The sequence below is a fragment of the Planktothrix tepida PCC 9214 genome (assembly GCF_900009145.1).
In the GTDB taxonomy this organism is placed as follows: Bacteria; Cyanobacteriota; Cyanobacteriia; order Cyanobacteriales; family Microcoleaceae; genus Planktothrix; species Planktothrix tepida.
Genome location: NZ_LN889764.1, coordinates 1 through 115,343 on the forward strand (window position 1 = coordinate 1; position 115,343 = coordinate 115,343).

The 115,343-nt window shown below is 39.2% G+C and carries 106 protein-coding genes, 1 tRNA gene, 1 other RNA gene and 1 pseudogene (1 of these 109 running past the window's edge); 41 read left to right on the forward strand and 68 right to left on the reverse strand.

Translation table 11 applies throughout. The features are described 5' to 3' along the window. The first annotated feature begins 144 nt into the window (after positions 1 to 144). Positions 145 to 642, forward strand: coding sequence for a hypothetical protein (locus PL9214_RS01210; RefSeq protein ID WP_139294929.1), 498 nt, complete (start codon positions 145 to 147; stop codon positions 640 to 642). A gap of 113 nt (positions 643 to 755) precedes the next feature. Here the strand turns inward: PL9214_RS01210 and PL9214_RS01215 are convergent, their stop codons facing one another. The 13 genes from PL9214_RS01215 to PL9214_RS01275 all read right to left on the reverse strand — a co-directional run bounded on the left by PL9214_RS01215 (position 756) and on the right by PL9214_RS01275 (position 14,260). Beyond that, positions 756 to 1,706: a F0F1 ATP synthase subunit gamma gene (locus PL9214_RS01215; RefSeq protein ID WP_072717038.1), complete on the reverse strand. Its 951-nt coding sequence runs from the start codon at positions 1,704 to 1,706 to the stop codon at positions 756 to 758. Between the two features lie 120 nt (positions 1,707 to 1,826). Then, positions 1,827 to 3,344 (reverse strand): F0F1 ATP synthase subunit alpha, encoded by a 1,518-nt coding sequence (gene atpA, locus PL9214_RS01220; RefSeq protein ID WP_072717039.1) that lies wholly within the window; start codon positions 3,342 to 3,344, stop codon positions 1,827 to 1,829. Positions 3,345 to 3,413: 69 nt separating this feature from the next. Next, entirely contained in the window at positions 3,414 to 3,959 is a 546-nt protein-coding gene (gene atpH / locus PL9214_RS01225; protein WP_072717040.1) for an ATP synthase F1 subunit delta, read from the reverse strand. A gap of 2 nt (positions 3,960 to 3,961) precedes the next feature. Further along, positions 3,962 to 4,489: a F0F1 ATP synthase subunit B gene (locus PL9214_RS01230; protein ID WP_072717041.1), complete on the reverse strand. Its 528-nt coding sequence runs from the start codon at positions 4,487 to 4,489 to the stop codon at positions 3,962 to 3,964. Between the two features lie 143 nt (positions 4,490 to 4,632). Continuing rightward, positions 4,633 to 5,118: a F0F1 ATP synthase subunit B' gene (locus tag PL9214_RS01235; protein ID WP_072717042.1), complete on the reverse strand. Its 486-nt coding sequence runs from the start codon at positions 5,116 to 5,118 to the stop codon at positions 4,633 to 4,635. Positions 5,119 to 5,212: 94 nt separating this feature from the next. After that, positions 5,213 to 5,458 (reverse strand): ATP synthase F0 subunit C, encoded by a 246-nt coding sequence (gene atpE / locus PL9214_RS01240; RefSeq protein WP_026786419.1) that lies wholly within the window; start codon positions 5,456 to 5,458, stop codon positions 5,213 to 5,215. Positions 5,459 to 5,726: 268 nt separating this feature from the next. Beyond that, positions 5,727 to 6,485 carry a F0F1 ATP synthase subunit A gene (atpB, locus tag PL9214_RS01245; protein ID WP_072717043.1) on the reverse strand — a complete coding sequence of 253 codons (759 nt, stop codon included), beginning with the start codon at positions 6,483 to 6,485 and terminating at the stop codon, positions 5,727 to 5,729. Between the two features lie 54 nt (positions 6,486 to 6,539). Beyond that, positions 6,540 to 6,956 (reverse strand): ATP synthase subunit I, encoded by a 417-nt coding sequence (locus PL9214_RS01250; protein ID WP_072717285.1) that lies wholly within the window; start codon positions 6,954 to 6,956, stop codon positions 6,540 to 6,542. Positions 6,957 to 7,184: 228 nt separating this feature from the next. Then, complete coding sequence (gene proS, locus PL9214_RS01255; protein WP_072717044.1) at positions 7,185 to 8,999, reverse strand: proline--tRNA ligase; 1,815 nt, start codon at positions 8,997 to 8,999, stop codon at positions 7,185 to 7,187. A gap of 163 nt (positions 9,000 to 9,162) precedes the next feature. Continuing rightward, positions 9,163 to 9,342 (reverse strand): hypothetical protein, encoded by a 180-nt coding sequence (locus PL9214_RS01260; RefSeq protein WP_072717045.1) that lies wholly within the window; start codon positions 9,340 to 9,342, stop codon positions 9,163 to 9,165. 174 nt (positions 9,343 to 9,516) lie between these two features. Next, positions 9,517 to 10,992, reverse strand: a complete 1,476-nt coding sequence (glcD, locus tag PL9214_RS01265) for a glycolate oxidase subunit GlcD (RefSeq protein ID WP_072717046.1) — start codon at positions 10,990 to 10,992, stop codon at positions 9,517 to 9,519. A gap of 52 nt (positions 10,993 to 11,044) precedes the next feature. Continuing rightward, complete coding sequence (locus tag PL9214_RS01270) at positions 11,045 to 12,352, reverse strand: sensor histidine kinase (protein ID WP_072717047.1); 1,308 nt, start codon at positions 12,350 to 12,352, stop codon at positions 11,045 to 11,047. A gap of 117 nt (positions 12,353 to 12,469) precedes the next feature. Continuing rightward, complete coding sequence (locus PL9214_RS01275) at positions 12,470 to 14,260, reverse strand: EAL domain-containing response regulator (RefSeq protein WP_072717048.1); 1,791 nt, start codon at positions 14,258 to 14,260, stop codon at positions 12,470 to 12,472. A gap of 709 nt (positions 14,261 to 14,969) precedes the next feature. Between PL9214_RS01275 and PL9214_RS01280 the strand changes: the two genes are divergently transcribed. Continuing rightward, positions 14,970 to 16,364, forward strand: a complete 1,395-nt coding sequence (locus PL9214_RS01280; RefSeq protein ID WP_072717049.1) for an AAA-like domain-containing protein — start codon at positions 14,970 to 14,972, stop codon at positions 16,362 to 16,364. A gap of 116 nt (positions 16,365 to 16,480) precedes the next feature. Here PL9214_RS01280 and glnA read toward each other — a convergent pair whose 3' ends face one another. Further along, positions 16,481 to 17,902, reverse strand: coding sequence for a type I glutamate--ammonia ligase (gene glnA, locus PL9214_RS01285; protein ID WP_072717050.1), 1,422 nt, complete (start codon positions 17,900 to 17,902; stop codon positions 16,481 to 16,483). Positions 17,903 to 18,076: 174 nt separating this feature from the next. Here glnA and apcB point away from each other — a divergent pair, with 174 nt between their 5' ends. After that, a complete protein-coding gene (gene apcB, locus PL9214_RS01290; protein ID WP_072717051.1) occupies positions 18,077 to 18,586 on the forward strand; it encodes an allophycocyanin subunit beta in 510 nt (169 codons plus the stop codon). A 248-nt stretch (positions 18,587 to 18,834) separates the two neighbouring features. On the opposite strand, the gene PL9214_RS01295 is transcribed toward apcB, so the two are convergent. Beyond that, positions 18,835 to 19,035: a hypothetical protein gene (locus PL9214_RS01295; RefSeq protein ID WP_072717052.1), complete on the reverse strand. Its 201-nt coding sequence runs from the start codon at positions 19,033 to 19,035 to the stop codon at positions 18,835 to 18,837. Positions 19,036 to 19,250: 215 nt separating this feature from the next. Here PL9214_RS01295 and PL9214_RS01300 point away from each other — a divergent pair, with 215 nt between their 5' ends. Together PL9214_RS01300 and PL9214_RS01305 are read left to right on the forward strand one after the other, a co-directional pair. After that, the gene (locus tag PL9214_RS01300) at positions 19,251 to 20,099 is read left to right on the forward strand and encodes a TlyA family RNA methyltransferase (RefSeq protein WP_072717053.1); all 849 of its coding nucleotides are present in this window, start codon (positions 19,251 to 19,253) and stop codon (positions 20,097 to 20,099) included. Between the two features lie 71 nt (positions 20,100 to 20,170). Further along, the gene (locus PL9214_RS01305; RefSeq protein ID WP_245824133.1) at positions 20,171 to 20,806 is read left to right on the forward strand and encodes a hypothetical protein; all 636 of its coding nucleotides are present in this window, start codon (positions 20,171 to 20,173) and stop codon (positions 20,804 to 20,806) included. Between the two features lie 8 nt (positions 20,807 to 20,814). Here PL9214_RS01305 and PL9214_RS01310 read toward each other — a convergent pair whose 3' ends face one another. After that, positions 20,815 to 21,228, reverse strand: a complete 414-nt coding sequence (locus tag PL9214_RS01310) for a hypothetical protein (protein ID WP_072717286.1) — start codon at positions 21,226 to 21,228, stop codon at positions 20,815 to 20,817. A gap of 203 nt (positions 21,229 to 21,431) precedes the next feature. Between PL9214_RS01310 and PL9214_RS01315 the strand changes: the two genes are divergently transcribed. Continuing rightward, on the forward strand, positions 21,432 to 21,650 hold the full coding sequence (locus PL9214_RS01315; RefSeq protein WP_072717055.1) for a hypothetical protein: 219 nt from the start codon (positions 21,432 to 21,434) through the stop codon (positions 21,648 to 21,650). A 341-nt stretch (positions 21,651 to 21,991) separates the two neighbouring features. Next, positions 21,992 to 23,272, forward strand: coding sequence for a cell division protein FtsZ (gene ftsZ, locus PL9214_RS01320; RefSeq protein WP_072717056.1), 1,281 nt, complete (start codon positions 21,992 to 21,994; stop codon positions 23,270 to 23,272). A 322-nt stretch (positions 23,273 to 23,594) separates the two neighbouring features. Here the strand turns inward: ftsZ and PL9214_RS01325 are convergent, their stop codons facing one another. The 5 genes from PL9214_RS01325 to PL9214_RS01345 all read right to left on the reverse strand — a co-directional run bounded on the left by PL9214_RS01325 (position 23,595) and on the right by PL9214_RS01345 (position 29,481). Further along, a complete protein-coding gene (locus PL9214_RS01325) occupies positions 23,595 to 24,122 on the reverse strand; it encodes a late competence development ComFB family protein (protein ID WP_245824135.1) in 528 nt (175 codons plus the stop codon). Positions 24,123 to 24,315: 193 nt separating this feature from the next. After that, a complete protein-coding gene (gene dndE, locus PL9214_RS01330) occupies positions 24,316 to 24,717 on the reverse strand; it encodes a DNA sulfur modification protein DndE (protein ID WP_072717058.1) in 402 nt (133 codons plus the stop codon). Between the two features lie 177 nt (positions 24,718 to 24,894). Beyond that, positions 24,895 to 26,880: a DNA sulfur modification protein DndD gene (gene dndD, locus PL9214_RS01335; protein WP_072717287.1), complete on the reverse strand. Its 1,986-nt coding sequence runs from the start codon at positions 26,878 to 26,880 to the stop codon at positions 24,895 to 24,897. Between the two features lie 44 nt (positions 26,881 to 26,924). Beyond that, positions 26,925 to 28,505, reverse strand: a complete 1,581-nt coding sequence (gene dndC, locus PL9214_RS01340; protein ID WP_072717059.1) for a DNA phosphorothioation system sulfurtransferase DndC — start codon at positions 28,503 to 28,505, stop codon at positions 26,925 to 26,927. Between the two features lie 7 nt (positions 28,506 to 28,512). Next, positions 28,513 to 29,481 carry an HNH endonuclease gene (locus tag PL9214_RS01345; RefSeq protein WP_072717060.1) on the reverse strand — a complete coding sequence of 323 codons (969 nt, stop codon included), beginning with the start codon at positions 29,479 to 29,481 and terminating at the stop codon, positions 28,513 to 28,515. Between the two features lie 118 nt (positions 29,482 to 29,599). Here PL9214_RS01345 and PL9214_RS01350 point away from each other — a divergent pair, with 118 nt between their 5' ends. Next, on the forward strand, positions 29,600 to 31,174 hold the full coding sequence (locus tag PL9214_RS01350; RefSeq protein WP_072717061.1) for a DGQHR domain-containing protein: 1,575 nt from the start codon (positions 29,600 to 29,602) through the stop codon (positions 31,172 to 31,174). 421 nt (positions 31,175 to 31,595) lie between these two features. Here PL9214_RS01350 and kaiC read toward each other — a convergent pair whose 3' ends face one another. From kaiC to PL9214_RS01370, 4 genes are all read right to left on the reverse strand, one after another. Continuing rightward, positions 31,596 to 33,146 (reverse strand): circadian clock protein KaiC, encoded by a 1,551-nt coding sequence (kaiC, locus tag PL9214_RS01355; RefSeq protein ID WP_072717062.1) that lies wholly within the window; start codon positions 33,144 to 33,146, stop codon positions 31,596 to 31,598. Positions 33,147 to 33,352: 206 nt separating this feature from the next. Continuing rightward, positions 33,353 to 33,655, reverse strand: coding sequence for a circadian clock protein KaiB (kaiB, locus tag PL9214_RS01360; RefSeq protein WP_072717063.1), 303 nt, complete (start codon positions 33,653 to 33,655; stop codon positions 33,353 to 33,355). Between the two features lie 77 nt (positions 33,656 to 33,732). Then, positions 33,733 to 34,635: a circadian clock protein KaiA gene (locus PL9214_RS01365; protein WP_367400302.1), complete on the reverse strand. Its 903-nt coding sequence runs from the start codon at positions 34,633 to 34,635 to the stop codon at positions 33,733 to 33,735. A 150-nt stretch (positions 34,636 to 34,785) separates the two neighbouring features. Further along, positions 34,786 to 35,910: an aldo/keto reductase gene (locus tag PL9214_RS01370; protein ID WP_072717064.1), complete on the reverse strand. Its 1,125-nt coding sequence runs from the start codon at positions 35,908 to 35,910 to the stop codon at positions 34,786 to 34,788. A 293-nt stretch (positions 35,911 to 36,203) separates the two neighbouring features. Here PL9214_RS01370 and PL9214_RS01375 point away from each other — a divergent pair, with 293 nt between their 5' ends. The 3 genes from PL9214_RS01375 to PL9214_RS01385 all read left to right on the forward strand — a co-directional run bounded on the left by PL9214_RS01375 (position 36,204) and on the right by PL9214_RS01385 (position 39,267). Then, complete coding sequence (locus PL9214_RS01375) at positions 36,204 to 37,100, forward strand: CoB--CoM heterodisulfide reductase iron-sulfur subunit B family protein (RefSeq protein ID WP_072717289.1); 897 nt, start codon at positions 36,204 to 36,206, stop codon at positions 37,098 to 37,100. A 325-nt stretch (positions 37,101 to 37,425) separates the two neighbouring features. Continuing rightward, a complete protein-coding gene (gene psaC, locus PL9214_RS01380; protein WP_072717065.1) occupies positions 37,426 to 37,671 on the forward strand; it encodes a photosystem I iron-sulfur center protein PsaC in 246 nt (81 codons plus the stop codon). 240 nt (positions 37,672 to 37,911) lie between these two features. Then, complete coding sequence (locus PL9214_RS01385) at positions 37,912 to 39,267, forward strand: NCS2 family permease (RefSeq protein WP_072717066.1); 1,356 nt, start codon at positions 37,912 to 37,914, stop codon at positions 39,265 to 39,267. A 90-nt stretch (positions 39,268 to 39,357) separates the two neighbouring features. On the opposite strand, the gene PL9214_RS01390 is transcribed toward PL9214_RS01385, so the two are convergent. Further along, a complete protein-coding gene (locus PL9214_RS01390) occupies positions 39,358 to 39,954 on the reverse strand; it encodes a CPBP family intramembrane glutamic endopeptidase (RefSeq protein ID WP_072717067.1) in 597 nt (198 codons plus the stop codon). Between the two features lie 12 nt (positions 39,955 to 39,966). Further along, positions 39,967 to 41,133, reverse strand: a complete 1,167-nt coding sequence (locus PL9214_RS01395) for a DUF3326 domain-containing protein (protein WP_367400303.1) — start codon at positions 41,131 to 41,133, stop codon at positions 39,967 to 39,969. A 134-nt stretch (positions 41,134 to 41,267) separates the two neighbouring features. On the opposite strand from PL9214_RS01395, the gene ffs reads away from it, so the two are divergent. From ffs to PL9214_RS01430, 6 genes are all read left to right on the forward strand, one after another. Beyond that, positions 41,268 to 41,364, forward strand: an RNA gene (ffs, locus tag PL9214_RS01400) — signal recognition particle sRNA small type. A 58-nt stretch (positions 41,365 to 41,422) separates the two neighbouring features. Then, positions 41,423 to 41,782 carry a phasin family protein gene (locus tag PL9214_RS01405; protein ID WP_072717068.1) on the forward strand — a complete coding sequence of 120 codons (360 nt, stop codon included), beginning with the start codon at positions 41,423 to 41,425 and terminating at the stop codon, positions 41,780 to 41,782. 138 nt (positions 41,783 to 41,920) lie between these two features. Then, complete coding sequence (locus tag PL9214_RS01410; RefSeq protein ID WP_072717069.1) at positions 41,921 to 42,349, forward strand: hypothetical protein; 429 nt, start codon at positions 41,921 to 41,923, stop codon at positions 42,347 to 42,349. A 176-nt stretch (positions 42,350 to 42,525) separates the two neighbouring features. Further along, entirely contained in the window at positions 42,526 to 43,896 is a 1,371-nt protein-coding gene (locus PL9214_RS01420) for a DNA phosphorothioation system restriction enzyme (protein WP_072717070.1), read from the forward strand. A 101-nt stretch (positions 43,897 to 43,997) separates the two neighbouring features. Beyond that, positions 43,998 to 44,237, forward strand: a complete 240-nt coding sequence (locus PL9214_RS01425; protein WP_072717071.1) for a hypothetical protein — start codon at positions 43,998 to 44,000, stop codon at positions 44,235 to 44,237. Then, positions 44,234 to 46,300 (forward strand): AAA family ATPase, encoded by a 2,067-nt coding sequence (locus PL9214_RS01430; protein ID WP_072717072.1) that lies wholly within the window; start codon positions 44,234 to 44,236, stop codon positions 46,298 to 46,300. Before PL9214_RS01425 ends, PL9214_RS01430 begins: the two co-directional genes overlap by 4 nt. A 190-nt stretch (positions 46,301 to 46,490) precedes the next feature. On the opposite strand, the gene PL9214_RS01435 is transcribed toward PL9214_RS01430, so the two are convergent. After that, positions 46,491 to 47,522, reverse strand: a complete 1,032-nt coding sequence (locus tag PL9214_RS01435) for a M48 family metalloprotease (RefSeq protein ID WP_222425186.1) — start codon at positions 47,520 to 47,522, stop codon at positions 46,491 to 46,493. 193 nt (positions 47,523 to 47,715) lie between these two features. Between PL9214_RS01435 and PL9214_RS01440 the strand changes: the two genes are divergently transcribed. The 3 genes from PL9214_RS01440 (at position 47,716) to PL9214_RS01450 (ending at position 52,732) form a co-directional block, all read left to right on the forward strand. Next, complete coding sequence (locus tag PL9214_RS01440) at positions 47,716 to 50,742, forward strand: plasmid replication protein, CyRepA1 family (RefSeq protein WP_072717073.1); 3,027 nt, start codon at positions 47,716 to 47,718, stop codon at positions 50,740 to 50,742. 214 nt (positions 50,743 to 50,956) lie between these two features. Then, the gene (locus tag PL9214_RS01445) at positions 50,957 to 52,138 is read left to right on the forward strand and encodes a 5-(carboxyamino)imidazole ribonucleotide synthase (protein ID WP_072717074.1); all 1,182 of its coding nucleotides are present in this window, start codon (positions 50,957 to 50,959) and stop codon (positions 52,136 to 52,138) included. 114 nt (positions 52,139 to 52,252) lie between these two features. Next, on the forward strand, positions 52,253 to 52,732 hold the full coding sequence (locus PL9214_RS01450; RefSeq protein WP_072717075.1) for an NC domain-containing protein: 480 nt from the start codon (positions 52,253 to 52,255) through the stop codon (positions 52,730 to 52,732). A 157-nt stretch (positions 52,733 to 52,889) separates the two neighbouring features. Here the strand turns inward: PL9214_RS01450 and hypE are convergent, their stop codons facing one another. Continuing rightward, a complete protein-coding gene (gene hypE / locus PL9214_RS01455; protein WP_072717076.1) occupies positions 52,890 to 53,936 on the reverse strand; it encodes a hydrogenase expression/formation protein HypE in 1,047 nt (348 codons plus the stop codon). A gap of 57 nt (positions 53,937 to 53,993) precedes the next feature. On the opposite strand from hypE, the gene PL9214_RS01460 reads away from it, so the two are divergent. The 3 genes from PL9214_RS01460 to PL9214_RS01470 all read left to right on the forward strand — a co-directional run bounded on the left by PL9214_RS01460 (position 53,994) and on the right by PL9214_RS01470 (position 56,948). Beyond that, positions 53,994 to 54,494: a hypothetical protein gene (locus tag PL9214_RS01460; RefSeq protein ID WP_072717077.1), complete on the forward strand. Its 501-nt coding sequence runs from the start codon at positions 53,994 to 53,996 to the stop codon at positions 54,492 to 54,494. A gap of 59 nt (positions 54,495 to 54,553) precedes the next feature. Further along, on the forward strand, positions 54,554 to 55,003 hold the full coding sequence (locus PL9214_RS01465; RefSeq protein WP_245824138.1) for a hypothetical protein: 450 nt from the start codon (positions 54,554 to 54,556) through the stop codon (positions 55,001 to 55,003). A gap of 139 nt (positions 55,004 to 55,142) precedes the next feature. After that, a complete protein-coding gene (locus PL9214_RS01470; RefSeq protein WP_072717078.1) occupies positions 55,143 to 56,948 on the forward strand; it encodes a DnaJ domain-containing protein in 1,806 nt (601 codons plus the stop codon). Between the two features lie 96 nt (positions 56,949 to 57,044). On the opposite strand, the gene PL9214_RS01475 is transcribed toward PL9214_RS01470, so the two are convergent. Next, positions 57,045 to 58,109 (reverse strand): hypothetical protein, encoded by a 1,065-nt coding sequence (locus tag PL9214_RS01475; protein WP_222425187.1) that lies wholly within the window; start codon positions 58,107 to 58,109, stop codon positions 57,045 to 57,047. 168 nt (positions 58,110 to 58,277) lie between these two features. Here PL9214_RS01475 and PL9214_RS01480 point away from each other — a divergent pair, with 168 nt between their 5' ends. Both PL9214_RS01480 and PL9214_RS01485 read left to right on the forward strand, forming a co-directional pair. Further along, entirely contained in the window at positions 58,278 to 58,526 is a 249-nt protein-coding gene (locus PL9214_RS01480) for a helix-turn-helix domain-containing protein (RefSeq protein ID WP_072717294.1), read from the forward strand. Next, positions 58,523 to 59,266, forward strand: coding sequence for a restriction endonuclease (locus PL9214_RS01485; protein ID WP_072717079.1), 744 nt, complete (start codon positions 58,523 to 58,525; stop codon positions 59,264 to 59,266). Before PL9214_RS01480 ends, PL9214_RS01485 begins: the two co-directional genes overlap by 4 nt. Here PL9214_RS01485 and PL9214_RS01490 read toward each other — a convergent pair. Both PL9214_RS01490 and PL9214_RS01495 read right to left on the reverse strand, forming a co-directional pair. Beyond that, on the reverse strand, positions 59,220 to 60,419 hold the full coding sequence (locus tag PL9214_RS01490) for a DNA cytosine methyltransferase (protein WP_072717080.1): 1,200 nt from the start codon (positions 60,417 to 60,419) through the stop codon (positions 59,220 to 59,222). The genes PL9214_RS01485 and PL9214_RS01490 overlap by 47 nt on opposite strands. 196 nt (positions 60,420 to 60,615) lie before the next feature. Further along, positions 60,616 to 63,567, reverse strand: coding sequence for an EAL domain-containing protein (locus PL9214_RS01495; protein WP_072717081.1), 2,952 nt, complete (start codon positions 63,565 to 63,567; stop codon positions 60,616 to 60,618). Positions 63,568 to 64,009: 442 nt separating this feature from the next. Here PL9214_RS01495 and PL9214_RS01500 point away from each other — a divergent pair, with 442 nt between their 5' ends. Beyond that, the gene (locus PL9214_RS01500) at positions 64,010 to 64,240 is read left to right on the forward strand and encodes a hypothetical protein (protein WP_083579846.1); all 231 of its coding nucleotides are present in this window, start codon (positions 64,010 to 64,012) and stop codon (positions 64,238 to 64,240) included. A gap of 177 nt (positions 64,241 to 64,417) precedes the next feature. Here the strand turns inward: PL9214_RS01500 and PL9214_RS01505 are convergent, their stop codons facing one another. Beyond that, entirely contained in the window at positions 64,418 to 65,788 is a 1,371-nt protein-coding gene (locus tag PL9214_RS01505) for a HEAT repeat domain-containing protein (protein WP_072717082.1), read from the reverse strand. Positions 65,789 to 65,868: 80 nt separating this feature from the next. On the opposite strand from PL9214_RS01505, the gene PL9214_RS01510 reads away from it, so the two are divergent. Beyond that, a complete protein-coding gene (locus PL9214_RS01510; protein WP_222425188.1) occupies positions 65,869 to 66,156 on the forward strand; it encodes an acylphosphatase in 288 nt (95 codons plus the stop codon). Positions 66,157 to 66,221: 65 nt separating this feature from the next. On the opposite strand, the gene PL9214_RS01515 is transcribed toward PL9214_RS01510, so the two are convergent. Beyond that, the gene (locus PL9214_RS01515; RefSeq protein ID WP_072717084.1) at positions 66,222 to 67,388 is read right to left on the reverse strand and encodes a pyridoxal phosphate-dependent aminotransferase; all 1,167 of its coding nucleotides are present in this window, start codon (positions 67,386 to 67,388) and stop codon (positions 66,222 to 66,224) included. Between the two features lie 248 nt (positions 67,389 to 67,636). Here PL9214_RS01515 and PL9214_RS01520 point away from each other — a divergent pair, with 248 nt between their 5' ends. The 3 genes from PL9214_RS01520 to rpoD all read left to right on the forward strand — a co-directional run bounded on the left by PL9214_RS01520 (position 67,637) and on the right by rpoD (position 73,434). Then, the gene (locus tag PL9214_RS01520) at positions 67,637 to 68,533 is read left to right on the forward strand and encodes an Rpn family recombination-promoting nuclease/putative transposase (RefSeq protein WP_072717085.1); all 897 of its coding nucleotides are present in this window, start codon (positions 67,637 to 67,639) and stop codon (positions 68,531 to 68,533) included. 169 nt (positions 68,534 to 68,702) lie between these two features. Continuing rightward, positions 68,703 to 71,321 (forward strand): M1 family metallopeptidase, encoded by a 2,619-nt coding sequence (locus PL9214_RS01525; protein ID WP_072717086.1) that lies wholly within the window; start codon positions 68,703 to 68,705, stop codon positions 71,319 to 71,321. A gap of 928 nt (positions 71,322 to 72,249) precedes the next feature. Further along, positions 72,250 to 73,434 (forward strand): RNA polymerase sigma factor RpoD, encoded by a 1,185-nt coding sequence (gene rpoD, locus PL9214_RS01530; RefSeq protein ID WP_072717087.1) that lies wholly within the window; start codon positions 72,250 to 72,252, stop codon positions 73,432 to 73,434. A 351-nt stretch (positions 73,435 to 73,785) separates the two neighbouring features. Here rpoD and PL9214_RS01535 read toward each other — a convergent pair whose 3' ends face one another. Further along, positions 73,786 to 73,965 (reverse strand): CAB/ELIP/HLIP family chlorophyll-binding protein, encoded by a 180-nt coding sequence (locus PL9214_RS01535; protein WP_072717088.1) that lies wholly within the window; start codon positions 73,963 to 73,965, stop codon positions 73,786 to 73,788. 238 nt (positions 73,966 to 74,203) lie between these two features. Between PL9214_RS01535 and PL9214_RS01540 the strand changes: the two genes are divergently transcribed. Next, on the forward strand, positions 74,204 to 74,443 hold the full coding sequence (locus PL9214_RS01540; RefSeq protein ID WP_186440278.1) for a type II toxin-antitoxin system HicB family antitoxin: 240 nt from the start codon (positions 74,204 to 74,206) through the stop codon (positions 74,441 to 74,443). Here the strand turns inward: PL9214_RS01540 and PL9214_RS01545 are convergent. Both PL9214_RS01545 and PL9214_RS01550 read right to left on the reverse strand, forming a co-directional pair. Further along, positions 74,440 to 74,799 (reverse strand): DUF5615 family PIN-like protein, encoded by a 360-nt coding sequence (locus PL9214_RS01545; RefSeq protein ID WP_072717089.1) that lies wholly within the window; start codon positions 74,797 to 74,799, stop codon positions 74,440 to 74,442. The genes PL9214_RS01540 and PL9214_RS01545 overlap by 4 nt on opposite strands. Before the next feature lie 7 nt (positions 74,800 to 74,806). Beyond that, positions 74,807 to 75,127 (reverse strand): DUF433 domain-containing protein, encoded by a 321-nt coding sequence (locus PL9214_RS01550; RefSeq protein ID WP_072717090.1) that lies wholly within the window; start codon positions 75,125 to 75,127, stop codon positions 74,807 to 74,809. Positions 75,128 to 75,643: 516 nt separating this feature from the next. On the opposite strand from PL9214_RS01550, the gene PL9214_RS01555 reads away from it, so the two are divergent. Beyond that, positions 75,644 to 77,062, forward strand: coding sequence for an SMI1/KNR4 family protein (locus PL9214_RS01555; protein WP_139294930.1), 1,419 nt, complete (start codon positions 75,644 to 75,646; stop codon positions 77,060 to 77,062). Between the two features lie 182 nt (positions 77,063 to 77,244). Here the strand turns inward: PL9214_RS01555 and PL9214_RS01560 are convergent, their stop codons facing one another. From PL9214_RS01560 to PL9214_RS01615, 12 genes are all read right to left on the reverse strand, one after another. Next, positions 77,245 to 79,416 carry an ARC6/PARC6 family protein gene (locus PL9214_RS01560; RefSeq protein ID WP_072717092.1) on the reverse strand — a complete coding sequence of 724 codons (2,172 nt, stop codon included), beginning with the start codon at positions 79,414 to 79,416 and terminating at the stop codon, positions 77,245 to 77,247. Between the two features lie 487 nt (positions 79,417 to 79,903). Then, positions 79,904 to 80,089, reverse strand: coding sequence for a hypothetical protein (locus tag PL9214_RS01565; protein ID WP_072717093.1), 186 nt, complete (start codon positions 80,087 to 80,089; stop codon positions 79,904 to 79,906). 134 nt (positions 80,090 to 80,223) lie between these two features. Beyond that, positions 80,224 to 80,886, reverse strand: a complete 663-nt coding sequence (locus PL9214_RS01570) for a Na(+)/H(+) antiporter subunit B (protein ID WP_072717094.1) — start codon at positions 80,884 to 80,886, stop codon at positions 80,224 to 80,226. Next, a complete protein-coding gene (locus PL9214_RS01575) occupies positions 80,883 to 81,437 on the reverse strand; it encodes a DUF4040 domain-containing protein (protein ID WP_072717095.1) in 555 nt (184 codons plus the stop codon). Before PL9214_RS01575 ends, PL9214_RS01570 begins: the two co-directional genes overlap by 4 nt. Beyond that, entirely contained in the window at positions 81,434 to 81,709 is a 276-nt protein-coding gene (locus tag PL9214_RS01580; RefSeq protein ID WP_072717096.1) for a monovalent cation/H(+) antiporter subunit G, read from the reverse strand. The genes PL9214_RS01575 and PL9214_RS01580 overlap by 4 nt, the downstream gene beginning before the upstream one ends. Continuing rightward, entirely contained in the window at positions 81,706 to 81,960 is a 255-nt protein-coding gene (locus PL9214_RS01585; protein WP_072717097.1) for a hypothetical protein, read from the reverse strand. The genes PL9214_RS01580 and PL9214_RS01585 overlap by 4 nt, the downstream gene beginning before the upstream one ends. Further along, entirely contained in the window at positions 81,957 to 82,346 is a 390-nt protein-coding gene (locus PL9214_RS01590) for a Na+/H+ antiporter subunit E (protein ID WP_072717098.1), read from the reverse strand. Before PL9214_RS01590 ends, PL9214_RS01585 begins: the two co-directional genes overlap by 4 nt. Beyond that, positions 82,343 to 83,770, reverse strand: coding sequence for a cation:proton antiporter (locus PL9214_RS01595; protein ID WP_072717099.1), 1,428 nt, complete (start codon positions 83,768 to 83,770; stop codon positions 82,343 to 82,345). Before PL9214_RS01595 ends, PL9214_RS01590 begins: the two co-directional genes overlap by 4 nt. Continuing rightward, positions 83,767 to 84,102, reverse strand: coding sequence for a cation:proton antiporter subunit C (locus PL9214_RS01600; RefSeq protein ID WP_072717100.1), 336 nt, complete (start codon positions 84,100 to 84,102; stop codon positions 83,767 to 83,769). The genes PL9214_RS01595 and PL9214_RS01600 overlap by 4 nt, the downstream gene beginning before the upstream one ends. Positions 84,103 to 84,540: 438 nt before the next feature. Beyond that, on the reverse strand, positions 84,541 to 85,881 hold the full coding sequence (locus PL9214_RS01605; protein ID WP_072717101.1) for an ABC transporter ATP-binding protein: 1,341 nt from the start codon (positions 85,879 to 85,881) through the stop codon (positions 84,541 to 84,543). A gap of 124 nt (positions 85,882 to 86,005) precedes the next feature. Further along, positions 86,006 to 88,555, reverse strand: coding sequence for a DNA gyrase subunit A (gyrA, locus tag PL9214_RS01610; RefSeq protein ID WP_072717102.1), 2,550 nt, complete (start codon positions 88,553 to 88,555; stop codon positions 86,006 to 86,008). Between the two features lie 237 nt (positions 88,556 to 88,792). Then, a complete protein-coding gene (locus PL9214_RS01615; protein ID WP_222425189.1) occupies positions 88,793 to 89,995 on the reverse strand; it encodes a Fic family protein in 1,203 nt (400 codons plus the stop codon). Between the two features lie 533 nt (positions 89,996 to 90,528). On the opposite strand from PL9214_RS01615, the gene PL9214_RS01620 reads away from it, so the two are divergent. Next, entirely contained in the window at positions 90,529 to 90,660 is a 132-nt protein-coding gene (locus PL9214_RS01620; protein ID WP_306341354.1) for an RRXRR domain-containing protein, read from the forward strand. A 145-nt stretch (positions 90,661 to 90,805) separates the two neighbouring features. Continuing rightward, a complete protein-coding gene (locus tag PL9214_RS01625; protein ID WP_072717103.1) occupies positions 90,806 to 91,207 on the forward strand; it encodes a response regulator in 402 nt (133 codons plus the stop codon). Positions 91,208 to 91,302: 95 nt separating this feature from the next. Here PL9214_RS01625 and PL9214_RS01630 read toward each other — a convergent pair whose 3' ends face one another. The 5 genes from PL9214_RS01630 to fghA all read right to left on the reverse strand — a co-directional run bounded on the left by PL9214_RS01630 (position 91,303) and on the right by fghA (position 99,613). Beyond that, positions 91,303 to 92,175, reverse strand: a complete 873-nt coding sequence (locus tag PL9214_RS01630) for a tetratricopeptide repeat protein (protein ID WP_245824140.1) — start codon at positions 92,173 to 92,175, stop codon at positions 91,303 to 91,305. An 81-nt stretch (positions 92,176 to 92,256) separates the two neighbouring features. Further along, positions 92,257 to 93,657 carry an ATP-binding protein gene (locus PL9214_RS01635; RefSeq protein WP_245824142.1) on the reverse strand — a complete coding sequence of 467 codons (1,401 nt, stop codon included), beginning with the start codon at positions 93,655 to 93,657 and terminating at the stop codon, positions 92,257 to 92,259. A 117-nt stretch (positions 93,658 to 93,774) separates the two neighbouring features. Then, entirely contained in the window at positions 93,775 to 95,631 is a 1,857-nt protein-coding gene (locus PL9214_RS01640; protein ID WP_072717104.1) for a two-component system response regulator, read from the reverse strand. Then, positions 95,628 to 98,459, reverse strand: a complete 2,832-nt coding sequence (locus PL9214_RS01645) for a hybrid sensor histidine kinase/response regulator (RefSeq protein ID WP_245824144.1) — start codon at positions 98,457 to 98,459, stop codon at positions 95,628 to 95,630. The genes PL9214_RS01640 and PL9214_RS01645 overlap by 4 nt, the downstream gene beginning before the upstream one ends. Before the next feature lie 308 nt (positions 98,460 to 98,767). Next, positions 98,768 to 99,613: an S-formylglutathione hydrolase gene (gene fghA / locus PL9214_RS01650; protein ID WP_072717105.1), complete on the reverse strand. Its 846-nt coding sequence runs from the start codon at positions 99,611 to 99,613 to the stop codon at positions 98,768 to 98,770. A gap of 159 nt (positions 99,614 to 99,772) precedes the next feature. Here fghA and PL9214_RS01655 point away from each other — a divergent pair, with 159 nt between their 5' ends. Further along, on the forward strand, positions 99,773 to 100,396 hold the full coding sequence (locus PL9214_RS01655) for a ribonuclease III domain-containing protein (RefSeq protein WP_072717106.1): 624 nt from the start codon (positions 99,773 to 99,775) through the stop codon (positions 100,394 to 100,396). Positions 100,397 to 100,442: 46 nt separating this feature from the next. Continuing rightward, positions 100,443 to 100,775 (forward strand): YnfA family protein, encoded by a 333-nt coding sequence (locus tag PL9214_RS01660; RefSeq protein WP_072717107.1) that lies wholly within the window; start codon positions 100,443 to 100,445, stop codon positions 100,773 to 100,775. Here PL9214_RS01660 and PL9214_RS01665 read toward each other — a convergent pair. The 13 genes from PL9214_RS01665 to PL9214_RS01725 form a co-directional block, all read right to left on the reverse strand. Beyond that, positions 100,772 to 101,881 carry an S-(hydroxymethyl)glutathione dehydrogenase/class III alcohol dehydrogenase gene (locus tag PL9214_RS01665; RefSeq protein ID WP_072717108.1) on the reverse strand — a complete coding sequence of 370 codons (1,110 nt, stop codon included), beginning with the start codon at positions 101,879 to 101,881 and terminating at the stop codon, positions 100,772 to 100,774. The two genes, PL9214_RS01660 and PL9214_RS01665, sit on opposite strands and share 4 nt — an antisense overlap. Before the next feature lie 138 nt (positions 101,882 to 102,019). Beyond that, positions 102,020 to 103,537 carry an MFS transporter gene (locus PL9214_RS01670; RefSeq protein WP_245824145.1) on the reverse strand — a complete coding sequence of 506 codons (1,518 nt, stop codon included), beginning with the start codon at positions 103,535 to 103,537 and terminating at the stop codon, positions 102,020 to 102,022. 184 nt (positions 103,538 to 103,721) lie between these two features. After that, complete coding sequence (gene recO, locus PL9214_RS01675) at positions 103,722 to 104,666, reverse strand: DNA repair protein RecO (RefSeq protein WP_072717109.1); 945 nt, start codon at positions 104,664 to 104,666, stop codon at positions 103,722 to 103,724. Between the two features lie 69 nt (positions 104,667 to 104,735). Beyond that, positions 104,736 to 105,419, reverse strand: a complete 684-nt coding sequence (gene deoC / locus PL9214_RS01680) for a deoxyribose-phosphate aldolase (protein WP_072717110.1) — start codon at positions 105,417 to 105,419, stop codon at positions 104,736 to 104,738. 86 nt (positions 105,420 to 105,505) lie between these two features. Continuing rightward, entirely contained in the window at positions 105,506 to 106,309 is an 804-nt protein-coding gene (locus tag PL9214_RS01685; RefSeq protein ID WP_072717111.1) for an endonuclease, read from the reverse strand. 3 nt (positions 106,310 to 106,312) lie between these two features. Beyond that, positions 106,313 to 107,629: a DNA cytosine methyltransferase gene (locus PL9214_RS01690; RefSeq protein ID WP_072717112.1), complete on the reverse strand. Its 1,317-nt coding sequence runs from the start codon at positions 107,627 to 107,629 to the stop codon at positions 106,313 to 106,315. 48 nt (positions 107,630 to 107,677) lie between these two features. Next, positions 107,678 to 108,103, reverse strand: coding sequence for a type II toxin-antitoxin system VapC family toxin (locus PL9214_RS01695; RefSeq protein WP_072717113.1), 426 nt, complete (start codon positions 108,101 to 108,103; stop codon positions 107,678 to 107,680). Next, positions 108,082 to 108,348: a hypothetical protein gene (locus PL9214_RS01700; RefSeq protein WP_072717114.1), complete on the reverse strand. Its 267-nt coding sequence runs from the start codon at positions 108,346 to 108,348 to the stop codon at positions 108,082 to 108,084. Before PL9214_RS01700 ends, PL9214_RS01695 begins: the two co-directional genes overlap by 22 nt. An 89-nt stretch (positions 108,349 to 108,437) precedes the next feature. Beyond that, entirely contained in the window at positions 108,438 to 108,680 is a 243-nt protein-coding gene (locus PL9214_RS01705) for a DUF4926 domain-containing protein (protein ID WP_072717115.1), read from the reverse strand. 10 nt (positions 108,681 to 108,690) lie between these two features. Then, the gene (locus PL9214_RS01710; RefSeq protein WP_072717116.1) at positions 108,691 to 109,026 is read right to left on the reverse strand and encodes a DUF6883 domain-containing protein; all 336 of its coding nucleotides are present in this window, start codon (positions 109,024 to 109,026) and stop codon (positions 108,691 to 108,693) included. A gap of 181 nt (positions 109,027 to 109,207) precedes the next feature. Further along, entirely contained in the window at positions 109,208 to 109,828 is a 621-nt protein-coding gene (locus PL9214_RS01715) for a J domain-containing protein (RefSeq protein ID WP_072717117.1), read from the reverse strand. A 93-nt stretch (positions 109,829 to 109,921) separates the two neighbouring features. Beyond that, complete coding sequence (locus tag PL9214_RS01720; protein ID WP_072717118.1) at positions 109,922 to 110,536, reverse strand: ATP-dependent Clp protease proteolytic subunit; 615 nt, start codon at positions 110,534 to 110,536, stop codon at positions 109,922 to 109,924. A gap of 30 nt (positions 110,537 to 110,566) precedes the next feature. Next, a complete protein-coding gene (locus tag PL9214_RS01725) occupies positions 110,567 to 111,253 on the reverse strand; it encodes an ATP-dependent Clp protease proteolytic subunit (RefSeq protein ID WP_072717119.1) in 687 nt (228 codons plus the stop codon). Between the two features lie 55 nt (positions 111,254 to 111,308). Between PL9214_RS01725 and PL9214_RS33365 the strand changes: the two are divergent. From PL9214_RS33365 to PL9214_RS01745, 3 genes and pseudogenes are all read left to right on the forward strand, one after another. Beyond that, positions 111,309 to 112,514: pseudogene (locus PL9214_RS33365) on the forward strand (vWA domain-containing protein); the annotation flags it as partial. A 39-nt stretch (positions 112,515 to 112,553) separates the two neighbouring features. Further along, positions 112,554 to 112,637 (forward strand) — tRNA-Leu (locus PL9214_RS01740). A gap of 100 nt (positions 112,638 to 112,737) precedes the next feature. Beyond that, positions 112,738 to 113,517 (forward strand): TrmH family RNA methyltransferase, encoded by a 780-nt coding sequence (locus PL9214_RS01745; protein WP_072717121.1) that lies wholly within the window; start codon positions 112,738 to 112,740, stop codon positions 113,515 to 113,517. A gap of 49 nt (positions 113,518 to 113,566) precedes the next feature. Here the strand turns inward: PL9214_RS01745 and PL9214_RS01750 are convergent, their stop codons facing one another. Then, positions 113,567 to 113,815: a hypothetical protein gene (locus PL9214_RS01750; protein WP_072717122.1), complete on the reverse strand. Its 249-nt coding sequence runs from the start codon at positions 113,813 to 113,815 to the stop codon at positions 113,567 to 113,569. Positions 113,816 to 114,096: 281 nt separating this feature from the next. On the opposite strand from PL9214_RS01750, the gene PL9214_RS01755 reads away from it, so the two are divergent. After that, positions 114,097 to 114,495 (forward strand): hypothetical protein, encoded by a 399-nt coding sequence (locus tag PL9214_RS01755; protein ID WP_072717123.1) that lies wholly within the window; start codon positions 114,097 to 114,099, stop codon positions 114,493 to 114,495. A gap of 126 nt (positions 114,496 to 114,621) precedes the next feature. After that, positions 114,622 to 115,343 carry the beginning of a PAS domain S-box protein gene (locus PL9214_RS01760; RefSeq protein ID WP_072717124.1) on the forward strand. 4,099 nt of this gene lie beyond the right edge of the window, so the window shows 722 of its 4,821 coding nt (coding positions 1-722); it begins with the start codon at positions 114,622 to 114,624; the stop codon falls past the right edge of the window.

The window sequence follows — 115,343 nt, forward strand, 5'->3', positions numbered from 1 at the left end:
CTAATTGAGAAATAGTTTACAGTGGATCAAGGTTTCCAGGGTTTAGTTGTGCAAGTTATTTATTTTTCATTCCTAAGCCAATTCAATCACCAAAGCTGTATTATTTTAAATAGTTGGGAATTACCGAAGGATTCAATTGAATTAATGAGCAATAGTACAGCTATACATTATTTATTCTTGTCTGGTTTAGGAGATTCTGCCAGGGATTTGTTAAAATTTCAAGGATTATTGGATATTAAAAATTGGAATACTTTAATTGATTATTATGGAGGAAATCCTTACTTTTTAAATAGTATTTCTACAGTTATTAAAAATTTATTTGGCGGTAAAATTTCTGAATTTTTACGCTATGAAACTTTATTTCCAGGAGAAGATATAACGGAAAGTCTAACTCAACAGTTTAATCGATTATCGGAATTAGAGCAAAAAATTATTATTCATTTAGGACAAAACCCTAACGAAATTATGCTATCGGAGTTTCAATCTAATCTGAAACTATCTGCTTCTGATGTATTAAAAGCCTTAGCATCTTTAGGACAACGGTATTGGATTGAAAGATTAGAATTAGAAAATCAAATCTATTTTACCCTTCAACCGATGCTGAAACATTATATTCAAGCTATGCAGAAACCAGGTTTCTAAAAAAATCTTGATTCTATGCCAAAGTTGTTGTCAGAAACCCGGTTTCTAGGTAAAAAAATAAGGTGAGTTACAACTTGCGTAAACCCACCTTAAAATTAAACGTAAATGAGAGCTTAACCCTTCAATGCTTCTGCACCACCCACCACTTCCAGCAATTCCTGGGTAATGGAGGCTTGACGAGCTTTGTTGTAGGATAACGTCAGGGATTTAATTAACTCTCCAGCGTTTTCACTGGCGTTACTCATGGCGGTCATCCGAGCAGCTAACTCACTGGCGATGGATTCTTGCCAAGCGCGTAACAATTGGTTTGTTAAAAACAAAGGTAATAACGCATCCAAAATTTGGGCAGGATCTTGTTCAAAAATCATATCTCTCGGTAAATCCGCGAGATTATTTTTGACTTTCTCCCGTGTCACTTCAAATTGACCATTTTTTGTGGTCAAACGGAAGATTTCATCATCAGTTGGTTCTAATCCTTGAGGATCAAGCGGTAACAGAGTTTGAATTACTGGACGAGAAGCAATTAACGAAACAAATTTCGTATAAATTAACTCAATCCGATCCAATTCCCCAGATAAAAATAAAGCCAAAAGATTTTCCGCCGAATCCCGTACTCGGTCTATAGTGGGATTTTTTTCAGGGTTTTCCACCGTTGCGCGGATATCAACATCCCGTCTTTGGAAATATTGAATGGCTTTGCGTCCGACTAATAAATAGGTGCATTCAACGCCTTCAGCTTCCAACTCTTTTGCACGAGTTTCTGCCCGTTTGATCACGCTACTATTATAGGTTCCACATAAGCCACGATTACCCGAAATTACCAGTAATCCGACTTTTTTAACTTCCCGTTGTTTGAGGAGGGGCAAATCTGCTTCTTCAAATTTTAAACGGGATTGTAACCCATAAAGAATTCCGGCTAACCGATCAGCAAAGGGGCGAGAAGCTAAGACTTGTTCCTGGGCGCGACGCACTTTTGCAGAAGCCACCAGACGCATCGCTTCTGTAATTTTCTTGGTATTTTTAACCGAATCAATGCGATCGCGGATCGCTTTTAAATTTGACATAGTTTTGTCAGATTTGCAGTATTAAGTCAGTAGAGACGCGCTATGGCGCGTCTGTACAGGAGTCAGGCGTTTTAGGGGTCAGTTAACAGTTAACCGACGACACCCGACACCCGACACCCATTAAGCTGAAACTAAGAAAGTTTGTTTGAATTCTGTGATCGCTTCTTTCAACAGACCTTCAGCTTCATCGTCAAGGAGTTTTTTACCTTGAACGATTTCGACGTATTTGGGTTTGCTATTTTTCAGATAGTCCCGCAGTCCGGCGGCAAAGGAAACGATTTTTTCAACAGGGATCTCATCGAGATAACCGTTAATTCCGGCGTAAATCACGGCCACTTGTTCAAACAATTGCAGAGGAGAATTCTGAGGTTGTTTTAACAACTCTTGTAGCCGTTTGCCCCGTTCTAATTGGTTGCGGGTAGCTTGGTCTAAATCAGAGGCAAACTGAGAAAATGCTGCCAACTCAGCATACTGAGCTAATTCTAATTTAACTTTCCCGGCGACTTTCTTCATGGCTTTGGTTTGAGCCGCAGAACCCACGCGGGACACGGAAATCCCGGCATTCACCGCCGGACGTAAACCGGAGTTAAATAAGTCAGAGGATAAGAAGATCTGACCGTCGGTAATGGAAATCACGTTGGTCGGAATGTAAGCCGAAACGTCACCCGCTTGAGTTTCAATCACGGGTAAAGCCGTCATACTACCGCCGCCGAGTTCATCGTTGAGTTTGGCAGCCCGCTCTAATAAGCGAGAGTGGAGGTAGAACACATCCCCAGGATAAGCTTCCCGTCCGGGGGGACGACGCAGTAACAGGGACATTTGACGGTAGGCTTGAGCTTGTTTCGATAAGTCATCATAGATGACCAAGGTGTGCTTGCCTTTATACATAAAGTATTCCGCCAAAGTTGCCCCTGTATAAGGAGCAAGGTATTGCAGGGTGGCGGAGTCACTGGCGTTAGCTGCGACCACAATGGTATAATCCATTGCACCTTTTTCTTCCAAAACTCCCACAACTTGGGCAACGGTGGAGGCTTTTTGACCAATGGCAACGTAGACGCAGATCACGTCTTCGCCTTTTTGGTTAATGATGGTGTCAATGGCGATGGAGGTTTTTCCGGTTTGACGGTCGCCAATGATTAATTCCCGTTGACCCCGACCGATGGGAATCATGGAGTCAATAGCGGTAATCCCCGTTTGCATGGGTTCGCACACGGAACGACGGGCGATAATCCCAGGGGCGGGAGATTCTAATAAACGGCTATCGGTGGTTTTGACATCTCCTTTACCATCAATGGGACGGGCTAAGGCATCGACAACCCGGCCTAACATGGCATCCCCTACGGGGATCTGAGAAATTCTTCCGGTGGCGGTCACGGCAGATCCTTCTTGGATGTCCCGGCCTTCACCCATTAACACCGCACCGACGTTATCTTCTTCTAAGTTCAAAGCAATGCCGATGGTGCCTTCGGCAAACTCTAACAGTTCACCGGACATGACTTTATCTAAGCCATAAATCCGGGCAATTCCGTCACCGACTTGCAGAACAGTCCCGACGTTGGTTTCTTTAACGTCTTGGTCGTACTGTTCAATTTGCTGCTGAATAATGCTGCTAATTTCGTCAGGTCTGATCGCTACCATTGTTCTTGTCAGTAGTTAGGGGTTATGAGTTAAAACAGATCCCATCTTTATCATGACGGGTCATAACGATTATTGGGCCAATTTCATGCCAATGCGACGCAGTTGTCCGCGCAAACTGGCATCCACCACGCGAGATCCAACTTTGATAATCACACCGCCCAATAAATCCGGGTCAAGGGTGGTGGAAATTTCCACCGAGCGGGCATTGGTCATGGCTTTGACTTTTTCAGTCAAGGTATTTTGTTGAGCTTCGGTTAACGGATGGGCGGAGGTGATTTCTGCCAATACCGTTTGATTGAGTTTCCGCAGTAATACTAGATACTGTTGACCAATTCCCTGTAAGAATAAAATCCGTCCCCGATCCACTAACAGCATCAAGAAATTCCGTAATAAGGGATTAACTTGATCTCCTGTAATGCGTTGCAGAACGGCTTTTTTATCCTGGGGTTTAATCACAGGATTGTCTAAAAAGTTTTTTAATTCTGCGGAATTTTCCAGTAATTCGAGTAATGAGCGGATCTCATTGCCGAATTCTTCGGTTAAATTTCTCGATTGAGCCAAGGACATTAACGCCGAGGCGTAAGGCTCAACAATTTCTCCTGCGATCGCACTCATATTCAACCTCCCAGCAGCGTTAGACTCCGATCAATTAACCGTTCCTGAACAGTGTCGTCAAGCTGTTGTTTGAGTTGAGCTTCTGCCCGTTCAATGGCTTGAGTGGCAATCAGAGAACGCAGTTGAGAAATCACTCGTTCGCGATCTGAATCTAACTCAGCGCTTGCGTTTGCTTTCATGCGTTCTACCTCTTCGGCAGCTTTAGCTAGAATTGATTCTCTAACGGTTTTTGCCCGTTCTTCGGCTTCAGCTAAAATTCGTTGCGCGTCCGTTTGGGCGGCGGTTAATTTTTGCTGTTGTTCTGCTAGAGATGCTTCTGCTTGTTTTTGACGCTGTTCAGCTTCTTGAATCGCTTCTTCAATGGTGGAGCGTCTTTCATTTAGGATTTTTCCTAAAAAGCCTCGCCCAAAGTAAACCAGCACACCAATCAGAATGGCTAGGTTAATTAGGTTCGTCTCAAAAATATTGGTATTGAGACCGAATCCAGCTTCAGAGCTAGCTTCTGTGGCTAGTAATAAAACAGTCTCCATGATGTTCTTCTCATAAATGCGCGGCTTAAGGTTTAACTCCCTATAGGGGGCGTTATCATCTAGCCTGGGCTGTCTTCAATCCGAATTTTCCGCAGTTTCACAAGCTGAAAACAATCTTGTGATCAGCTTTAACGCATCCAAGATTATCTAACGAACTCAGCCCCTAATAATTTTTCTAAAATTTGGCGACTGAGAGGTTCAACTTGTTGCTCTAAAGCTTGCAGGGCTTGTTGTTTTTCCTGCTCAATTTCTTGAGCCGCTTTGTCTCTCAATTTTTGCGCTTCTTGTAATGCTTCTGCGACTTTTCCAGTAGCAATTTTCTGGGCTTCCGCTTGAGCATTTACAATCGTCGCTTGAGCTTTTTTGCGAGTTTCTGCTAACTCTAATTCGTATTGTTTGGCTAATTTTTCGGCTTTAGCCAGACGTTCTTTGGCGTTGACTTCGCGCTCGCGGATATAATCCGCCCGTTCATCAATTGCCTTTCCTAATGGTTTGTAGAAAACCTGGTTTAAAATTACTGCCAGAATTACGAACTGCACTGCCATTAAGGGCAAGGTGGCATCAAGATCAAACAGTCCTCCTTCTTTAGCAGCCTCTTCAACCGCAAATAAAATTGTCCAGTGCATTATTGTCCCTTGAAGAGTTGAATTGAAGATGGATTTTAGACCCAGAGTTTCAGATCACCTGAAACCTCAAATCTAAAATCCATGTTTGGATTACTGTTTAGGCGAAGGGGTTAGCAAACAGCAGTACCAGAGAAACGACCAGACCGTAAATCGTCAGTGCTTCCATGAAGGCCAAACTTAACAGTAAAGTCCCACGAATTTTACCTTCTGCTTCGGGTTGACGGGCAATCCCTTCCACTGCTTGACCAGCAGCAATCCCTTGACCAATTCCAGGGCCGATCGCGCCTAAACCAATAGCTAAAGCAGCAGCAACAACGGAAGCAGCAGCAATCAGTGGATTCATGATGATTTTCTTCCTTCTAAATACAAAACAGTTAACAAACAATCAATTAGACAAAATGTGAAATCAATCCCTATCAGCATTTATAAAACTAGGAGATTTGAAGAAAACAAATTTCTTCTTTGTCCCGTTACAAATGCCAGATTCGTTTAATGGATTGGAGTCCCCAAAACGTTATTTTACCAATAAAGGGGATCAAGTTTAACCCAACAGAACATTTTGAAAAAATCAAGGTCTAAGAAAAGAAATCTTAAAGGGTTTGTTGCTTTTCTTAGTCGTGATGTTCTGCACCATGTCCTTCTAGGGCTTCACCAATATAGTTCGCTGCCAGCGTCGCAAAAATTAGCGCTTGAATGGCACTCAAGAATAAACCTAAAACCATCAGGGGCAGAGGAATAAACAGAGGCACCAGGAATACCAACACGGCAACCACCAGTTCATCCGCCAAAATGTTACCAAACAAACGGAAACTCAGTGAGAGGGGTTTGGTAAAATCTTCAATCACCCGAAATATAGCGAGAAACGCCAGGGGTTGAGCGTAATCAGCAAAATAACCGACAAAGCCTTTTTTACTGATTCCGGCGTAGAAATACGCTAAAGACGTTAACAGGGCTAAAGCCACTGTGGTATTGATATCGCTGGTGGGGGCTGCTAATTCTCCTGAAGGCAGTTCGATCAGCTTCCAAGGAATTAAGGCACCTGACCAGTTAGAGGCAAAGATGAATAAGAACAGTGTTCCAATGAAGGGAACCCAAGGACGATATTCTTTTTCCCCGATTTGGTCTTTAGCAAGGTTGCGAATGAATTCTAGGGCGTACTCCATAAAATTCTGCATCCCATTGGGAATTCGCTGCACGTTGCTGCTGGCTAACACTGAGACAAGAATCAGCAAACCGATTACAAACCACGAAGTCAGAAAAATCTGACCATGCAATTTTAAACCGCCGACTTCCCAATAGAGGTGCTGGCCAACTTCCAAACTAGCAAGGGGAAGAGGATTGAAGATGTTTAAAACAGTCAGCATTTCCATTCAAGAGGCTTCCTCTACAGATTGAGGACTGGAGGATTCCGAAAACCACGTGACCTACTTTGGCTTCAAGGTGAACGTTGTCATGAGGACATAGGACAGGAGGGCGACTTTGTAGGTGAGAAATCCTAAGAAAATCGGTAAAATCTGGAGTTGATGCCATCGAGTGGCTAAAATCATAAAACCCGCTAGGATTAAAATCCGATTTTGGCCTAGTTTTTTCTTCTCTCTACCCAGTTTTTCCACATCCTGGCCGAGCATTCGCAAGTAGACTATGCCCACGCTCGCCCCGATTAAATAGTTGCAAGCAACTTCCAGGGAATAAAAACAGCAAACCGTAACAAAAATTACCCCCGTCGCGGCGAGTGTCATCAGCAGTAACTGACGTTGCAACTGATAATACTCCAGCATAGAAGGGTCGGGTTCTACAGAAAGCTTAGACCCGGATTCGACTGTTTCCTCTGCGTTTGTCATAGTTACTTGGACAAGTTCACCTATTTTGAGTTTAGTCACAACTGATTGAGCCGCTCCTAAAAGCGGGCAGTTCTAACTTTCCCCAAGTTCACGCACAGGCGCATAACACGCTCTGTAAGCCACAATGAATCATATCATGTTGTGGTAACAGAACTTAAAATAAATTTAATCACAGGAATTAATCAACAAGTAGGGTGCGTAAGCTCCGCGCACACACCCATAACAAACTTAATCCCCCAATGCAACTTGAATCTTCTGTTTAAGGGTAGTCACAACATCCTCAATGGCGATTTCTTGGGAGTTGTGAGTGGCTCGTTCTACCCATTCCACCTTACCGGATTTAATCGAACGTCCAGTGACAATGCGATAGGGGATGCCAATCAGATCTGCATCTTTGAATTTTACCCCGGCTCGTTCATCTCGATCATCTAATAATGTTTCAATTCCCGCTTGGTTTAATTCGGTATACAATTTTTCCGCTATTTCCACCTGTTGACCATCGGTAATATTGGGAATCACAATAATGGCTTGATACGGTGCGATCGCTACAGGCCAAATGATGCCATCTTTATCATAGGATTGTTCAACGGCCGATTGCGCTAACCGAGACACCCCAACTCCATAACATCCCATCACTAAGGGTAATTCTTCCCCCTGTTCATTGGTGAAAGTTGCCCCCATTGCTTGAGAATATTTAATCCCCAGTTGAAAAATATGACCGACTTCAATTCCTCTGGCACTGTGTAAAATTTGGTTCGGATCATGAACGGCGCGATCGCCTTTTTGAGCTTTTCTAATATCAACAATACGTTGAGATAAGGTAAATTCTTGACCCCAATTTGCCCCAACAACATGATATCCTGATTCATCCGCTCCGGTGACAAAATTCTTTAATTCAACGGCGGTTTGATCAACCATTCGCACAAATTTAGAGTAAACCCCTTCCTTCGTTTGAGAGCTAATATAATTATCTTCTAAATTCGGAGACATATAACCTAACGGTAACGTTTTTGCTGCCCATTTTTGTTGCGCTTCTTCATCAGGAACCGTTAACGATAATATGGTTTTTGCCCCAAATTCAGACGCTAATTTTGTTAATTCATTTTGCAATTTAACATCATTAACCTCCTGATCTCCCCGAATACTGACTAAAATTAAAATTGTTGTGCCATTATCATAAACGACTTGATACAGAACATTTTTAACAATTTGGGTCGGGGAACATTTCAAGAAATTGGCTAAGGTTTCAATGGTGTTTGTATTCGGGGTTTCTAACTTTTGATATTCAGTAAAATTAGAGGGTTCAGCATCAACCGGAAGGGACACAGCTTTTTCAGTGTTAGCCGCATATTTGCCATCTTCAGTATAGAGAACTTCATCTTCTCCCGCTTCTGCTAAGACCATAAATTCTTGGGAACCTGACCCCCCAATGGCTCCAGAATCAGCTTCTACAGCCCGATATTGTAACCCACAACGACGCAACATATTGCGATAGGCTTGATCCATATCTCGATAGGTTTTCTTTAAACTTTCCTCATCGCTATGGAAAGAATAGCCATCTTTCATAATAAATTCTCGTCCTCGCATTAACCCAAACCGAGGGCGAATTTCATCTCTAAATTTGGTTTGAATTTGATATAAATGTAAGGGTAGTTGTTGATGGGAACGGATCATATCTTTAGCAATAGTTGTGATCACTTCCTCATGGGTTGGCCCTAAGGCTAATTCCCGTTTGCGACGGTCAGTGAGGGAAAACATAATTCCCTCGGCTTTAGTATAAGTATCCCAGCGTCCTGACTCCCGCCAAAGTTCTGAAGGTTGGACTTGGGGAAGCAAACATTCTTGGGCTCCGGTGGCGTTCATTTCTTCTCGAACAATTTGAGAGACTTTTTGCAAAACGCGCCACATGAAGGGAAGATAAGCATAAATTCCACTTCCGATGCGTCGGATATATCCAGCACGGACTAATAGTTTATGACTGGGAATTTCTGCTTCTTTGGGATCTTCCCGCAGAGTGACAAATAGCATTTGAGACAGTCGCATCGTTTGGTTTCCTAAAATTAAAGACTAATTTATTATTATTGCAGAATTGTGTTCAATTTAACTCTAAAAAATAAAGATCAATCCCCGTAGGGGGCGAGGTTTCATCGCCTCTCATCTGATTTAAGTTTAAATTGTTATTTTTTTAAGAAGATTTTTGATTAAATTATTTTTTGATTTTACTAGATTCATTGATTTTAGGAGGAAACACTTGAGATAAATCTAAGGTTAAATCGGGAAAACAAGGTAAAGCTACAGACTCGTTAGGTAAATAAATTGATTTATTACGATAACCAAAGTCTCCTTGTAATTTTTGATACGGTTCCCGATAACATTCTAAACACAAATATTTTAAATAACAATAGGATTTATATTCATTATAATGCAGTGCGAGCGTCCTCGCTCGCTAATCCCAATAAAAACTCCCTAAGTCAATACAAACCCCCCTAAGCTGTTACGCATTTAAACTTGATCATCTAGCGAGCCAGGAGGCTCGCAATGAGGAATTTAAAAATATTAATTAAAAGACTTCCGCACCTTCAAACTGTTTAATATTTTGCAGTTTAGCAGACTCTCCACAGGTGCGAGGGGTGGGTAACATTTTACCTGGGTTCGCTAAACCTTTAGGGTTAAAAACTTCTCTCACCCATTGCATTGTTTCTAAATCAATTTCGTTAAACATTTGGGGCATATAGCATTTTTTGTCCGCACCAATACCATGTTCACCGGATAAGCTTCCGCCTACTTCAACACAGATTTTTAGAATTTCTCCGCCAATTTCTTCAACGGTTTCTAATGCGCCTGGAACGGAGTTATCATATAAAATTAAAGGATGTAAGTTTCCATCTCCCGCATGAAACACGTTAGCAATGGGATAACCATATTTTTCACTTAACGCTTCAATTTCTTTCAAAACATAAGCCATTTTTGTCCGAGGGATAACACCATCTTGGACATAATAATCAGGGCTGACATGACCTGCGGCTGCAAATGCTGCTTTGCGCCCTTTCCAAATTTTTAATCGATCTTCGGGGTTACTGGCTGTAGTAATATTTCTCGCCCCATTGTTTTTACAAATTTCCGCAACTCGTTGTTTATTCGTATCTACTTCCACTTGTAAGCCATCTAATTCAACGAGTAAAATTGATCCGGCATCACGGGGATACAAACCAATTTTTACGACATCTTCAACGGCATTAATACTGAGATTATCCATAATTTCCATTCCCCCTGGAATCATCCCCGAACTAATAATATCAGAAACCGCAGAACCAGCCGCTTCTAAATTGGTAAAATCCGCTAATAAAACACAAATTGATTCCGGTGCTTTCAGAATTCTTAAGGTGATTTCCGTAGCGATACCTAATGTTCCTTCTGAACCGACAAATAATCCTGTTAAATCATATCCCGGCATTTCGGGAATATCGCCCCCAATATCGACAATAGAGCCATCAGGAGTGACAATTTTTAAACCTAGAATATGATTGGTTGTTACTCCATATTTCAAACAATGAACGCCACCAGAATTTTCGGCAACATTTCCCCCAATAGAACAAATAATTTGGCTAGAAGGATCAGGCGCATAATAAAATCCAGCCCCACTAACAGCTTGTGTCACCCAATTATTAATAACGCCGGGTTGTACTACAACTCGTTGATTTTCTAAGTCAATATGCAGGATTTTTCGCATTAAAGCAGTGACAATTAACACGCAATCTTCAACAGGTAAAGCACCCCCTGAAAGTCCTGTTCCTGCACCTCTGGCGACCCAAGGAATTGAATTTTTATCGCAAATTTTAATAACTTCTGCTATTTCTTCTGTGGTTTTAGGAAGTACCACTAAAGCGGGACGTTGACGATAGCTGGTCAGTCCATCACATTCATAAACCAGTAATTCTTCACGACGTTGAATCACCCCTTTTTGACCAACAATGGCTACAAATTCTTGAATTAGAGGTTTCCAGTTTCGGGTTGGTTGTGATTTTTGAGCCAGCATAGGAATAACGATGAGAAGAACTTAGGATTTTTTATATTATATCGCTTTTATCCTAATTATTAACCTCCATATCTTTCATTTGAGTTGGCAGATCAATGATGAATTCACATCCTTCTTCTTGGCTAGAGTTAAAACTGAGTTTTCCTTGATGTTTTTGGACAATAATTTCATAGCAGGTGGTTAAGCCTAAGCCAATTCCTTGACCTACAGGTTTTGTTGTAAAAAAGGGATTAAATAATTGAGATTTGACTTCCTCTGATATTCCCATGCCATTATCTTTAATCCGAATTCTGACTTCATTAGGATTAATGGATTCTGTGATAATCCAAATCGTAGGGGGCAGATTGGATGACGTTTTTGCTCCTATTCCTAATTCCAAAGCATCAATAGAATTTGTTAATAAATTCAAAAAAACTTGATTAATTTGGCTGGCGTAACAGGTAACACGGGGTAAATTATCATAGGATTTAATAATTTCAATTTCAGCCCGTTGTCCCTCAGCACGCAGCCGATATTGGAGAAGTAATAATGTACTGTCTAGCCCTTGATGTAAATCTACCGGTTTAATATCGGATTCTCCCAACCGAGAAAAAATTCTTAAGGCGAGGATAATTCTTCTAATTCGTTCTGTTCCTCTTTGCATCGATCCCAAAATATTTTGGAGATCATTAATCATAAACTCTAAATCAAATTCCTGTAAAAAAGATTGAATAGCTTTACTGGGTTGAGGATATTCGTTTTGATATAAATAAATTAATTTTAATAAATCTTGAATATATTGTTGAGTCGGAACTAAATTTCCTGAAATAAAACTAATGGGATTATTAATTTCGTGAGCAATTCCAGCCACAAGCTGTCCTAAACTCACCATTTTTTCCTTTTGAATCAGTTGAGCTTGAGTGGATTTTAATTCTTTGACGGTTAATTGAAGTTGAGAATTTTGTTGTTTCAGTTGACTTTGTAACTTTTGAATTGTAAGTTGATTTTGAATCCGAATTAAAACTTCTTCAAATTGGAAGGGTTTAGTAATGTAGTCTACACCTCCAACTTGAAATGCTTTGACTTTATCTAAAACATCATCTAAAGCACTGAGGAAAATGATCGGAATATTTTGGGTACGTTCATCTTTTTTGAGTTGTTCACAGACTTGATAACCATTCATTTCCGGTAAATTAATATCCAATAAAATCAAATCTGGAATGATAGTTTTTACGGCAGTTAAAGCCATTTGACCGTTAATCGCTTTACGAACATTATATCCTTGGTCTACCAACATTTGGGATAAAAACCGCAAATTAGCAGGAGTATCATCAACAACAAGAATATCGGCTTTGGGTTGATTGTTTAAAGTATGGTTCATAATTGGAAATAATCAGCCATTTCTATTCTAATAAAAAGTTGAGTAGAACAGATCCTCATGGGTTAGGAACATTACTGGAATGTTAAAAAGCACATTGGGTTAATTATACTAATTTTTTTACCAGTGTGGGCAAGATTGAATCAAATTAGTGGCTATTTTACTATTAACAGGTTTAGAAAAAAAATATCCCTGACCTGCATTACAGTTCAATTTTCGTAATTGAGCCAATTGTTGTGCGGTTTCTATACCTTCTGCAATAACATTCATTCCCAAGGTTTTGACTAAACTAATAATGACAGGAACTAAGCCCAAATTTTGAGGATCATCGTTAATAGGACTAATAAAAGAACGATCAATTTTGAGAATATTGACAGGGAAAGAATGAAGATAACTCAGAGATGAATAACCTGTCCCAAAATCGTCGATACTTAAATTTATTCGTCGTTCTTTTAACTGTTTTAATATCTCGGAAGCATTTTCAGGGTGATCTAAAATCGCACTTTCTGTAATTTCTAGGTTTAAATATTGAGGTTCAAGTTGGCTTTCCTCTAAAATCTGATCAATTTGTTGAATTAAATTGTGTTGAGCAAATTGTAAAGCCGATAAATTCACACTCACGGTTAAGGGATAATCCGTTAATTTTTCTTTTTTCCAGGTGGAAACTTGATGGCAAGATTCTCGTAATACCCATTCCCCAAGGCGAGAAATTAAACCCGTTTCTTCCGCAATGGGAATAAACAAACCCGGAGAAATTAAACCTTGGGTTGGATGATACCAACGCACTAAGGCTTCAAACCCAATAATAATTCCTGAATCTAAGGAAATAATTGGTTGATAGTGAACGCTAAATTCTTGATTAGTAAGAGCTTTTCTAAGGTCGGTTTCTAATTGTAAGCGTTGCAGAACTGCTTTATACATTTCTGGCTCAAAAAGTTGATATCGACCTTTTCCTAATGCTTTCGCTTCATAAAGGGCTGTATCCGCATCTCGCAATAAATCTTCGGGTTTTTGATAACTGGTATTAGAAACAGCGATCCCTATACTCAAATTAATAAAAATAGTTCTAATTCCTAGGGTAAAAGGATGGGAAAATGAGTCTAAAATTTGGCGGGCGACTTGTTGCGGGTTACGAGAGTTGAGCGGATTTAATAAAATGACAAATTCATCTCCTCCTAAACGGGCAATTAAGTCCGGTGGATCAATAAAACTTTGTAACCGTTCAGCGATCGCAATCAACAACTCATCCCCGGCAAAATGACCTAAAGAATCATTGATTACTTTGAAGCGATCGCAGTCTAAACATAAAATAGCATACTGCTGATCTGGGGACTCTTGACTTTGTTGAAAGGCTTGTTTTAATTGTTCCATAAACGCCCCTCGGTTCCATAACCCAGTTAAAGGATCATGAAGCACAATTTTTAAGAGTTGATCATTGGCTTGTTCAAGCTGTAATGTTCTTTGTTTCACCCGTTCTTCTAGTTGAAAATTTAGGTGAATCAGTTGACTTTGAATTTGATTTAATTCTAAATGATGCTCAACTCGGACGATGACTTCTTGATATTGAAAGGGTTTAGTAATAAAGTCTACCCCTCCCATTTTAAAAGCTTTAATTTTATCATTCACATGAGATAATCCACTCATGAAGATAATAGGGATATTAGAGGTGAGTACATAAGATTTTAAATAATTACACACTTCATAACCATCCATTTCCGACATCATAATGTCAAGTAAAATCAAATCAAGGGAATGATTCATCGCGATGGAAATAGCACTTGGCCCATCATTGGCGATGTAAACACAGTATCCTTTACTTTCTAAAATTGAAGATAAAAAAATTAAGTTGTCTAGGGTATCATCCACCACTAGAATCTTTTGATTTTCACCCGAACTTAAGACATTATTCATAAATAATAGACTACTAAAATGAACTTTATAAAGGACAATTTAAACTGAGAGACAATAGCTCTATAACATTTTTATTCCCGATGTACAATCCTTCTGATGGCTGTTTTTTATTTAGCAAATTCAGACATTCCCTCCCAATATTCATCAGTCAAAGACTTATGATTCTATTGATCTTAATCAATTTTCTCGATTGAGAAATAGCTGAAAAACAAGAAAATATTAAAACAAGGATAATAAAAATTTTAATATTAAGGGTTAAGCTGATCATATAACTTAACCTGAATCAGTGGAAGTCGGACAAGTCTGATTTCAATTTTAAACTTGATTCGGGAAGATTTGGATGGATACAAATCCCATCCCCCATAGATTAAGGTACAAATCTCAACAACAAGTTTTGAGATTCGCTGGGGTGTCAGGCGTGGGGATATGAGGGGGTTAGGAAATCTAAAAGGATTCAATTTAGATACAGAACCGCTTTAACAATTTACTACATTTACATTAACTGTTATTTTTGGTATAATTTGTCCATCCTATCTCCTAAGTTCTGTCAATATGTAATATCAGCTTGTACTATTTTTTGTTAAAAGATTAATAGTTTAAGACCCAAGGCACTAAAAAATCACTCCTCATCCTCCCAAAGCCTGTATTCCTTTATACTTATAATAAGGCTTTAAAGTAAAGTCTGCCAGCTTCTTCTAATATTTACTCAATGATAATCGACGATGTGATTCTAGTCTTGAACGCCATACTTCCTAAGCCTTTGACGCGACTTCAAGAGCTAATTTTGCGACAAGCGTGGGAAGGTAAAACCTACACGACCATTGCTCAGGAAGCTTACTATGGCCCTGAGCGAGTTAGAAAAGTTGCAGCAGACTTGTGGATTTTACTGAGTCAGGTTTTGAATGAGTCTATCAATAAAAGCAACTTTCGCAAAATACTAGAATCCCGTGAACTCACCCTCGCTCAACAGCAATTAATCTGGCAAACATCTTCCCAACCTAGCCTCAACCGAAAAATCCCCCTGGAATTTCCTGATGGCCCTTTATCCTTAAGCTCTCGCTTCTATATTTCCCGTCCTCCCATTGAAGAACTCGCTTTTACAGAAATTATGGAACCGGGTTCTGTGCTGCGGATTAAAGCTCCTCAAAAAATGGGAAAAAGCTCATTATTATTAAGAATAATAGCTTATGCAAATGAACTTAATTATCGAAGTGTTACTTTAGATTTTAATCAGGCAGAAGAAAGTTTATTTATCGACTTAAATAAATTCTTGCGTTGGTTTTGTGCCAATGTCGGTCACGCTTTAGATTTAGAATCCCAATTAGAAAACTATTGGGATGAAGACATTGGGAGTAAAGTTAGTTGTACCATTTATTTTCAAAATTATATTCTCGAACGAATTCAAGAACCAATCGTATTAGTATTAAATGAAGTCAATCGAATTTTTGAATATCCTGAACTGGCTAAAGAATTTTTTCCGATGTTGCGAGTTTGGTATGAAGAAGCGCGTAAAATAGAAATCTGGCAAAAACTTCGCTTAATTGTTGCCTATTCCACAGAAATTTATGTACCCCTTAACTTAAATCAGTCTCCCTTTAATATTGGATTACCGTTAAGCTTACCTTACTTGACTCACGAACAAATCAAAGAACTAGCAGAATGTTATCAATTAGACTGGGCAGGTGATTCAGAAATTCAACAGTTAATGGCCATGGTGGGAGGACATCCGTATTTAGTCCAGTTAGCGATGTATCATCTAGTCTCTGTATCGAGTGCAGCATTTTGTAATATTTATACATCCATATCCCAACTGGGACTGGAGTGCCCTTTAACACCCAAAGCCCAACTGCAAGAACTCCTGCAACAAGCGCCCACAAACGCGGGAATTTATAAAAATCATTTGCGTCGTCTGTTGTTTTCTTTGAATCAATATCCTCAACTGAAAGCCGCTTTTCAACAGGTGATTAAGACGGGAGATTCAGGTAAAATTGACTCGACTTTAGCTTATAAATTAGACAGTATGGGTTTAATTACATTTAATGGTGATCAGCTTGAACCCAGTTGTGAACTCTATCGCCGTTATTTCCAAGAAGAATTACAGTAGTTGACTGTTCCCTTATTCCCTGTTCCCTGTTCCCTTATTCCCTGTTCCCTGTTCCCTACTCTTAATAAAAAGCCACCCCTAGGGTGGCTATAAAAAACTCAAATGAGTCAAAACAATTAACAGTCGTAATAAAGTGCAAACTCGTAGGGAGTAGGACGTAACCGGGTGGGGTTAACTTCGTTATCGAGTTTGTAGGAAATCCAGTTAGCAATAAAGTCTTCGGTGAACACACCCGGTTCTGTTAAAAAGGCGTGATCTTGCTCTAAGGCTTCCAACGCTAATTCCAAAGAACCAGGGGTTGAAGGAATTTTCCGCAGTTCTTCAGGACTGAGATCGTAGATATCCACATCCAAAGGTTCACCCGGATCAATTTGGTTTTTAATCCCATCAAGTCCAGCACAGAGCATCGCTGCAAACGCCATATAGGGGTTAGCCGTCGCATCAGGACACCGGAACTCTAAACGCTTGGCTTTGGGGTTGTTTCCAGCCAGAGGAATCCGCACCGAAGCTGAACGGTTACCTTGGGAGTAAGCCAAGTTCACCGGAGCTTCATATCCAGGAACTAAGCGTTTGTAGGAATTAGTGCTGGGGTTGGTTAAGGCCAACAACGCCGGAGCGTGTTTGAGAATACCGCCGATGTACCACAGCCCCATGTCGCTGAAGCCCGCATATTTATCCCCAGCAAACAAAGGTTGACCATCTTTCCAGATGGATTGGTGAGTGTGCATCCCAGAACCGTTATCTGCAAAAATCGGTTTGGGCATGAAGGTGATGGTTCTGCCGTATTTTTTACCGACATTTTTGATCACATATTTGTAGATCATCAAATTATCGGCGGCTTCAATCAAGGTTCCGAATTTGAAACCGAGTTCACACTGTCCACCTGTGGCCACTTCATGGTGATGTTTTTCAATGGGAACGCCACATTTGGCCATGGTTAACAACATTTCAGTACGGATATCTTGGAAAGTATCCGTTGGCGCAACGGGGAAATACCCTTCTTTGTAGCCCGGTTTGTAGGCTAAGTTTCCACCAGGTTCTTCCCTTCCTGAATTCCAACGACCTTCAACAGAATCGACATAGTAATAGCCACAATGTTGTGTTTGATCGTAGCGAACATCATCAAAAATGAAAAATTCCGCTTCCGGGCCAAAGAATGCCGTATCCCCAATTCCCGTCGAAATTAAATAATCAACGGCTTTTTGGGCAATGACACGGGGACAACGATTGTAGGGTTCTCCAGTGCGGGGTTCTTGAATACTACAAATGATGCTGAGAGTCGGTTCTGCCATGAAGGGATCGATCCAAGCAGTTTTTGGATCTAACACCATTGACATATCGGATTCATTAATGGCTTTCCAACCTCGGATGCTGGAACCATCAAACGGTACACCATCTGTAAAGGAGGATTCATCGATTTGGCTGTTGTGTACCGTTAGATGCTGCCAGGTTCCCAGCATATCCACGAATTTCAGGTCAATCATTTGAATCCCTTGGTCTTCGATCATCGATAAGACCTCTTGGGCAGTCTCAGGCATGAATGAATATCTCCTCAAAAATCTTGATTATCTCTGAAAGCCTTGGCCGTTGGGCGAACAAAGCGACTGGCTGATCATAGTGACTCAGATTGATTAAGTTTTGTATTGAGTGCTACAATACAGCACGTCGCGGCTTCAGAATAATTGAAAGATATTATAAAGGAGATAGCCTTCATGCGAGACGCCGTTACAAGCTTAATAAAAAATTACGACAGAACGGGTCGCTATTTGGATCGAGATGCCATCGATCAATTAAAGTCCTATTTTTCGACGGGCACGGCACGGGTGCAAGCGGCTGCGGTGATTAATAGCAACGCGGCTACTTTGGTCAAACAAGCGGGTTCTGCCTTGTTTAGCCAAGTTCCTGAGTTGATTCGTCCCGGTGGCTATGCTTACACCACACGTCGTTATGCAGCTTGTTTACGCGATATGGACTATTATCTGCGTTACGCTACCTATGCTCTGGTGGCCGGAGATATGGATGTTTTAGATGAACGGGTACTCCAAGGGTTACGGGAAACTTACAATTCCTTAAATGTTCCCGTTGGCCCAACTGTGATCGGCATCGGTATTCTCAAAGATTTAGTGGCTGAACAAGTTGCAGCCGCTGGACTGCCTACTGGAGATTATTTAGAACAACCTTTTGAGCATTTAATTCGGGAATTGGGTGAACAGGATATTTAATCCCCCACTCAATTTTTGTTTAAGGCGATTGCATTGGCTAACGCTCATTTCATTTTGTATTGGCTCACTTATGCCCATAACCCCTCCGATTAGATGAACTTCACGGGTTTGTCTGTTAGGGGTTTCTGGGCTAATGCCATTTTTATATCCCTAATATTTGACTGCGGCGGGAGGAAAATCTTCACTACACCGGAGCAGGTGTTAGGGTGGAATGGAATCCCGACGCATTAATCTTGAAACACAAATCCTTAAAAGTCTTCAACTCGACCCCACACGATACAGGTTTTCAAATGGTGTTGACTTCTATTCTCCTGAACATTGTCTGTGGTTATGAGTTCTACTTTGCCATTGGGATAAATAATATGAATCATTTCTCCACTTAAAATAGCAACGGTTGAGGGTTGGCTAGTTTCTTGATTAGCAAGGGGAAAAAAATTCAGGGTTTTCATGGATTAATCCTAGTAAATTTAATACAACCTCTAGCTTTCTCTATTAACCTCTGATTTTTTTGGGCAAACAGTGATATTTTGAGGGATTAATTAAGATAAATCTCAATTCCTGATGTGATAAGGATCATCGACTTCTACCGTAAAGTAGTACAGAAACTGAATCTCGATAACCGTTTCCTAATTCTCGGTTCCCTGCTCTATCGTTCCCAATTTTTGTGAAACAACGACTTGATACGTTATTAGTAGACCGCAATTTATGTGAGTCCCGCCAACAGGCTCAACGATTAATCCGGGCGGGAGAAGTTTTGGTGAATCGACAGGTCATTGATAAACCGGGAACTGAAATCAATACAGAAGCAGAGATTCAAGTGAAACAACGAGCCCCTTTTGTCTCCAGAGGCGGAGAAAAACTGGCTAAAGCTTTGGCAGAATTTAACATTAATGTGCGTGATCGCATTTGTCTCGATGGGGGGATTTCAACGGGAGGGTTTACCGATTGTTTATTAAAAGCAGGGGCAAAACAAGTTTATGGCGTTGATGTTGGCTATGGACAATGCGACTGGGGGATTAGAAATGATCCACGAGTGATTTTATTTGAACGCACGAATCTGCGCTATTTAACGCCTAGTCAATTGTACGGAGAGTTAACGATTGCAGCCGATACACCTTCAGAACAATATGCGGATTTTGCCGTTGTCGATGTATCCTTTATTTCCTTAACCAAAATTCTGCCTCCGTTATGGCAACTGTTAAAGCCGAATCGGGAAGTGGTACTGTTAGTAAAACCTCAATTTGAAGTAGGGAAAGAACGGGTGGGCAAAAAAGGCGTTGTCCGAGATTCTCAAGATCAAGCCCATGCTATCTTTCAAGTCGGTTGTGCTGCCCTAACGTTAGGCTGGCAATATCGAGGTTTAACTTGGTCGCCCATTCAAGGCCCAGCAGGGAATATTGAATATCTGTTATGGTTACACAGTGAAGGTCAACCCCTTCCTTCGGAAATAGCCATCGCCCAAATCACCCAATTAGCCCAGGCAACCCTAACGTCTTCCTCTACTCAACCTTAACCTCCTAAATTCGTTCGATGAATTTCTTCAAACTACTGAGGCGCATTACGGTTTATATCTTATGCGCTTTCATGTTTGTCTTTTGTGTCGTTGTCCTCGCAGGAGTGGCAATTGCAATTAAAGTTTTAGTCCTGAAACTCGCCCATAAATTTATTTACCCTATATTTATGTTTGGCGATTTACTTCGGGGTTTAGAAATTATTGATTTACTCAATATTTTGGTATTTGCCATTGTGGGGATGGGATTAGGATTAGCAACGGGTTTATTACCCACTTTTAATGCTCGCAAAATTAGTACATTTTTTCTAATTGTTTCAATCCCCCTGATTTTAGCGGTTCCTCAGATTGTGAAATACAATCTTTGGGTGGGGGATATTGCTCAGGATGATGATATTCCGGTTCCCCAAGCCCAAACCGTTGCAGATGACTTTTTAAAACGCAGAATTAATCGAGATGGAGTGTTTGGTTTCTATGTATATACGGGACAATTTCCTATGATTCCGACGCGACAAGTTCAGATGCAGGAATTGGAACGGTTAGAAAAACAAGTGAACTCTAAATTTGTTCGGGTGAGTGGGATTCCTCCGACTTTAATTACAGTGATTATGGGGGTTTGTTTTTGGGGGATTCGGATGTTTTATTTTGCGGTTGCTGTGATTACGGCGATTGCTCATTATCGAGAAGGATTGAGAATTGTCGCTAAGTAATCTTGGATTTATCTCCAGTAATTTCTCCCTTTCCAAAACAAACCAATTAAAATTCCCATAATCGTGGTTTGAGATGTACTTAATAAAAGAATGGGCGGGAAACTGGATTTATAAATAAATAAAGTTATTAATAAACAAAGGAAAAGTACCCATAAACACGTTGTATTGAGGAAAACTTTAGAGGGACGAATTTCGATGAGATAAATGACCAAAGCTCCTACCCCAACCCCCACACCGAATAAAATTAATAAGTCTAAGGGGGGAGCATATAAAATTTGGATCATTTTTCGCAAGGCTAGAGATTGAGTGATTCCCCAAATCATTAAAATTTCTGCGATCGCAACAATTAAATAAGTCAGAGCGACATTTTGTAATAAAGGTATCCAAGGTAAATTTTTAAAACGTTGTATAAATTTATTCATAGTGATTTTAATAAAAGATGTAACGGTTAACGAACTTGCCAAATTCAACTGATTTTAGCAAAGGATTAACAATCTCCCATTTTTGATTATATTAAACTCACGTTAGAATTTTGGATCAGGAACTTCAGAAGGTTCAGAACCCAGAATCTTAACCGCGAAGCAAACCCAAATCTAAAACCGATCAACTTGGAGCGGAAAAACCGATGGAACCATCATCAATTAACTGTGCAGAAGCTTGTGTCAATGGCTGTGTTTTAGGGGATAAATGTCCCAATCGTGACTATATCCCAGAAACTGAAAATTTTATCAGCAATACCTCCTTAGACCAAATCTTAGAAATGGCAGAGGAGGCTGTCCGCAAGAAAAGAATGCAGCCGCCCACCTGGGTTTTACCTGATTTTCCTGAATCATTTAAAGACTAATCAGCCCCAACAATTTAAAAGATAATCAGGGGAGTCAATGGCACTCTGATTCAATGGGTTGTTGAGATTGAATCTAGGGTGTAGGGTAAACGGGTATGGGAAATCTAGGACGATATTAAGCTGTTCCCAATTTCCTATTCCCTGCTAGAATCAGAAACCCGTTCAAGGGGGCCAAGGATTTGCCATTTTATCGGTGCTCACCTTTAAAGTTTAGGATATCTCCTAATTTGTGGCGTTTAATACACTCAAGGGCTTGGTTTCTCGACCAACTTACCCTATAGTAGTTTTGTTTCTGTGGTTTAAAGTTATAGAACCGTTATTCATCTACTTCCCCTATTAAAATGACAGTTAAGAATAATCTGGGGTCTACCCAAGGCAATTCTGATGCTGAAGGAAAAGCGAATCCCTGGTTGTCAGCAGATTCAGCCAATCCATTCCGTAGAAATGAACGAATAGTTAACCCTAATAATGATTCTAAAGATATGCCCCGCGAAGAATCTTGGAGTGGCGATATTATTCCCAGCAATGCTGCAAAGATCAAAGTAATTGGTGTGGGCGGCAGTGGCGGTAATGCTGTTAACCGAATGATTGACAGCCAGGTAACAGGTGTTGAGTTTTGGTCAGTGAATACCGATGCTCAAGCTTTAACTTTATCGAAAGCCCAAAAACGGTTACAAGTGGGTCAGAAATTAACTAGAGGCTTAGGGGCAGGTGGAAACCCCGCCATTGGTCAAAAAGCGGCGGAAGAATCACGGGATGAAATTCTTCATGCTTTGGAAGGGGCAGATTTAGTTTTTATTACTGCTGGCTTAGGAGGCGGAACCGGAACCGGGGGAGCCCCGATTGTGGCAGAAGTCGCGAAAGAAATTGGAGCCTTAACGGTTGGGGTCGTCACTCGTCCGTTTACCTTTGAAGGACGCCGACGGATTTCCCAAGCGGATGAGGGAATTGCCGCATTACAATCCCGTGTAGATACGTTAATTGTGATTCCGAATAATAAATTGTTATCGGTGATTAATGAACAAACCCCCGTGCAGGAAGCGTTTCGCTATGCGGATGATGTCTTACGTCAAGGGGTACAGGGAATCTCTGATATTATTACAATTCCGGGTTTAGTCAACGTGGATTTCGCCGACGTCCGGGCGGTGATGGCCGATGCCGGGTCGGCTTTATTAGGCATTGGCATTGGTTCGGGCAAATCACGGGCTAGAGAAGCGGCCGTTGCTGCGATCGCCTCTCCCTTGTTAGAATCCTCCATTGATGGGGCGAAGGGGGTTGTATTTAATATTACTGGCGGTACGGATTTAACCTTACATGAGGTGAATGCGGCTGCTGAAACGATTTATGAAGTGGTTGATCCTAATGCCAATATTATCTTTGGGGCTGTGATTGATGAACGGATGCAGGGAGAAGTAAAAATCACGGTAATTGCTACTGGGTTTTCAGGAGACAATAAACAAGCTATCCCCGTAACCCGTGAAGTTAATGTACAACGGGGGAATACCATTCCGGTGATTCCGGCTCCAGGGAACCCACCCCAACCCCAAACTCCCTCTAACCCAGCCCAACCCGGATTAGATATTCCTGATTTTCTCCGTCGGCGCAAACCCCCTACTCGTTAGACCCATCAGGGGAGCACCGGAAGCCGAACACTCGGCATTTGGTACTCTCCACTTGACAACAGCCCACACTCAGCAGTTAATCGTTAACCATTAAGGTTTAGTCAGGCTGTACCCTGGCAGTGGCAATTGTGGCGCATCTCTGCCTTAAGAAGGATATATTTTTAACTGTACAACAGAGTAAACTTGATGTAACTTCTCCATTAGAGCACTCCTTAACTATCGGTAAAGGACAAGGGTTCGTCGGGTATTTTTATCCGTTCTTTCATCTCTTTTAAATACTACAAATAAGAGCTAAAACAACGCCTAAAAATACCCCAATCAGTTAACCCATCCATCCATCTCGAATCGAAGCTTCTTTGCGCGAGTAATTATCGGCAAAAGCACGATGACGATGCACCACTTTTTGATCAAGATTAGGCGGTGTATTTTCCCAGGGTTCAGAGCGCGGTACATTTCTTTTGGGAGCCTCTTGTTTCTGAATCTCTTGATTAACCTCTGTGGCTTCTTCTGGAGATAAAGGAGTTGAATGTCGCAGCAAGTCTCTTTGTACCGCCGCGATCGCTTGTCGCACGGCGGTTTTGATCGAGGGGGAAAACTCTGCCTGTCCCCGTTTAAGTTGCTGCATCCAACCTTCTTTACTGGAAGCGTAAAGCGGCGGTAAACGATTGAGCGCGTAGGTTTCCACTTCAACCCGCTTAATATATTGGGAAAGTCGTGGCGGAAGAGAAGCTAATTGACGTTTGACTTCCTCAGCCACTAAGTCTTCCATTACGTTGTGATATCTACGGTTAGAACCTATAGCCATAGTATTGGTATTGACCGAGCCAGATTCAGTATTCAGTGTTGTCACGGTGATTCTCCTCTAGTTTCTAGTTTAACGATTTTGAAAGTCTGTGAGATCCTCCCGAAAAGATAGGAAATGACAGGGGACTTTATAACGGAAGGAGGAGAAAGGCATTCGGGAACAGTAACCGTTACCCCTGAACCGTAATTCGGTATAGGGGGCACATTCTGAGTCTTGCGAGGTTCTGACCTCAGCAGGTTTATGGGGTGCCGGAGTTTTGGGCTTGGGTGAGGGTGATTAAATCTTCAATCTGTTTAAGATTGGGATCACCGGCTAGGTAACTAATTCCTCGATGGAGGTGTAGGCGAAACTGGGTGGCGAGGGTTTCGGGATCGGTTCCTAAGTGATCATTATGGCAACGTTGCTTGAGGGCAAGGAGTAATAAATCACACATCTGACCCCCAAAGACTTGCCATGTCATTTCAACATTACTATCGCTAGGTATGGGAACTGGGGAAGGAATTGTTGACTCTGCTAGTGAACGACACAACGCCCAACGACACAGGATATTCCAATTCTCTATTTTGGTGACTCGCTTAAGTTTCGTCAGCTGCTCCTTCGCGGTTAGGGATAGGCGAATTCGCTCTAAGGGGGGTTCCATTGTGATTCACGAGACAATTCAGGAAATCCACAGATCTTAAATCTATATATAGAAAATTTTATACCGAAATACTGAAGAATTGTAATCTAGGTAGGGTATTTTTTTACAAAACCTTGATTTAAACTGAAGTTTTATGAAGCTTCTGTAAAGGAATATTGCAGACTCAACCTTATCTTCTTAAAAGAAATAACCAGGTTCAATGCGGGTTTGGCGTTGTGTTGGGTCGTATTTGAGTAAATACTCACGAGCGATGGCTTCTTGTTCGCGTAAACTGTTGACTTCCTTTTCGGCAATTTCCGTATCTGTTGAAAGTAAAATAACTTGATGGCTGGCTGCGGGAAAATACCGTTCAATTAAGTTTTGACGGTGGGAGGAGTCTAAACGGCCTAATGGGGTATCAATGGCAATGGGTAAATTGCGACCGGAAACCCTCGCTAACCCCCATAAAAAAGCGATCGCTAACAGTTGTTTTTCTCCGGCTGAAAGGCGGTGTTTCTCAACAGGTTGTCCTTGGGGATCATAGAGGGATAAACTAAAATCTTCCGTTTGGATAATAACTCGATGCACTAAGTCGGATTTATGTAATAAATAACGAAAACATTCTGTTACTTCTACTTCTAATTTATTTAGCTTTTTTAAAGTCAGTTTTTCTTTAAAAACCTTCAATGTACTTTGAACTTTAGCCACGCTATCAATAATATGATTAACATTTTTTCGATCAATAGTATTTTGACTATATTTTTCTAAGTCTTTTTTAGCTTTTTCATACTGAGCTTGACATTTTTTACACCGTTCTTCTGCCTCTTCAATAGCCGTTTCCAGTTTTGTGAATTCTGTTTGAGCTTGGGAGACGGTTTCTAACAGTTGTTCATAGACCTCTGGAGGGGCGGCAACGGCTAATTGTCTATCCAGACTTGAAATTGTGTCTTCAATACTTCTTAAGGCGTCTAAGCTATCCTGAGAGGATTGAATTTGACTCGGAAGTTGATGTTCTAAAACGGTTTTTAACTGCTGGAGAACTTTATCATCTAGCCCCAAAAAAAGGGTTTCTTGATTTTCGGAATTATCGGTTAATTTGTGATAATCATCTTCTAAATATAACTTAATATTTTCTAATTGGTTTGGGGTAATATTAAGCTGTTCTAAATATTGAAATAAACGTTGATCTCGTTCTTTAATAACATCTTGAGCCACTTTTGCTTTTTGCAAATTTAGCTCTTGTTCTCCTTGGTTTTTAGCTTGTAATAATAGAGGAGTAATTAACGCCAAAGGTAAATAATCTCCAGCTAATTCACAAAGATTATCTCGCTGTTGTTTAGCTTTCTCTCGTTCATGTTCTAACTGTTGTTCTAATTGACTCCGTTCTCCGGCAATTTTTCCACCTTCGAGTTTAAATTTTTCCTTAGCCGCATATAACCTTTTTTTAGCTATTCCTGCTTTTTCCTTCAAGTTTAATATGGATTTTTCAGCATTTTCCCATTCTGATTTATAGCGGTTTAACTTGTTTTCAATGGCTTCTAAATCCGCTAATTCCTTAGAGTCAGCTAATTGTTTACGTTTACGGTTCGCTAAAATATCTAAATCTATGGCTAACCGTTCTGCTAATTCTAACCCTAATAAAGATTGAATAGCCTGAACCACAACGTTAGGGGGTGTGTCTAAATCTGCTAATTCTTTAACTTGTTCGCCATCAAATAAAAATAAATTAGAAATGCCAATGGGAAAAAAATCTTCTATCCGTTCATCCCAGGTTTCTAACCAAGCGGAGTCCGGCCAATCATCAATTAAGATTCCTAAAATATCTTTACCATTTTTCGGGTTTTTTGTCCAGCGACGTTTGACCCGAAATTGAACTTGCATATTTTGAACGATATGTTCAAATAACAATTCGACACTGGTTTCTTCATGGGGTAGGGTATGTTTATTAACGGCTTGTTTGAGAAAGTCAGGATAACTTAAACTTCCCCGTGTTGAACATTGAGCCCGTTGTCCATAAAGTGCCAGTCGCATCGCATCCATTAAGGTTGTTTTTCCACCCCCATTCATACCACCGAATAACACAATAGGGCTAATAACATTATCATTAATTTGAGGACGTAAATCAATGACTTGTTTCCCTCGATAGGGGCCAAAGTTTTCGACTGTTAATTCTAGGAAAATCATAATTAAAATAAGGATATGTGGAACAGGCATCTTGCCTGTTAATCTTAAGAAGGGTTTTGAAATTTCAAAGTTGCCCAACTTAACTGTTGAGGAGGGTCGGCTTTTTTGCCCTCAACAGCTTGCTTAACTTGTTCAACACTTCCGGTTTTTGCGGCTTCTTTTAAATTGCGTTCATAATGAGCATTCTCAATAGCATCCTGTTGCGGTCGAGAACTGGTTTCAAAACAGCGTTCTAAATCATCATAAATTCCCGTCCGTCTTGCCATTGTTTTATACTGACGTTCAGTATCCATTAATTTTGCCATTAGTTCCATATACATCCCATCCCCTTCACTGAGTTCTTCTAAAATTTGCCATTCATCTCCACCCAGAACATGATTTCCCGCACCGATACGGGGGTCTTCAAAGGGTTCTCCCATAATTTCCTCATAAATTTTGGGTAAACTATCATCAAATTCGTGTTTTTCCTCTAACCATATTCGCCGAATTTCGCTCAATTCTCCTATTGTAATTAAGGTAATATCTCGATATTCTTCCGGTGCTGTTTGTCTAATTTGTTGTTGTGCTTCTAATACCCGTCTTAACCAATGTTCTCGCCATTTTTTGGTATATGGCCCCGGTATAGGTTCAACAGATATTTCCCCATCAACATTTCGTTCAAAGAGTTGAACAGTTCCAACAAGTCGCCTAAAATCTCGTTTATCTCGATCATTTTGGATATCTAATTCTAAACGCAGATCCACAAGAGGTTGTAACCATTCTTTTTCTTGATCATTTTGTATCATTGCAGTTAATGATTTATCACTATCCACCAAAGTACAAACCCAACAGCCAAACCGAGAGCTTCCACAGCTAGGAGTAGAGGTATCGACAACAAGAGGGCATTCATTATCTGCTGTTGCGCCTCGATACATCGCAAATAATTCTTTATTATCCAGACCCCAAGGATTTTCCCATTGCATTAAATACATCCAAACTTCGTCAGTTCGCCAACTTTCAATAGGCGTATAAAGTAGAGAACTAGGTAAATGAGGATGAGGACAAAGATGATCACGAACTCGTTTTGTTTCCCGTTTAGCCATGATCATTGCACGGTTAGAACTTTCTGTTTTGCGTGTTCCTAAAATTACAATAGCTTCACCATTTGACCGTACAACATCACGAATAAAACGGTTAGAAGGATCAATTTTTAAGCGTCCAGTACACCATCTAAACCGATGACGAGGTGCAGGATAACCTTTCCCTATTAAACCTGCCCAATAAGTTTGTGTTACTTCAGGTGTTAACAAATGAGGTTCAATAGGAAGATTATTTGTCTGAGCTACTAATTTCATTCTATTTAAAGAATTATTCACCCAAGCAGAGACAATAGGGTTTTCTACTAAAGTATCTGTACTAATAACATAAATCTTCTTATTGAGCTTTTCAGGAGGAAGTGTTGCGATCGCATTCCAAATCAGTTGTAAACTAGCTGTGCTGTCTTTACCTCCAGAATAGCCAATAACCCAAGGAATTTGATCTAAACAATATAAATCTTTAATTTCCTGAGTCAGACTTTCAAGATCATTGACAAATTCATCAATATTTCGAGATGGGAATAAGGATATTTGTTGTTCAATAGCCATGCTGCGATCACCCTAATACAGTTTTAAAGATGTTGTTTCGATGCCACTGAATAGCATCAAGCCTTGGATAAAATTTTTCCATGTTGGGTAAAAATAAAGAATCTCCATTAAAATCTTTCATGGGTCTAGCATGAGGTGATATTTCTTGTAAATCTTCTGCAACAATAATTTTATAATTATTATCTATTGTAAACCAACCTCGATCAAATGCCCAATGATGATTTTTACAAAATGAAATTCCATTATCAATTTTATTGTCATAAAATAAAGACATCGGTTTTATATGTGCTCCATCTACAATAGTTTGATTAATAGAACGAATTACTTTCAACCCACAAAACGCGCATTTATAATCATAAATATGAATAATGGATTTCCTAAAAAAAGCATCTCTCATAACTGATTTATAAATTCTGATTTTTTTTTCAATTAATTGATCTAACTGTGTTAGCTCTTGTTCGGCTTCAGTTTGTAAATTTTGATTTACTCCTAAAATATCTTCTAATTCTTTTTGGGTATCAGAAAACCAAACTGATATTAAAGTATCTACTAATTCTTTTCGGGTTTCTCCATTTTTGATAAGTTCAAATAATTGCTCATCTAACTTAGCATATTCTACCGCTTGTTTCAATTTATTAATACTCTTAGGTTGAAACCCATCAAAATCAGGCTTTAACTTCAAGTGCCAAAAATTTTCCCGTTTCAAGTGAAAAAAAGGATAGTGTAACCCTCCTGAATATCCTTCATTTCCCAAAAATTGCCAATGCTTTTTGAAGGTATTAATTAATTCATCTGATACTGTAATTTCGTTTTTCTCAATAATACCTTGTGTGATCAGATCAATAACAGATAACAACAAGATAGGTTTATAAGGAGCATCACCTCGTTGACGAATTTTATTAACCCTTAATTCCGAAAAGCGTTTACAATAGTCTCCAAGAGTTTGCCTGTTGTTAGGTTGTTGTGTACTGTCCATATTTTCCTCCTAACCGAAATTTAGATATACTCCAGTTCTTTTAATTTCGGTAAGATAGCCTTTTGGGTAAACTTTTTTTAAAAACCCACTGTTTGCCTTATCAGCTTATCTTGCACTCATGAAACCTGCAACTCCTTCCGATCTGATCGCAACAATTTGTAATCCTGGGACTGAGATCTCCCAATTTTTGGACATCTACCTGAACCAAAGTGATCGCCTTTTTGTCCAAAAAACCCAAATGGCCGGAACCGAAACCTTTATCAGTGCTGTTACCCTAGAATGGATAGCCGCAAAAGTCGGTTTTGCCTCCCAACTCCCCTTATTTCAACCTCATTTAGACTCAACAGTTAACGTCAAACGCGACGCTGAAACCGTTGATGAGATTTTCCAACGTCCCCTCGACTGGTCACGTCAAGCAACCTTAACCCAATATCTTACTAACCATAAAGACCATAAATTTCCTGCGGTGTTAGTTGTCCTTAGTCCCGCCTGGGTCGATGACCCCAAAGCCACTCAATGGGGTAAACACGGACGGGCCACCGAGTCCGCCATCGAATTTCTCCCCCTCGACAGCCAAGGAAAACTGGGACTATTGCAGATGTCGAGTGATGTCTCTGTGTTTGCTTTGGATGGACAACACCGCTTAATGGGGATACAAGGTCTGATGCAACTCCTACGGACAGGACACTTGCAACCCTACACTAAACAGAAAAAACCCATCGGGGATGCTATTACTGTTAAAGAACTTAGCCAAAAATTCGGTATCACTCCCCAACAGTTACAACAGTTATCCCAAGAAACCATCGGAGTTGAATTTATTCCCGCAGTGGTGAAGGGAGAAACTCGCGCCGAAGCCAGACACAGGGTAAGGTCTATTTTTGTTCACGTTAACTTAATGGCCGTCAAACTTAGTAAAGGACAGTTGGCGCTATTAGATGAAGATGATGGGTTTTCTATTGTTACTCGTCAGGTGGCCGTTTCCCATGCTTTATTTTGCGATAAACCCGGACGCAACCCTAGAATTAATTGGGATAGTGCCACAGTCGCCTCTAAGTCAACGGTCTTAACCACCCTGCAAGCATTAACCGATATGGGTCAACGGTATTTAACCCCCAAATTTCCCCACTGGAAAGCTGCAAAATCTGGGTTAATTCCCCTGCGACCCACCGAAGCTGAATTAGAAGCAGGTATTGAGGAGTTAAAACAATTCTTTGATGGCATGGCGAGTTTACCCAGTTATCAAAAGTTAGAACAAGGTTGGGAAACTCCAGCTTTGCGTCGGTTTAGCTTTGAGAAACCCGGAGGAGAGGGAAATTTACTGTTTCGTCCTGTGGGTCAAGTCGCCGTAGCAGTCGCGTTGGGGGTGTTGGTGTTTTATCAACAACGGTCGGTAACAGAGATTTTTGAGAAATTGCAAAGTTTTGATGGGTCTGGGGGGTTTAGTGGCATGGAATATCCTGACTCGCTCTGGTATGGGGTATTATATGACCCAAATAAGCGCCGAGTGAGGGTAGCCGGAAAAGAGTTGGCGGCGAAGTTACTCATTTATTTATTAGGGGGAATGCAGCAACCGATGGAATGCGCTGAGTTACGCAAAGCCTTAGCAGATGCTAGGACGTTTGAGAATAAAGCCGTGAGTTTTGAAGGTCAATTTGTCAAACCCAGAGAAGTCGGTTTACCCGAAATTTTGTAGCGGTTTTCTGTGAAAAAATTTTGTTTGTTGGGGGAGGGGTTGACAAAACCCCCGGCACAAGAGACAATGTTGTAAGGGGGAGTTCGTGTATATACTTGATTAATTAGTCAATTATTGTTTAACGAACAGTCAAACACCCCAAATCAATTTTTGTTAACTGACCTCCCCTTAATTTCCCCTATCTTATAATAGGGACGACACACACATCAGTGTCAACTTAACGCCAAAAGCCTTGAAATAAATTTCAGGCTAAAAGCTAAAACCCGTTAAAACGGGTTAATAAAGAATGATCTTAGTCATCTAAAGATGACTTCAGCTTTTAGCCCGAACTTTAGTTCAGGGCATTAATCATCGAAGTTGACCCTACTCTGAATTTGATTTTCAGCCCTTGAGATAACAGTTAATAGGAGTCAACTAACTATTATTCATCAGACTCAATCTTTCCAAGAATACGACCTAACTCACTCTTTTCATTCACCGCAATTCGAGTCGGAGAACCACTAATAATCCGTTCATAATCTCGGAAAGAATCAGTAATCAGAGGGCCGTGATCACTAATCGTATATTCTCGAATGCCTTTATCATGCCAAGAACCCCTCATCTTAAACACGTTTAAGGCACGGGACATTTCCCCTCGAATTTCCACATATTGCAACATCAAAATCGTATCGGTAATCGTTGAAATATGGGAATCCGTAATCGAATGGGAACCCATAAATTGATCCGTTGTATTCGTGAAAAATCCTGTAATTTCCTCCTGTTTAGCATAACCCGTTACCCCAATCACAAATTGACGAAAAGCGTTATTACTCACCCCTCGTGCTAAAGCTGATAACGAATCAATCGCAATTCGAGCGGGTTTAAACTCAGAAATTTCCGATTTAATAATTTGTAAATGATCTTCTAATCCCGCAGATTCAGGATAACTACATAAAATTTTCAGTAATCCTTTTCGTTCCATTTCTTCAAAATCAATCCCCCAAGAACTCGCATTTCTAAATAACTGAGCACGAGATTCTTCATAGGCAAATAACATGGCTCGTTGACCATTTTTACAGGCATCCTGTAGGAAAATACTGACTAATAACGTTTTACCCGTTCCCGTTGCTCCCGTTGCCAAAATAATCGAATCTTTGAAGAACCCACCGCCACACATGAGATCGAGGGTAGGATTTCCAGAAGAAACCCGGGCATTGGACGAACGTTGAGTGAGGCGCATCGCCCCCAGAGGAAAGATCCCAATCCCATTATTGGTAATCGTAAAGGGATATTCCCCCTTCATGTGGGTTGTACCCCGCAATTTGAGAATTTCCGCCGTGCGTCGCCGTCGTTCTCCCTCTAAAACGTTCCGAAAGATGACGACATTATCGGAAACAAATTCTTCCACCCCAAATCGCGCCACCGGGCCATATTCTGCCTCTCGTTCCGTTGTCATAATCGTGGTAGCTCCCACCTGTTTCAATCGCGCTACCAGGCGGAAAATCTCTCGTCTGACCACTCCTGCGGCTTCATATTGTTGGAAAACGGCCGTTACCGAGTCAATCGAAACCCGTCGAGCTTTATATTTACGAATAGCATATTGAATCCGCTCAATTAAAGCTGATAGGTCAAAATTTCCTACAATATCTTGCCCCTCTGGGTCAGGAGAAGCATCTAAAATAAATAACTTTCCTTCATCAATAAATTGTTGGAGATCCCATCCAAAACTAGAAGCATTTTTAATAATATCTGTAGGTGATTCTTCAAACGTGACGAAGATCCCAGGTTCATCAAAATAGGTAATTCCATTGTAGAGAAACTGAACCGCAAACAAGGTTTTTCCGGTTCCTGATGTCCCGCTCACTAACGTCGTTCTAGCAATAGGCATTCCGCCATGACTAATATCATCAAAACCTTCAATCATGGTGCGGATTTTCTGCACCCCTATCAGTTTACGTCCATTGCTTTTGGTTTCCTGAGAACTTTCACTCATAATTTTTATCTTAAAGAATATGGCTCTGATCGATGAACCTGTGAGACTTTTGCTACATTTACCACAAAATCTGGAACAGTAGGGGATCAAGTCATCATTCTCAACCAAGAGTTCCCAGCAGTTGGTAAGGGTGGATCAGAATTGACGGACATCAGTAATCTATTTTACCTTGTCCTTACCCTCCAAAATCGATTTCAAGTCCAGATTTACTCATCCATCAGTTCTTCATAGAGAAGATCGAGTCCAATTAAAACTTTTTCTCGATCCGAGAGATCACCAATTATTTTCCGCACCGGAGGAGGCAAGATTTTAGACAGGGTAGGAGTCGCTAAAATTTTATCTTCCTCTGCCAGTTGTGGATTTTTGAGAACGTCAATGACTTTTAAGGCATAAACCCCTTGAAATTCCTGTTCTAAGATGTCTTTAAGGGTTTTCAATGCTCGGACTGAGTTGGGAGTATTCCCCGCCACATAGAGTTTGAGGACATAGGTTTTTTTAAGAGGACTCATAAATGTTGATTGGCCGGTGTTAGATGGGGTAGGAAAAACTTATTTTATCGTTAAAGATGAAGGTTCAATTACTATTTCTAGGAATCTCTAGGAATTGATCGGCGATACATTTCACATAAATGGGCAATGGTGTCAATTAAAGTTAATCGGTAATCTAATAAAACATCTTCGCTTCTTCCTTCTAATTTAAGCTGTTTAGAAAAATTATCCATCAACTCCATGTGAATTTCCACAATTCGGGTGACAGGAACATCAGCAAAAAAAGCCAAATTTACATATTCATCAATTTTATTATTCAAACTTTGATCGGCTGAAAAATAACTGAGAACGATTTGGCGATATTTGGTTTTAAGTTGATCGATAAATTCCTGCCGTTCGGCCGGGGCCATATTACGAATAAAATTTTGGGGGCTTCTTTTATAGTACACACCCAGGTATCCTAAACGCTCATGGAGTTTACTGACCAGGCGACGTTGTTGACGAATGATAAAATTCGTTAGCTCTGTCGGTGCGTCACCACTGGCAGATTGTTCGGTGAGGCGAGTTGTAATCGCATTGGTAATAAATTGACTAATCGCTTTATCAATATAAGCGGGAATCTGATTGAGTTGATTGTCCCCGATTCGTACCTCGGTACAGTGGTAGAAATAGGGTGAGGATTCTCCCGGTAATGAAGTTTCATCTGAAGAATCTGATAGGGTCGTTAAACGCTCTATCAGTTGGGGTTGTGCTGTGATAATCACCGCAGGTACAGAAATAGACTGATTGTGGAGATATTGGCTCAGAGCCAGCAAATCGGAATTATCCTCAAGAACGATACAATCGAGTTGCTGTCTTTCTTGAGCCATGAATTGGAGAAAGGCTTCAACAGACTGAATCTGCACTGCCGTATAACTATCATTCTGTAAATGGGACATGACAATATTAGCCAGTCTCACAGTCGGCACAAAAACACCGATGGATAGCTGTGGACGCCACACAGTTGGGGAGGTTGGGACTAAGTTTTCACCGAACAAATCAGTCAGAGCCAATTGCTCCATTACTAAGATTGTTTAATCCTATATAATAGTATTTAATCACGAATTGTAACTATTTTTTAACGATTCCCTAGAAAAATCCTACTTCTAAGATCAAGAAACGGTTTTAACCTCCCCGTGAGTCAAAGGTTGATAAAATTTAGCCGCGAGGGGTTTAATCCGAGTTAAAGCTAAATTTTCTGTAACATGAGCAACAGTTTTCATTCCCACTAAAGCCGTCAATAATCGGGGACAGGAACGAGTAAACTGAAGGGCCTTTAGGGTCGGGGTTAAGGAAGTCTGATGGAGTCCCTCTTGCAGGGCATCTGGAATGTGACCAATGGCTTTTGTTTGGCCAAGGGAGGCACTAGAAATCACCGATAATCCTAAACGATGGGCAGCCTCTAAAGTCGGAAGCCATGTCCGCTTAACGTGCTGAGTGGGTTGAACCAAAGCCTCTAGCATTGTTGCATTAATCGGTAACTGAATAAACTTGAAATGATCCTGGCCTTCGGAGGTGACTTGACTTGCTAATGCTTTAGCCTTGGCTAAATCCAAATAGTTGAATGCGGTGGGTGGCACTCGCAGACCGTCCCAAGTGGCTAACCCATAGGCACTAATTTTTCCTTGGCTGACGGCTTTTTCTAATACTTCAAAGGCAAGTTGGAGACGGTGATAAAAAATTTCTGGGGAAACTTCCGAAAGTTGCATTTCTGGGTTATGGAGATAATAAATATCAATGGTTTCTAACCCTAAATTATCTAAACTTCGTTCGAGTTGATCCCAAATATATTCGGGGTGTAAACAGTGGCATTCGGCAACTAAATCCTGGGGTTCAATGGAAAATTTACTACTTTCAATATATCGAGAATAAAACCAACTAATGCGCTCATCATCAGGAATAAACCCTCCTTTTGTACAAATTACTAATTCATCCCTGGATATAGTTTCATCCCGGATTAAAGCCAATAACGCATCACTAACACTCCATTCAGCGTGCATATAGCGATAATTAATTGCCGTATCAATCAAGTTAATTCCATTTTCAACCGACTCGATAATGGCATCCGTGACGAGATCATCTGTATGAGAGTCCGGCGCACCTAAATAAGTGCCAATCCCAATCGAACTAACAACCCAATCATTAGCTTGTCGAAAATGAGTTGCTACACAGTCTTGCTGATGTCGTTCTCGATATCTTTGGGTTCCTGCCAAAGTCGCTTTACCTGAAATTTTCATACGGTATCTAGGTTTAATAAAAGCTTGAAAATTGGGTTATACTCTCTATTTTAAACGTTTCCTTTCGGTCTTCTCGTTTTATTACTATTTTGTTACTCATCAATATAAAATCCTCCAATTCAGCACCCATCCCTTGTAAGCAGGTGAAACCTGAATCAACAAACACCCCAAACCCAAAACCTCAATTCTTAATTCTTAATTCTTAATTCCCCCTATCCTCGTCAGTACAAGAGATGATGGAAGATCAAGGGCGATTCCAAATGCCCCTGTCGTTAGTAGAGAAGGTTGTTTCTATGCCATCCTTGAGATATGCCTATTTTCCCGGCTGTGTTGCCCAAGGAGCTTGTCGGGAACTGTATCAGTCTACGCAAGTCCTCGCCCAAACTTTAGGCATTGAACTCATTGAACTGAAAAAGGCATCCTGCTGTGGTTCGGGAACATTCAAAGAAGATTCTCGGCTCTTAGAGGATACCGTCAATGCCCGTAATATTGCTTTAGCAGAAGAATTAAATTTACCTTTACTGACCCATTGCAGTACCTGTCAAGGGGTGATTGGTCACGTTGATGAACGGTTAAAGGAATTTCAAACTACAGATCCGGCTTATATTGAAAAGGTGAATGGATTACTCAGCAAAGAGGGATGCTCCCCCTATCAGGGGACAACGGAAGTTAAACACCTGCTTTGGGCCTTAGTCGCCGATTATGGTTTAGCCGAAATTCAACAAAAAGTCAAACGCAGACTGTCCGGTTTGAAGTGTGCTGCCTTTTATGGCTGTTACCTCTTACGCGCTCAAACCCATCTCCCCTATGATGACCCCCATCAACCAGAATCGATGGAAAATCTGTTTCGGGCGGTCGGGGCGACTCCCGTTTATTATCGGGGTAGAACCCAATGTTGCGGTTGGCCTTTGTCGAGTTACGCCACAGAATCAGCTTTTCAAATGGCCGGAAACCAAATTCAAGATGCCATTGACAACGGTGCAGATTGTTTGGTCACACCTTGTCCCCTCTGTCATCTTAATTTAGATTCCCGCCAACCGGAAGTGGAAAAAGTCATCGGTCGTCCCTTGGGTTTACCCGTTCTCCATCTTCCCCAATTAGTGGCCCTGGCCCTGGGTATCGACCCTAAACAACTGGGTTTAGACCGCCATGTTGTCTCTACCCAGTCGGTTTTAGAGAAAATTCGGTGAGGGCTATTTCCCGTTGAGGGTCAAGGGTCAAGGGCCAATAGTCAACCAAAGTATTACATTGTTTAAAGTTTTATCGCCTTATGTGTATTGGACGTGAAACACTGGGGTATTGTGATGGAATATATGGGATGATTCCGCTCATAGAAAAATAGCCACGATGGTTTTACCAAAGTGGGTACTAGCTGGTTGGCATCGTCTTTAGGAGTAAAACTCTTTTAAGAATCCCTCGAATTTAATTCGCAGGAGTGTCAAGTTAAGCTGGACTTCTAACCTGTATTCAGGGCAGAACTTGTAACATTTTGATATCTACTGGAGAAATCATTCAATGTCTCATTCAGTCAAAATTTACGATACCTGTATCGGCTGTACCCAATGCGTTCGCGCTTGTCCCACTGACGTCCTTGAGATGGTTCCTTGGGATGGCTGCAAAGCGGGTCAGGTTGCTTCTTCTCCCCGCACCGAAGACTGTGTAGGTTGCAAACGGTGTGAAACAGCTTGTCCGACAGACTTTTTAAGTATTCGGGTTTATCTCGGTGCTGAAACAACTCGTAGCATGGGTCTAGCTTACTAAACTCTGCCCAAAACCGGGTGTTTTTATCAATTCCAACTCCTGACTTCCACTGGGAAGATTACAAGGAGTTCAATCTTCACAGAGGGCGGAATTTACCCCCTCTTTTTTTATGATTAAGGGAACAGGGAACAGGGAACAGGGAAAATACTTCTGGCTGTTTTATGTCCGGTTTAAATTATGACCCTCTATTTAAAATTGTTATAGATTTTATAGAAATTTTATTGATAGCTCGGAGATATTATGAATTCTAATTCTAGTTTAGATGCAATTGCTCGTTTTTTTAACTTTCAAGAACTCCAGACTAATTTTAGGATTGAAATTTTAGCCGGAGTCACAACTTTTGTGACCATGGCTTATATTTTAGTCGTTAATCCTGCTATTTTATCTAATGCTATTTTTCTCCAAACCTCCGGGGATTTATTCGGAGAGTTAGTCATCGCAACGGCTTTGGCTTCTGCTTTAGCAACGTTAGTTATGGGGTTATATGCTAAATATCCCTTTGCATTAGCACCCGGAATGGGATTAAACGCCTATTTTGCCTTTTCGGTGGTGTTAGGATTAAGTATTCCTTGGCGAGTTGCCTTAGCTGCTATTTTAATTGAAGGCTTAATTTTTATTGCCTTAACTCTGAGTCGATTTAGAACTCAAATGATCACTGCTATTCCTGAAGGCATTAAACACGCCGTCGCCGCCGGAATTGGTTTATTTATTGCCTATATTGCTTTAACAGGTGCAAAAATTATTGTCACGGATGCAGCCACAACTACAACATTAGGAAACTTAAACGACCCGACTGTATTAATTACAATTGCTGGAATTTTGATAACAGCGGCTTTAATGGCTCGTCGAGTTACGGGAGCTTTATTATTAGGAATTTTAGCCACAGCCGGGTTAGGATGGATTTTAGGAATCGCCCCCTGGCCTAAAGGAATTATCGGTTTACCTCAATTACCCGTTGATTTATTCGGTCAAGGAATTATGGGGTTAAAAGAAGTCTTACAAGTGAATTTTTTACAGATTTTTACAGTTACTTTTGTCTTTTTCTTTGTGGATTTATTTGATACGGTGGGAACCCTAACGGGATTAGGAATGAAAGCAGGTTATATTAACGAACAGGGAGAATTTCCGCGTGTTACAGAAGCCTTTATGGCGGATGCGGTGGGAACAACAACGGGGGCAATTTTTGGCACTTCTACGGTCACAACTTATATTGAATCTGCATCGGGAATTTCTGAAGGCGGAAGAAGTGGATTAACGGCTGTGGTTGTAGCTATTTTATTCACAATTTCAATATTTTTTATTCCTCTATTATCCGCAATTCCCAGCTTTGCAACGGCACCGACTTTAATTATTGTGGGAGTGTTAATGATGGGAAGTGTACGATATATTCATTGGGATGATCCCGCAGAATCAATTCCGGCATTTTTAACAATTTTTATAATGCCCTTAAGTTATTCAATTGCAGACGGTTTAGGAGTTGGTTTAATTACTTATCCCATAATGAAATCCTTTCAAGGGAAGTTCCATGAAACTAATATTGCCATGTGGGTTTTAGCGGTTATTTTTATGTTAAAGTTTGTTTTTGTGGGGAAATAAGCAGGGGATATGAGGTTAAAGTTTTATCTGTCACAATTTCAACCAAATACTTAAACCCCAAACTGATAACTGATAACTGATAACTGATTTTCAAGATTTCTCCCCAATATATTTTAATTTCCATAAACAACCCGACATAAAATTAGTGAAAATATGGGCAATAATCGGAACCAATAAATTACCAGTTGCGATCGCACTATACCCTAACAAAAACCCGACAATGATTGCCCAAATGACATAGGGCCATTGTTGAGAACCGCTAAAATGGAGAACCCCAAAAGCAATACTTGAAACCACTAAAGCCAGGGGCGTTAATCCTAAATCCGATAACATTACCCCTCGGAATAATAATTCCTCACTGAGTCCGGGTAATAAACCTAACCAAATTAAATCCGGCCATAATAAAGGACTGAGGACTAATTTTAAATAAGTATTCGCACTGCGACTATAAGCCGGCCAGATGCGATACATGACAAAACTGGCAATTGTAATGATTAACCCGACACCTAAACCCCACCCTAAACTAAGTCCAGAAAAAGTCACAGGTAAAAGGGTCACATGACTCAAATGTAACCAAGCTTTAGCGATCGCTAATAAGACAATAGCCGTTCCCCCCATCGCCACTAAAACTTGAGTTCGGGTTAAGGGTTCGAGTTCAAAATTGTTCGGTGTTTGTTGTTCTACCACAAGCTATAAAAATTAAGAGTATTTCAGTTCGTTTAGGGATAATAAATGGGGACGCAAGGCATTCGGATCAACTCCCGCTTTATGCGCCACTAAAATTCCTAAAGCCTCTAAATAAGAGTTTACCTGCACGGCTTGAATTCCTAACCGTTCTGGGGTGACTTGCATTCGGGTTTTATTTTCCCCAACGGTAATAATTTGAGTAGAGACGCGCCATGGCGCGTCTCTTGGTGCGTTTCTTGGCGCGTCTCTTGGTGCGTTTCTTGGCGCGTCTCTTGGTGCGTTTCTTGGTGCGTTTCTTGGTGCGTTTCTTGGCACATCTCTACGGCTCAAACTCAGGATAGCAGACCCTCCACAAGCTGTTGCGGGAACCACCACCGCATCCACTTGATCCGCCCAAATTGTCCCAGAAGTAGCAGAAGTTACGAACTGGGGTGCCCGACTCAACCCCACTAATACACAGGGGAGAAAGGTATATCCCAGTTCCTCCGCCGCCGAACGAGGAGATAACTCAGGATCAAGGGGAAGGGGAGAAAGGGCTGGAGCATGGGCACAGGGAATTTGAAAGGTGCGGACAATTAAATGGCTGATCACCGCTTCTGCTCCCGCCAAGGGATCAACGCCCTGTCCATGACGATAAGCTTCTAAAACACTACTATTTTCAGCTTCAGGAAAACGGGCGACAACAGCAATGGCCTCGGCTTTGGCTTCTGTAATTAACCGCTCTGCGGCTCGTAATAAACTGTCCGGGTTGCCAATAGTTCCCCAGGAAGCCCCGGACTCAGAGGTTCTCAGTTCCACGTTTAGGGGCGCATCGGTAATTACATAGTCTGTTAAGCTTAAGCCTAACGTTGCTCTAGCTGCGTCAGCCACTTGTAAATGTCTGAGCCGTAATTCCGGTTCAATGGCTTGATCTAAAAGTAACCCAACTCGGTTTTGATGAACCGTTTGGAGTCCCCACGTTCCCGCCGCAAATTGATCTAAAGCATACCCTTCTACATACAAAGTATTGGACATAGGCCAATACAGTTGAGCACCATTGAGAACGTTGGGATGGGTAATTAAAGTATCTGCAACTTGAGCGATCGCCCTCGCAACGGGTAAACCATCCCCTGCATACCCTCCAATGGCCGCACCGATGCCTGTTGGGATGATTAAAATAACGGTATAAGGACGAGGCATGATCAGATGTTGTAGGGTTTAGGATGTTGGGTATGTCGAAACCTATTTTAAGGGATTAACAATCGCTGTGTTACCGACAAACTTTATTCAGGGTATTGGGTTGCAGAATGAAAAATTGTGTTATAATAGTCAATGACCTGGACTTATGCGATTAGAACGCCCAAACCTTGTCAGAACCGGAAGGTGGCAGCAATACGGGATGCTTCTGATAGGCGTAAACTCCGGGTCACTTTTTTTACACCGAAAAATCTGTAATCGGTGATACTTGTTTTAGGAAGTTGGAGTGGTTATGCCGGGTTTCGGAGATCTTTTCCAAAAAGCCGTTTACTTGGGGGTGGGTTTAGCCTCCTATGCTGGCGAAAAAGCCAGTAAAACCCTAGCAGAATTACGCACGGATGCCCAGAAATTAGCCGATGAACTCGTGAAACGGGGCGAAATGACGACAGAAGAAGCCCGTCGTTTTGTGGAAGATACCATTCAGCAAGTTCAACAACCGCCGACTGAACCTCCGCTTTCATCTCCTAAGTCTGAACCCCGTCGCATTGAAATTGTAGATGATGAGGAACCCACTCCCGTCGATGAAGGGGTGGAAAAGTTAAGAAAACAGGTGCAAGATTTACAAGACGAATTGCGACGCTTACAGCAATAGTCAAGGGATAATCAAGCTCACCCCGATACAAAAAATTATACTAAATGGTTAATTCATTCGCGCTATACTAGAAAGATAGTATAGCGATTTTTTGCTGTATTTTATAAAATTTATTCAGACAACTGGTTAATCAGTCTCATGGAAGAGTGGTCAAAAAGTATTGTAGAAGCACTAGAAGCAGTCGTTTCAGACATGGAGAAATTTTTTGCAGACGTGACTGAAGAAGTTAACGAAATGTTTAACGAACTCACCAAGATCTCGGAAGAAATTACCGATGAGGTACAAAATAAAATTCTTCCTGAACTTGATGAATGTATGAATGATATCTTTGAACCCATTCTCGATATTTATTTTGATCTCGATTCAGGTCTGGATTTAGGTTTAGATCATGAGGGAGAACATTTTGATCCCTTTGTCACTTATGTTCAACCCACAGAAACAGAACAACCCGCCTGTCGAGGATGCAAACATTATCACGGACAAGTTTATGGGGGAAATTTATTAGTTTGTGGAATGCACCCAACGGGAGCCGAAGGAGAAACTTGTTCTGATTGGGAAGGCGAATAGGGAATTTAGTTAATAAATTAACCGTTAATTATTAACTCTTACACTGTTAACTGATAACTGATAACTGATGACTGATGACTGATAACTGATAACTAACTGATGACTGATGACTGATAACTGATGACTGATGACTGATGACTGATAACTGATGACTGATAACTGATGACTGATAACTGATGACTGATAACTGTATTCCTCAAATTCCACCTTCATTGCATCTACGAGCCTATCAAAAGCAAGCGGTCAATAACTGGTTTGCTAATCGGGGACGGGGAACGTTAAAAATGGCAACGGGAAGCGGTAAAACCATTACAGCGTTAGCGATCGCCACAGAATTATATCAGAAAATTGGTTTACAAGCATTAATTATTATTTGTCCCTATCGCCATTTAGTAACTCAATGGGCAAAAGAGGCAGAAAAATTTAATTTAAACCCGATTTTAGCCTTTGAAAGTGTCAGGTATTGGCAAAAACAATTATCGACTGAATTATATCAATTAAGAGCCGGATATCAAGCATTTTTAACGGTTATTACAACTAATTCTACCTTAATTTCCGAAGGATTTCAATCTCAACTACGTTACTTTCCCGAAAAAACGTTAATGGTAGGAGATGAAGCCCATAATTTAGGAAGTCCTCGCTTAGGGGAAAGTTTACCGCGAAATATTGGCTTAAGATTAGCCCTTTCAGCTACTCCTGAACGGCATTTTGATGAAAGTGGAACCGATGCGATTTTAAACTATTTTGGGCCTGTTTTACAACCGGAATTAACCTTAGCAGAAGCCATTCGTCAAGGCGCATTAGTTCGCTATTTATATTATCCGATTTTAGTCGAATTAACAGAAGCAGAAAGTCGAGCCTATCATCGATTAACGACGCGCATTGGTTGGGCGTTAATGGGGGACGAGAAAAACTGGGAAAATAATGAAACCGTTACAGCTTTATTAATTCAAAGATCTCGATTAATTGCATCAGCAAGCAATAAATTAGATGCGTTACGTCAGTTAATGAAAACACGATTAAATACAACTCATACTTTATTTTATTGTGGAGATGGAAGCATAGAAACCTTAGAGGATTATTCCCCACGACAATTAGAAGCAACGGTGGAATTATTGGGGTCAGAATTGGGTTATCGGGTGAATACTTATACCGCAGAAACCCCTTTAATTGAACGGGAAAAATTACGTCAACAATTTGAACGAGGGGAATTACAAGGATTAGTAGCAATTCGATGTTTAGATGAAGGGGTTGATATTCCCGCGATTCAAAATGCCGTGATTTTAGCGAGTAGTTGTAATCCTCGACAATTTATTCAACGACGGGGAAGAATTTTAAGACCCCATCCAGGGAAAGAACGAGCAACGTTATTTGATATGATTGTTTTACCCCCAGATTTAGATCGAAATACCTTAGAAGTTGAACGCAATTTATTAAGAAAAGAGTTAAAACGGTTTTTAGAATTTGCCAATTTAGCCGATAATGCTGGGGAAGCCAGATTAAAATTACTTCAGTTACAAAAGCGATATGGATTATTGGACTTATAATTCTTTATAAAAGTTAACCCTATTTTCAAATCTCAACAATTATTGTAGGATTAATAGCAGGATGGCTATAGATAGGCGTAGTCCATTTTAGGGGAATAAAAATGTTGAAATATTCTGAAAGTTTGATTACGGCGATTACGAATGTTTTCTCTGAAAAAAAATCTACTTACGGAGATAACATTAATCCTAAAGAAGCTCAAGACCCGATTACCAATGCTTCCCCGGAAGTTCGAGAAATTATTGAACGGGTTTTACAAGCCGAACGAGATAAATTATATATGAAAAATCCGCGTAATATTAATGATGATATTCTCAAAATTATTAAGGATGTGGTGCAATGAGATTAATTTCAATTCAACTCTGCAATTTTCGGCAATTCTATGGAAAAACCCCAGAAATTATTTTGGGTTATGGAGAGAGAAATACAACGGTGATTCATGGCAATAATGGAGCCGGAAAAACCACATTAATGAATGCGTTTACTTGGGTTCTTTATGAAAAGTTTAGTGCCGCCTTTGCCATTTCTGAACATTTAGTGAATAAACGAGCATTAAATGAATCTGAACCCGGAAAAGGGGTGGGATGTTGGGTAGAATTAATCTTTGAACATGATCATAAACGATATTTAGTCAAACGGATTTGTCGAGCTTATAAAAATGGCAGTGAGATTGAACAAACAGCCAGTCAATTATATATGCAAGTGGCGGGAGATGATGGACGCTGGGGAATGCCGCCTCACCCTCCAGAGGAAATTATTAATCGAATTTTACCGTTAAGTTTACATCAATATTTCTTTTTTGATGGAGAGAGAATTGAGCAGATTGTTAGAGATGAACGTAAAGTAGAAATTGCGGATGCAACAAAAGAGTTATTAGGAGTTGAAGTTTTAAATCGAGCCATTAAACATTTAGGGGAAGCCAAGAAATCCTTAGAAACGGATTTAGGAATGATTGGAAATCCTGAAACCAAAAAATATTTACATGAAAAGAAAAAAGCGGAACAGGAAATTGAACGTTTGTTGCAAAGACAGACTGAAATTACCCAAGAGTTAGACCACCAAAAGCTGGTCAAATCAACCTTGAGTGAGAGATTAATGGAGTTAAGTGGTGCGGCTGAATTACAACAATTACGGAATGAATTAGACCTAAAAAAACAATTACTCCGAGAACAACTCCATCAAGGTCATGTCGCTATTAATCGAGGAATTTCAACCAAAGGCTATACGGTTTTAATTCCTGAATTAACAGCAGAATTTAGAACAATATTTTCCGAAATGCGAGAACGGGGGGAGTTGAATACCGGAATTACCAAACAGTTTTTGCAGAGTTTATTAGCGGAAAAAAAATGTATTTGTGGGGCTGAGTTAATCCCAGGAAATACGGGATGTGAACAAGTTGAACATTGGTTAAATCAAGCGGGAACGGCTGATATTGATGAAACAGCAATTCGGTTAAGTAGCCAAGTAGATGAATTAGATAAACAAGCCACTGAATTTTGGGACGAAATTAATCGCCAACAACTGAATATTCAAACTTACCGAGAAGAATTACAACGGATTGAAAATGAACTCGATAGCATTACCAATAAACTGAGAAAGTTTCCTGATGAGAATATTCAAGAGTTACAAAAACGGTTAGATGAAATTGAACTCAAAATTAGTGAGTTAAATCGAGAAACGGGTTCAAATCAGCAACAAATTGAGAATTTTAAAGCAACGGTTGAGAGTTTGTCTCGGCAAGTTGATAAACAACAAATGAATGAAATAAAACAAGTATTAGTGCAGCGAAGAATTGCAGCCACTCAAGATGCAATCTTGCGTTTAAATCAAGTTAAAGACCGTTTAGACCAACAATTTCGCTGTCAGTTAGAAAAGCGAGTGCAAAAATTATTTAGTCAAATTTCCTTTACACCTTATTTACCAAAATTAACGGAAAAATATGAATTAAAATTAGTTGAAACCACCGCCGGAGAGGAAGCGGAAGTTGCGGCTTCAACGGGGGAAAATCAGATTTTAAGTTTATCGTTTATTGGGGGAATTATTGATGGGGTCAGAGAATGGAGTCAAAAAAATACTTTAATGGGCCCCGATAGTAGTACCTTTCCGATTGTTATGGACTCGCCTTTTGGCAGTTTAGATGAAATTTATCGGCGACAAATTGCAAATATTATTCCACAATTAGCAAATCAATTAATTGTTTTAGTCACCAAAACTCAATGGCGGGGAGAAGTAGCAGAAGAAATGGAAAAACGCATTGGACGCGAGTATATTTTATCCTACAATTCTCCAAAAACTGATTGTGAAGAAGATTGGATAGAATTAGGAGGAGTGCGTTATCCCTTAGTCCATCAAAGTTCAAATGAGTTTGAATATACGGAAATTTTAGAAGTGGAATATGATTTTTAAAGGAATAAAAAATACTCAACAGGAGTTAGGAATATGGTAATGGGATTATATCGCACCACTAATATTAATCCCTTAGTTCCTACTATTCCCTATTCCCTATTCCCTATTCCCTATTCCCTATTCCCCATTCGTAATTCGTAATTCGTAATTCATAATTCGTAATTCCCTATTCCCTGTTCCCTACTAGGAATTACTGACCAAAACGACGGTCAATATCGTCCGCAGCAGAACCCCCTCGACGGGAATTAATTCTTAAAGATTGACCATCTTTGGAAAGGTCATAAGTTAGGGGTTGAGTCGATTTAATCAAACTTTCGCCTTCTTGCGCTAAAGTTGCTGGAGGGTACTGATTCATTAACGCTCTAAGCTGTTCAACTCGCTTAGGAATAGCCGGATGAGTGGTATCAAATTCAGCACCGGATGTGCGTCCTAAAACATCCATAACTCGAATACATCCTTCCGCGTCAAAACCCGCTTTAGCAATATATTGATAGCCAACTTCATCAGCTTCAAATTCTTGTTTGCGATTATTTTCAGCGAGCTTTTGTTCTAATTCTGTAGTTTTTTCTTGAACAATTTCTTTCACCCGTTCTTCTGCTTGCGCTAAACGTTGACGACTCGCACCTTGTAACGCACTATTTCCCACGTTTCCCGCAGTTCGACCCCAACCTCCCAAAAAACCACCAACAGTTTGCAAAACAGCACCTCCAACTGAAGTTCCTGTTGCATCAGATTTAGCATCTTGAATTTCAGCTAAAACTTGTTCTTCGGCTTCTTTTTGAATGCGTTCTTTTAAAGCTGCTTCTTCGGCTGGCCCTAACGCAATATGACGTTTAACATGATGTGCCATTTCATGACCAATGACACAAGCAATGGCAGAAGAATCTCCTGCTAATTGATCTAAAATTCCTGTATAAATCGCAATTAAATTAACTTCCGTTGCAAAGGCATTAATATTATATTCATCTACAATTCCAACCCGCCAAGGCGTATTATCTAAACCATTAGCTCTGGCAATTCTATCAACAACCCGATAAATGACATAAACATCTTCTGAAAGTTCTTCTTTCGCTTGCTTATAAAACTCATCGTTGGATGGATTTTGAGCCATTAAAACGCTTTCAGGATTCAATGATTCCGCTAAAAGAGGTGTAGGGAAAAATAGGGTACTTAAACAGGTGAGAATGGCTAATTTTTGAGTAGATTGCAACAACGGAAACATAACCGCACCTCGGCTGACACAACGAGCAATTTTCGTGGGTTTAACTTTAACACTTCTGTTTGCTTTTGTCTAGGGAAAAATATACTTATTTTTTTACAGGAATTAAATTGACGTCAAAACGTTTACAAAATTTTATACTCAAGCTTTCATCCTAGGGTTACGCTTAAAAATCCGCAGTTGCAATGAGAGAGAAATGGACTATTTAACAGAGTGGACAGAAAGTGGCGTTGATGAAGAACTCACCCAACTTAACGTGATTCCTCTGGATGGGTATCGTCCGTTAGATTATCTTCTCTATGCTGATACCCTTCCGCGATTAAATACAGGCCGTTTATCAGAACCTATTCTTAACCGTTATAAACATCTTTATGATGGAGGTTGGTGGTGTTCTGGGATTGATATTTTGACTGGAAACCCTGATTTATGGGGATGTTTTAAACCAATTAAACCTCGTCTAACCTCAGATCAAAGTAAATGTATTAAATATGAACATCCTCCCAATACACCAATGGGAATTTTTGCTCTCAGAATTTCTCGAACAATTTGGGAAAGAATTGCCCAAAAATATGCTGTTGAAATTAATTCATCTGATATTCAACCTCATCAACCGGATTTAGGATTTTGGCGCTGGGTAATTTGTCATCCCGAACTGCCTTTATGTATTACTGAAGGAGCTAAAAAAGCCGGAGCATTACTAACAGCCGGATATATTGCGATCGCACTTCCTGGAATTCATGGTGGGTATCGAGTTCCCCGTGATCAATATGGAAATAGAATTGCTAAACCTGCTTTAATTCAGCAATTACAGCAGTTCTCAGTTCAAAATCGGAAAATTTATATCGTATTTGATCAAGATACTAAACCTAAAACCATTAAAGCCGTTAATTCAGCCATTCAGCAAACAGGATATTTATTATCACAAGCCGGATGTTCCGTTTATATTGTCAATTGGAATCCTCAATTTGGTAAAGGAGTTGATGACTTAATTGCAGAACAAGGACAAACAGTATTTGATCAGGCATATCAAACGGCAACTCCTTTAGAAACCTGGAAAGCATTTTCTTATAATCGCTTAAATTATTCCCCCAATATTGACCTCAATAGTCGCTATTTATCCGATATAAAAATACATCAAAATGCTAAACTAATCGCCATCAAATCTCCTAAAGGAACCGGAAAAACAAAAATATTAGAAACCCTAGTTCAAGAGGCACTTGAAAAAAAACAATGGGTTTTAGTGATTGGTCATCGAATTCGACTCATTGAAGCGTTATGTCAACGGTTTGGATTACAATACATGAAATCTGCCGTTGAAACTCCTAATTCTGCTTTTGGGTATGGATTATGTATTGATTCATTACATCCTAATTCTAGCATTAAATTTGAAGCCAGAGACTGGTCAAATGGACTGGTTATTTTAGATGAAGTTGAACAAGTATTATGGCATGGATTAAACTCAGAAACCTGCCAAAATTATCGAGTTTCTATTCTAAAATCATTCAAAACTCTCCTGCAAAATGTCTTGGGAGGAGGCGGTCAAGTTGTGATTTCCGATGCCGATTTAAGCGATACCTCTATTGATTATTTAACCGCCTTATCCGGTATTCATCTGCAACCTTTTGTGATTCAAAATCAGTGGCAACCTTCACCCGATGAAGCGTGGACAATTTATAACTATTTAGGAAATACCCCTGACCAACTGGTGAAAGACTTAGAACAACATATTGCCGAAGGAGGGAAACCTTTTGTTTGTTTATCTGCCCAAAAATTAGCGAGTCAATGGGGAACTCGTACCCTAGAAACCTATTTAAAAACTCAATTTCCAGATCGTTCTATCTTGAGAATAGATTCCGAATCTTTAGCTGATCCTACTCATCCTGCTTATGGTTCAATTGCTAACTTCAATCAACAGCTAATATCCTATGATATTGTGTTAGCTTCTCCTTCCATTGAAACGGGAGTTAGTATTGATATTCAAAATCATTTTACCTCAGTTTGGGGAATCTTTCAAGGCATTCAAGCGGAAAATTCTGTCCGTCAAGCATTGGGACGAATTCGAGAGAATATTCCCCGATTTATTTGGATGGCAAACCGAGGATTTAATCAGGTGGGAAATGGTGCAACTTCTATGAGTTCTTTACTCGGTAGTGGACAACGATTAACTCGCTTAAATATTCGGCTGTTGCAACAATCAGATTTTGCAGGATTAGATGATTTAGGAATAGGATTTCAATCTGAATCTTTAGTCTGTTGGGCAAAAATGGCAGTGCGATTTAATGCAGGAATGGATCATTATCGAGAAACGATTTTAACAGCGTTAGCAGGAGAAGGTCATCAGATTATTGAGGTTCCAGAAGCTAAAAAAATACCCAAAAATGCGATTAAATCGACGCAAAAATTTCAAACTAAAAATTCAGAACGTCCGACCCTTAATGAACTCATTTTAGCGGTTAAGGATCAGAATTACCAAGCGGAAAGTTTGGCTGTAATTCATTCTATTGATTTAAGTGATTGTCAATATTATTCTCTTCAAAGAAAATTATCAAAAACTCCAGAAGAACGTCGCGCAATCCGTAAATATGAGTTAAAATTACGCTATGGGGTTGCTGTTACATCAGATTTAATTGCTAAAGATGATCAAGGATGGTATGAACAACTCAGAATTCATTATTTCTTAACCGTAGGTCGTCCTTATTTAATGGGTCGAGATGCGTTAATTGCAAGACGGTTAATGGAACAAGGACAAGGCAATATTTTTGCCCCGGATTTTAATCGCTCCCAGCTAGGTGCTATGATTGGAATCATGGAATTATTAGGGATTCCGGCTTTACTTAAAAATCAAGAACGGGATTTAAAAAATACTGATGCTGACTTACAAACCATTACTGAAATTGCCCTTAAAGATCGAAGTGCTATTAAAACGATTACAGGAATTGGACTCGCTAAAAATTCAAGTCCTATTACCATTTTACGCCGATTTTTAGATAAAATTGGTTATCGTCTAACCTGTGTTCGCTGCCAAAGTGAAGGGAAAAAACGAGTCAGGGTTTATCGGGTTATAGACCCCCAAGATAACCGAGAACAAATCTTCCAACATTGGTTAAAATTAGAAGGTCAATATCCTTGCCAATTAGACACAACCATTCCTGAAAATAATTTCATTTCAACTCCTTTTCAATTCACCCCAGACTATATCCAACTTTCTCTATTCAACTCCTAGTTAATCCAGAAACCGGGTTTTTGCTCACAATTTTGTTAACTATCCCCAATTTTCTGATAAAAACCTGGTTTCTTTTAGGCGTGGGATAGGTAAAATTCAAAAACCGGGTTTTTGCTCAAAATCTTGTTAACTATCCTCAATCTTCCGATAAAAACCCGGTTTCTTTTAAGCGACAAATCAGTTAAAATAAATAAAGTTGAGATTATTTCCCAAAATGAACACCCTATCAACTCCTACAATTCAACCCCAAACCCTGACAAAAATTGGTGTAATTGGAGGGGGACAACTCGCTTGGATGATGGGAATGGAAGCCGCATCTTTAGGGGTTTCTTTATTTGTTCAAACCCCCCACAGCACTGACCCAGCAGTTCCTTTCTCCTCCGAAACCATTTTAGCTGCTATTGATGACCCGACAGCCACCGCAAAATTAGCAAAATATTGTGATGTTATTACTTTTGAGAATGAATTTGTTGATTTAAACGCTTTATCTAAACTGGAAGAACAGGGGGTTTGTTTTCGTCCTCGCTTACAAGCTTTATCCTTATTATTAGATAAATATGATCAATTAAGTTATTTAGAAAAAATAGGTTTACCCGTTCCTGCATTTCAACTCTTAACCCCTGAAAATGGTAAAATAATTAATCATAATCTGGGTTATCCTGTGGTTTTAAAAGCTTGCCGTTATGGATACGATGGACAGGGAACCTTTATTATTAAAAATGCGGAGGAACTCTCTAAAACCTGGGCAAAATTTAACTATCCTCCCATGTTATTACAACAATTTGTCCCCTTTGAACGGGAATTAGCGGTTATTGCAGCGCGTTCTGTTACAGGAGATGTGGCAGTTTATCCGATAGTAGAAACGGTGCAGAAAAATCAAGTTTGTCATCGAGTTATTGCTCCAGCTAATATTAATAAAAGTATAGCAGAACAAGCAGAAACAATTGCAACAACGTTATTGAATAGTTTACAAGTGATTGGGCTATTTGGAATCGAATTATTTTTAACATCCGAAGGGGAAATCTTAGTGAATGAAATTGCACCTCGCACCCATAATTCCGGTCATTTTAGTTTAGATGCTTGTGAAACTTCCCAATTTAAACAACATTTAAGGGCGGTCAGTGGTTTACCATTAGGTAATACCGCGTTAAACTGTAGTGGGGCTGTAATGGTGAATTTATTAGGCTTTGAAACCGCTAATTGTGACTATTTAGAAAAACGCAAAAAAATCGCAGAAATTCCTAATACTTTTATTCGTTGGTATGGTAAAACAGAATCTCGCCCCGGTCGAAAATTAGGTCATGTAACCGTATTAATTCAGACAGAAAACAAGGAAAATATAGAAGAAAAAGCGAATAAAATAGCTGATGAAATCGAATCAATTTGGTACTCGTAGGGTGCGTAAATTCCGCGCACACACCACAACCCCATCATTCCTGGAAAAAGCTAGTCTATAAATGACTTTTCATGATATGTTATTAATTATAAGGGATATTTGCACTCAGTACACATGGCTACTTCTATCTATTATATTCCTATTGATGAATCATTAGGAATTGCTAAACATTATTTTATTTCCTCCGATGGAACCTTTGAAAATTCAATTGGCTGGGGGCCTAATGGTGTTGAATATAAAGGTAAAGGAGTTGAATTAACCCCTGAACAACAAAAACGGATTTTAGACTATCCTCAATTATTTGGAGAGTATAATATTCATCGGAATAATTGTGAAATGTTTGCTTGGTATGTGATTACAGGTAAACAATATTCAGGACAAATTAAAGACAAAATTCATACAGCTATTGGAGCTTTAGCAGTTTCTTTGGTTCAACCTGTTTTAACTGTTCAGAGTTATGAAAGTTATCAGTTAAAGCAGGCTATTGCTAACAAGTTAAATCAAGATTTAGAAAATGCTAAAAAGGAAAAGCTAAAACAACAGCAAAAAGAGCGTGATGAATTTTGGCGCAAACGAGATGCAGGTGAATTGTAGATAAAGTAGTGCCACTATCTCGGTCGCTAATATTTATTGATTAAGTGTGATTAGGTGCGTGCCCGGAGCTTAAGCACCCTACAAAGTTAAGCAACTTGGCAAAAATTCCCTAAATTTTTCTGATGGGGTAAAGGTTTACCTTCAGCTTGATAACTCTCTAACAAATTCGAGGTAACTGTTCTCCACTTAACATATCAATAATCCGTTTTGCTCCGATTGTACTTTCCATTGTAACTAAAGAGGTTAACGTTTGTTTAACGTAACCAATTAAACTTGCTTCTGGAATTTTTGCTTGTAAAATCGATAAAGTTTTTTCAATATCTTTTTCAGGGACAAATACCGCAAACCGCCCTTCATTGGCAACATAAAGGGGGTCAAATCCTAAAATTTCACAAGCTCCTTTAACTTCTTCTAAGACCGGAATTGCTCTTTCTTTTATTTCAATTTCAACATGAGCACCGATGGCAATTTCATTCAACGTACTCGCTAAACCACCCCGTGTTAAATCTCGTAAACAGTGAATTTCTATTCCCGCCTCTAATAACTCTAAAACCACATCCGCCACAGGTGCAGAATCACTTTCTATTGTTGTTTCAAACTCTAATCCTTCCCGCACTGCCATAATTGCAATCCCATGTCGCCCCAAATCTCCATTAATAATTACAGCATCTCCCGGTTGAACCGATAGAGGATTAATAGTTAAATGATGTTCAATAATCCCGATACCCGATGTATTAATAAAAATCCCATCTCCCTTGCCTTTATCAACAACTTTAGTATCTCCAGTGACAATTTTAACCTGAGCATTCTCGGCTGCTTTTTTCATCGATAGAATAATTTCCCATAGAGTTTGAATGGGTAAACCTTCTTCTAAAATAAAACCCACACTTAAATATAAAGGACGAGCACCCGCCATTGCTAAATCATTAACCGTTCCATGAACAGCCATTGAACCAATATCTCCCCCTGGAAAAAATAGAGGATTAACGACGTATGAATCCGTTGTAAAAGCAATTTTATTGCCACTGAATCGCAAAGTAGCTGCATCATGTTCCACTTGATTTGAATCACCAAAAGTGGGTAAAAACATCTGGTCAATTAATTGACGCATGAGTTTACCCCCACCGCCATGAGCGAGTAAAATATAAGGATATTGTTGCAGGGGGATTGGACAGGTTAAACTAAAGTCTTGATTAGATGTCATAGATAGGTTATTGATAGAATAAAGATGAATTTATAAGAGAATTTTAGGAAGGGGCAGATGAAACAGTTATCCCCTAAGCTTTATAAAGTTTGGCTTTATCTCATCCTTTTAATTCTGGGCTATATTTTAGCCGGATGGCTATTAACTGCATTTCAGGTTTCCATCTGGGTTTGGGTGATAACCTTAGCCATTATCCTCTATTTAGCCAAAACAGGTTCCGAGGGTATTGTATTAGGAAGTGCTGGGGTCATGGGAATTATATTTTTTGGTGTTATTTTCCGAGTATGGCCCAAAAATTGGCCAATAACGATTTGGTTGCAAGATATTCCCGTTGGATCAGGGACTCGACCTAAACTGATTATGCTTTGGCCTCTAACCTATATTTTACTGTGGTTATTCGCTATTTTACTCGTTCTAGGATTAGCATTTGCCCATAAACCCTTAAAATTTTTAGGCTTAAATCCACAACAATGTTTTTATTGTTTAACTTTGTTATCTGGGTTGTCTTTAGGAATAGGTGTGTTAATCTTTAAAAATAGCTTATTCAATTTTATTTAGAAGAGCTATACCTAAGTAACATCCGTACAAATTCCGTATAAATTCGGATATAACACCGTATGAAATCTTCGGCTATTCACAAAGAACCTATTGATAAATTACCTTATCATGCCAAAACACCCGAACATTATATCCAACAAATTGAACCTAGTATTTTATCAAGTTTTACTCCAGAGCAATTAAATGAAATTAAAATAATATTAAATCATGCAATTCCTAAAAATTCTCCTAAAATTGTAGATTTAAGATTGAACGTTGACTTAATTCTTTCTCGATTTTATGTTGTTTTATTAGTGGGGAAAGAACGCCGAAAAGTTCAACGCCATTACGTTACACGGGGCCTCACAAAAGTGGGGAATTTCGTGGCTGCTATTATTTTATTAATTACTTTAAACTTAATGATTACTGTTTTGATCTGTTTATTGCTGTATTTAATTAAATCAGCAATTGGAATTGATTTTTTTCACCAAAGTCATTTAATTGATAAAATCAAGGAATTTTTATACTGATGTAGCTTTAAAAAAGCTACCTATTCCTCTTTTATCAATAAGGGGAATGAGTGAGATGATCAATTTTAGCAAGACCTAAATAGTTAGCTTAACAGTGGACGCTAATCTTGTACAAACGATATCTAGTTCGGAAAAATTCATGAAAAGCTATTATAATTTTTCTCAAAAATCAACTCCTGGTACAACATTTGTTACCGTTGGTGCAGCAACTGGGGCAGGAATTTATAGCACGATTGGTGGTGTGGGACTGGTGGGAAGTTTTTGGGGAATTGGGTTAGGAATGATGCCCTTAATGGGTGTGGGGGCGGTGGCGGGTGCTGCAACTTATGGCGCATTTAGAGCTATTAATCAAGGGGATTCTATTGCTTGGGGTACAGTAGGATTAGGGGCAATTTCCGGCATAGGAATTTCTTCCGTTGTGGGAGGAATGGGGTTAGGTTTTGCGGGGACAGGCGTAGGAATTGGCATGGGAACATTAGGAGTTTTTGGCGGCATTGTTGGGTTAGGATTATATGGAATTGCCCAATTAATTGATGCTGCCGGAAGCGGAGAAACAGCGTTTCAAGCCTTTGACCGGATGGAAGAACGGATTTTAGATCAGGAATTTTATACCACCGCGTTATTAGAAGTATTGGAACTTATTCCTGAATTTCAAGAAGAAAAATTAAAACAAAAATTCGATAATTTAGAATTAGAGGATGAATTAAAACAGCTTAAACAAAAGATTCAAGATACCCAGAAATCATCTTTTCAAAAAAATAAAGAAAAACCTACTATTGAAAATTACAGTCTTGTTATTTATCCCCAATCACCTGATTTAATGTGGATAGAAACACAGCGTTTAGCCGGACATCAAAATTCAATTCATGCGGTGGCTTTTAGTCCTGATAGTCAAACTTTGATCAGTGCCAGTGATGATCGTAATATTCACATTTGGGATGTTAATACAGTTAAGAAAAAATATACTTGGTTTATGCCTTATGAGATGTATTCAGTTGCCATTAGTCCTAGTTCAGAAGTCGTTGCCACCGGAAGTGTTAATGGTCGAATTACCCTCTGGAATTTTCAGACTCGACAACTGAATCGAACTTTATTGGATCTGAATCTTCCTGAAAAAAATATGGGAATTATTACGTCCCTCGTATTTAGTCCCGATCATCAAATTTTAATCAGTGGAAGTAGCGATAAAACCGTTAGACTTTGGTATTTTAAAACCGGACAATCTAAACGAATTTTGAACGGACATACTGATGGAGTTTGGTCTGTTGCTATCTGTTCTAAGAGTGAATTTGTAGCCAGTGGGAGTGCTGATAAAACTATTAGAATTTGGAATATCAAAACCTATGAAAATCCTATTGTTTTAACCGGACATTCTAACTGGGTGACTTCTGTTTTATTCAGTCCTGATGATAAAGTCTTAATCAGTGCGAGTGCTGACAATACAATTAAAGTCTGGGATCTTAAAACCTATCAATTAATTCGGACATTAACCGGACATTCTGCCGCTATTTTTTCTATAGCTTTGAGTCCCAATGGCAAAATTTTGGCGAGTGGAAGTGTTGATCAAACGGTTAAATTATGGAATTGGAAAACAGGAGAATTATTGCAAACGCTCTCCGGTTGTTCTCCCGTTGCCTTTAGTCCCGATGGTCAACGATTAGTTAGTGGGAGTCAAAAGGGGATTTTACAACTGTGGTATCAACAATTAAGTCTACCAGAATTAATCGCATCTGAACATTATCAAAATTGGTGGCAAGTATTAAGAGTTCATCCCAAGGCAACACCGAATCAAGTGAAAAAAGCCTATTATCAATTAGCCAAACAATATCATCCTGATTATAACATCAAATCTGAAGCGATCGCTGTTATGCAAAGAATTAATCACGCCTATGAGACTTTTTTAAATGAATGGAGTCAACAGGTGCGATCGCCATCAATAAAATGATCAATTTAACAAATATAAAGATTAGTAACTCAATCAAAAAAACAAGAATAATTATAATTTTTTAATAAAGTTAGTTGTGTACTATTACAATATAATTTAGATATTTCGCAATTTTATTTCGAGTGACTGATTATTCATGTTGCTTGTTAATCGCTCTTGATAAAGATACATAAGATCGTTAATAGCTACTTCTTTAACTTCTATTGAATTAATTAATTTAATCTGTCTAGTTGTTCCTCTAGTAATAATCCAAACTTGTTTATGATGATTATAAAATTCTTCTGTTGTTCTTCCAGATAATTCAATACTACCTTGTTTCAGTTTATTACAATAATTATTTATTTGTTCAATTTTACTGTTTTCTATATTCTGGAAATCAAGAGTACAATCATAAATAACTGCTAAATTTCCAATTTTGAAAAAACCATCAGCTTTTCCTGCTTGTCTTTCTCCTGTAAAATTATATACTGTCTCTATTCCCAATAACTTGAGTAAATAATAAGCATATTCTTCAAATTGTTTCCAGTTATTTGTTGTGATAATTTTATCAAAAAATCTCGGTGATAAATCTGAATCTAATTGTATTTGTTTATTCTGGTTATCCTTGTTAATATCTGAAATTTTATTGGGAATTAAATTATTATTTAAACTAAAAGCAATTAACTTATTCATAACTCTCTGAAATTCAAGCATTTCATCCTTAAAAATACGCATTTTGGTACTAATAAATTCATTTTCTAACTTTTTTCTTTGTGCTATTACAATATATTTAGTACCATTTTTTGATTCCTTAACCTCAAAGAAATAGTAATGGGAACTGCTAAAATATTTTTCTTCTAAAAAAATTAGATTGTTTGGCGATAAATTAGATTCTATTTGATTATTATGATAATTGTTATCGGTTTCAGTAACAGAAGTGTCATTTAAAGAAAAATTAATTAGCTTATTCAAAATCCTTTGAAATTCAAGCATTTCATTTTCAAAAATACGCATTTTGGTACTAAAAAATTTATTTTCTACCTTTTTTCGTTGATCGATAATAATATACTTAGAACCATTTTTTGCTTCTTTGACTTCAAAAAAATAATGATGTGAACCGCTCAAATATCTTTCTGTTAAAATAACATTCCTCTTTTCAGAAGAAAACCTATTTTCTGTCATGTTTTTTATCTCTTTATATTAGCTGAGTTATTAAATATAATATCAATAAAGGCAACATGGAATCAAAGGGTGCGATCGCCATCTGTAAAACCCTAATGAGTTAGCCTTTGCTCAAAATGTGACTGATCGTCCGTAGACTGATCGTCTATGAAAGGGGATCATAATTTTATGGAACAGTCTAAAACACAAGTTTTAAAGGCTTTAGGAAGTTTGATTAGACAATATCGAATGTCTATCAGAATTTCTCAAGAGGAGTTAGGGTTACGTTCTCACCTAGATCGAACCTATATATCTGGACTAGAACGGGGTGTAAGAAACCCTTCTTTAACAGTTCTAGTTTCTCTTGCTAGTGGTTTGAATATTACTGTTTCAGAACTGCTTGAGAACTTAGAAACAGAGATGAGGAATGTGGAGTGAACCCAGAATCAGCAGAAAGTTTAAAATCTAAACTTAAATCAGGTTCATCACAGTCTAAAGTTTTCGATTTATTATCTGATCAAAAGTGGCATTGTCGCAACTGTGAAGGGAAAAAAGTTGCTTCTAATCAATATGCTGGAGGTGGGGGAATTCAAGGTTTAGAACGAGGAAATAGAAGTGGTCGTCCAGGGTTAGTGATTGAAACCAAGCGAGAAATTTGTCAAGTTTGCCAAAAAATTACTATTTGGGATCGATGGACGGGAGAAACCAGAGAAGCAAATGCTTCTGCTAATCTTCCTCCTAAATTAGTCAAAAGAATTTTAGAGATTTACAATTATATAGACGTGATTGAAAATCGGCAACGGTTGCCTCATGAGTTAGTTATTGATCATCGTTTTCCGATGGAACGTTGGGGTAAAAGTGAACCGAATCATGATGTTAATATGAGTGAAACTGAAATTAGGAATAAATTTCAACTCCTCAAAAAAGATAGTTCTGGGAATCATAATCTTTTAAAGTCGAGAAGTTGCGAGAAATGTATTGAAACAGGAAACCGAGGAACACCATTAGGACTCGAATTTTGGTATTTTGGGAATGAGAAATGGCCGGATAATATTCCTCAATCGGGTTCAGAAGCCGAGGAAGGATGCGTCGGTTGTGGATGGTATAATTTTGAGGCTTGGCGAACTGCTCTTAATGCAACTCTAAAGCAAGTTGAATCTCAGAATTTTTTGGAATAGTTGATAACTCTTTCTCTTTCCCTAAACTAATACTATCTAAATAAGGAATGAGAGCATATCCAATACATTCTGCTAAACGGGGAGGAACTGCATTTCCAATTTGCCACATGGCTTTTTTCATCGTTCCTGCAAAGATAAAAGAATCAGGAAATGTTTGTAATCTAGCCATTTCACGCGCAGAAATCACTCGATTAAGATAAGGGTGAATATGAGTTCCACCGTGATTTTCTTTTATGGTCATACTGGGTTTACCTGAATATTGACGTTTGAACGCATCAAGATAAGTTTCATAGAGAGAACCTCCGGGGGGAACTTGTGCAATTCGCTGCATATATTCAGGAGAATGGCGAGTCCATTCATGATTAATTTCAGGAATAGGTGTATACTCAGGAAGATCAGAAATAGCGGATTCAATCGGTTGATATTGTTCGGGTAAAAGTTGAGGTTTGGGATAAGGGTTTTGGAGTCCAAATCGATTGGCAATAAATATCGCTCTAGGTCGAATTTGAGGGACTCCATAGGCAGCAGATTCAAGAATAACAACTGAAATATTTGAGTAACCTATGGCTTGAAATTGTTCAAATACTTCCTGTTTAATTTTTCCATTTTTCAGAGTTAGAATACCCGGTACATTTTCCATCACAACGTACCAAGGCAGAATTTCTGAAACAACACGAATAAACTGTTTAAATAAGTTATTTCTGGGATCATCAGGGTTTCGTTTTCCAGCAACAGAAAATCCTTGACAGGGAGGGCCACCCACAACAAGATGAATCGGGGGGAAATGCAATTTTTCCAAAGATTTTCTGGGATTGAATTCATGAATATCACCACAAAAATGATTACAACTTGGAAAATTATTTTGATGAGTTGCTGAAGCAATGGAATTAATTTCAATACTAGCTACAGGATTAAATTTTGCTTGGACTAAACCTTGAGTAAATCCCCCTGCACCACAAAAAAGATCGATAAAGTTATAGTTAAATGAGGATACAGACTGATTGTCAATATCAATAAAAACTTGATAGGGATCACGTTGAGTTGTTAATAGTTGCTGTTGAAGTTTTTCATAGCGACCTGATTTTGCTTTTTTTTGTTTTTTAGGAGTAGATTCTGTTTGTGTAGTGGGAAATAAAGATAACTGTAAATCCATTTAAACAAGCCTATTATCAATTAACAAAAAATATTATCCTAATTATAACATTAAATCAGAAGTGATCGCTGTTATGCAAAGAATTAATCACGCCTATGAGACTTTTTTAAATGAATGGAATCAAAGGGTGTGATCGCCATCTGTAAAACGGACAATTTAACCCAATAGAGTCTGTGAATTGAGTGAACTGAACCGTTTAGATTTTGAGTAAAACGCTTGAATCTTGGCGATGAAATTTCTCAGCCATTGAAGATTTATTTAATAAGCGTTCGGCTTCTTGAGGGTTGAGAGGTTTGGAGAAATAATAGCCTTGACCATATTGACATTCCAGGGATTTTAACTGATATAATTGTTCTTGGGATTCAATACCCTCTGCGATCGCATCCATCCCTAAACTATGGGCTAAAGCCACAATGACTTTAACCAATTCACGTTTATTTTCATCTAAGAACATTTGACTAACAAAAGAACGATCTATTTTTAAAACATCCACTGGAAATTGATGTAAATATCCCAAGGAACAATATCCGGTTCCAAAATCATCAATACAGAGTTTAATTTCTCGATGTTTGAGTTCATTTAAAGTAGCGATCGCCAATTGAGGATCAGACATAATTGCCGTTTCTGTAATTTCTAATTTTAACTCCGATCCCATTACTTCCGTTTCTGTCAAAATCCGATCAATTTTTTGACTTAAATCCGATGTAAATTGTTGACCCGATAAATTAACACTCATCCTTAATTGAGGATGGCAATTAAATTTCTGTTTCCATTCGCGTAATTGGCGACAAGCTTGTCGTAAAACCCACTCCCCAATATCAACAATTAATCCGGCTTCTTCCGCCACAGGAATAAATTCAGCCGGAGAAATAAAACCTTCTTGGGGATGTTGCCAACGCAATAATGCTTCAAACCCAGAAATTTCCCCATTTTCTAAATTAATAATCGGTTGATAATGGAGTTGAAATTGATTTTTTTCAATCGCCCAACGTAGATCCGTTTGTAACTGTAACCGCCTTAAAGCATCGGTTCGCATAGTCGCATCAAACACGACATAACAGCCTTTTCCTTGCTGTTTTGCTCGATACATGGCGGTATCAGCATCGCGTAACACTTCTGAAGGTAACAGGTATTCTGAGGAACTGTGAACAATGCCAATACTGCTCCCGGTAAAAATTTGATTTCCGTTCAAATTAAAGGGTTTTTTGAGAGACTTTTGGACTCGTTCAGCAATCTCTTTGACTTCTTCTGGAAAACCCACATTTTCTAATAAAATTGTAAACTCATCCCCCCCTAATCGGGCTAAAACATCCTGATTTCTTAAACAAACTTTGAGCCGTTTGGCAATTTCAATTAATAATTGATCCCCGCTTCCATGCCCTAAACTATCATTAATAAACTTAAATCCATCTAAATCTAGGAATAACACGGAAAAATGATAGCCGGGTTGTTCTTGACATTGAATAAGAGCCTGTTTAAGTCGTTCAATAAAAAAGGCTCTATTCCATAAATTTGTTAAAGAATCATGGGAGGCACTATAACGAAGTTTTTCTTCCGTTTGCTTAAAGCTGGTAATATCAACAATTGAACCTTCATAATATAAAATATGCTGTTTTTTTCCATCTAAAATTGCTCTCACATTGGCAAAAATCCAAATCACGCTATGATCATGACGATAGACCTGGGCTTCAAAATTATAAATTTCATGGTGTTGATTCAGTAAATCAATCATTTGATAAAATTCTTGATGGTGAACAAACACTTCTCGAATAAATGAGTTATTTCCGGTTAAAGCATCTGGAGACGAATATCCTAAAATTGTGGCGAAAGCTGGATTAACTCGGATATATTCTCCATCGCGGCTAATTTGAAAAATGCCTTCAACTGCATTTTCAAAAATACTACGATATTTTGCTTCTGCTTGTTTCCGTTGAAATACGGTTCCTAACTGAGTGGCAATGGAAGAAATTAAATTCAATAATCGTTTATCTTCCTGCTTGTTCGTTATTGTAAAAAATATTAAAACGACTAAAACTTTATCATCAACAACAATAGGTACACCAAACCCCGCTTTAAGTCCAAACTTGATGGCAATTTCTTTACGCGCAAAATGATCGGGTGATTCTTGTTCTATATCAAATATCCATTCCGGTTGTTGAGAAGAGTAAATGCGTCCAGTGAGACTTTGATTGGGTTGGAATATATACTGTTGATTCAGGCGTTGAAATTCTTCTAAATTTTCTCCTCGATTATATCCAATCGGGCTACATTCAAGATACTTTCCGTAAGGGTGGGGAACCCAAGCCTCCCCAAATTCCCAACCGATTGTTTCACAGACTAATCGCAATGCTACTTCTAAAGCAGACTCAAAATTACAGGCGACACTGACTTCTTTTGTAATTCGTTGTAAGAGGAGTAATTCTTCTTCTGCACGTTTGCGTTCTGTAATATCTAATCCCGCACCGACAAAATATTCATATTCATCAGTTTCTTCATTAAAAATTGCCCGACCATGCCATTCAACAATCAATTCTTGACCGTCTTTGGTTAAAATTCGTTCTTCAGTACGAATCGGTAAACGGCGTTGAATCATCAATTCAAAAACCCAGGGTAAAGAATCACCATTGCGACGGGGAACAAACGTTGCTGTATAATCAGTTCCCTTAATTTCTTCTAAGTCATAACCCAAAGTTTTTAGCATCATATCATTCATCAGTTGCACTTTTCCATCGGCATCTAAGACAATAAAAAAGGCAGGATTAGCATCAAATAAAGTTTGAGTAAAGTCTTTTTCTTTGCCTAAGGCAACTTCGGCTTTTTGACGTTCCAGGATTTCTGCCTGCATTTGATTCATAAGCGGACGAATCATTAGCACGAGGTAACTTGCACCCATTGCAATTACCCCCATTAAAATACTGGCGGTCGTCCAGAGTGCTGCATGAATTGTTTGATCATCATCACTTTCCTCAGAAGGGGGAGGCAAAATTTGCTCCTGATGTTCTAATAGGACGGGGGGTTCTTCGTGAGGTTTGAGGCGAAAATAAAAAGGAAATAAACTTCCTAGGAAAATTAACAGACCCAAAATTAAGAATCCTAGGGCAGATCCTTTAAGGACAAAGGTTTGAAGATTTTGTGTTTTTCTTTGCATTGCATCAATATAGAATTAAATTAAGAGTTCTATTCCCAATCCTTTGAGTCGGTTGGAAGTGTAACAATAATAATAATCAATCTTTCAAGATTTCGCCTAAAGCAAAAGCAGAGGACATTAGACAAGGTTGTAGGAATCCAGATTCTAGGAATCTTGAATGATTAATTGATAATTTAGATAATTTTGGGGAGAAGTGTCAATTCTATCTCATATTTTAGTATAACGTTCTCTGAATTTAATATTTTTTGTTAAAAAATAAAGATTATTTGAAATTAATTTGTAAAATTTTAATCTTACTATAATCTTAAAATTGTCAGTGATCTAACTCACATCTTAAGCTAATTCATATCATATTGTTTCCTTGGGGTTATAACGGGACTTAGAAATAGATTTCCCTTCAGAAATAACAAAAAAGAGTTTTAAAGCTTAATTTTTCCTATAAATTAGAAAAAGTTTAGATCATCCCACAGCCCAACTTTTTGTTGAACAATATTTTCCGCCTGCAACTAAAGCGAAAGCAGAGGAAATGGTCGCTAATATTAAAGCAGAATTTAAACGGCACTTAGAACAAAATCCCTGGATGAGTGAGCCCACTCGCAAACAGGCTTTAAACAAGTTGGACAAGATGATGATCTATGTCGGTTATCCCGAAAAATGGCTTGACTATTGCTAATAAGGGGGTTTGAAATTTCATAGCTGTTTCCTAAAATTAAGTTAACGGTTGACACTAATCCAAACTTTATGTTTTATTCCCCATCGCTAGGGAAACGATAAAGTTATAACTAAATAAAACAAAACTGTAGGGGTTTAACTTGTATATCAAAACCCTACAATAGAATACCACAACTTATTAAGGATTCCTAGATATATTGGGTTTTCTCAACATTAAAGATTTAGGTTGAGATTTAGGGCGAACGCGATAAACCTTGAATTTATTTAAGGCAATACTAGCAGATTGTGCAACAGAAGTTTGAGGATCTCGTAATGCCTTTTGCAAAATCGGAATAACTTGATGAGAGGGGATATTTCCTAATGCAATTACCGCTTCTTGACGAACACGGGAATCAAGATCTTGACTTAGGCGAGTCAAAATCGGAATGATTTGTTGTACTTCCCGACTCAGGCGACGAGAAGCTGTGAGTTTTCCTAATGTTGCTGCAATGGAATAACGGACTTGAGCGTTAGGATGTTGAACATATCCTGTTAAGGTGTTAATTGCCGCTAAGTTTCCCGATGTTCCAATGGCCAGAATCTGATCAATTAATTGTTCTTCTGAAGTTGCTTTTGTTGGGGGTAATGTGATTTTTTCTGCTTTAACAATAGCAGGTTCAGTAATAATTTCTGGAACCGTAGGAGATTCTACAACTGTAGGTTCAGTAATAATTTCTGGAACCGTAGGAGATTCTACAACTGTAGGTTCAGTAATAATTTCTGGAACCGTAGGAGATTCTAAAGCTGTAGGTTCAGTAATAATTTCTGAAACCGTAGGAGATTCTACAACTGTAGGTTCAGTAATAATTTCTGAAACCGTAGGAGATTCTAAAGCTGTAGATTCAGTAATAATTTCTGGAACCGTAGGAGATTCTAAAGCTGTAGGTTCAGTAATAATTTCTGGAACCGTAGGCGATTCCACTTCAATTAGAGTCACTGATGTTTCTGCTACTTCCTCCTCAGCAAAAGAACTTTCCTCTGGTGTTTCGGGTAACGTCAGGGTTAGTTCTACTGCTGGAGTTGCATCTTCTTCTACCCCAATAGAAGACTCAACCTCTTCCTCAACAAAAGATGGACTCAGTTGCTCAACCTGTGCTTGAGTTGCTTGCAATTCAGCCGTCAGTTGTTCCACAAGGGTTTGATACTGAGTCAACCCTTGATTAAGTTCTGTAACTTGAGCTTCAGATGCGGCCAGGGATTGACTCATCTGTTGAATTTGAGAATCCTTTTCCTGTAACTGCACCCCCATCTGTTCCCGTTCAACGAGATATTCAGTTTCTACCGTTTGTCTAATTTGCTGAAGTTGGTTTTGATGTTCCTGTTGTAACTGTTGAATTGTTTGTTGTTGACGAATCTGATGGGATTTTTCCTGTTCCTCCCGTTCCCGACGAATTCTCTCTTCTATACCTTCTTTTTGCTTGGAGTTCTGTTGTTGAAACACCAGATAGGCAATTCCCACCCCAACCACAACCCCAATAATTAACATCACCACTAAATTGCCCCAAACCATAAAATCACTCCTATTCAATCCAAAATGAATATAATCTCTCAAGATATGTATATGTCGCTTATCTTCATTCGTCAATGCAAATGCCATCTAAATCTGTTATCGTTCGCGCTCACGTTTTTGTATCGGGACAAGTGCAAGGGGTGGGATATCGCTACTACACCCAGAAACAAGCCATTGAGCGAGGAGTTCAGGGTTGGGTGAGAAATCTCGCGGATGGTCGAGTCGAAGCAGTCTTTGAAGGAAATCAAAACAGGGTGGATGGAATGATTCAATGGTGTTATCAGGGGCCAAAATCCTCTCAACCCAGGGACGTGATCATTAATTTTGAAGAACCAGAGGGTTTACAAGGGTTTGAGATTCGATATTGACAGGGGTGTTGAAGGTTGACCGACAAGCAACAATATCCAACTTCTAACACCCCTCTTGAATTCCTCTAAATTTTAGACTTAACAAACTCCTCTAAACGTTTAATTCCTTTTTCAATGGTGGTTAAATCCGTTGCGTAGGATAAACGAATATGGTCATCATTTCCAAAAGCTTGACCCGGTACGGCGGCTAACTGTTGTTCTTCTAGTAAGAGATTACAGAAATCAACAGACGTTAAACCAGTTTTGCTAATATTGAGGTACATATAAAATGCGCCATCCGGTTTTAGACAACTAATCCCCGGAATTGCATTTAATAACTCAAACATAACCTCTCGCCGTTTGGCAAACGCTAACCGCATTTCTTCTACACAATCTTGAGAGTTTTCTAACGCAGCAACCGCACCATATTGAGCAAATGTACAAACATTAGAGGTACTATGACTTTGAATCCGGGTTGTCGCTTTAATAATATTCACATCTCCCGCTAAATAGCCAATGCGCCACCCGGTCATCGCAAAGGATTTAGCAAAACCACTACTAATTAAGGTGTATTTATAGCTTTCAGGATGAGCCGCTGCAATACTTAAATGTTGGGCATCATCATAAATGATCTTAGAATAAATTTCATCCGAAACGACTAAAATACCCGTTTCAACAACCACCTCAGCTAAGGCGCGAATTTCATCTGGCGTATACACCATTCCGGTTGGATTTGAAGGAGAATTCAAAACAAAAAGTTTTGTCTTCGGTGTAATGGCTTGACGCAGCATTTCAGGTGTGATTTTATAACCCGTATCCGCACCCGTCTGAACAATAACGGGAATCCCTTCCACCAGTTTTACCATTTCAGGATAGCTTAACCAATAGGGAGCCGGAATAATAACTTCATCCCCAGGATTGATCACCGCTACCATTAAATTATAGAGGGAATGTTTACCGCCATTGGTAACAACAATATTCTCACTTTTATAGTCTAAACCGGTTTCTTGACTTAAGGTTTGAGCAATTAATGATCGGAGCTTCGGTTCCCCTGCTGCTGGGCCATAGCGAGTTTTGCCCTCGTCCAAGGCCTGTTTAGCCGCAGCAACAATATGCTTAGGGGTATCGAAGTCCGGTTCGCCTACGCTAAAATTTAAGACATCCATCCCCTCAGCTTTCATTGCTTTTGCCTTCGCTGAGATCGCCAGCGTTACAGACGGCGGAACCTTTTCTACTCGCGCTGCTAGCTTCATATTTTAATAATCTCTAATTTTCTGGTTCAAGATTTAGATTTTAGGAGGGAGATTGCCTAACGGCAACCCTGTTGTTATAGGATGATAACATTGTATTAGAATTGCTTCTCTTTTTCTACAGCAAATCTTAATCTCTTAATCTTGAGGAGGAATTGTTAAGGGTTCAAAATCAAGAATTTTTTAAATTAATTCTGGTTATTGATAAAAAACTGATATCAATTTAACCCTATATTTTCAGGAGAATTAATATGCGATTCATTAATCCTAAAACAGACTTTGCCTTTAAAAAAATATTTGGGTCTGAAGATAGCAAAGATATTTTAATCAGTTTTTTAAATAGTATTCTTTATCCCGATAATCCCCAGATTGAAGATTTAACGATTCTCAATCCCTATCAAGCTCCTAAAATCCGAGGGATTAAAGATACTTATTTAGATGTCAAAGCCACAATCACGGGAAATAAAACGGTTATTATTGAAATGCAAATATTAAATATTGAAGGATTTGAGAAACGAATTTTATACAATGCAGCAAAAGCTTATTCAATTCAGTTAAAAAGTGGAGAAGATTACACCTTATTAAATCCAGTCATTGCCGTTACCATTACTGATTTTGAAATGTTTCCCCATCTGGATAAGGTCATTTCTCGGTTTGTTTTAAAAGAAAAAGAGTTTTTAGTGGATTATCTGATTTATGATATTGAATTAGTTTTTGTAGAACTTCCCAAATTTAATACGTCAATTAATGAGTTAGAAACTTTAACCGATAAATGGATCTATTTTATTAAAAGTGCTAAAACTTTAGAAACTGTTCCTCAAACAATGGCACAGATTCCCGAACTGCAAAAAGCCTTTACCATTGCCAACGAAACCACTTTAACCCCGGAAGAACTCGAAGATTTAGAAAAACGGGAAATCTATATTTATGATCAACGGAATGCGATTAAAAAAGCCGTGAGATTAGCCAGAGAAGAAGCATTAAAGCAAGGAATTGAACAAGGAATTGAACAAGGAAAGGAAGAATCTAAACTCGAAATTGCCAGACAATTAATCGGCTTATTAGATGATCAAACTATTAGCCAAACCACCGGATTAAGTATAGAACAAATCCAACAATTGAGACAAAAACAGGAAACTCCTAGTTAAAAAGTCTCCTGTAGAGACGTGCCATGGCGCGTCTCTGTTAGCGCGTCTCTGTTAGCGCGTCTCTACCCCAAAAACACTAATTTAGACAAGGGATTGAGACTCGCTATATAATGAAGCGATACGCATAGCGCGTTTTGCTATCCTTTATTCTTGAGTTTGATTGTACTCGATGCTGAATTTTTACTTTGATACGGAAACGGATACCCACAAGTCCTTTGAGTTACCTGGCGCTCGCCCCCATTATAATCCTGACCGTCCAGGTCAAGTGGAACATATTTTTTTGGACTTAGTTCTCGATATTCCTAATCAAAGTTTTCAAGGAACTTGTACCCTACATTTGAATCCTGTTAGAAGTGGAATTGAAACTTTAATATTAGATGCCGTTAACTTAGAAATTCAAGACGTAAAAATTGAGCAAAATCAGCAAGAGTTTGACTATGATGGAGAACAGTTACAGATTCATTTACGTCAACCCACAACGGTTAATCAGTTAATTAAATTGGTGATTAGTTATTCCGTCACCCATCCTCAACGGGGGCTGTATTTTATTAGCCCAAGTAAAGATTATCCTAACAAACCGATTCAAGTTTGGACGCAAGGAGAAGATGAAGATTCTCGCTTTTGGTTCCCTTGCTTTGACTACCCCGGACAACTCGCCACCTCAGAAATTCGGGTACAAGTTCCGAAACAATATTTAGCCATTTCCAATGGCGAATTAATTCATAGCGAAACCAAAGGCAAAACTAAAATTTACCATTGGTCACAAAAACAAATTCATCCGACTTATTTAATGACCTTAGCAGTGGGAGAGTTTGCAGAAATCAAAGACGAATGGAATGGAATTCCAGTTTTATATTATGTTGAGAAAAATCGCAAAGAAGATGCCCTTCGCAGTATGGGGAAAACCCCCCAAATGCTTGAGTTTTTCTCTCAATATTTTGGCTATTCCTATCCCTATCCGAAATATGCTCAAGTTTGTGTGGATGACTTCATTTTTGGCGGGATGGAAAATACATCTACAACGTTATTAACCGATCGCTGTTTATTAGACGAACGAGCTACCTTAGATAATCGTAACACAGAAAGTTTAGTTGCCCATGAATTAGCCCATCAATGGTTCGGAGATTTAGTCGTCATTAAACATTGGTCACACGCCTGGATAAAAGAAGGCATGGCGACCTATACTGAAGTTTTATGGACAGAACAACAATATGGCAAAGAAGAGGCGGCGTATTACCGTTTAAACCAAGCGAGAAATTATTTTTCTGAGGATAGTTCCCGCTATCGTCGTCCCATTGTTACCCATATTTATCGAGAAGCCATTGAACTTTATGACCGCCATTTGTATGAAAAAGGTGCTTGTGTTTATCATCTAATTAGAACAGAATTAGGGGATGAACTGTTTCAAAAAGCAATTCAAACCTTTGTTCAAGATAATGCTCATAAAACTGTCGAAACCATTGATTTATTACGAGCACTGGAAAAATCAACCGGATCTAATTTACTCCCCCTATTTGATCAATATGTATTTCGAGGCGGACATCCCGAATATAAAGTCTCCTACAGTTGGGATAATAATAGTAAATTAGCCAAAATTACAATTAAACAAACTCAAGCTAAAGACAGCGATAAACTCAGCGAACAAAACTTATTTGATTTAAAAATCCCCATTGGCTTTGGATATAAACCCGATAAAAAAGCTTCTGAAATCCCATCAACCCTTAAAATTTTTACCGTTAGAGTCCATGAACGGGAACAAACCTTCTATTTTCCTTTAGAAGAAAAACCCGCTTTTATTAGCTTTGATGTTGATAATAATATTCTCAAAACCGTAACGTTAGATTATGCGATCGCTGAATTAAAGGCACAATTGCAATATGATCCCGATCCGATTTCTCGAATTTATGCAGCCAAAGCCTTAGCTAAAAAAGGCGGATTAGAAGCTGTTAAAGCCTTGTCAAATGCCTTAAAACATGATAAGTTTTGGGGAGTTCGAGTTGAAGTAGCTAAACAATTAATTCGAGTCAAATTAGATCAAGTCTTTGAGGGATTAGTAGCAGGTTTAACCGATGACGATGCTCGCGTCAGACGTGCCGTGATCAATAGTTTAGCGAAACTGAAAACCACCGAAAGTTATCAAGTTTTAAAACCCCTTTTAGAAAAGGGAGATGCGAGTTATTTAGTGGAAGCTGCAACCGCAACAGCAGTAGGAGAAATTGCAGCCACTCACTCTGAAGATAAACATCTGATTGAACAAACAATTAAACTCTTAAAATCCGTTCTCAAAGAACGAGAAGGATGGAATGAAGTCGTGCGTTCTGGGGCTATTTCAGGACTGAGTAAAATGAAAACCTCAGAAGATGCCTTAAACGTAATTTTAAAATATACCGCCCCCGGTATTCCCCAAGCTTTGAGGTTAACTGCCATTCGGGCTTTAGGCAGTATTTCTACGGGTCAAACCCCAACCAATACAGAGCGAATTTTACAACGCTTAGAAGAATTATCTAATGAAACCTTTTTCCTCACTCAAGTCGCCGTTGTCGCCTCTTTAGAACAGATGGAAACGCCAAAAGCGATGGATGTGCTGCAATCTTTAGCCGACCAAACCCTAGACGGACGAGTTCGCCGTCGCGCCGAAGAAGCCATTCAAAACGTACAGGGAAAAATCGGTTCCGAACCCGCCTTGAAAAAGCTACGCGAAGAACTTGACAAAATTAAAAAAGAAAATCAAGACCTTCGTAGTCGCCTGGAAACCTTAGAAGCTAAAAGTAAATCGAGTAAGCATTAAAGGATTAAAACCTTAAAGGGTAACAGATGAGGGGAAGGAAAAAGGTTTTTACCCAACCTTCTATCCCCGACCGTCCTTGAAGAAGACTTCTTTTGAACAATAGCTCAACTCGGCGACGTCAAAAACTTAACGTGATTTAACGTTTGATCTCGCACCAAATACAGGGATTTAAGTTAACTTACAATAAAGAGCAACCCTAAAAGGTCAGGTTGTTCGCAAGATTCAGAGTGATTAACTCCCGACTGAAGTTCCTTGCCAACAACCCAAACTGCCTTTGAATTGTATACCTTCTGTTACACAAACCAAACAGTGATGCTTCCAAGAAGCAAAAGCTTACCGTTTCTTTTAGAATCACTGAGGGGAAACTTCAGCAATCAATTTTGAGTGAATTACAACTTCATCTATGCCTCAACTGAGACCACAAATTCTACCAGGGTGTATTAAGGTGACTTGCCTTTATTTACACTCCCTTCAATATTTATTCGTGGGATTACAACCCAACGTGAAAAGATTTCGCTAAGATTTTAGTGAATCAGGATATCGATATCCCTTCTGAGATCCCCTAAACAAAAATGATCACCCCAATGTGATCAGTCAAACATAAGGATGTAAAAGGGGTCTTTGTACTCAACCCCCAACTTGATTAATCCCCCATCGGTGAATTCAGGTGATCAAATCTCCTTTGTGACAAATCGTACAATTTTTGTCAGAAAGGCTACAATCGGAAAGGTCTTGGCGCAATCCAATGATCACCTTTGAATATTTGTCTTCCTATGTTAGGACTGAAGTGAGTTATGATCATTCACTCAGTAACTCGGTGGGCAAAGGTTAAAACTTGAAACAGTATGCCACTGGTTCAATAGTCTACTGATAGACATCTCTATTCTGTGATTGATTTTTACTAATTGAGGAGCATGAGGAACGCGGCATGATCCAGATTAACAACGGACTCGCAACCACAAAGCCTGAGACAGAAACATTATCGTTTCTTCCCCTTCCAACCCCTAGCAACATCACCCCCCTAGATTTGGATGATTTTGAACCGGATGAAGAAGATTTAATTGATGAAGAAGACATCCTAGAGGATGTGATAGCGGATGAAGATGATGAGACTAAAGCGGGTAAAGCCGCTAAATCTCGACGTCGCACTCAGGCGAAGAAAAAGCATTACACAGAAGATTCAATTCGTCTGTATCTGCAAGAAATAGGTCGGATTCGATTATTACGGGCGGATGAAGAAATTGAACTGGCTCGAAAAATTGCTGACTTATTGGAACTAGAGCGAATTCGGGAAAAATTGATGGAACATTACCATCGAGAACCCAATGAGCAGGAATGGGCGAGCGCCGTTGATATGAGATTGCCAGAGTTCCGCCGCCGTCTGTATATCGGTCGTCGGGCAAAAGATAAGATGGTACAGTCGAACTTACGACTGGTGGTTTCCATCGCCAAAAAATACATGAATCGAGGTCTGTCTTTCCAAGATTTGATTCAAGAAGGCAGTTTAGGGTTAATTCGAGCCGCCGAGAAATTTGATCACGAAAAAGGCTACAAATTTTCAACTTATGCGACCTGGTGGATTCGTCAAGCCATTACACGGGCCATTGCTGATCAATCTCGAACGATTCGATTACCCGTTCACCTCTATGAAACCATTTCTCGAATAAAAAAGACCACCAAGTTACTGTCTCAAGAAATGGGTCGCAAACCCACTGAAGAAGAAATCGCAACTCGTATGGAAATGACCATCGAAAAATTGCGGTTTATTGCCAAGTCGGCTCAACTTCCCATTTCCTTAGAAACCCCCATCGGGAAAGAAGAGGATTCTCGCTTAGGAGACTTTATTGAATCCGATGGCGAAACCCCTGAAGATCAAGTCTCTAAAAATCTTTTAAGAGAAGATTTAGAAAATGTATTAGATACCCTCAGCCCCCGTGAACGAGATGTATTACGGTTGCGTTATGGGTTAGATGATGGTCGCATGAAGACATTAGAAGAAATCGGTCAAATTTTTAATGTCACCCGTGAACGGATTCGTCAAATCGAAGCGAAAGCACTCAGAAAGTTACGCCATCCCAACCGCAATAGTATTTTGAAAGAATATATCCGTTAAAGCGTCTTGGTTCTAGGTTGGTATCAACAATCCGATACGGAGGAACAAACGCTTCGATTATTTTCGCGTGAGGATGAATCAGCGTGCTATCTTTCAAACCGTTTATGGAAACATGACGGTTACATATTTACCTGCCGAAACAAACTTGAAAACAGATTGAGTTTCGGCAGAAATTTCTATATTGGTGTTCCCTGTTCTCTGTTTCCTCGATATTAAAAACTTGAGAGTTTGTATCCAATCCTCTCAAGTTATGTTAAAATCTTCTTTGCGAATTAAATTCCGTTGTTTAATCCGGCTATCATCCGGTTTTAAGTGCTTCTGGTTTATATGGTGATGTAGTGGGATATCCCATTACATCAAACCCCAGAAGTGAAGAAAGCCTTGACCTGACACCAGTTCAACAATAATCGCGCTGAGAAAACCAATCATCGCCAAACGGCCATTCCAGTTCTCTGCACCCGGGGTAAATCCCCAGTCCCAATGATTGCGCTGTTGTTGTTCAGGGCTATTGGTTAATTGTGTGTTTTGCATGGTGGTTACTCCTGTTTTGTTTGATGTAACGTTCTGTAAATTAATGTAACTAACCTGTAAAAAAACGGCAAGTTACGATCTCTTCAACATGAGAAAACCGGAAATTGCACAAATAGTCTGTATTTCTTCTGTTTTTGGGTGTGTTTAGGAATAGATGCGATCGCTTAATTTCTATCTTTAGGTAGGGTGGGTTAGTATAGGAATTGAAGGGATATGCTGTAAATATAATGACTAACTTATGAATGCCATTTATAAACTCCCCTTAATCTTAGAACCTCAACCCGAAGGCGGTTATACAATTACTTGTCCTTTGTTACCCAATTTAATTACGGAAGCTGATACGTTAGAAGAAGTTATTCCTAATGTATCCGATGCTTTACAAGCTTTAATTGAAGCCTATCAAGATTTAAACCAACCCTTACCTGCTGTTTTAAAGCCGAGGAGAAGATATAACTTTGTGGACAGAAAGCTTAATTAATAGGGAATCCAATCAACAATATTCACCCATTCATCCGCCTCACTAATTTCCCACAAAAGATAAATACTTTCAGCCAACTCGCCAATATTCGTTCCTTCCCTGACCCAAAATAATCCCCAGATTTGGTGGTTATTTTTCCAGTGTTCCTGTAAATGACCGGGAATAGATTTACGATTATCTGTCACTAAAATTCTCTGGGATTGTTCGAGATAAATTAAAATTTCTGGATCAAGGGTTCCTAATGGGGGTGTTAATGGATCACCAACACATAAAATGTCAACTTCAGGATTCATCCGAAGTACCGCAGATTTAATCCGTTTAGATAAATTTTCATCCAGCAAAAACTTAATTTTCATTAATAATTCATTTGTCCATTAACCGTTTTTCAATAATTTTTTGAATGCGTTGACGTTGGGGTGTGGGGTGGGCTAACGCTTCCTGATAATGACGTTCTTTCCAGTCATTAATCCTTTGTAAATAGGCATCGATTTCAGTTTTGTTATGATAATAAAAAGTTAGTGTAGCATAAATTTTTTCAAGATTTAAACTAGGAAAATGTTCTAAAATATTCTCTGGCGAACAGCCTTTTAAGTAATAATTTAAAACATTATCAATGCCAATTCTATGCCCTTTGATTCGGATATCATCAGGATCTAAAAATTCAAAGTATTCTTCAAGTTGCATAATATATTTAATAAAGTAAAATCAAGATGAGTTGACTTTTTATTTTTACTTAAAGGTTGAACAACCTCTAATCAATATTATCATAGATTCCCAAAATTGCCAATAATTGCGTTAGTTTGTGCGATCGCTCTTGATGAAACCTAGAAGTAGATGCTAACATTGAAGTTAATTTGAGAAGGAGTGGCTATTTATTACAGAAGCAGAAATTGAACAAGTTGTCGTCAGTTCTCGAAAAATTCGAGGTCAAACAACGGAGGGGGCGAGGGCTATTGCTAAAAAACAAGGACACGCCAATTCAGGAGGATATGCTTCAGTTTTTCAGGGTATTGAACCAACTCAACTTAATGCTGAGGTGTTAATCCGAAATATTCTCACTCACCCAAAAAGACAGTTTATGGGTGACAAAGTTACGGATGTTTATAATGAGCTTGGATAAGGTGTTCGCTTTGATAAAAATACTTACGCATTTATTGGTTTTTTAGAGGAGTTCTTAGCAAGACAATGAATAATATACTGATGCAAGATGCTGAACGTCATCCCCAACTATTTGTCTGGAATGGTGCAATTGAATCTAATCAATTAGAAGTCTGGTTACAAGAGCATCAATTGAATTTACCTCAAGATTTAATTGAACTTTGGAAACAGACGAATGGGGGTGGCTTGTTCGAGACTGAAACTATTCTTAGTCCATTTGCGGATGAGAGCTTAGGAGATGATATTGAGAGTGTGAATGAGCTTCACTACTCTCAAGGAATGTCAAAAAATTATTTACTATTTCATCTGGGAACAGGATTGAGTGCTGTTCGTTTAACCGATGGGTATTATGTTAAACTTGATGAGAGTTATCAAGAAATTGCTCAATTCCAGAGTTTAGATGATTGGTATGGACATGAACTGCGAGAAGAATATGCAAAACGTTACAATTTTGAGCTAGAGGCTTTAAAAGATATTCGGAAACGTTTACTTGACAGAAAAGAATTGTATTTTGAAAAAGGATTTAAGTTGTCTAAAAGAGAAAAAGAGAAATTTAAAAACTTAGAATATCGTCTTGATTACGAAATTACACAACGTGAAGAAATGATGTTATCAGAAAATATAAAAAAAACAATCTCAGAGCCTATTTATTCAGAGATAAAACGTGGACGGAAAATTTTGGATAAATTGCGTATATCTGAATGGCAAGAGGCACAACAGTTCTTAGAGGATATTTATGAGCGTTGTTATGCACTAGAAGTAAATAGGGTTTCAGAAGTGGAGCAAATTATTAGTAGTTCTGGATGGTTATTACCAACTTCAACGTTGTCTAAATCTGATTTAGTTTTATTAGTAGATTTTGAACAAGTCAAAGATAGAGACAGCTTTTTTATAGAAACGCTGATGATCCCAAAGCGTATAAACGAAACTTTATCAAACTGGAATTGGAAGGAAGAATCTAAGGAAGAATCTAAGGAAGAATCTAAGGAAGAATCTAAGGAAGAATCTAAGGAAGAATCTTTCGTTAACAAACGCTACCCAATACTAGAACAGGCGGTAAAAGCACACTTGAATAAAGACTTTTACCTCAGTGTTTCAACTCTGATACCTCAGATAGAGGGATTGCTTAGAGATGTTCTGGATGAGCCGGAGGATTTTAATTCTTTATCTAAAGAGCATATGAAGAAAGCAACTAATCAGTTAATAGATGGTTGGAAAAATAAGTTTTCAAAGCTCCTCAACGGCCAAGTTGCAATGCTTGAGAGACTGCCTCATTGGGTTGATAATTTATACGATGAATACAAACCAAAAACAAAGCCAGGAGCAATAATACCAGGAAAAATTTACCGTAATGGAATTTGTCATGGCTTGCAGTTAGACTTTGGCTCAGAAAAAAATTCTTTGCAGTTAATTTTGCTCCTTGATCGTATTATATATTTTACAGGACTTGAGGAAAGTTAATCAAGGATTTTTAAATAGGTTGTAGCAGGGCATCTAGTCTAATAAAATGTAGGCTGATTCGGAAAATTAAAGACTAAATGTTTATAAATTACAAGTTTCAATAACCTACATAATTAGACTAGAAGAGAGCGATCGCTATTTCTATAAAAATATCGATTTAGATACGCTTGCTAATCCTGTTTTTACTCAGAACTCAGATAATTACTATCTTCTATTTTCCAAAACCCTTGATCAAAGGTTAAGTAAAATCGGTATTTTTTAGATCGAGGGTAATCAGTTGTATTACCCTTATCAATTTTACCATTAATATATAAGGTCATTTTTTCAACAACTGTAGCATCAAATACAGCTTTACCGGGGGATGATTTAACATATTCTAAGCTCTCAAGTTTGCTGAACTCATATTCATAATAAGCACTATTACTTTTTAACCATTGTATGGAATCAATTGTATCTTTTAGCTTTTTTCCTGTAGCCAGTTGTGCTACTAACTGTTGATCATAAGGTGCTGCTAACATACGCTGTTTAGCATTCAGCCATTTTTCAATCAATTGAGTTGCTTTTTTTTGCATTAAGGCTGAAATATTCATGCTAATTAAATAATTAGACTGACTTGTTGCAGAAACTTCAATAATATAATTTCCAGTGCTTGATAATTTTCCAGACCATTGACTTTGACCATTTGTAACGGAAGCTATCGTTTGACCTTGTGGTGAAATCAAAGTTAAGTTAACGTCGCCTTGTTTTCTTTGAAGTAATAACTCTTGTCCCGCAGCAGCCCAAACATGATAACGATGACGCTCGTTAGGTTGAATTGGATTCTTAACTGTTGCTCCTGTACTTCCTACATTAAAACGGACATTGTAGGTTTTGATTAATGGTGTAGATAAAACAACCGTCTTTTTCTTAGTTTTCTGCTCATAAGCCTTTGCTACTTGGAAATTTTTACTATACTGTAAATAACGATTTTTAGCCGTTTCATATTGAGAAGATTCAGGGGAAACATCCCCCATTAATTTTGCAGCTTTTTGCCATTTTTCTGCGATTAGTGACCATTCTTGAGCCGTTTTAGCTTTTTTTCCACTGATTGCAGCCTCTTGTGCAATTTGTACTGCTATTTTAAATTCTTCATGATTAGTATGATAAGTAGTAATTTGAGGTGTTTTTTGCTCAATTAAATTTTGTTTTTGAGGTAGTTTTTGATTAGCAATTTTAAGTTCTGTTTCTAACTTTGATGCAAGGTCTACTGTTTGTTGATATTGCACCTGTATCTGAGCATACTCTTGTTCTTTTTGTTGTAATTGACTTTGCAGTGTAAATGTTTGTTGACGAGACTCTTCTTGTTGTTGTAACTGAGTTTCTAGTTTAGAAACTTTTGTAACAGATTCATGATTTTTACTGGCTTCAATCAAAATATCTTTTTTTATTTTTTGGTTATTAAAATCATAGATTATACCTATTATTCCACATAGAATCACTGCTGTTACTGTGCTAATTCGCCAGAAAATTAAAGAATTTTTATATTTTCCGTTCTGGCTTTTAGCTAAAGATACTTCTTGTTGATATTTTTCATTTTGGTTTTTAGCAATAGATAATTCTTGATTAATTTGTTGTTCTTTTTGATTCAAATATATAAGCTTTTGAGTCAAAGATTGAGATTGATTTTTGGCAAAATTAAGATCATTAATTAATGAATTATATTTTTGTTTCAAATCTTCTAATTCATCAGAAGAATAATTTTTTGAACTTTGAGCTAAACTCAATTTTAGTTTTAAATTTTCTATTTCTTTTTGCAATTTATCTAAGTCTTCTACCTTCTTTTTGTCAGCTAAACTCAGTTTTAGCTTTAAAGTATCTATTTGTTTTTTTAAATCGGTATTTTCAATCTGCAAATTATTTTGCTTTTCTACATCTTGATCACCGGGTACAACAAAATCAGGAGGCTGAAAGTTTGAACTATAAAAATTATTGTGAAACCAGATGCTAATTTCATAAGCATATTTTAGATTTTCTAAAGCAATATTTTTATTATTTAAAAATTTATGATTAGCCTTATTTCCATGCATACGAATTTTATGAAATAGGCAATAAATTTCTTTAGGTATAATATTTTGATTATACAACCTATTGATTAAATCTTTTTGTTCTTCATTACGTTTAAAAATTAATCGTTTTTTGATTGATATTATCTGAACCATCCGTTCTCCAAATTGACGCAATTTCATCAAGCTGGTATTTGGATCATTATTATAATATTTTTCAGCAAGACTTACTAATGTTAGTAATTCTCGATCATGAACTTCTAAAAAATCAAAGTTATTTGATGAAGTTAATTTTGTTATTGTTGATCTCATGGCTTTAAATTAAAAGGGATAGATTCAGAAAAAAAGCTTCATTTTTACTAAAAGCTCTTGTTTTAAAGCATAAGGGTGATCGCCCTTTTTGATGCTCGAAGGAAATGTTCTAGTTTTCTGTTTAAGAATTTATTGTTACCGATCAAAAATTACGCCAAAATTATAAAAAACTGTTTTTATTTATTCTAATTTAGACGTAATCACTGTAAATGAAATTAGGGGGTAGCGGAGAAATAACAACTCAGAATAGATGATGAATTGAAGTCATAGGCTAGTGGTGTTTACGCGATCGCGTAGCTGCCACAATGAGGGCATCGCATCCACCATTTTTTGAGCGATATAATAGAAGTTTATCCCTCACATAATGTTTTGTAAATCAGTGAAATTACGGAACTTTCATATTTTTTAATGTTCCGGTTCAATCTACCCCCTCGTTAGTTGAGTGATGTTGCTGAAATCTGCTCTCTAAAACCGAGGGGTGATGCTGCTACCAGTCCGAATCTGATTCGTTTCCCTCCCACATCTCCCGTTCTGAATCTCGTTCTAATTCCCGATCTAAGGCATTTTGTTCTCGGTAATCATCGTAACTATCCTGAACATCTCGGTCGTAATCATAGTCGTGGTCGTCGTTGTCGTAACCGTCCTCACCGGGGCCAAAATTATCGTAACTCATGGTCAAAATCCTTCATGATCAGTTCTACTGACCTATTGCAACCTGCGAACAAAATTACGCAAATTTTCAAAAAATTTTTTAGAGTTGGTTTGCGAGGCTTGGCGAGTTTTCCCACAAACCCGGTTTTCTATTAATTACAATAATCCCCGATACCGAATAAATAATAAAATCGCCGCCCACGATCCTAATGCTACTTTAATCGCCACTAAAATATTTAATAACGGGACAGCACCGCCACTAAATAGCCCCCCTAACTCGCCATGGAGTAACTCATATCCGGCTAAAGTAACCACCGACAAAACAATAAAAGCTAAAACCGAAATCTTTTCCCAATCAGCGGCAGCATAACGCTTATAAATGCCTTGCATCCACTCAGGAGAAGAGGTAATTGCTACTAAACCGATCGCAGTTCCTCCCGCCACTCCTGCTGCAAAACCGCCCCCCGGACTCAGATGACCCCGAATGGCTAATTCTACCCCAACTAACGCGCTAATTGTTGCTCCCAAACGGGCTAAAACAATTGAAGCTTCATCGGTAAATTGATGAACTTTAGCATAAGGTTTTTCATTCGCTAATAGGTAATAAACCCCCATAATTGAGATTGTAAAAACGATCACTTCAAAAATCGTATCGTAAAGTCGATTTCTTAAAATAATTGCCGTGACCGCATTGGGAATTCCACTATCTTTAATAATTGATTCCACAATCGTTAAACTTGGTAAATCCCCAAGGGTGTTCGGCATTACTAAAAACTTAATATAAATGGCAATAACCGCTAGAATATAAACCCATTTCATGACTGTTTCTCCCCTGATTCTGATAAACTAAAATAAGTTAAACGAGTATCTAACAAGGACAATTGAGTTTGCATCACCTGATAAAGCCGTTGAATTCGAGTTAAGGTGTGATAAGATTGCGGTTTCTCATCATTCATACAAACGGCATGAACTTCTTTATCCATCAACGCTTGTTTTAACGCTTTCTCATCGGGATAGGCCACTAACTCCAAACGTAAATGATATTTGTTAAAGACTTTTCTAAACTGTTCCAACAGTTCGCTAAATTTCCCTTCTTTGGCTTCCTTCTCCAAGTCTTTCAACACTCCCAAACGCACGACCAATGAGGAACGCACCGCCACCGCATACAGGGTAATTGCCAACATTGTCCCCACTAATGCTTCGGTTAAAGCGACGTCCGGCGCTCCTAAAACGGTGTAAAGTAAGGCTGCGATCGCCCCCAAGATTCCCCGCACCACCAAAGCATGATAAGGATTTTCCTGAAACACTAACATCGTCGCCGCTAAGGGGAGTAAAGACGCGATTACACTCACATAACTGTTGTCGTTCATGAGTCCTCCTCATTATTAGAACAGTAAGCTAACACATAACCCAGCATCGTATTCCACAGCATCAGAGAAATCAGGGCTAAGATCAGGAACGGCCATTGTCTGGGAACTTTCACCAGCAACCCCAGGATAATCAGCATTGATCCCAGAGTATCCGCGATGGTTAGGGTATGGAGTTTGAATAAAACTGATCGCAAACCCAATAACGGTAACGTTCCCCAAAACCAGAACACAATTCCTAAACCAATCAACCCATAACCTAATCCGTCAATCATTGGTAATTTATCCTTTTTAAAAGTTGAGCAAGTAACATAAATCCGGCATTTCCAACACTAAGGATGATCACTCCCGCAACCCCAATCATCCAATCATCTCTCATCACAGAGATAACAAGAATCATCATCGAACACTTGGTGGCGATACTGGCTAAGGCTAACATCTTCTGCCAGACATCATCTTCTTGCCAACAGGCTTCATAAAGGGGAATCAACAATGCGATAATCATTGCAATCAATAACAAATTCATGACAGTTTTCTCCGTACTACCCGATGAACGGCATACCACCCTTTTTCGTGATATTTCAACACAATGGTTTTTGGCGTAAAGGTAATCAGAAAAATATCTAAAAAGATCAGTCCGGGTGTTCGTTGCGGTTTGACTCGTTCCATGATGATTTCTTCCTCATTATGGGGATGAAAAATCATTTCGATCGCCTCCAGATAAGCTTGAGGAATTGCCACTAAAACCTCCCCTAAAGTTCGCATCCAATCTTTTAATGCGGTGGGTGTTTTTTTAAGTCCGGGTATTAAAAAAGCGATCGCCACGCCAATAATAATATTGGTGACAGTGAAATTTGCTGTTAATAGAAACCAAATGGTTAATCGTAATATCAGATTCAGATATCCAATCATGCCCACACCATCCAAAATAATAGGATTAACATCACACTCATCACCCCCATCAAATGATCAATTTGTTCAAGCATACGGGGAAGTTTGAGGGAGATTTTTTGAATAATGAACAAATAAACGAACCATCCCAAGAAAATCGTTGCCAGAGGTTTGATAATATTAGCAATAGTATAAGCGTCGTAATAAGCCACATTTGCTACTACCAACCCTGCCAATAACAAAATCAACCCAGGCCAAAAACCAGGCCGGATTTTATCTTCTCCCCCACGCGGTAGAAAAATAAATTTGGCAAAGGAGATCGCGGTTCCCAATGCAGCAAGATTCATGCCGATTACTTGCCAAGGGAGGAGATTTTTCATCGTTAATACCTTTGCCCCAAACCCCGACAATAGGGGAAAACCGGAGATGGAGAAACTTGCGATTGCCAACGCTATCCACAGGCGAGTATTGATAGGTTTGTGTTGTAGTTCTTTAAAACTCCGACTCGGTAAAACCCCGGAAATTAGAAATAAAGCCGATTTAACTAAGCCATGGGTTAGGGCGTAAAATCCCCCTACTTCCGGCGCAGCCAGCACAAACCCTAACTGGGATATGGTGTGAAACGCCAGCATCCGCTTCGTATCCTTTTCAAACATGGCATAGAACACCCCCAGCAAGGCAGTTCCCACCCCAAAGATCCGAATAATCGGGTCAAGTTCACTCACCGTTAGGGCGATCCGCACCATTGGGAATACTCCCGCTTTCACTACCACCCCCGACATTAACGCCGATACAGGTGCTTCAGATTCTGAGTGGGTTAAGGGCAACCACAGCCCCGATACAAAAATACCTCCCTTAACTAATAAACCCAACAAAATCAAAGCCACTGCTTCTGGCGGGACTCCCTGCAACCCTGCAAAGGCGAAGGAATGATGGGTTTGATAAACTAACACCGCCCCTACTAAATAAAAGAGCATGGCGACGTTGCTGACAAACAGATACCGCAACCCAACCCAAATCGACCGATCTGAACGCGGATAAGCAATCAGGAGAAAGGAGGCAATACTAATCACCTCTAACGCCACATATAAACTGATCAAATCTGCACAGGCAAAAGCCGCGTTAATACTGCCATGTAAAATAATCGTTTGGGTATAGAAAAAAGTGCTTTTATTCGTGTGCCAACAGTAGAGGATAACGGCGGCAGTAACTAACCCATTAGTTAAGATAAAATAACCACTCAGTTGATCGAGCATTAAGGTAACACCAAAATGATCAATTAACTGCATTGTCAAGGGAGATGAATTAACACATTGGTACAACCCATAAGCAATGGAAATAAACGCAACGAATAACGTAAAAAATCGATCTAGTTTTGGAACCAGATAAACTGTAAATCCCGCCAAAAAAGGCAGCGCAATCCAAACAAGAGCAAGAGTGATCATGGTGTGTTATTTTTCTCGATCTCGTTCGTTTCCAAAGTGGGATTATCCCGTGCCAGCTTCATCGCCCCAACCAACATTAACGCTTGAATCGAAAGACCGATGACAATGGCAGTTAAAATCACGGCTTGGGGAACTGGATCGGCGTAAGTGGTATTTTGAACATCTGTAAGAATTGGGGTTAACAAACCCCCCCGTGATGCGATGAACACATAGTAGGCGATCACACCCGTACTCATGATGTCCATTGAGATGATCTTCATCAGCAGGTTTTGTTTAAGGATAATTCCAAAAAACCCGCACAAAATTGTTGCAAAGACGAAGGCTTCTAACACGACAATGAGCGGTTGGCTAAGGGTAATTTTTAATTCAATTTGAAAGACAAGAGGGCTGATTTGTTGGGATCAGCGATAGTGATTTGCAAGGATTCAACCTCCCTGATTGAACTGCAAATAATCATTGATAGGAACTTTCGATTGAATGAAATACATCAGCAGCAGCAATTCAAGAATTGCCCAGAATGGTATATTTCATCAACTCGTCAACGGCTATAGGCTGGAACGATTTGCTAATTGATGTGTGCATAGTTTGGTGCTGATGCCTAAACTAATAAATAATGCTATAACTATCTTGGCTCTATAAAAACGAGCTAACTTAAATATAAGTCTATAGCAACAACAATCTAGTTGTCAAGACCGTTGGCTATCTCGATTCAACTTTTTTCTTTTACCTCACTTAAATCCAAAAAACCATGAAAAACAAGAAAAAAGAGGTTAGTAGGAACCAGGGACAATGGCTAAGTCAGTTTTTGGATCAAATAAATGAATTTTTTCCGGTGTTATGGTTAACCAAATTTTTTCACCCGGTATGAGTTTAGTTTCGGCAGGGATTCTCACTTGCAAGGAAGAATTTAGGTTGTTTTCTCCTAATAAATGTACCCATAATAACGTTTCATGTCCTAATGCTTCCAGACGATCAACAATGACGGGTAAATTTTTAGTAGCCGGACAACTGACGATTAAATGTTCCGGTCGAATTCCTAAGAGTAATTTTTGGTTATTATAAGAAGATAAAACCCTTTCCCAAATATCGGGTAAGGTTAAACGAAATTGAGGATGGGTAATTAATAACGGTGCAGTGAATTGAACGGGAATAAAATTCATTGGGGGAGAGCCAATAAACTCGGCTACAAAACGATTTGCAGGACGATTATAGAGTTCTAAAGGAGGAGCAACTTGTTGAATTCGTCCTTGGTTCATAACAGCAATTCGAGAACCCATGGTCATGGCTTCCACTTGATCATGGGTAACATAAATTGTTGTGGTTCCTAATTTTTTTTGTAATTCTACAATTTGAGCACGGGTTTCGGTTCTTAATTTAGCATCTAAATTAGATAACGGTTCATCCATTAAGAATACTTGAGGATTTCTAGCCATAGCCCGACCTAAAGCGACTCGTTGTTTTTGTCCCCCAGATAATTGCTTGGGATATCGATCTAATAACGATTCAATTTGTAATAATTTAGCAACCGTTAAGACTCTTTCGGATACGGCTTTTTCACGTTCTGAAACATAGCGAAATTGAGGAGGAAGCGATCGCGTCATTTTAACTATTATATCTTCTAACCACAACGGAGCAAAGATTTGATAGTCTCCTACGATAACGGATAATTGTTGATGGGAAGAAGTTGCAGAGGTTGTTTTTTGAACGATTAAAGGTTGTTTAGGTTCGGTTTCTCGATAAGAACGACGCAGCCCGAAAGCTAAGTTATCATAGGCTTTTAAATGAGGATATAACGCATAGTTTTGAAAGACCATAGCAATATCACGGGCTTTCGGGGGTAATTCATTGACTAATGTATTCCCAATATAAATATTACCTCCGGTAATGGTTTCTAATCCGGCAATTAATCGTAATAAGGTACTTTTTCCACAGCCAGATGGCCCCACTAAAACCATAAATTCGCCATCGAATATTTGAAGATGAACTCGTTTTAAAACCGCTTGACGAGTAGGGGTTGATTCTTGAAGTTCTGATGATTTTGTTTCCTCGGAAGTCGTTTGACGACGAGTGGGGAAACTTTTATAAATATTATCTAAAATAACTTCTGCCATTTTAATTTAACCTACTTTTATGTCAGGGCAGGTTCTTCCCAATTTAGGGAATAAACCTTTAACTGTTTTAAACCTGCCTTTTTAAGCTGATGATCTGTTGGTGCGTGCGCTTTGCTTACACACCCTACGGTTTGATGGAGGTAATTTTTTCGTCGGGTTTGAGTTTAAAAAGGCGATCACCTGTACTATCTTTGGGTGAGAGATGAATTTCATCTGTGGGAATATGAACAATGCGATTTTCACTGGTTAAGAGGTGAACCTGTTTATGGGGTTTAGCAGGTGCAATTCCCACTAAGCTATCATTGGGGGATTTAAAATTGAGCATGGAAATTCCAATTCCGCCTCGGTTACTACTGCGAATGTGTTCCATGGAAATGCGTTTAATATAACCTTGTTCTGTGACTAATAATAAACTGCCTTTTGGGGATAAAGTAACACAGCCGACTAAATGTTCTTTTTGTCGTAACCGAGTGGCTTGAGAACCTTGGGCGACTTTCCCCATAGGTGGGAGTTGTTCGTCATTAATATCAAAGCGTAATATTCGCCCTCCAGATGTTGCTAATACGACTTTTTCATCAGGTTTAGAAAGGGTAGCAAAACAGAGTTCATCATCTTCTTTCAGTTTAACAATAGTGCTCCCTCGATTAGTTAATTCAGCTAATTCCGTTAAGGGTAAACGTTTAATTTTACCTTGTTGAGTTAAGGTAATTAAGTCTGTTTTATCGGGGAAAGCCGACAATAAAAATTGAGCAATAATTAAGTCTTGGAGATTAACGGATATATCCTTAGAAGCCGAAGGGGATAATAATGTAATAATCGGTTTTCCTTTAGAACGATTAGAACCCATCGGAATATCCGCTACACTTAAAGGATAGGCTTTTCCCGTTCGCATAATCATCACTAGATTTTGACGGGTGCGAGTATTATAGGTTTGGGTGGTAAAATCATCGGTTTCTTCAATATTAATAGCCGTTGCAGTTTCACTCTGATTGCGTTTAGAATCGTTGGTTTTCGGGGACACTCGCCGAATATAACCCCGATGAGTTACTTCTACAACGGTTTCTTCATCAATGGGAGGTAAGGGTTGTAATAAGTCGGCAGATGCTGACAGTTCTAACACTTTTTCTGGGGATTTTTTAGAGGTTTTATCCTCAGATTCAAGAGTCACCTGACCCTTGGGCGAAATAATCCGGGTGCGTCGTTCATCGCCATATTTTCGTTTAAGCGATCGCAATTCTTTTTTCAAGGATTTTAACAATTCAGGACGTTCATTTAATAACCGTTGTAACTGTTGAATTTGAGTGGTTAATTGGGTAAATTCATCTTGTAATTTTTGCCTTTCCAACCCCGTTAATCGACGCATGGGCATCGATAAAATCGCATCAGATTGATCATCACTAAATCCTAATTGATCTTCTAAGGTTAATTTTGCTGTGGAACCATCGGGAGCATTCCTCAGAATTTCAATCACATTATCTAAATTTTCTAAAGCAATTAATAACCCTTCAACTAAATGACATCTGCGTTCTGCAACTTCTAATTCGTGGCGATATTGACGAGTTAAAGTTTGTTCCCGAAACGTCAGGAATTCTTGCAGAATTTGTTTTAAACTTAACTGTCTCGGTTGTCCATTCACAATTGCCAAAAAAATCGCCCCGAATTTCGTCATTAATTCGGTTTGTTGATAAAGATGATGTAAAACCACTTCGGGAGTCGCTTCTCGTTTTAATTCAATCACAACCCGAATTCCTTCGCGATCGCTTTCATCCCGAATATCCGAAATCCCGTCTAATTTTCCCGCATTTACTAACCCGGCAATTTTCTCAATCCAACTGGCTTTATTCACTTGAAACGGCAATTCTGTCACCACAATTGCGGTCTTAGTTCGTCGTTTTTGGGCGGTTGGAACTTCCTCAACTTTGGCAATACCCCGGACAACAATACTGCCTTTTCCTTGGGTATAAGCTTCTGCAATCCCTTCAGTGCTGACGATTTCACCCCCCGTTGGAAAATCCGGTGCTGGAATCAATTCCATTAATTGTTGATCAGATAATTCAGGATGATCAATGAGGGCAATTAATCCATCCACAACTTCCCCTAAATTATGTGGGGGAATATTCGTCGCCATCCCCACTGCAATTCCCGACGATCCATTTAACAGTAAAAACGGAAGTTGGGCGGGTAAAACCGTCGGTTCCTGTTGAGAATTATCAAAATTACTAATAAAATTAACCGTTGCTTCCCCGACTTGGGACAATAACCCTTCATACCCAATGGAAGCTAGACGGGTTTCGGTGTAACGCATCGCGGCGGGGGGGTCATTATCCACAGACCCGAAATTTCCATGACCCGCTAACAAGGGATAACGACTGGAAAACTCCTGAACCAGTCGTACTAAAGCATCATAAACTGATTGATCCCCATGGGGGTGATATTTCCCTAGCACATCCCCCACCACCCGCGCACATTTGCGGTAAGGTCGGTCAGGGGTTAACCCTAACTCGTGCATCGCGTACATAATCCGACGATGGACAGGTTTCAACCCATCGCGGACATCTGGCAACGCCCGTCCAACGATCACACTCATGGCGTATTCGAGGTACGACTGTTGCATCTCCGTATGAAGCGATGTCGTGATTACTTTCCCAGAAAAGAGGTTTAACTGTTTAGCCATGAGTTTAGTTGAGTCTACAGCGATAGGGTTCTGATATTAGATTATGTCGTGACAAGGTGTTTCTATCACACCCCTCTAACACGAGTCTGCTGATTTCCTTCCTGTTTTGAGGATAACGAATTGCGATCAATTTGACGAGTCAATCAAGTTTTGTATAGCAGTGATAACCTCTGCCGTTCTAATGGATTGTTATAACAGGAGTAGGTTCGTCCTTCGCACTTTTCGGATGTTGCTACCTTAAACGGTTGGAACATAGAGTTTGGGGAAGTAGCGCTCAACAACATCAGTAGGAAATCCTAAGCGGACAGCACCCTTGGGAGTATCTGAAACTAAAAGACCCACCTCAACTAATTTCTTGAGCACTGTTCTAGCTTGTCGCTCTTTGTAGCCTGTGATTGTAGCAGCTTGACCCCGCTCAAAAGAACCAGAATACAGGGCTTCCTTTAGTAAAGGAAAAGAACCTTTAAGTAACCGTCCGGCTCGAATTTCCTCCTGAACATAGAGTTCAATACGATTTAAGAGTTGGGAGGGTTCTAGTAGTGACTGCATGAATGTCACTTGGTCGATACAAGTTTCTAAAAAGAACTGACAAAACTTCTGCAAACCAGCCTCTGTTAAATTTCCACGACCGTCTAAAGCGTCCCATCGTTGCTTGTCGGCTGCCATCAATAAATCTCGATATAAATTAGCATTTCTGGCTAAACCACGAGAGACAGACCACAAACTACTGCCTACCCCAATTTGCCTTAAGAAAGCATGAGAAAACAGCCGTGTCACTCGACCATTACCATCAAAGAAAGGATGAATCCACAGCAGCCGATGATGAGAAGCAGCCACAGCAATGACTTGCTCAATTAAAGATAAACGTATGGGATTATAGGCTTCTTCAAAACGCCGTAAAAAACGTGGAATTGCTGGAGCACTAATGGGAACGTGATAACCAACACTCACATCCCCAGTCCGTAATTCTCCGGGTTTGACTTCAACACGTTTATTGCCTTGGGGGTTTTCAACGTAGAGTAACTCAGAAGAAAGTCGTTGACAAAACTCACGATGAATCCAGATTAGGTAATCAGTTGTTACTACTGCACAATCTTTTTCTTCCCGGTTATCAATCATCCGTTGAACTTCGATATGAGCTTTAGCTTCCAGTTGTAGAGAGCGTTTTTTCGGCTCATTGGAAAAGTCATTTGCTAAAGCTCGGTCTATATCTCTAGGATGTGTATTGTGTCCCTCAATCAAATTGCTGTAATAGCAATTCATGGAACGGACAAGCTCTCCCATACTTAAGGCAACATTGGGAGTTACCTGTGCGTTAAGTGCCTTGCTTACCGCAATCAACTGAGTTGCTAAATCGTCCAGCAACCGACGATTACCTTCCGATGGGAGCATGGGTTCCATCAAACTAACCGATTCGCTAAATTCGGTGGGACTAGACATTTTGCCGTTCTCTAAAACCCTATGTATTGATTATAAGCTATAGCTTTCAAGTTTCACAGATACAGATTTTTGCCGATGTTTTTGCCGATAAACCGTTAAAGCCTTGTACAGAAGGAGAGCCGGATGCTAAAGATCTACAATCTAAGTAATTTTACGGATAATTGGGGATTTTAGAGCCATTTTGCTCAAAGTTCAGGCTGGTTTTTCAATAAAATTCAGCATTATTTCGCTGTTTTTTTGGGGAAAAGTCTTTTACCCTAAGATCAGACTCATACCGAATCTGCTGTCAACTCCCCCTGGAAAACAGTTGAACAAAAGTGATGATCCTTCAAGGCTTTGGCTTTTCTATCTCGCTACTCTTGTCAACCCGTTGAAAGGGCATGGTATGATAGCACCTCGGTACTGGAGACAAACTTAAGTAAACGATCCTTAAGTCCCAGCCCTTCCTTGATGGCGAGGAAATGATTAAGCTCTAGCCAAGGAGTAATATTGAGGAGGTACCCTTTTACGCTCATCTTAAATTAGTTCAAACAATAATCACTTGGGTAAATAAATTAATTCGATTAACTTTGATTAAAAGTATGGCTCAAGAGTTGGTTCGATTAAACTTGCAAAAACTTGAAGATCCTGAAATCACGGGTGTTGAATATCAACAAGGTGAATGATTTCGGAGATGAAGTTAGCCACAAATAATGCAACCCTATTGATAAAAAAAATGGGAACAACAATCCATTATAAACTTTGCCCCCCTTTTTCTCTTACCCCGAATCTGAGTGCAGGTAATTCCGAAATCTCCAAGGAGGAAGAAAGATGAAGACCGTTTTAATTGTAGAAGACGATCAAGTTAATGCTCGTGTTTTTTCAAAAATCTTGACAAAACGGGGTGGATTAGCCGTTAAACATACGGAAAACGTGGAAGAAGTGATGGAAATCGCTCGAACTCGGGAAGCGGACTTAATTTTAATGGATGTTTCCCTAGCACGCAGTGTCTATCAAGGTAAAGCCGTTGATGGAATTAAAATTACACAATTGTTGAAAGCTGACCCCGAAACATCGGCACTTCCCATTATCTTAGTAACAGCCCACGCCATGGCCGGAGATCGAGAAGATTTTCTAGCTCAAAGTGGGGCAGATGACTATATCTCTAAACCTGTTATTGATCATCAAAAGTTTGTCGATAAAATCAAATCTTTACTACCGCCAGAGGAGTAGGCTGCAACAGGGGAACTGCGGAATTAAAGAGGATAAAATAGACTAGACTCACCTTTTTTTCCACTGCCTACCCCTTCCTTGCATTCTAGGGAAAACTAGCGAGACTGAGGTTGAGTGTCTTTAACTTGAATTAAGGTTTTTTGGATTTGAGGTGTGGCTAAGAATTTTTGGGTGTCGTTTAATAAGCGATCGCCCCAAAGATTTTCTTTGAGATAGTCAAAATTAGCATAACGGCTATCGAGACGTAAAGCGGCTTCTCCTAGAGATAAAGCTTCTTCCGTTTTACCTTGTTTATACAGAGCAACGGCTAAAGCTAACATGGGTTCTGCGGCTTTGGGATCAACGCTAATGGCTTGTCGCCATTTAGCAATGGCAATGTCGATTTCTCCCTGTTCATACTTGACTAAGCCGACATTATTAATCGCAGGCCAAAGGCTTTTTTCTTGAGCAAAGGCTTTCTCATATTGCAAAATTGCCTGCTCAAATCGCCCCAATTTATAATAAGCATTTCCTAAATCAAATAACGCTCCTGGAACATTGGGGTCAAGTTTCAAAGCCGTTTCTAGGGATTGAATTGATTTTTGATAGTCCCCTTTTTTAAAGTAAGCTTCTCCTAAAATAAACTGAACCCCGGCTTCCTTGGGGGCTAAGTTACTGGCTTTTTGCAGTAACTCAATTCCTTTATCGAGGTTTTCTAATTGCAGATATAAACTGCCTAATAACGCCCAAGCTTGATAATTTTCCGGGATCAATTGCGTGGCGAGTTCAGCCCTGGGTACAGCTAATTGATATTGTTGAAATCGCGTTAACTGAGCCGCTTCTTCCAGCAATCCTAATCCGGTTTGTTCAAGTTGTTCCGAGTTTAGTGGCGGGGTATAGGGAACTAAAGCTTGTCCCATCACGGGTTGAGCGACATTCCACAAACTAAGGGTGACGGCAACGGACAGAATCAGAGTTCGATTGGGCACAGTAAGAGCCTTAATGCAATGCGTTTCCTTTACTTTTATACCACAGAGAGAACAATCCCTTCTTCATCCCCAGGCTAATTCCTAAATAAATGGTAATAAAATCTCAAATTCTGTCCCAATTCCCGGTTGTGATCGCAATTTTAACTGTCCGCCATGTTTAGCGGTGACAATATGATAACTCAAGGATAAACTGGTTTCTTTTTGAGGGCGTTTGGGACTAGAAAAGGAGTCTAATATCTTTTGTTGTTCTTCAGCAGAAAGTCCGGGGCTATTATCAGCAATGCAAATTGAAACCCAACGTTCAGGGGTATTAACACGATCCGTCGAAGATGAATCTAAATTAATCATCCCGGTGGTAATTATAATTTGGGGAAGCTCAGAAGGCTCAATTCGTTGAGTATTTCCATATTCATCCACCCAATCTTGTTTAATGGCTTGATTGAGCAGGGAATCAAATCCATGAATCAAAATATTAATAAATGCTTGGTTTAATTGTCCAATATAGCAGGTAACAGGAGGCAAATGACCATAGTTTTTGATGATTTTAATGTCCCGATTAATCCGGCTTTTCATCAAGAGCAAAATACTATCTAAATGGCTATGCAAATCTGCTGGCTTGGGATGCACTTCATCAATATGGCAAAAGTTTTGTAAACTGGTAGCCAATTTACTTAATCGTTCTGTTCCACTTTTAATACTGGATAAAAGTCGGGGAAAATCTTGGCGTAAAAAATCAAATTCAATTTCTTCTTTCAACGCTTCAATAGCAACAACAGGTTGAGGATAATTTGTTGCATAAGCATCCAAAAGCTCAATTAAACTATCACTATAGGTAATTAAATGGGTTAAATTTCCCCAAATAAATCCAACGGGATCTAAAATTTCATGGGCGACCCCATCCACTAATCGCCCTAAACTTGCCATTTTTTCACTTTGTAATAATTGAACTTGGGTACGTTCATAACGAACTTGGGTTTCAATTCCTCGAATTTGCCAATAAGCTAAATTCAGTTCATGACTATTCAAAAGACGATAGGGCACCATCCAAGGATAATCCGCAGAAGCAAGCCAATTTCCTTGTACGACAATTGGGTCTGCATATCCCGGCGCGGAGCGTTTCAAAGATTGTTGAGTTGCGGTTAAAATAGAAGTCTGTGCTGGTAATACTAATACCGGAGTTCGGATATAGCTATAAACCACATCAAGGGATTGATCCAGAAACAATTCTAACCCCTTCGGACGTAAAAAAAATTCCAAAAGACCTCGCCGAGAAATCATCCCCAAAAATTCTGAAGTGCCGTTTTCTTTTGGATCTACAATAATCACACCCGGAAGTAAGGGATGTCGTTCAAAGTGTTGAACTAAATCCCGAACAGAACACCCCAAAACCACTTGAAAATCATACAAAGGTAAATCTTCTAGGGTAGACTCTAAACCTAAATCTCCCCCGGTTTGATTTTCCCATAAATACGGTATAGACACTCTCGTCAAGGTAGTTTCCCGCAGTATCAATTACACAGTTACCTATAGCCTAGACTAACATTAAGTTGAAAAAAATTGCCAAAAATAAATGAGTTTTAACGAATTCATTCATCTCTATTACCAATGGGGATTATCCTGGAGTAAGGCTTGAGCAGCATTAGCATCTACTGGCGGAGAAAAATAGTAACCTTGCCCTTCTTCACATCCTAGATTTTTCAGTAAGGACAACTGTTCTTCGGTTTCTACTCCTTCGGCGGTAATTGTCATATTCAAATGATGAGCCAGGGTAATAATCGCATGAATAATTTCTAAATTTTGGCGAGTTTCAGTAATTCGCTTAATAAAGGATCGATCAATTTTTAAATTATGCAGGGGAAACCGATGTAAATAACTCAGGGATGAATATCCGGTTCCAAAATCATCAATACTTAACTGAATATCTCGGTCTCGGAGTTGTTGTAAAAGTTCCGTTGCTGATTCAGGATGATCCATAATCGCACTTTCGGTAATTTCTAATTTTAGATAACTGCTATTTAACTGAGTCCTTAAAAGAATTTTATCAATATTTTGAATTAAATTAACTTGAGAGAATTGTTTAACAGAGAGATTAACACTCATTTTAATTTTATCTTTAAATAAACCTTGATCTTGCCACGTTTTTAACTGTTGACACGCTTCTTTTAACACCCATAACCCAATGGGAATAATTAATCCGGTTTCTTCGGCGGCTGGAATAAATTCCCCCGGAGAAACTAACCCTTTTTGGGGATGATACCACCGGATTAAAGCTTCAAATCCATTAATTCTTCCCGTTGTTAAGGAAATAATGGGTTGATAATATAAGAGAAATTCTTCACGATGTAAAGCCCGTCTTAAATCGGTTTCTAATTCTAAGCGTTGTTGGGCGTGATAGTGCATTTGAGTATCAAAAATTTGATACCGAGCTTTTCCCAAAGCTTTAGCTTGATACATGGCAATATCTGCATCTCTTAACAAATGTTCGGGCTGTTCATAGGTTTGATCACCAACAACAATTCCAATACTGGCATTAATAAATAATTCTTGATCATCAAATTGAAACGGCCAACTCATGGAGGTTTGAATTTTTTGAGCTAAACGGCTGGCATCCTCGGAACCCTGAATATTTTCTAATAAAATTGTGAATTCATCTCCCCCAAATCGAGCTAACATATCTGTAGTGGTTAAATGGGTTTTAAGACGACGTGCGATCGCAATTAATAACCGATCTCCGGCAAAATGTCCTAAAGAATCATTCACCACTTTAAAGCGATCGCAATCCAAAAATAACACCGCAAATTGATAATTTGGTTCCTGCTGCGTTCGTTGTAAAGCTTGAATTAATCGATTCATAAATAACACCCGGTTGGGTAAACTGGTGAGCGCATCATGGGAAGCCATGTGCAGTAATCGTTTTTGAGTCTTTTGATGTTCTGTTATCTCTTGTTCTAACCGTTGGTTTAAGGTTTTTAATTGCAAATTTGCCGATTCTAATTCTTGAGTTCGTTCTTGAACTCGTTGTTCTAATTCTTCATTCAATTGCCGAATTTCTGCCTTCGCCATTTGTAATGCCATTTGATTTTCAATCCGAGCAATCACTTCTTCAAATTGAAAAGGTTTAGTAATATAATCGGCTCCCCCGACTTCAAAAGCTCTAACTTTATCAATGACTTCATTCAAAGCACTTAAAAAAATCACCGGAATATCACGAGATAGCTCATTGCTTTTGAGATGTTGACAAATCGTATACCCATCCATATCCGACATTTTAATATCGAGGAGAATTAAATCTGGCGGGAGGGTTTGCACTGCCATAATTGCCATTTGTCCGGTCATCACCCCGCGAACTTTATATCCTAGCTGCATTAAAGTCGTAGACAAAAGCCGTAGATTTTCTAAGGTGTCATCTACGATTAAAATATCTGCTTTAAAAGATCGATGGAAAGAATAATTCATTGCTGGGTTGCTGTTTGCGCTAAATCTATTATCTGATCAAAAGAAAAATTATTCACCAGTACCATGAGAGACTGAGCCACATGGCGATGGGATGGGGGAATTTGTTGCAGGAGTTGTACAATTTGCTCCCCGTCGGCAGCGGCGGCACCGTAGCGCAGGGCAATTAACCAGTCGGAAGACATAATTTTCAAAGCGTCGGGGGTTAAAATAGGGGGGTCGATTTTGAGGCCTGACTCGGAACAGTCAATTTCAGGAGCATATAAGTACCGTACCCCTAAATGGTGAGCAATGGTTTCTAAAAGTTGTTCTTCTCGACAAGGTTTTCTGACGAAATCATCGCACCCTGCGGATAAAACAACAGTCCGTTCTTCTTCAAAAACGCTTCCTGTTAAGGCAATAATCACCGTGGCTTCACCTTTTAAATGGGATTTAATCTGTTTGGTTGCTTCATAACCATCCATCACAGGCATTCGCATATCCATAAAGATTAAATGGGGTTGCCAATGATTCCAAATTCCGACAGCTTCTTGACCATTTTGAGCTTCACGCAGATCAAACCCTAAAGGCGATAATAAGTGAAGTAACAGTTGTCGATTTGTTAGATGATCATCCACAATTAAAATTCGATAGTTCGGTTGATTGGGTTCGAGTCCGATCACCTGTTTAGGAGAAATTAAGGGTTTTAAATTCAAAAAATGAACAGGATAAATATTAATATAAAACCGAAATAAGGTTCCTTGATTAAGCCTACTTTCTACTTGAATCTCTCCTCCCATCAAGCGAATAAATTTTTGGCTAATGGTTAATCCTAATCCGGTTCCTTGTTGAGATTTTTTTCCCGTTTCGGTTTGGATAAAGGCTTCAAATAATTGAGTGAGTTCCTCCGGTGCTATCCCAGGGCCAGTATCTTCAATTTCAAAATATAAATAAGTTTGTTCGGATTCATTTTGCTCCCAAAAAGAAGAGTCAAACACTAAAATGCTTTGTTCTAAAGGAGGTTGAATTTTTGCTCTTAATATAACTTGTCCTTGGGATGTAAATTTAATCGCGTTTCCCAATAAATTAATTAAAACTTGACGGAGTTTTCCTTCATCCGATTGAATATATTGAGGCAAGGTTGTATCCCATTCAAAAATAAGCTTGATTCCTTTAGATTTTGCTTTTAATTCAAACAGTTGCTTTAAGGACGTTAAGCAAGAGTAAAGATCAAAAGAACTTAAATTTAAAACCGTTCTTCCTGATTCAATTTTGGTTAAGTCTAAAATTTCATTAATTAACTTGAGTAAATGTTCGCCAGAACGATTAATAATTTCTAAATTTTCTAATTGTTTAGACTCAGCCTTGGACTGACGCAGCATTAATTGGGTAAAGCCTAAAATGGCGTGTAAGGGTGTTCTTAATTCATGACTCATATTGGCTAAAAATATACTTTTAGCACGGTTGGCTAATTCAGCCGATTCTTTAGCTTGTTTCAGTTCAGTGGTTCGTTCTTCGACCTTAACTTCCAGGGTTTCAAAGGAATCTTTGAGTTGAGATACCATTTGATTAAAAGATTGGGATAACAATTCTAACTCATAAATTCCTTGAGAGTGAATTTCTTGTTGAATTTGTTCTAATTCTCCTTGAGCTATTTTTTGAGCCGCTTGATTTAATTCTAAAATCGGTTTCATAATCCATCGTGTCGTTAAAAATCCGAAAATCAGAGCAATAAATAAGGCAAAGAAGCACAGAAAAATAGTTTGATAGTTATTTTTTTTAATTCGTTCCATAAAGTTAGATTCGGGAACAACCAAAATAATTAACCAATCTAATCCTCGTTGATCTGAGTAAGGAATAACTTGTATCAAGTGTCGTTCTTTTTGATAAATAAAATCAGACTGATATACCGCTTTAATCCTGTTAAAATTGTTAAATGATTTTAGCAAATATTTACAGGAATTTTGTAAAAGTGGATCAGTGCTATTCAGACCTTGAATTCGTTGAGTTTTGCCATTTTCATCAATTAAAAAAGGTCGAGATAAGGTGGAACTTGCCACAATTAATCCTTGACGGTCAATAATAAAAATCTGCCCAGATTTACTAACTTTTAAATCTTTAAGAAAGTCACTTAGTTGATTTAAAAATACGTTATTTGCTAATACGCCTAAAATTTTGCCTTGTTTATTCTTCACAATTACACTGGCAGATAAAGCGATTTGGGGATAAGCATGATAAGTAAAAATCGGGCTCCAAACCGAATGGTTACTCATGATTGCTGCTTTGTACCAAGGTCGTTGACGAATGGGAAAATTAGGCGTTTCTCGAACTAATTTTTTAGGTTTTCCTTGAGCATCTAATTCAAAAAAATGAATCCCTCCTTGGGTAGATTTACCTGCTTTCATCATCAGTAAAGGAGACTGATTAAATCTCCCAATTCCAATAAATTCATTTTTTTCACTAGCGAAAAATACAAAATTGATTGTTTTAAACCGTTGCACTTGTAACCAAAAGTGATGGTGCAACTGTTCAGGATTATTAATATCAATATAACCGTTATTAATCGCATCTAAATTAAGTTGATTAATCAGATGGGGAATTTCTAAAAATTGATTCAATTTTTGTTCAATTCGATCTGAAGTTTCCCGGTGCATTTGATTCACGACATCTTCTACAGAAGCTTGGCTGGAACGAAAGGACATCCACCCAACCAGCCCAACAGTTGTAAAAAGTTGTACAACAAAGGGAACAATTAGTACCCATCGTAAAGGTAGTTTAAGCCATAAAATAGTCATTAAATGAATTTTATCAATAAATGGAGAATTGTTAACTTTTATTAAAATTTTGATCAAGGTTTAACTCTTAGTTTGATCATAAAGCAAAAGCTTTGCTGAACAGCAATTATTAGTCTAAAAAGTTACAATGAGGAACCAAACGGATGAGTCAGGAAGGATTTAAACGGTACAGTCAGTAGCCAGCAGTCCCACCAACACGGTGATTAACTCATACTGATGTAACCAACCTAAACAGTAAAATCTTTTTTTATCGGCTCTATTTTCTTTAATCTCATCGTTTCTGTTTCCCTGTATTCTATCTTTTTTCTTTAATACTACAATTTTAGCGATGAGTATTAATATTATTTCCGGTTTGATTTAGAAATTTAAGTTAATAAACTCGCATGGTGACGAATATGATCCTCGATAAAGGTAGCGATAAAATAATAACTATGATCATATCCGGGCTGCATTCGTAAGGTTAAAACCTGCCCAACGGCTGCACAAGCTCTTTCAAAGACTTCCGGTAATAATTGTTCTGTTAAAAACGGATCAGCCGTACCAATATCAATTAAAATTGGCTGATTAAATTGTCCTCGCTGCACTAATTCACTCGCGTCATAATTGCGCCATTCTTCTTGATTTGCTCCTAAATAAGCATTAAAAGCTTTTTGACCCCAAGGACAACGCATTGGCGCCAGAATCGGAGCAAAAGCAGAAACGGATAAATAGTGTTCAGGGTTGCGTAACGCACAGACCAGCGCCCCATGTCCCCCCATAGAATGACCGAAAATTCCTTGTTTATCAGGAATAGCTGGAAACTGTTCGGCGATGAGTTGGGGTAACTCCTCCACGACATAACTGTACATTTGATAATGACGACTCCAGGGTTCTACCGTCGCATCGAGATAAAATCCCGCCCCAGTTCCTAAGTCCCAGTCCTTATCTTCCCCTGGTGTTCCCGTATTGCGGGGACTGGTATCGGGTACAACCACCATTAAGCCGTATTTTGCAGCTAATCGTTGGACACCTGCTTTAATCGTAAAGTTTTCTTCCGTACAGGTTAACCCCGAAAGGTAGTAAAGTACGGGAACAGCGTGAGATTGAGCTTGGGGCGGTTGATAGACGGAAAATCCCATCTCGCTATCACAAATTGCGGAAAAATGGCGATAGAAGCCTACTTTACCGCCAAAGCATAAACTTTCACTGATTGGGTTCAGGGCAGCGATCATTTGTAAACTCCCAATAGGTAGAGGTTGATGGTTGACGATTACCCTCTACACGATTACAAACTTATTTTATCAATCGGAAAACCAGAGTTTGCTTTTCCGTAACTTCTCTTTAATATCCTGTAGATCACTTTTAATTAACCTTTAAATTTTTCTCGAATCATGATTAATTCAAATTTTGTCAAACACCAACTTGGAATCAAGGCTTTTCATCATCAAGAATTGTTAGAAATTGCTTTAACTCATCCTGATGCTATTGCAGAAAGCGTAGGATTAACGAGGGAACAACAAAAGTCAAGAACCTTAGAATATTTGGGAATTAATCGTTTAGGTTCTAACTTATTCAGTCAGATGGTGGATGATTATTTATATCTGCACTGTTCCCATTTAGGATCAGCAACCCGTATTCTGCTCAAAAGTGATTTGGTTAGTCCTGCTATTTTAGCACAATTAGCGATAAAAATCAATCTTGATCAGGGAAGTGATTTGGGGAAAAATTATCCGTTAAAACCCGACTTTGAACAAGAAAAAATATTAGCGGAACTATTTGAAGCGGTGGTCGGTGCTGTTTATTTAGAGTGGGATCGAGATTTTGAAAAAACCTATAATTGGTTAGCCAATCAATTTTTGGCAGAAAGGGTGAATCAAATTTTAATGGATTTGTTTGTTGAGTTTGTCCCGGCTGCGGAGTGGGATGCTAATTTTTATCCCTGGTTTGGTTCTAATCATTTAACCTGTCCTTCTCAAAACTCATCCTCAAAATCCAATTCTCTTTCCTGCTCATAACCGATAAAATTGTTAAGATTAACTTCTATTTTATACTTCAAGCTGAATGCAATCACTGTTTTTTTTCTTCGTTGCAGCTTTGGGGGAAATTTCGGGCTGCTATGCTTTTTGGGCTTGGTTACGTTTAGGAAAAAGTATCCTCTGGCTGATTCCCGGTTTAATCTCGCTGATTATTTTTGCTTCTGCTTTGACCAAAGTTGATGTTTCCTATGCGGCAAGAGCCTATGCAGCTTATGGCGGAATTTACATCCTTTTCTCTATTTTTTGGCTATGGATAGTTGAAGGAGTCAAACCCGATAGATGGGACTTACTGGGAGCAACAATTTGCCTACTGGGTACTATGATTATTCTGTTTGCTCCCCATCGAAATCCCGTTTAAAACGTTACTACAGTCCGAATTGATTCTCCTTGGTGCATTAACTCAAACGCTTCATTAATTCGCTCAACAGGCATAACATGGGTAATTAAATCATCAATATTAATTTTCCCTTCCATATACCAATCCACAATTTTAGGCACATCCGTTCGACCTTTTGCGCCGCCAAAAGCCGTTCCTTTCCAAACCCTTCCCGTGACTAATTGAAACGGACGGGTACTAATTTCTTGACCTGCACCCGCGACCCCAATAATGACACTTACCCCCCAACCTTTATGGCAACATTCTAAGGCTTGACGCATCACCTTTACGTTACCAATACATTCAAAACTATAATCCGCGCCGCCTTGGGTTAATTCGACTAAATAAGAGACTAAATCCCCTTCAATTTCTTTCGGGTTCACAAAATGGGTCATACCAAATTTTTCAGCAATTTGTTTTTTCGCGGGGTTAAGATCTACACCAATAATTTTATTAGCGCCCACCATTTTTGCCCCTTGAATTACATTTAATCCAATCCCCCCCAAGCCAAAAACCACAACATTTGCTCCGGGTTCAACTTTAGCGGTATTAATCACAGCACCCAGACCCGTTGTTACCCCACAACCAATATAACAAACCTTATCAAAGGGGGCATCTTCTCGAATTTTAGCTAAGGCAATTTCGGGTAAAACGGTATAATTAGAAAAGGTAGATGTTCCCATATAATGATGAATCATCTGACCATTTTTTGAAAAACGACTACTACCATCCGGCATTAAACCTTTGCCTTGAGTTCCCCGAATCGCTTGACACAAATTGGTTTTAAAACTTAAGCAATATTCACATTGACGACATTCGGGAATATATAAAGGAATCACATGATCTCCGGGTTTAAGACTTTTGACCCCAGAACCCACTTCAACGACAATTCCGGCGCCTTCATGACCTAAAATAGCCGGAAATAACCCTTCAGGATCATCACCCGAAAGGGTATAAGCATCGGTATGACAAATTCCGGTTGCTTTAATTTCAACTAAGACTTCTCCCTCTTTTGGCCCTTCAAGTTGAACGGTTTCTAAAGTTAAAGGTTTTCCAGCTTCCCACGCAACAGCAGCTTTAACGTCCATAATTGACCTTCGATAAAGTTAGCAGTTTAACACTTTTATTGAATAGATTTTAATATCCTATTCTCCTAATTAAACTTTAATTTTAGCAGATTGAAATTAAATCTCAACCCCTGATCAGTTCCCAATTTCCCTTATCCCTTACTCAGCAATATGGGGAGCATTTCGAGAGATTAACCAAGTTAGGAAACCCCCGGCGATCGCTAATCCTGCTAAACTTAAAAAGACATTGGATAATCCTATTAAAGTTTCAGCAAATCCCGCTAAAGCGAGAGGTAAACTTAAGGCAATATTAATCGCATTATTCTGAAGTCCAAAGACTTTCCCTCGCATTTCTTCCGGGGTTTCAGCTTGAATAGTGGTTTGCATCGGAATAGCAACAATAGCCCCAAAAATTCCTAAGCATAAAATCAAGCTCAAAGTCGGCCATAATTGTTGATTAAAAATGGATAACCCCACTAATGATCCCGCCACACCTAAAGAACCCATTAATGCCAGTTGGAAATGGGCAAACCGATGACCGAGATGACCGAGAATGGTTGCTCCAATCCCCATTCCTGCCCCTCCAGCCGCTAATAAAAAGCCAAATTGGGAGGAACTAATTTCAGGAATAATTTCCGCTAAACGTACAGCTAAAACGGCTAAGGCTGCAAAAATAGAAAATAGAATGATTAATTGTAATAACGCATTCCTAATTAAAGTATGATTGCTTAAATATCGAATTCCATCCCGCAAATCTGCTAAAATATGGGGTTGTTCATGGGGGGAATTATTGTTTTGTTCTTTTGGATTTAACAACAGCAGAATTAACCCAGCAATGACATATTCTCCGCCGACAATCAATTCTTTACCAATGGCTTCAAAACCGAGTAAATTACCCATGAAATCAGCCAAAGCTAATAAAGGTTCTCCGACGGCAAACCCAACAATGACGGAAGCCATCATGGTTGTTGTATAAAGAGAATTCGCGGATAATAAATGACGTTTTTCAACAACTAAAGGAATCGCTGATTGTTCAGCAGGCGCGAAAAATTGAGTTAAAGTAGAAACTAAAAAAGTTGTGATTAATAAAATATAAAACCCAACGGGTAATTGACCCAAGTGTTGACCCTGGAATAGCCACAAAACGACGGGTAAAGCGAGAACGAGTCCCCCTCGTAATAAATTAGTAATCACTAATACGGCTTTTTTTGACCATCGATCAACAAATCCCCCCGCCCCCGCCCCAAACAAAACCGCCGGGATAGTAAATGCCATCATAATGGCTGATACCCACCCACTAATCGTTTGATCAGCCTGTTGAAAGCGGGTGGAAATAATCGCAATCATTAACACTAAATACACTTTATCGGCCAATTGGGAGAACAGTTGTCCACTCCAAAGCGCCAGAAAATTCTTGTTTCTCAGAACAGGTAAAAATCCTCGTTCTTCATCATCTTGGGGCAGCTTAGGAAAACTCCCATTGTTGTCAGTTCTGGTGTCCTCGACCTCTGGAGAAACGTGGGGAAAAGAAGGCGTCGAATGCCCATTTTTTACCGGGTCTAATTCTACAGAGGTAGAAGCGGGAATTTCTAACAAGGAGTCAGTCTCCCAATCTTTCATGATGGCCCAGGGTTGATGGAATTTAAACTGTTTTTCTAAATCTTGCGATCGCATCATACATACTATTAAAGCAGCATTCTCAAAGGAGTCAGGCTTGAGGGAAAAATCACGGGAATTCCTGGAGGCGGAAAATTCCGTTCAGGGCTTCTCATCATTTCACACTCTCCTTAACAGTTTAATGATCAATTGGATCAGTCGCGTCACTCTGAACCAAACAAAGGGGAGAAATCCGAACCAATTCTTAAAACGGTGGGTCTACAATAAATTGGTGCGTAAAGGTATCTATGAGCAATCCTGACCGGATCGGATAGCCTAAATGATATTCTGTATATTGTCGTAATATCCGTTCTACCGTCATCCAATCAAGGGCGGAAATTGAGGGAGAAAAAGATAAAGCCCCGGTGTCCAGGAGTTGCGGTTGGGCTAAATGTTGCAAAATCGCTAATTGCGGGGCGGTGAGTTTGGTATTAATCTTAAGTTTGGGTTGAGCAACCGTTTCAATGGTGTAAGAGTTCTCCAACTCAGCAACAGCAATGGGTTTGGAGGCTACAGGAATGGGTTTTTGAGGCTGGGGAGAAGAGGGACGGTGTAATTTTGTCCACTCAGACAGGTTAATAATTCCTCCCGCATCCACACTAAACCCCACTCGCCACTGTTCATCAGTAAAATTAGGACGCAGCAGACGTTGAGTTAAACAGCATAATTGAACTTGGGGGGCTGTTCCTGCTAAGGCGAGAAGATGGAAAATACCCTGAGTTAAACTGGCAATAATTTGGGTGGAATGGGCAATTAAGGGAGAATTGGGGAGATTTTGTAAACGGTTTAAATGTTCATTCAGGAGAACAAATAAATCCTCTTGGGGATGTTCGCTTAAGGCTTGGTTGAGGACTACTTCTGCTAAATATTGACTCGCGGCTAATTTCCCTAAATTTTTGCCTAATCCTGAATAGGTGGTTAGAGTTTCGGCTTGTGTTATTTTATCAAGCGATCGCCCTTTAGCAATTAATAATTGATTAACAACAAATAATTCACTTCTTCCCCCTAACCAGGATTTCGCTTTTCTAGCTCCCGGTGCAATCACTCGAATTAATCCAAATTCTCTCGTTAAAATCGTTAAAAGGCGATCCGATTCTCCAAAGGGTTTACCTTTTAAATTAATCCCCGTAGCAATATAAGTTTTATTCATTGAATTTTGATGATCAGTTATCAGTTATCAGTTATCAGTTATCAGTTATCAGTTATCAGTTATCAGTTATCAGTAACTATCTTCTTCTTGGATATTTGTAGTCAAAATCTCAACACCACGAGAAGTCCCTAAACGAGTAGCTCCAGCTATAATTAAATCAACCGCTTGTTGGTAGGTTCTAATTCCACCAGAAGCTTTAATTCCTACTCGTCCTTTAGCAATGGATTTAATCAGTTGAATATCGGCAACGGTTGCTCCTCCATACCAACCTGTACTGGTTTTAATATAAGCAATTCCCGCATCCATTAACACTTCAACGGCTAGGCGTTTTTCATCTTCTGTGAGAATTGTCGTTTCAATAATAGCTTTTACCGTTTGCCCAGTTTCTTCACAAATTTCAGCAATTTCTTGATATAATTCCTCGGTTTTACCGATTTTTAACCAACTTAAATTAATCACAATATCTAATTCCGTTGCTCCATTTTCAACCGCTTCTTGAGCTTCATAGAGTTTAACTTTAGAAGTTGTGGCTCCCGTTGGAAACCCGATCACCGTTGAGACTTTTGGCGGTTTTCCTTGCAGTAGTTCTTTAGCAAGTTTAACATAACTGGGAAATACACAAACGGAAGCAAATTTATAACGTTCTGCTTGATAACAACACTGTTGAATTTCTTCCGGGGTTGCGGTTTGATTGAGTAAAGTATGGTCAATATAGGGAGCAATATCAATTTCCATATTCGAGCACTTTACCATAAAATTATTTCCTTAACTAAAAAATATAACTATCCTAGCTCTTATTATAGAACATTTCTCTTTGTGCTTATTGATTTTAGCTGAAATTATTCCCATATTTTATATTGTTCTAAGTCCTCTCTTAAAATATCTTTGCTCAAAACCAATTGATAATGTTTTTCCTTAACAATCCTAATTTGTTCATTTTCGAGGGTTAATTCAAACATTGCAATAACATTATTTTGCATGAATTGAGCCGATACCGGACGACAAATCAAATCAGGAAATTTAGTAATGCAACAGGTTATATCCTGTTTTGTTTGAACAACACCAAGTTGATCAGATCCTCCCTTGGCTTGAACAGGAATGACATATTGCACGCCATTCTGATTCACCCCAACATAAATTTCATCAATTTCAATTTGTCCAATATTAGGTACTGTAGTTCTTAGATGATTTTGTAAGGAATATGTTGTAATTCCTAAAAAAATATCGATTAACCGATTATAACGTACCTTTGCCAATAGTGCTTGTTCATCAGTTAAAGCATACTTATTGATAATTTCAGGTGTTGAGTCAGGAATTTTTATACAAATCAGATTAGGATTAGGAAGAATTCGATTAATTGGACTTAGTTTAAATCTATAAACTCCTTGACCCGCTAACTCAATAACCCATTCTAAACTATCAGGTGCAGTATCAGATATGACTTTGGGAAGTTCTCTCCTAAAACGATAGGAATATAAAACATCACCTAAATTTTTAGGAGGTGGAATATTAAGACTTTGAGCAACTTCAATAAATTCAGAACGATTGAACTCAAAATTGGTTATTCCTTCTTGATAATGCCGTCTGAAAATTTCAGCAATAATTGCATTATACATTCCTGATTTATTTGTTTTATCTGCCATAGTTTATTCGTCTTTATTTCCTCTTTTTCTGGGTTCAATTACATGAGGATCAACACCATACCGTTTTGCGGCTTGGGACATATTCAAATATAATAACGCCTCATGACCTAATTTTTCCTCTTGTTGTGGTTGGCTGGGAATTATCCCCAGAGCTTTAATAATTTCACCCGCAACGGCTTTTGCTAATAACGGGGGAACTGAGTTTCCAACTTGTCGAAATCCATGCCATTTTGTCCCCTGAAATCTAAACCAATCGGGATAGGAATGCAAACGCGCAGCTTCTCGCACCGTAATACAACGGGGGGAGTAGGGATGAATGGGACGAGGGGAAGTAAACGCGCCTCGGTTACTCGGTGTTCCGGCTCTTAAAGTATTACATAATCCGGTCGGATCGAGTTTATGAAATCGACTAATTTTTTCTATTTTTCCCCATTCTGTCGCTTCAAATCTAGCGATAGATGTTGGGTTATGTTGCGATCGCAAACTACAGGTTAATAAATTTTTATCGTAAATTCGAGGATAAGAAAAATCAGTTTTTAATCGAGATATATTATGCAATATTTTAGCATATTGGCTCAGTTTTTTATACTCTACAAAGGTATAATCTTTTGATTTCAACTCTTGATATTGTTCAATTTCGGGTAAATCTCCAATGGCATCCCAAACCGTCGGACAGGGGAGAAGATGCTTGAATTTCTCCTCTATTTTAGGATTAACCTTTGGGGGTTTAGTTATGGCTGGGGGATAACTCGGTAAAGGTAAATCTTGCCGACAGCCTAAAAGAAATAAACGCGACCGATCTTGAGGAACACCATAATAAGAAGCATTTAAAACTTGATAAGGTTCTACGACTTGATACCCAGTATTGTGCAATGTCTCAATAATCTCAGCCATAAATTGCTGATGTTTACCAATAGTTAACCCCGGAACATTTTCTAAAACAAAATATTTCGGCTGTAATTCCTGAATTAACCGGATAAAATGAAACATTAAACTATTTCTGGGATCATCAAACGCTCGTTTTCCAATTAAGGAAAACCCCTGACACGGTGGCCCCCCAAATACAACATCAATCTCTCGATCACCAATTTCAGAATCCTTCCTAATTTCTAATCCCTTCACCTGTTCAATATTGCCACATAAAACCGTCCAAAAGGGGAAATTATATTCATGGGTTGCACAATGAATAGGATCAAGTTCTACTGCTGCTAAAACATCAAACCCAGCCTGTTCAAAGCCTAGGGTCATTCCTCCAGCACCCGCAAATAAATCGACAGCAATAGGTCGTTGTTGAGTCTGCACAATTAATCGTTCTAACATTCAAACACGGACAGCAAAAATATTATTATAAACTAAGCAAGTTATTCTTTAAGGTAAAATTTCAAAACTCAGACAATGTTGCGGACGAAACAAGCGAAAATCTCGCTGATCTAAAGTCAAAACTGTTGTGATTTTATAACGTTCTGCTACTGCCATAACAGTTGCATCAACAAAATCAATGCGACTATCTTGATATTGTTCTAAAATTTCTGCAACTCGGAGTAAATCTCTATCGGTTAATTCGATTAATTGAAAACGGCTAACAGATAAACCTCGCAAAAATTTAGCAACTGTGGGAATTCCGGCATCCCGACCCACTAAATAAGCCACTTCAGTTAGTACGGTTTGAGGGAGTATTATTTTGGGATATTGGCTATAAATCCTAACAGCATCTTGGTGTTTAATATCACTACGATTTAACAAGGCAACAACAAAACCAGTATCACCAATCACTAAGGTTTTTTCCACGTCCATCCTGAAGTTTGAGTCATTTCTTGCTGTAATTGATTCTCTGCATCACTCGCTAAATTAGGAGAACCAGCAAAGAGTCCAACTAAAGGATCAGATTCTAAATCAGGAACTTTTAATTGCTCCTGTATGTAGAGTTTGACTGCTTCTGTAATTAAGGATTCAACCGATTGATGACGTTGATCCGCTAAAGTCAAGAGTTGATCTAATATTGTTGGATCAGGGTTCCAACTTAAAGTGTTCTCTGGCATGACTTGAATTAATTTCAGTTAAACCTAATTAATTATAGCTGATTCAACTTTGTAGTTAATTAAATCAGGGTCTAGCGGCACGGTTAGTGCTAACTTACAGAGTCTACTAATTCATAATGTAAAAGCATTAACATTGTAGCGGGAATCGTCTCCATTGCATAAGTGGTGCCATCTTGATGAGAAAATTCTACCTCAAAGGCACTGCCATCAAATTCCATCACCACTGTTCCTACTTGTCCTTTAGATAATTTAATGATTTCTTTAGTTTCAAAATGGGTTGCTTCTATGTCTTCTGTTAAAGCAACAATATCTAGGTCTTTAATTGTTTGCATTGTTTTTGCCTCACTTTTTGACGGGATAACAATTTGTTAATCTGGGGAAATTTTCACCCTCGCGGACGATCCAAGCTGCTAGAATCAGAGACTTACCTACTGCGGTTTGAAGCCAGAATTTCATGTTGTAATGTGTGCCGTATTCATTGGTTTTATGAATAACAACATCTTTGTTGATAGCAGCTTCTTTTAAAGCCTGTTTGAGCAGTCCAGCATTTTCTAGGGTAATGCCTAACTTACTGGCAAACAAAATAGCTTTATTTTTTCCTGCTTGGTGATTCAGATTTAGAGAGTATTCTTCTATTTTATTGCCTAAATCGGCTAGATGACCATTGGGCAGTTTCACTATTAATAATTTTCTTTGAAAGACAAAATAGAATCTTGAGTATTATAGGATAATTCTCGGAAATGATAAATAAGCTCATCATCCCAAAACAAGCCCAGCGAATCAAGCCTTATTCGATTTTTTTTATCCTTTTTTTACAAATCTTCACAAAACCATAATTCAGACGTCGGTTTTCTAAAGATTAATAAATCTTTTCCAACTGCCTAAAATCCCGTTCCACTTCTGCCCATAAGGCTCGATTATGGGGATCGGTTTTCAACGCTTTCTTTAAATAATTTCTGGCTTTTTCAACTTGCTTTTCTACAATCAATTGTCGTCCCCAACGTTGATAGGAAATCGCTTGCCATTGGCGAATTTCAGGGTCATGAGGAATCCGTTGGGCTAACCCTTCAATTAAAGCGATCGCACGGGGAAAACGCTTATTTTTTAATAAATTTTGTAACTCTAAATAGAAATTTTGTTTAATTTTTTGTTCTTCTTTAGTTAATTCAACATTAAATTGAATCGGTGGACTTTTAGGTTTAATTGTAACTTTTGGAGCTTGATAGTGAGAAAATCCTGACTGAGATCCTCCGGGTTTAGTCGAAGCCGTCACAGGTTCTAATTCTGCTTCCGGTTTGGCTACCGTTAACAAAAATTTATAAGCTTCTGTAATCGCCATAAACTTTTCTCTGGCGACTTCATTTCCCGGATTCACATCAGGATGATATTGTCTTGCTAACTTCCGATAAGACGATTTCACCGCCTCTAAACTAGCGCCGAATCTTAATCCTAATTGTCGATAGTAATCTGTTGCATCCATCACTAATTTTATCAGTGATTTGATTAATTTAGAAAAATAATTACAGGGTGAATTGGTGGGCAAAACCCACCAATTGTTGTGAATAATAAACAGTTAACCGGCGGTTAATGCCACTGGAACTCGTTCTTCAATCACTTGGTCAATTAAACCATAATCCTTGGCTTCTTGGGCAGAGAGGAAATAATCTCGATCCGTATCTTTCTGAATTTTTTCCAACGTTTGCCCAGTACGACTAGCTAAAATATCATTCAACAAGCTGCGGATTCTCAAAATTTCTTTTGCTTCAATTTCGATATCCGTTGCTTGACCCCTTGCCCCTCCTAAAGGTTGGTGAATCATAATCCGAGCATGAGGTAAAGCCAAACGTTTTCCAGGGCTTCCTGCGGCTAATAAAAACGCTCCCATTGAAGCCGCCAAACCCACACAAATGGTAATCACATCGGCTTTAATGTATTGCATGGTATCGTAAATTGCCATCCCTGCTGTTACCGATCCTCCGGGAGAATTGATATACAAATAAATGGGTTTATTAGAATCTTCCGCATCTAAATACAGCATTTGGGCGACAATGCGATTGGCTAACCCATCGGTGACTTCTTGACCTAAAAATAAAATCCGTTCTACACCCAAACGGGTATAAATATCAATCCATCTTTCGTATTGACTACCTGGAAGACGATAAGGAACACTCGGAATCCCAATAGGCATAGCTTTACCCCTTTTGAAGTCTAATCAATTTTAAACCGTTACCGCCAAGGAAGGCAGTTCTTTTCGACTTTTTAACACCCGGTCAATCAAACCATATTCTTTGGCTTCATCGGGTGTCAAATAGAACATCCGATCTGTATCTTTAGAAATTTTTTCCACCGATTGTCCGGTACTTTTTGACAAAATTTCTAACATTGTTCTTTTATTATCAAGAACTTCTTTCGCCCGAATTTGAATATCCGTTGCTTGACCTCTAGCCCCGCTTTTCGCTTGATTTAAAACAATGGTGGCATGGGGTAAACTCGCCCGATATCCTTTGGTTCCGGCTGCTAAAATCATGGCAGCAGTTCCCATAGCTTGACCAATACAAATGGTATGAACCGGAGGCTTAATATAGCCTAGGGTATCGCAAATGGCAAAGGCTTCGGTTTCAAACCCAATTGCATCTCCTCCATACCAGGAAGTTCCCGTTGAGTTGATGTAGAAATAGATGGGTTTCTCTGGATCGTCAAACTGTAAGTAAAGCAGTTGAGCGATAATCAGTTCAGTAACATCAATCCCCACTTGACGTTTGATGTCATCTGATGAATACAGGGGAAGTCCCAGATAGACAATCCTTTCCTTCAATAGAAGGGATTCCAAATCTGGCGGGGGAGTCCGAATTGGGCTATCGGTGTAAGAATATGCCGATTGCACAGCTTGAATGGGTTCTCTCATGAGGAATTCTCATCCTTAAACTTATAAAAATAGTAGCGCAACTCCAGGTAATCCTATGAAAGTCAGTTTGCAAGCGATTCTTAGCGATCCCAACTTCGATGTCTCCCAGGCAACCAGTCAACGTCAGCTTGCGATCTCCATTTCGGCTTTTCCCTCCCAAACTGATGCCGATGTACCCTTAAATTTGTGCCTGATTTTAGATCATAGCGGTTCCATGAGTGGAAAACCCTTAGAAACTGTCAAACAGGCGGCGATCGAGTTAGTGGATCGATTAAAACCCGGCGATCGCATTTCTATTATAGCGTTTGATCATCGCGCTAAGGTTTTAATTCCCAATCAAGATATTAAAGATTTGGACAATATTAAACGCAAAATTCAAGCGTTAAAAACATCCGGGGGGACAGCCATTGATGAAGGCCTAAAATTAGGCATTGAGGAATTAGGGAAAGGCAAAGCTGAACGAATTTCTCAAGCCTTTTTATTAACCGATGGTGAAAACGAACACGGCGACAATACACGTTGTTTGAAATTAGCCCAACTTGCTGCTAATTATAACTTAACCATCAATACTTTAGGATTTGGGGAAGATTGGAATTCGGATGTTTTAGAAGAAATTGCGGATGCGGCAGGAGGAAGTTTAGCGTATATTGAATATCCTGAACAAGCCCTCAATGAATTTAGCCGTTTGTTTAATAAAATGCAGTCGGTGGGGTTAACCAATGCTTATTTACTCTTGGATTTAATGCCCAATGTGCGGTTAGCCGAACTCAAACCCATCGCCCAAGTCGCCCCAGATACGATTGAATTACCTGTTCAAAAAGAAGGAGAAAAATGGATTGTTCGTCTAGGGGATGTGATGAAAGATGTCGAACGGGTGGTCTTAGCCAATTTATATTTTGGTCAATTTTCTGAAGGAAAACAAGCGATCGCCCAAGTGCAAGTTCGTTATGATGATCCCGCTTTAGATTTACAAAATTTATATTCTGATCCGATCCGGGTGGATGGAAATTTTGTGAGTTCCTACCAACCGAAATCTGATGCGTTTGTACAACAACAAATTTTAGCTCTAGCCAAATATCGTCAAACTCAAATTGCGGAAACCAAACTGCAACAAGGCGATCGCGCCGGAGCCGCAACGATGTTACAAACCGCCGCTAAAACCGCTTTACAAATGGGAGATAAAAACGCCGCAACGGTACTTCAAACCAGTGCCACTCGCTTACAATCGGGAGAAGAATTATCCGAAGCTGATAAGAAGAAAACCCGAATTGTCNTGATAATTGTGCAAATGAATAAAAAAGCGGAACTGGCGGAATTGGTAGACGCGCTAGATTCAGGTTCTAGTGTTCGCAAGGACTTCCGGGTTCAAGTCCCGGGTTCCGCATCTGACAGGTAGGGGCGTGGTTTCCGCGCCCTAATCTTATTTTACTCTTTTGGTAAGCCACACCCGATTTAACAGGCAAGATGCCTGTTCCACACTGATCATGTTAACGAGTCTGCAAAATCCATTAGTGAAGCAAATTCGCAAACTTCACCAAGCGAAGGGACGCAAAGAACAACAGTTATTTTTATTAGAAGGAACCCACTTAGTTGAAGAAGCTTCTGCTGCGGGCTATCCCTTAACCACAATTTGTTATACTTCACTGTGGCAAGATCGTCACCAACCTTTATGGGATAGTTTACGCCAACAAACTCCCCGATTTGAATTGGTCAGTCCAGAGGTACTGGAAGCGATGGCGACAACGGTTCATCCCGATGGCGTAATTGCTTTAGCACCTCGCCTGGAGTTAAAACCCCAAGCACTTGAGGGTTTAGGAATTGCCTTAGAAACGTTACAAGATCCGGGTAACTTAGGAACCATTATTCGCACCGCAACCGCCACCGGAGTAGATGGGTTGTGGCTGAGTGCTGATAGTGTCGATTTAGATCACCCCAAAGTGTTAAGAGCTTCTGCGGGAGCTTGGTTTCGTTTAAATAAAACAGTAAGCCCTAATTTAGCCGACGATATTATCCGGTTTCAGCAACAAGGATTACAAATTGTAGCGACGGTTCCCCAAGCCTCCCTATCCTATTGGCAATTAGATTTTACCCAACCCACGTTGATGGTTTTTGGGAATGAAGGGGGTGGACTTTCTCCTGAGCTTCAGGCTTTAGCGGATCATCAAGTTCAAATTCCTTTACAGCGAGGGGTAGAGTCTCTGAATGTTGGCATTTGTGCAGCCCTCATGCTCTATGAAGCTCAACGCCAACGAACCGGGGTGTGACGGTTGACAGGTAAAGCTTACTCTACTGCTCTGGCTAATACCCTTACCCTTATTTTTGTGTATGTCGATCTTTTAAATATTGTTCAATATCAGAAATCGCTTCTTCCAAATCTGATAAGCTAATCCCTTCCGGGTGTTTGGAGGGACGAGGGGAAGATACCGATTTTTCTGGGGGTGCAGCTTGAGGAGGGGGAGTCACGGTATCTGGCTCTTGAAATGCACTTAATAATTCTTGATCAAAAGACTCAATGAATTTTTCGGCGGCACTACGACGAAGATCTTGCTGATTTTTATTCATGACGGGGTGACTCCTGAAACGGTAAATCTCTCTCGCTAAAAACAAATAAACCTGTTAAATTAGATTCCCAAAGCATAGAACGGTCGGAGAACTTCAAGCTCAAGGTAAAGACACGGAGGAAAGGTTAGACTAAACCTAACCTAACACGTTTACTAGGGCTGATTTGTTTTGAATTGTGTTTTAACACGAACAGAACCTCGTGGCTTGGCACGGAAGCATCCACAAGGTCTAGAATGTTGATCTAAACTACTCACATTCATTCTTGATGGAGCCGTTGATTCATGGACGAGAAAACCCCCCCCGCTATTGTCAGACCCAAACCTGCTCTGGAAATTCAATTGACACCCGCAGGAAGTGAAAAATCCATTCGTCCTTCCCGTCCACATTCTGATTCTGATAGAAATAAACCCTCTTTTAGTAAACCCCGGCGAGTAGATCACACACCCCCTAAACCCTGGGTTGAACTCGAAGAAGCCCAAAATGCAACCGGGGATGTTTTTCATTTGGGGGATCTGATCCAGGTGAGAGCACCTTGGGGAGAAATAGCGATCGCACAGATCGACCATTTCTATGAAGTGGCTCCAGGGAGTCTGTGGGCACAGTTTGTCCCCACCGAGGAACGAGAGGAGTGGACGTGGAAAGGCGGCTCGATCCGGGCAGAATTATTAAAAAAAGCTTAGGATCAGGAATTAGTCATCAGTTATCTGTTATCTAAAATGGGTTTTGAGTTAACCATGAACGGATAACAGACGACTGATGAGTGATGACGAATTACAGAGGGCTGGCTCAATCAGGATACTGGATGGATGAAAGCTGAATATCAAGCTGTTAATATTTTAATCATTGATGATTCTCCGATCAACCTTAAATATTTAGGAAAACTCCTGAGTTTGCAAGGCTACCAAGTGCAACTGGCTAATTCTGGGGAATTGGGATTAAAGGTTGCCTGGGGAACCCTTCCAGATGTCATCCTATTGGATATTATGATGCCCGGTTTGGATGGGTATGAAGTCTGTCAACGCCTGAAAGGCGATTTGAAAACGCAGCATATTCCGGTTATCTTTGTTAGCGTGATTGAAGAGGTTTCTGAAAAAGTAAAAGCGTTTCAAATTGGGGCGGCAGACTATCTGACTAAACCTTTACAAAAAGATGAAATTTTGGCTCGCATTCACCATCAACTAACGATCCAAAGTTTACATCGTCAATTAAAAGCCCAAAATCTGCAACTCCGGGCTGAAATTACAACCCGTCAACAACTCGAAGAAAAATTTACGAAAGCCTTTTTTAATAGTCCGAATCCTATAAGTTTAATGACCTATGATGAAGGCTATTTTTTAGATGTTAATCCCAGTTTCCTCAAAACCTTTGGGTATGAAGAATTTGAAGTAATTGGTCAAACTGCGATTGCGTTAAACCTGTGGGTTAATCCTGAAGATGAATCTCAATTAAAACAATATCTGCAACAGGGAAATTCGATTCATAACCAAATGATTCAACAGCGAACCAAAGCGGGTCAAATCAAAACGTT

What these genes read in the sequence shown, in the direction of transcription:
- dndC (WP_072717059.1), bottom strand. Translation starts at nt 28,505, where the DNA reads ATGGCTATTGAACAACAAATATCCTTATTCCCATCTCGAAATATTGAT.
- PL9214_RS01695 (WP_072717113.1), bottom strand. Translation starts at nt 108,103, where the DNA reads ATGGACGTGGAAAAAACCTTAGTGATTGGTGATACTGGTTTTGTTGTT.
- PL9214_RS01590 (WP_072717098.1), bottom strand. Translation starts at nt 82,346, where the DNA reads ATGATTGGATATCTGAATCTGATATTACGATTAACCATTTGGTTTCTA.
- hypE (WP_072717076.1), bottom strand. Translation starts at nt 53,936, where the DNA reads ATGACATCTAATCAAGACTTTAGTTTAACCTGTCCAATCCCCCTGCAA.
- atpE (WP_026786419.1), bottom strand. Translation starts at nt 5,458, where the DNA reads ATGAATCCACTGATTGCTGCTGCTTCCGTTGTTGCTGCTGCTTTAGCT.
- fghA (WP_072717105.1), bottom strand. Translation starts at nt 99,613, where the DNA reads ATGATCGCTGCCCTGAACCCAATCAGTGAAAGTTTATGCTTTGGCGGT.
- PL9214_RS01420 (WP_072717070.1), top strand. Translation starts at nt 42,526, where the DNA reads ATGACTGATAACTGTATTCCTCAAATTCCACCTTCATTGCATCTACGA.
- dndE (WP_072717058.1), bottom strand. Translation starts at nt 24,717, where the DNA reads ATGGAACCCCCCTTAGAGCGAATTCGCCTATCCCTAACCGCGAAGGAG.
- recO (WP_072717109.1), bottom strand. Translation starts at nt 104,666, where the DNA reads ATGAATAAAACTTATATTGCTACGGGGATTAATTTAAAAGGTAAACCC.
- PL9214_RS01470 (WP_072717078.1), top strand. Translation starts at nt 55,143, where the DNA reads ATGAAAAGCTATTATAATTTTTCTCAAAAATCAACTCCTGGTACAACA.
- PL9214_RS01230 (WP_072717041.1), bottom strand. Translation starts at nt 4,489, where the DNA reads ATGGAGACTGTTTTATTACTAGCCACAGAAGCTAGCTCTGAAGCTGGA.
- apcB (WP_072717051.1), top strand. Translation starts at nt 18,077, where the DNA reads ATGCGAGACGCCGTTACAAGCTTAATAAAAAATTACGACAGAACGGGT.
- PL9214_RS01570 (WP_072717094.1), bottom strand. Translation starts at nt 80,886, where the DNA reads ATGAAATGGGTTTATATTCTAGCGGTTATTGCCATTTATATTAAGTTT.
- PL9214_RS01745 (WP_072717121.1), top strand. Translation starts at nt 112,738, where the DNA reads ATGTTAACGAGTCTGCAAAATCCATTAGTGAAGCAAATTCGCAAACTT.
- PL9214_RS01585 (WP_072717097.1), bottom strand. Translation starts at nt 81,960, where the DNA reads ATGAATTTGTTATTGATTGCAATGATTATCGCATTGTTGATTCCCCTT.
- PL9214_RS01510 (WP_222425188.1), top strand. Translation starts at nt 65,869, where the DNA reads ATGCCATCTAAATCTGTTATCGTTCGCGCTCACGTTTTTGTATCGGGA.
- PL9214_RS01515 (WP_072717084.1), bottom strand. Translation starts at nt 67,388, where the DNA reads ATGAAGCTAGCAGCGCGAGTAGAAAAGGTTCCGCCGTCTGTAACGCTG.
- PL9214_RS01305 (WP_245824133.1), top strand. Translation starts at nt 20,171, where the DNA reads ATGTTTGTCTTTTGTGTCGTTGTCCTCGCAGGAGTGGCAATTGCAATT.
- PL9214_RS01560 (WP_072717092.1), bottom strand. Translation starts at nt 79,416, where the DNA reads ATGAGATCAACAATAACAAAATTAACTTCATCAAATAACTTTGATTTT.
- PL9214_RS01215 (WP_072717038.1), bottom strand. Translation starts at nt 1,706, where the DNA reads ATGTCAAATTTAAAAGCGATCCGCGATCGCATTGATTCGGTTAAAAAT.
- PL9214_RS01540 (WP_186440278.1), top strand. Translation starts at nt 74,204, where the DNA reads ATGAATGCCATTTATAAACTCCCCTTAATCTTAGAACCTCAACCCGAA.
- PL9214_RS01450 (WP_072717075.1), top strand. Translation starts at nt 52,253, where the DNA reads ATGGCTACTTCTATCTATTATATTCCTATTGATGAATCATTAGGAATT.
- PL9214_RS01670 (WP_245824145.1), bottom strand. Translation starts at nt 103,537, where the DNA reads ATGATGCGATCGCAAGATTTAGAAAAACAGTTTAAATTCCATCAACCC.
- PL9214_RS01250 (WP_072717285.1), bottom strand. Translation starts at nt 6,956, where the DNA reads ATGACAAACGCAGAGGAAACAGTCGAATCCGGGTCTAAGCTTTCTGTA.
- PL9214_RS01555 (WP_139294930.1), top strand. Translation starts at nt 75,644, where the DNA reads ATGCAAGATGCTGAACGTCATCCCCAACTATTTGTCTGGAATGGTGCA.
- PL9214_RS01685 (WP_072717111.1), bottom strand. Translation starts at nt 106,309, where the DNA reads ATGGCAGATAAAACAAATAAATCAGGAATGTATAATGCAATTATTGCT.
- PL9214_RS01395 (WP_367400303.1), bottom strand. Translation starts at nt 41,133, where the DNA reads ATGCCTCGTCCTTATACCGTTATTTTAATCATCCCAACAGGCATCGGT.
- PL9214_RS01505 (WP_072717082.1), bottom strand. Translation starts at nt 65,788, where the DNA reads ATGGTTTGGGGCAATTTAGTGGTGATGTTAATTATTGGGGTTGTGGTT.
- PL9214_RS01465 (WP_245824138.1), top strand. Translation starts at nt 54,554, where the DNA reads ATGAAATCTTCGGCTATTCACAAAGAACCTATTGATAAATTACCTTAT.
- atpB (WP_072717043.1), bottom strand. Translation starts at nt 6,485, where the DNA reads ATGGAAATGCTGACTGTTTTAAACATCTTCAATCCTCTTCCCCTTGCT.
- PL9214_RS01425 (WP_072717071.1), top strand. Translation starts at nt 43,998, where the DNA reads ATGTTGAAATATTCTGAAAGTTTGATTACGGCGATTACGAATGTTTTC.
- PL9214_RS01580 (WP_072717096.1), bottom strand. Translation starts at nt 81,709, where the DNA reads ATGATTGACGGATTAGGTTATGGGTTGATTGGTTTAGGAATTGTGTTC.
- PL9214_RS01545 (WP_072717089.1), bottom strand. Translation starts at nt 74,799, where the DNA reads ATGAAAATTAAGTTTTTGCTGGATGAAAATTTATCTAAACGGATTAAA.
- PL9214_RS01655 (WP_072717106.1), top strand. Translation starts at nt 99,773, where the DNA reads ATGATTAATTCAAATTTTGTCAAACACCAACTTGGAATCAAGGCTTTT.
- PL9214_RS01440 (WP_072717073.1), top strand. Translation starts at nt 47,716, where the DNA reads ATGGACTATTTAACAGAGTGGACAGAAAGTGGCGTTGATGAAGAACTC.
- PL9214_RS01435 (WP_222425186.1), bottom strand. Translation starts at nt 47,522, where the DNA reads ATGTTTCCGTTGTTGCAATCTACTCAAAAATTAGCCATTCTCACCTGT.
- PL9214_RS01700 (WP_072717114.1), bottom strand. Translation starts at nt 108,348, where the DNA reads ATGCCAGAGAACACTTTAAGTTGGAACCCTGATCCAACAATATTAGAT.
- proS (WP_072717044.1), bottom strand. Translation starts at nt 8,999, where the DNA reads ATGCGACTGTCTCAAATGCTATTTGTCACTCTGCGGGAAGATCCCAAA.
- kaiC (WP_072717062.1), bottom strand. Translation starts at nt 33,146, where the DNA reads ATGAGTGAAAGTTCTCAGGAAACCAAAAGCAATGGACGTAAACTGATA.
- PL9214_RS01595 (WP_072717099.1), bottom strand. Translation starts at nt 83,770, where the DNA reads ATGATCACTCTTGCTCTTGTTTGGATTGCGCTGCCTTTTTTGGCGGGA.
- PL9214_RS01705 (WP_072717115.1), bottom strand. Translation starts at nt 108,680, where the DNA reads ATGCAAACAATTAAAGACCTAGATATTGTTGCTTTAACAGAAGACATA.
- PL9214_RS01295 (WP_072717052.1), bottom strand. Translation starts at nt 19,035, where the DNA reads ATGAAAACCCTGAATTTTTTTCCCCTTGCTAATCAAGAAACTAGCCAA.
- PL9214_RS01445 (WP_072717074.1), top strand. Translation starts at nt 50,957, where the DNA reads ATGAACACCCTATCAACTCCTACAATTCAACCCCAAACCCTGACAAAA.
- PL9214_RS01310 (WP_072717286.1), bottom strand. Translation starts at nt 21,228, where the DNA reads ATGAATAAATTTATACAACGTTTTAAAAATTTACCTTGGATACCTTTA.
- PL9214_RS01345 (WP_072717060.1), bottom strand. Translation starts at nt 29,481, where the DNA reads ATGGACAGTACACAACAACCTAACAACAGGCAAACTCTTGGAGACTAT.
- rpoD (WP_072717087.1), top strand. Translation starts at nt 72,250, where the DNA reads ATGATCCAGATTAACAACGGACTCGCAACCACAAAGCCTGAGACAGAA.
- PL9214_RS01615 (WP_222425189.1), bottom strand. Translation starts at nt 89,995, where the DNA reads ATGTCTAGTCCCACCGAATTTAGCGAATCGGTTAGTTTGATGGAACCC.
- PL9214_RS01750 (WP_072717122.1), bottom strand. Translation starts at nt 113,815, where the DNA reads ATGAATAAAAATCAGCAAGATCTTCGTCGTAGTGCCGCCGAAAAATTC.
- deoC (WP_072717110.1), bottom strand. Translation starts at nt 105,419, where the DNA reads ATGGTAAAGTGCTCGAATATGGAAATTGATATTGCTCCCTATATTGAC.
- PL9214_RS01210 (WP_139294929.1), top strand. Translation starts at nt 145, where the DNA reads ATGAGCAATAGTACAGCTATACATTATTTATTCTTGTCTGGTTTAGGA.
- PL9214_RS01550 (WP_072717090.1), bottom strand. Translation starts at nt 75,127, where the DNA reads ATGCAACTTGAAGAATACTTTGAATTTTTAGATCCTGATGATATCCGA.
- PL9214_RS01315 (WP_072717055.1), top strand. Translation starts at nt 21,432, where the DNA reads ATGGAACCATCATCAATTAACTGTGCAGAAGCTTGTGTCAATGGCTGT.
- PL9214_RS01725 (WP_072717119.1), bottom strand. Translation starts at nt 111,253, where the DNA reads ATGAGAGAACCCATTCAAGCTGTGCAATCGGCATATTCTTACACCGAT.
- glcD (WP_072717046.1), bottom strand. Translation starts at nt 10,992, where the DNA reads ATGCTGGCTCAAAAATCACAACCAACCCGAAACTGGAAACCTCTAATT.
- gyrA (WP_072717102.1), bottom strand. Translation starts at nt 88,555, where the DNA reads ATGGCTAAACAGTTAAACCTCTTTTCTGGGAAAGTAATCACGACATCG.
- PL9214_RS01460 (WP_072717077.1), top strand. Translation starts at nt 53,994, where the DNA reads ATGAAACAGTTATCCCCTAAGCTTTATAAAGTTTGGCTTTATCTCATC.
- PL9214_RS01605 (WP_072717101.1), bottom strand. Translation starts at nt 85,881, where the DNA reads ATGGCAGAAGTTATTTTAGATAATATTTATAAAAGTTTCCCCACTCGT.
- PL9214_RS01370 (WP_072717064.1), bottom strand. Translation starts at nt 35,910, where the DNA reads ATGAAAATTTCAGGTAAAGCGACTTTGGCAGGAACCCAAAGATATCGA.
- PL9214_RS01270 (WP_072717047.1), bottom strand. Translation starts at nt 12,352, where the DNA reads ATGAACCATACTTTAAACAATCAACCCAAAGCCGATATTCTTGTTGTT.
- PL9214_RS01475 (WP_222425187.1), bottom strand. Translation starts at nt 58,109, where the DNA reads ATGACAGAAAATAGGTTTTCTTCTGAAAAGAGGAATGTTATTTTAACA.
- PL9214_RS01535 (WP_072717088.1), bottom strand. Translation starts at nt 73,965, where the DNA reads ATGCAAAACACACAATTAACCAATAGCCCTGAACAACAACAGCGCAAT.
- PL9214_RS01625 (WP_072717103.1), top strand. Translation starts at nt 90,806, where the DNA reads ATGAAGACCGTTTTAATTGTAGAAGACGATCAAGTTAATGCTCGTGTT.
- psaC (WP_072717065.1), top strand. Translation starts at nt 37,426, where the DNA reads ATGTCTCATTCAGTCAAAATTTACGATACCTGTATCGGCTGTACCCAA.
- PL9214_RS01350 (WP_072717061.1), top strand. Translation starts at nt 29,600, where the DNA reads ATGAAACCTGCAACTCCTTCCGATCTGATCGCAACAATTTGTAATCCT.
- PL9214_RS01480 (WP_072717294.1), top strand. Translation starts at nt 58,278, where the DNA reads ATGGAACAGTCTAAAACACAAGTTTTAAAGGCTTTAGGAAGTTTGATT.
- PL9214_RS01665 (WP_072717108.1), bottom strand. Translation starts at nt 101,881, where the DNA reads ATGGACGTTAAAGCTGCTGTTGCGTGGGAAGCTGGAAAACCTTTAACT.
- PL9214_RS01375 (WP_072717289.1), top strand. Translation starts at nt 36,204, where the DNA reads ATGCCATCCTTGAGATATGCCTATTTTCCCGGCTGTGTTGCCCAAGGA.
- kaiB (WP_072717063.1), bottom strand. Translation starts at nt 33,655, where the DNA reads ATGAGTCCTCTTAAAAAAACCTATGTCCTCAAACTCTATGTGGCGGGG.
- PL9214_RS01640 (WP_072717104.1), bottom strand. Translation starts at nt 95,631, where the DNA reads ATGAATTATTCTTTCCATCGATCTTTTAAAGCAGATATTTTAATCGTA.
- ftsZ (WP_072717056.1), top strand. Translation starts at nt 21,992, where the DNA reads ATGACAGTTAAGAATAATCTGGGGTCTACCCAAGGCAATTCTGATGCT.
- PL9214_RS01660 (WP_072717107.1), top strand. Translation starts at nt 100,443, where the DNA reads ATGCAATCACTGTTTTTTTTCTTCGTTGCAGCTTTGGGGGAAATTTCG.
- atpA (WP_072717039.1), bottom strand. Translation starts at nt 3,344, where the DNA reads ATGGTAGCGATCAGACCTGACGAAATTAGCAGCATTATTCAGCAGCAA.
- PL9214_RS01715 (WP_072717117.1), bottom strand. Translation starts at nt 109,828, where the DNA reads ATGGATGCAACAGATTACTATCGACAATTAGGATTAAGATTCGGCGCT.
- PL9214_RS01690 (WP_072717112.1), bottom strand. Translation starts at nt 107,629, where the DNA reads ATGTTAGAACGATTAATTGTGCAGACTCAACAACGACCTATTGCTGTC.
- PL9214_RS01565 (WP_072717093.1), bottom strand. Translation starts at nt 80,089, where the DNA reads ATGAGTTACGATAATTTTGGCCCCGGTGAGGACGGTTACGACAACGAC.
- PL9214_RS01410 (WP_072717069.1), top strand. Translation starts at nt 41,921, where the DNA reads ATGGAAGAGTGGTCAAAAAGTATTGTAGAAGCACTAGAAGCAGTCGTT.
- PL9214_RS01280 (WP_072717049.1), top strand. Translation starts at nt 14,970, where the DNA reads ATGATAATCGACGATGTGATTCTAGTCTTGAACGCCATACTTCCTAAG.
- PL9214_RS01405 (WP_072717068.1), top strand. Translation starts at nt 41,423, where the DNA reads ATGCCGGGTTTCGGAGATCTTTTCCAAAAAGCCGTTTACTTGGGGGTG.
- atpH (WP_072717040.1), bottom strand. Translation starts at nt 3,959, where the DNA reads ATGAGTGCGATCGCAGGAGAAATTGTTGAGCCTTACGCCTCGGCGTTA.
- PL9214_RS01520 (WP_072717085.1), top strand. Translation starts at nt 67,637, where the DNA reads ATGCGATTCATTAATCCTAAAACAGACTTTGCCTTTAAAAAAATATTT.
- PL9214_RS01495 (WP_072717081.1), bottom strand. Translation starts at nt 63,567, where the DNA reads ATGCAAAGAAAAACACAAAATCTTCAAACCTTTGTCCTTAAAGGATCT.
- glnA (WP_072717050.1), bottom strand. Translation starts at nt 17,902, where the DNA reads ATGCCTGAGACTGCCCAAGAGGTCTTATCGATGATCGAAGACCAAGGG.
- PL9214_RS01755 (WP_072717123.1), top strand. Translation starts at nt 114,097, where the DNA reads ATGGACGAGAAAACCCCCCCCGCTATTGTCAGACCCAAACCTGCTCTG.
- PL9214_RS01490 (WP_072717080.1), bottom strand. Translation starts at nt 60,419, where the DNA reads ATGGATTTACAGTTATCTTTATTTCCCACTACACAAACAGAATCTACT.
- PL9214_RS01385 (WP_072717066.1), top strand. Translation starts at nt 37,912, where the DNA reads ATGAATTCTAATTCTAGTTTAGATGCAATTGCTCGTTTTTTTAACTTT.
- PL9214_RS01430 (WP_072717072.1), top strand. Translation starts at nt 44,234, where the DNA reads ATGAGATTAATTTCAATTCAACTCTGCAATTTTCGGCAATTCTATGGA.
- PL9214_RS01275 (WP_072717048.1), bottom strand. Translation starts at nt 14,260, where the DNA reads ATGAATAATGTCTTAAGTTCGGGTGAAAATCAAAAGATTCTAGTGGTG.
- PL9214_RS01525 (WP_072717086.1), top strand. Translation starts at nt 68,703, where the DNA reads ATGCTGAATTTTTACTTTGATACGGAAACGGATACCCACAAGTCCTTT.
- PL9214_RS01720 (WP_072717118.1), bottom strand. Translation starts at nt 110,536, where the DNA reads ATGCCTATTGGGATTCCGAGTGTTCCTTATCGTCTTCCAGGTAGTCAA.
- dndD (WP_072717287.1), bottom strand. Translation starts at nt 26,880, where the DNA reads ATGATTTTCCTAGAATTAACAGTCGAAAACTTTGGCCCCTATCGAGGG.
- PL9214_RS01575 (WP_072717095.1), bottom strand. Translation starts at nt 81,437, where the DNA reads ATGAACGACAACAGTTATGTGAGTGTAATCGCGTCTTTACTCCCCTTA.